We start from the raw sequence: 94,569 nt of genomic DNA on the forward strand, positions 1-94,569 counted from the left end.
GCTCGGCTTCCGTGTCGGGGCTGTTCACATGAGGCTTCGCAGTCCGACCTCCAAGGCGAGTACATCGCACAGCAGGTCGGGGACGACCGGCGCGGTGCCGACGCCCGCCGCCGCCACGAGCACCACTCCCGCCACGCCCAGCGTGACCCGGCGGCGCCGCGCCGAGGTGCGGTGCTTGGCGGAGCCGGGCCGCGCCGCCCCGGAGGCCCGCGGCGCGCGGGCCGTGCCGCGCGCGCCGCCCGCCAGCTCGTCGGGGCCGGGGACGCGCATGGACGTGTGGGTGTCCCGGTTGGAGTCCGCGGACGCCGAGCCCGGCACCAGGGGCACCGCACCCCGCCGGGGCGCGGCCTCGCCCGCCGGCTCGGGCGCGGACTCCTCGTACGCCTCCTCGGCGGCGGAGTGCTCCGCGTCCGGCTCGTCGACGTCCAGCGGCGGCATCCCCGCGACCAGCGGCAGCAGCTCCCGCAGCCGCGCCCCCAGCTCGGAGGCGCGCAGCCGGGACGCGGGGGCCTTGGCCAGGCACTGGACGAGGAGCTGCCAGAGCTCCTCGGGGATGCCGGGGAGGGGGACCACCGTCTCCGTGACGTGCCGCCGCAGGACCGCGCCGGGGTGTCCGCCCCCGAAGGGGGTGAAGCCCGCGAGCAGCTCGTACAGGACCGTCGCGAGGGCGTAGATGTCGACGGCCGCGCGCGGGGGCAGGCCCTCGATGATCTCGGGGGCCAGGTAGTCGGGGGTGCCGATGATCTTCGTCGCGCGGGTGCGGCGCGGGGAGTCGATCAGCTTGGCGACACCGAAGTCGGTGAGGAGGGCGGGGTGCGAGCCGCCGGGGCCGAGGGGGCCCTGCATGTCCAGGAGGACGTTCTCGGGCTTGACGTCACGGTGCACGATGCCCGCGGCGTGCGCCGCGGCGAGCCCGTCGGCGACGTCCGCGACGATGGCGACCGCGGCCTCGGGGGCCAGGCGCCGCTCGCGGTCCAGGCGGGTCCGCAGGTCCGTGCCGCGGACGAGGTCCATGACGAGGGCCAGGTCGTTCCCGTCGACCACGAGGTCGTGGACGCCCACCACGCGCGGGTGGTCGAGGCTGAGCAGGGCCGTGCGCTCCTGGACGAAGCGGCCGACGAGTTCCTGGTCGGAGGCCAGGTCCTCGCGCAGCAGCTTGATGGCGACGGGCCCCTCGGGTCCCTCGCCCAGCCACACCGTGCCGGCGCTGCCACGGCCCAGGATCTGGTGGGCGGTGTACCGGCTGCCGATCTTGCGCGTCAAGACTGCTCCTACGGATGCGTGTTGGCGACAAAACTACGCGGCCTTGTCGCCAACCTTCACTCCGGGAGCAGAAATCACTCTGCAGATGTCGACAAATCCCCACGGTCGCGTGGGGATTGCCGCTAGTTGCCGTTGAGCTTTCCGAGCCACTCGCTGACCTTGTCGTACCCGTCCTTGATCTGGTCCCAGAAGCTCTTCGTCGACCCGATCCAGTCCTGCAACGGGCTGAACTCCCAGATCAGCCAGCTCGCCACGAAGAGGATGACGATCGTGAACAGGCAGCCCTTCAGGCAGCCGAGCCCCGGGATCTTCATCGGGTTGGCGCTGCGCCGGCGCGGCTCACGCGGTTCGCGCGCGGGGCGCGGCGCGGGCTGCTGGGGCGGCGGCGCCTGCGGGGGCGCGGCGTACTGCTGCGGCTGGTGCTGGGGCTGGTGCTGCTGCGGCGCGGGCGCGTACTGCTGCTGCCGCCGCTGTCCGCGCGGCTGCTGCGGCGCGTACTGCTGGGGGCGCTGCTGCGGCTGCTGCTGGGGCCGGGCCACCTGGCGCTGGGGGCGGCGGCGCAGCGGGTCGTCGTTCGGGTCCAAGTACGCCTGGTACTGGGTCTGTTCGTTGCGGTCGCGGGCCGCGGCCATCTGGTTCTGCCAGGGGTGCGGCTCGTTCGGGTCCGCCCCCGGCGCGTTCGGCGGGACCGGCGGCATGACCGCGGTCGGGTCGGCCGCGCCGCGGTTGTTGGGCAGCACGGACGTCGGGTCGGCGTCGCCGTGGCCGCCGGTGCTCTGCATGACGCTCGTCGCGGCGTTCGGGTCGTACGAGCCCGCGTTGCTCGGCAGGACCTGCGTGGGGTCGGCCGCGCCCGGGGTCTCCGGCACCTGGGCGGGCGCCGGGTCCGGCATGAGCAGGGCGCCCACGCCCTCCGCCGCGGCGATCTGCGCCGGGGTGGAGTGCACGCCGACGCCCTCGGCGACGGCGCGCAGGCCGCGGGCGAGGTTCTCGGCGCTGGGGCGGCGGTCGGGGTTCTTGTCGAGGCAGCGCTCGATGACCGTCCACAGCGGGTCCGGGACGGTCGAGGGGCGGCGCGGCTCGGCGCTCAGGTGCTGGTGCAGCACTTCGAGGGCGGAGCCGCCGCCGAAGGGGGGCCGGCCGGTGACGAGCTCGTACAGCAGGATTCCGGCGCCGTAGATGTCCACGGCGCTGGTCTGCGGACGGCCCTCGGCGGACTCCGGCGCGACGTACGCGGGCGTGCCGACGAACTCGTGGGTACGGGTCAGGCCCGGGGAGTCCGCGAGGCGCGCGATGCCGAAGTCGGTCAGCATCGGGTGCATCCCGGCGTCGTCCTGCTTGAGCAGCACGTTCGCGGGCTTGAGGTCGCGGTGCACGACGCCGTCCGCGTGGCTCGCGGCGAGCGCGTCGGCGATCTGCGCGGTCAGCAGGGCCGCCGCGACCGGCGTGAACGGGCCGTTCTCGCGGAGGTAGCGGTGCAGGTCGGGGCCGTCGACGAGGTCCATGACCAGGGCGAGGAGGTCGCCCTCGACGACCAGGTCCCTGGTGCGGACGATGTTCTCGTGCGTCAGCCTGAGCAGGACGGAACGCTCCCTGAGGAAGCGCATCACGACGTCCGCGTCGTTGGCGAGCTCCTCCTTGAGAACCTTGATCGCGACGGTCTCGCCGGGCTGGCCGGGGACGGCCGCCTCGGCACCCGCGGTCTCCCGCTGGCGGGCTCGCCAGACGGTGCCCGTGGCGCCGCGCCCGAGCGGCTCCTCGAGCAGGTACTTGCTGCCTACCGGCCGCACGTCATGCGCTCCCTGCTGGTGGTCCGAGTGTTCCGGCCCGCCGGCTTCCGGCCGGGGGCTTCGCGACCCCGTGCCGCCCGAGGGCGGCCCGAAGGTGTTCCGACCCACTGTAGTGCCGCCGAACGGGGCACCGGCCGGTCGGAATCCGCCCGAGCGCGGCGTTCCGGATCGCTGTTCGCAGGAAAGACGCTCACCCGCGGCCGTTGGTTGCCGGAACGCCCCGAATTGACCTTCACCCGAGCGTGGACCATCGGGTTCCGACGGGGTCCGCAACGGTCCAAGCAGGCACTTTTCCGAGCAGAGCCGACCAATCAAGATCACTTACTGGTGGCCGCCGGGCGTGTTGTCGGTGGCAAGTGCGAGGATGCCTCCAGTACTGGCCGACGTGCCCGTGTGCGGTGGGGGGAATCACAGCGCGTGTCCCCGTTGCCGGGCGCCCAGCGCAGAAGGGACCGCCGACGGCGATGCAGATCCGGCTGACCGTCCTCGGGCCGCGCAGCGGCCAGACCGAGCAGCAAGGCCGCCCCACGCCGACGACCGGCGCGCACGGCGCCTGTGACGTCCTGGTCACCGCCCCCGCGGGCACCGCGCTCGCCGCGGTCGCCTCGGGTCTCGCCACCGCCGTGGCGGGCGGCGAGGGCCCCCTCGTGCTGTACGCGGGCCCGGAGCGCCTGGACGCCCAACGCTGCACCCTCGGCGAGCCCCCCTTGATCGACGGCGCGGTGCTCTCGCTGGGCGCGCCCGCCGAGCCGGGGCCCGAACTGGCGGGCGCGGCGGCCCAGTTGCACGTGGTGGCGGGCCCGGACGCGGGCGGCGTCCATCTGCTGCACGGCGGCCAGATCCGCGTCGGCCGCTCCGCCGACACGGACGTCCCGCTGGACGACCCGGACGTCTCGCGGCTGCACTGCGCGGTCACGCTCGCCCAGGACGGCGGCGTCACGGTCACCGACCTCGGCTCGACGAACGGCACGTCGGTGGACGGCCGCGAGGTCACCGACCGCCCGGTGCGGCTCTCCCCCGGCTCCCTGCTGCGCATCGGCGAGTCGGCGCTGCGCCTGACGGACGGCGGGCACGGCCCGGCCGCCGGCGCGGACGGCACCCTGGCGACGGCCCCGGACGGCGAGGGCCACGTGCGCGTGCGGGCCGCCGAGGCCCCCGCGGAGGCGGTGCGCGCACCCTCCGGCGCCACCCACCACGCCTACGGCCCGGCGGGCTGGGCCACCCCGGCCGGCCCCGCCCCGGAGGGGGTGTCCGGTGCGCCGGATGCGTACGAAGCACCAGGGGCACCCGGCGGCCCCGGCGCGCCGGGTGCGCACGGCGCGTCCACACCGGCCGTCGCGCACCCCGGCGACGCGGCCGTCGTCCCGCACCAGGGCGGCGCGCCCGAGGCGGAGCGGGCCCGCACCGGCACACCCGCGCACGGGACGACCGTGCCGCGCGGCGTGCGCAGGCGCGGCGGCCTCTCGGCGTGGGCACGGCGGCTGACCGGCGGCAGGGACACCCAGGACGACGTGTACGGCGAGCCCGACGACCCCGACGAGGCGTACGCCTCCGGGGACCCCGGCGACGCCCGGCAGGCGGCGCCCTCCCCCGAGGACCTCGCCGTCGCCGAGGCGGCGCGGACCCCCGAGTCCTGGCCCGATCCGGCCGCCCTGCTGCTCACGGCGCTCGGTCCCGGCCCCCGCCTGTGGGAGCGCGGCCCCGGCCACCCCGAGTCGCTCGCGGTGCGGCTCGGCACGGTCGACCGGACCCTGCCCGCCCCGGACGGCCCGGAGGGGCTGCTGCCCGCCGTGCCCGTCACCGTCGGGCTGCGGGAGGCGGGCGCGCTCGGCCTCGCCGGGCCCCGGGACCGGCTGACCGGCCTGGCCAGGGCCGTCGTCGCCCAGCTCGCCGCGCTGCACTCCCCCGACCGCCTGGAGATCGTGCTGATCAGCACGGACCGGGCGCGCCCCGTGGCCGAGCGGACCGCCGCGTGGGGCTGGCTCGGCTGGCTCCCCCATCTGCGGCCCACCCACGGCCAGGACTGCCGCCTCCTCCTCGCGTACGACCGCGACCAGGCGGCGGCGCGTACGGACGAGCTGATCCGGCGCCTCGACGACCACATCGCCGACGGCGCGCGGGGCGGCACGGCCGCCTCCCGCACCGTCGTGGTCGTCGACGGCGACCCCGGGTCCGCCGGGGTGCGCGAGGCCACCGTGCGGCTCGCCGGTGAGGGCGCGCGCGCCGGGATCCACGTCGTCTGTCTCGCCGAGACCGCGGCGGCCTCGCCCGCGTCACCGGTCCTCGACACGTACGAGGCGGCCTGCACGGCGTCGCCCGCCTTCCGCGCGTGCGGTGCCGTGGCGCTGCTCAGCGGTGACGTGGCGACCGCGCTGCGGCTGATGCGGACGGCGGGCGGCCGTCCCGCGGGGCACGGCACCGTCGCCACCGTGGACGCGGTGTCGATGGCCTGGGCCGAGCGGTTCGCGCGCGCCCTCGCGCCGCTGCGGACGGACGGGACGGGCGGCGAGGGCCACGCGCGCGTGTCCGCGCCGCTGCCCCAAGCCGCCCGGCTCCTCGACGAGTTGGGGCTCGCCAGGGCCACTCCCGCCTCGCTGATGGCGCGGTGGGCCGCCGCGGGCGACGACCCCGACGCGCTCGGCGGGCGCGCCCTGGCGGTGCTCGGCGCGGGCCCGCGCGGGCCCGTCGTCGCGGACCTCGTCGCCGACGGGCCGCACCTGCTCGCCGAGGGTCCCGCGGGCAGCGGGCGCACGGAGCTCCTGCGGTCCGTCGCCGCGTCCCTGGCCGCCGCCGAGCGGCCCGACCGGCTGGGCATCGTGCTCGTCGACGGGCGGGACAGCGGCGGGGCGGGCGGCGGCGCCGGGAGCGCCGCGGGCCGGCAGGGCGCGGGGCTCTCCGTCTGTACGGACCTGCCGCACGTCACCACGCACCTCGTGGCCAACGACCCGGTCCGCATGCGGGAGTTCGCGCAGTCCCTGGCCGCGGAGCTGAAGCGGCGGGCCGAGCTGCTCGGCCGCCTCGGGTTCGCGGAGTGGCACACGCAGCGGGAGGTGTCGGGGCGGATGGTGGCGCAGCGGTCGCAGTCGTCCGCGGCGGTCGCCTCCGGGGCGGGTACGGGGGCCGGTGCGGGTACGAGGACGGGGTCCGGTGCGGGGGCCGGTGGGGCCGGTGCCGTGTCGCTGCCCGCGCAGGCGACCGACGGCGATCTCGACGCGCCGCCCAGTTCCACGATGCGGCTGCGGCCCGCGGCGGTGCGGCAGCGGGTGGACCCGGGGCCGCCGTTGCCCCGGCTCGTCGTGCTCGTCGACGACTTCGACGCGCTGCTCTCGCCCGCGCTCGGGTCTCCCGGGCGGCCCGCCGCCGGGTCGGTGGTCCGCGCGCTGGAGGCCGTCGCGCGGGACGGGGAGCGGCTCGGGGTGCATCTCGTGGCGGCCTCGGGGCGCAGTGAGCGGATGCCGGAGACCGAGCTGGGGCGGCGGGCCTCGCTGCGTGCGGTGCTGGACGCGGTGGCGGTGGGGCCGGAGGAACCTGCCCCGGGGCGGGGGGAGTTGCGGACGCCCGATGGGCGGGTGACCGCGTTCCAGGCGGGGCGGGTGACGGGGCGGATTCCTCGTACGGCCACGTTGCGGCCCACGGTGGTTCCTCTGGAGTGGGAGCGGATGGGGGATCCGCCGGCTCGGCGGCCCGTGCGGGAGCTGGGGAACGGGCCTACCGATCTGGCCTTGCTGGCCAGTGCGTTGGAGCGGGCGGCTCGGTCTGTCTCCGCCGATCAGGTCCCGTCACTTTTGTAGGTGCCGCCCCCGTGCCGGCGCTTGGTGCCTCACTTAGACGGGTCGCTGCCCGCAACACGGGCAAGTCGGCTCCACACAACGGTGGTAACTGGCTCAACACCTCTCATGACGCCACGTCACAACGCCATTACGATCAATGAGTTGACAGCGCAGGCCATCTTGCCGCTCCTCCCTGCGCGGGCGTAGACCAGAGCGCACGGGACTGGCCAGGGAAGAGAACGGGGCAGTGATGCGCAGCACTCTTCGTACACGCAGGGCACCGCTACATCGGCGTACCACCGCCAAGATCGCCGCGGCCGTCGTCGCGGGCTCTCTCGCGTTCACCGTCACCGCGTGCGGCGGCGATGACGACGACGGCGACGGAGGAGGCGACAAGAGCGGCGGCAAGGAATCGGCATCCTCGCTCCAACTGCCCAAGCTGGACGGGGAGAAGGTCTCCGTGGCCGCCGTGTGGGGCGGCGCGGAGCGCAAGGTGTTCCTGAAGGTTCTCGACGAGTTCGAGAAGCGGACCGGGGCCACGGTCTCCTTCGTGCCGGCGCAGGACCCCATCATCAGCTTCCTGGAGTCGAAGGTGGCGGGCGGGCAGCCGCCGGACGTCGCGATGCTGCCGCAGGTCGGCGCGATCGAGCAGGCCGTGGCGAACAAGTGGGCCAAGCCGGTCGGCACGGCGGCGCAGAAGCAGCTCGACAAGAACTACTCCCAGGGGTGGCAGGACCTCGGGGCCGTCGACGGCAAGCAGTACGGCGTGTACTTCAAGGCCGCCAACAAGTCGCTGGTCTGGTACAACACGCAGGTCTTCGAGAACGCGGGCGTCACGGCTCCCAAGACCTGGGGCCAGTTCATGAAGACCATGCAGACCGTCTACGACTCCGGTGTGCCGCCGATGTCAGTGGCGGGCGCCGACGCGTGGACCCTCACCGACTGGTTCGAGAACATCTACCTCTCGCAGTCGGGCCCGGAGAAGTACGACCAGCTCGCCCAGCACAAGATCAAGTGGACGGATCCGTCCGTCACGAAGGCGCTGACCACGCTCGGCCAGGTCTTCGGGACGAAGGGCTTCGTGGCGGGCGGCTCGAAGGGCGCGCTGCAGACCGAGTTCCCCGCGTCCGTGAAGCAGACGTTCACCGGCGGCGACCAGCCCAAGGCGGGCATGGTCTTCGAGGGCGACATGGTCTCGCTCGCGATCTCGGAGACCAAGGCCGAGGTGGGCACGGACGCCAAGGTGTTCCCCTTCCCGGCGGTCGGCTCCGACTCCCCCGCCGTGGTCGGCGGTGACGCGGCCGTCGCGCTGAAGGACACCAAGGGCGCGCAGGCGCTGCTGACCTTCCTGGGCTCGCCGGACGCGGGGAAGATCTGGGCGGAGGCGGGCGGCTTCATCTCGCCGAACAAGAACATGCCCATGTCCGCGTACCCGAACGACGTGCAGCGCAACATCGCCAAGGCGATGATCGCGGCCGGCGACGACGTCCGCTTCGACATGTCCGACCAGGCCCCGCAGTCCTTCGGCGGGACGCCGGGCAAGGGCGAGTGGAAGGCGTTGCAGGACTTCCTGAAGAACCCGAAGGACGTCGCGGGCACGCAGAAGGCGCTGGAGACGGCCGCCGCCAAGGCGTACAAGGACTGACGCGATGGCGTCCGCGAACACCGGGGGCGCGGCGAAGGCCGCGCCCCCGACTCCGCGCAAGAGCGTGACCGGCACCCGCAGGTCGGTGGCGGTGGTGTTCCTGCTGCCCGCCCTGGTGCTGCTCGGCGCGCTCGTCCTGTACCCCATCGGGTACTCGTTGTTCCGCAGCTTCTTCGACAAGTCGGGCGACTTCACGGCGTTCGGCAACTACAAGACGATGTTCACGGATGACAGCATCCGTACCGCCATCAAGAACAACGCGATCTGGGTGGTCGTGGCCCCCACGGTCGCGACCGCGCTCGGCCTGATCTTCGCCGTGCTCACCGAACGGGTGCGCTGGGGCACGGCGTTCAAGCTCATCATCTTCATGCCGATGGCGATCTCCATGCTCGCGGCGGGCATCATCTTCCGGCTCGTGTACGAGTCCGATCCCGACCGGGGCGTGGCGAACGCCGTCGTGGTGAGCGTGCACGACACGTTCGCCGAGTCGTCGGCGTTCCCCCAGGCGCATCCCGCGATGAACTCGCCCCTGAAGTCCGGGGGCGACGGCTCGTTCGTCACCAAGGAGCCGGTGCGGGCGGGCACCCCCGTGGTGCTTCCGCTGACCGGTGTGGCGCCGGACCAGATGCCGGACGACGCGAAGGCCGCCAAGGCCGCCGCGGCCGACCCGGCCCGGGTCACCGGAACGGCCTGGCAGGACTTCACGCGCGGCAAGGGCCGGGGCGAGCCCAACGCGCCCGACGCCGCCGAGTTCGGCTACCCCGGCATCAAGATCGAGGCCGTCAAGGACGGCAAGGTGGTGGCGTCCACCGAGGCGAAGGCCGACGGGACCTTCGCGCTGCCGAAGGCGGCCGACGGAGCCCAACTGCGCTATCCGGCCTCGAACTTCCGCGAGCCGTACAACGGCATCGAGTGGCTGGGCCCGACCCTGATCACGCCCTCGATCATCGGGTCCTACCTGTGGATGTGGGCGGGGTTCGCGATGGTCCTGATCGCGGCGGGCCTGGCGAGCGTGCCGCGTGAACTCCTGGAGGCGGCGCGGGTGGACGGCGCCAACGAGTGGCAGGTGTTCCGTCGTGTGACGGTGCCGCTGCTCGCCCCGGTCCTCGCCGTCGTCCTGGTCACGCTCGTCATCAACGTACTGAAGATCTTCGACCTGGTCTTCGTGATCCCGCCGGGCTCGTCCAAGGACGAGGCGAACGTCCTCGCGGTGCAGCTGTACAACTCGGCATTCGGCGACCAGGACGCGGGCGTGGCGAGCGCGATCGCCATGCTGCTCTTCCTACTGGTGATTCCCGTGATGCTCTTCAATGTCCGGCGGATGCGGCGGGAGGCACACCGGTGACGGCCCAGACCGAGATCGTCAAGGCCAAGCGGTCGGTGGGCGGGCGCATCGCCTCGGCCCTGGGCGGCACCGCGCTGCGCGTGTTCCTGGTGCTGGTCGGCCTGTTCTGGCTGGTGCCGACCATCGGGCTGCTGATCGGCTCGCTGCGCACCCCCGCCGACATGAGCGAGAGCGGCTGGTGGACCGTCTTCAGCGCGCCCTCGCAGCTGACGCTGGAGAACTACACCAACCTCCTCAAGGACGAGACGATCACCGACTCGATCCTGTCCAGCATCATGATCACCGTCCCGGCGACCCTGCTCGTCGTGATCATCGGCTCGCTCGCCGGATACGCCTTCGCGTGGATGGAGTTCCCGGGCCGCGACTGGTGGTTCATCGGTGTGGTGGGGCTGCTCGTCGTGCCGGTCCAGGTGGCGCTGCTGCCGGTCTCCAAGCTGTTCGGCGAGATCGGCATCTTCGAGACGACGATCGGCGTGATCGTCTTCCACGTGGCCTTCGGCCTGCCGTTCGCGATCTTCCTGCTGCGGAACTTCTTCGCGGAGATCCCGCGCGAACTCCTGGAGGCGGCGCGGCTGGACGGCGCGGGCGAACTGCGGCTGTTCGTCCGTGTCGTGCTGCCGCTGGGGGCGCCGGCGATCGCCTCGCTCGGCATCTTCCAGTTCCTGTGGGTCTGGAACGACATGCTGATCGCCCTGATCTTCGCCGACTCCGAGAACCCGCCGATCACGGTCGCGCTCCAGCAGCAGGTCCGGTTCTTCGGCGACAACGTGCAGATCCTGGCGCCCGGCGCGTTCATCTCGATGGTGATCCCGCTGGCCGTCTTCTTCGCGTTCCAGCGGCAGTTCGTGTCCGGCGTGATGGCGGGCGCCGTGAAGTGACGTGGAAGTGACGTGAAGTGGCGTGAAGTGGCGTACGGACAAAAGGGATCAAAAGGCTCACGCGAGTCAAGGGGATCAAAGGGATAAATGACAGGGGAGGCGGCCCTTCACCGGGCCGTCTCCTCGCGTCCATCCCCCGTATGCCACATCCGGCGTAACTCGATCACCGGTTCCGGCGTTCCCGGGCAGTCTGCCCGCGCCGACCCATGGATGTGCCTTGCCCCGGTTCAGTGTCATCGTCCCCGCGTACAAGGTCCAGGCCTACCTGCACGAGTGCCTGGAGTCCGTGCTGGAGCAGTCCTTCACCGACCTGGAGCTGATCGCGGTCGACGACTGCTCGCCGGACGCGAGCGGCGCGATCATCGACGAGTTCGCGGCCCGTGACCCGCGCGTGCAGGCCGTCCACCTGACGGAGAACGTCGGCCTCGGCCGGGCCCGCAACGCCGGCATGGCGCGCGCCACCGGCGACTACCTGATCTTCCTGGACAGCGACGACACCCTCACCCCCGGCTCCCTGCACGCGATCTCCGACCGCATCAAGGAGACCGACGAGCCGGACGTCATGATCTACGACTACGCCCGTACGCACTGGTCGGGCGAGGCCGTCCGCAACCAGTTCGCGGCCCAGCTCACCGAGGAGGGCCCGGCGCCCTTCCGGCTCGCCGACCGTCCCGGCCTGCTGAAGGTCCTGATGGTCGCCTGGAACAAGGCGCACCGCCGCGACTTCATCGAGCGCACGGGCTTCACCTTCCCGCCGGGGTACTACGAGGACACGCCCTGGACGTATCCGATCCTGATGGCGGCGGAGTCGATCTCCACCCTCGACCGGGTCTGCGTGCACTACCGGCAGCGGCGCCAGGGCAACATCCTGGGCACCACGAGCCGCAAGCACTTCGAGATCTTCGACCAGTACGACCGGGTCTTCGCGTTCCTCGACCAGCACCCCGAGCTCTCCGCGGCCTGGCGGCCCGTGCTGTTCCGGCGCATGGTCGACCACCTCTCGACGGTCTTCACCAAGCGGGGCAGGCTGCCGCGCGGCTCGCGCGCCGAGTTCCTGCGCAAGGCCCGCGCCCACTACCGCCGCTACCGCGTCGCGGGCGCCCGCGTGCCCGCGCGCACCCGGCTGCGGCACGGCCTGGTGCGGCTCGGCTCGCACCGCACCTACCGCGGTCTGTGGGCGGCGCTGCGGCTGCGGGCCCGCGCCGCGCGGTACGCGGCCACGGCCCGCCGGCGCGCCCGGGGCGCCCTGCTCCAGCTGCACTACCGCGTCCAGCTGCGGCTGCCCGTGCGCGACCACTGCGCCGTCTTCTCCTCGTACTGGGGGCGCGGCTACGGCTGCAACCCCGGCGCCCTGGAGGCCGCGATGCGCGAGCACGTGCCCGGCATCAGGACCGCGTGGATCGCCCATCCGCGCCACCACCACACGATCCCGACGGGCACGCGCAGACTGCGGCCGGGCACCGCCGCGTACTGGACGGCGCTGGCCCGCTCCAAGTACCTGGTGAACAACGTCAACTTCGACCGCAGGCTGGTCAAGCGGCCCGGCCAGGTCCTCGTCCAGACCCAGCACGGCACGCCCCTCAAGCACATGGGCCTGGACCTCCAGGACCGCCCGGCCGCCGCGCGCGGCACGGACTTCGCCACCCTCATGAAGAACGCCGACAAGTGGGACTACGTCCTGTCGGCCAACCGCCACTCGACGCTGGTGTGGGAGCGGGTCTTCCCCGCCGGGTACACCACGCTGGAGTACGGCTACCCCCGCAACGACCGCTTCCAGCAGGCCACGTCGGCCGAGGTGGCGCGGCTGCGCGAGAGCCTCGGCGTCCCGCACGGCGCCGTCGCCATCCTGTACGCGCCCACCCACCGCGACTACCGCCGCACCCAGCGCCTCACCCTCGACCTGACGCGGATGCTGCACACGCTGGGGCCCCGCTTCGTCGTCCTGACCCGCGCGCACCACTTCTACGACGCTCCCCTGGAGGAGAGTTCGGGCCGGGTCATCGACGTCTCCGACCACCCGAACATCGAGTCGCTCTGCCTCGCCTCGGATGCGCTGGTCACCGACTACTCGTCCCTGATGTTCGACTACGCCAACCTCGACCGGCCCATCGTGCTGTACCCGGACGACTGGGAGGCCTACGAGGCGGCCCGCGGCACCTACTTCGACGTGCGGGAGTTCCCGCCGGGCGCGGTCGCGCGCAGCGAGGACGAGCTGACCGACATCTTCGCCACCGGGCACTGGGCGGGCTCGCGCTCGGCGCAGCTGCGGCGGGCGTTCCGCGAGCGGTTCTGCGCGTACGACGACGGGCGCGCCGCCGAGCGGGTCGTACGCCGTGTCGTCCTCGGCGAGCAGAGCGGGCTGCCGTCCGTGGTGCCCCTGGAGGAGCGCCACCCGGCGCCCGCGGCCGCCGTCCCGCGGCAGGGCAGAGCGGCCTTCTCCGGTCTCCAGCACTCCCCGCATCCGTGATCCGCGTCGTGTGAACCACCATCGAGAGAGGCCGTCTTGTCGCGCTTCAGCATCATCGTCCCCACCCATGACGTACCGGGGCGGCTCGCCGACTGCCTCGCCTCGGTGCTCGGGCAGTCCTTCGCCGACCTCGAAGTGATCGCCGTGGTCGACTCCCTCGACGCGGACGCGGACCAGGGCTCCGCGATCGCGGCCGAGCACGCGGAGCGCGACCCACGGGTGCGCCGCACGCAGTCCCCGCCCGGTGACGGCCTGCCGGGGGCGCGGAACGCGGGGACGCGCGCGGCCGAGGGCGACTACCTGCTGTTCCTCGACGGGGACGACACCCTCACGCCGGGCACGCTCGCGGCGCTCGACGCCCGGCTGGCCCAGGCCGGTGAGCCCGATCTGCTGCTCTTCGACCACGAGCGCGTGCACTGGTTCGAGGGCGGCCGGGGTCCGGCGCTGACCCGGCTGTGGCAGGACGCGCCGCGGGGCACCTTCACGGCGGCCGGGCACGCGGCGCTGCCCGATCCGCTGGTGCCGGCCTTCTCCGCCGCCTGCCGGCGCTCCTTCGTGACCCGGCACGGCCTGTCCTTCGCGCCCGGCATGTTCACGGACACGGTGTGGAGCGTGCAGACCGCGCTGCGGGCCGAGCGGATCGCGGTCCTCGACCGGGTGTGCGTACGCCACCTGCTGCGCCGCCAAGGAGCGCGCAACCGGATCGCCGGGGCCCATCACCTGGAGCTGCTCGACCAGTTCGGGCGGGCGATGGCGGGGGCCGTGGAGCTCGGGGTGGAGGCGCCGGTCCTCGCGCGGCTCTTCCGCAGGCTCACGCACGAGGTCCTCAGGACGGCGTCGCTGCCCGCGCGGCTGCCGTCCGGGCGGCTGCGGCGGCGCTTCTTCCGGCAGGCCACGCGGCTGTACCGGCTGCACAGGCCCGAGGGGTTCCGCCCGCCCGCGGGGAGCCTCGGGGTGCAGCACCGGCTCCTCGCGTCCGGCGCCTACGGCGCGTTCTGTCTGCTGCGGGGCCTCAAGTCCCGCGCGCACAGGGTGGTTTCGACGCTGCGGCGTTACCAGGAGAAGCTCGCGCGGCGGCTCCCGGGCGCCGACGTCTACGCCGCCTTCCTGAAGCAGCCCGTCGACGAGAACCTCGCGGTGTTCTCCGCGTACTGGGGCCGCGGCTACACCTGCAATCCGGCCGCCATCCACGCCAAGGCCCGCGAGCTGGCCCCGCACATCCGCTCTGTGTTCCTGGTCGACGAGGAGCACGCGGACCGGATGCCGGACGGCGTGGAGTACGCGGTCACCGGCAGCCGCCGCTACTGGGAGGTGATGGCGCGGGCCAAGTACACCTTCAACAACGTCAACTTCGAGGGCCGCGTCAAGAAGCGCCCCGGCACCGTGCACGTCCAGACCCAGCACGGCACTCCGCTCAAGCACATGGGCGTCGACCAGGCCGCTTACCCGGCCGCCGCCGCGGGCATCGGCCCCTTCGGCAAGATGCTGGCCCGCACCGACCGCTGGGACTACAACCTCTCCGCCAACCGGCACTCCACCGAGGTCTGGGAGCGCGCCTTCCCCAGCGGCTTCGAGCAGCTGGAGTACGGCTATCCGCGCAACGACGCGTACTACACCTCGACCGCCGACGACGTCCGCAGGGTCCGCCGCGCACTGGGCGTGGCCGAGGACCGGACCGCGGTCCTGTACGCGCCCACGCACCGCGACTACCGCGAGGGCTTCGCGGCGCAGCTGGACCTCGCGGCGTTCTGCGCGGCGCTCGACGACTCGTACGTGGTGCTGCTGCGCGCCCACCACTTCTACGAGGGCTCCCCGGGCCTCGAAGAGGCCGTGCGCTCGGGCAGGTTGATCGACGTGACCGCGCACCGCTCGACGGAGGAGATCTGTCTGGCGGCGGACGCGCTGATCACCGACTACTCGTCGATCATGTTCGACTACGCCAACCTGGACCGGCCCATCGTCGTGTACGCCGACGACTGGGACGTCTACCGCGAGTCGCGGGGCGTCTACTTCGACCTGCCCGCGAACCCGCCCGGTCCGGTGGCCGCCACGCTGGAGGAGCTCGTCGGGATCTTCCGCGGCGGCGCCCTGCACGGGGAGCGCTCACGGCAGCGACGGGCCGCGTTCCGCGAGCGGTTCTGCGCCTTCGACGACGGGCACGCCGCCGAGCGCGTGGTGCGCCGGGTGCTGCTCGGCGAGGAGCCCGGGGCGATCCTGCCGCCGATGCCGCTGCACGTCCGGGTGCCCGCCCCGGCCCCGGCCCGCGCGCTCGCGCACTGAACCCCGCCGGCCCACCGGCGAGGCCGGGCGACCCGCGCCCGCTGTCCACATCCGTCACGACCCGTGGAATCACCGTGCCCCGTTTCAGCATCATCGTCCCCGCCTACCAGGTCCAGGGTTTCCTGCGCGAGTGCCTCGACTCGGTGCTCGACCAGTCCTTCACGGACTTCGAGGTCATCGCCGTGAACGACTGCTCGCCCGACGGCTGCGGGGCGATCATCGACGAGTACGCGGCGCGCGACGAGCGGGTGAAGGCGGTGCACCTGGCGGAGAACGTCGGGCTCGGCCGGGCCCGCAACGCCGGCCTGCCGCACGCCCGGGGCGACTACCTGCTCTTCCTCGACAGCGACGACAGCTACACGCCCGGCACCCTGGAGGCGCTCGCCCACCGCCTGGACACCGCGGGCGACCCCGACGTCCTGATCTTCGACTACGCGCGCACCCACTGGTGGGGCGGCTTCCACCGCAACATCATGCACGGCATCCTCGGCGCCGCAGGGGACTCCGTGTTCACCGCCGCCGAACGCCCCGAGTTCCTCGACCTGATCATGGTCGTGTGGAACAAGGCGTACCGCAGGGACTTCACCGAGCGGCACGGCTTCGCCTTCCCGCCCGGCTACTACGAGGACACCCCCTGGACCTTCCCTGTGATGCTGTCGGCGGAGCGCGTCGCCGTGCTCGACCGGGTCTGTCTGCTCTACCGCCAGCGCCGCCAGGGCAACATCCTGCGCACCACGAGCCGCAAGCACTTCGACATCCTCGACCAGTACGAGCGGGTCTTCTCCTTCGTCGACGCGCGCCCCGAACTGGCCGACTGGCGGCCCTATCTGCACCGCCGCATGGCCGAGCACTGCATGGAGATCCTCGGCAAGAACAACCGGCTGCCCGACCGCGACAAGCCCGAGTTCTACCGGCTGTCCGCCGAGGCCTTCCGCCGCCACCGCCCCGCCGGCTTCACGCTCCCGAGGAGCACGCACCGCACCGCGCTGCGGCTGCTGTCCGGCGCGCCCTACGCGCTGTTCGCCGCGCACCGCAGGTGCCGCGCCGCGCTCGGGACGCTGCGCAAGCGCAGGGCGAAGCTCCGCAGGCGCGCGTCCCTGCGGTTCAAGCGGACCGTGCACGCCCTCCTCGCGCTGCGCCCCCTGGACCCGCACCTGGCCGTGTACTCCGCCTCCCACCACCGGGGCGTCCTCGGCGACCCGGCCGCCATCCACGAGCGGGCCCGGCAACTCGCCCCGCACATCAGGAGCGTGTGGGTGGTGCGCCCCGACGCGGTGGACACGCTGCCGCCCGGCATCGACCACGTCGTGCCGAACTCGCTGCGCTACTGGACGACCGTCGCCCGTGCCACGTACTTCGTGAACAACGTCAACTGGGCGCACGAGCTGGTCAAACGCCCCGGCTCCGTGCACCTGCACACCCACCAGGGCACCCCGCTCAAGCACATGGGCCTGGACCTGCTCGGCCACCCGGCCGCCACCCACCGGCTCAACGTCCGCGCCATGCTGCGCCGTTGCGACCGCTGGGACTACAGCCTGGCCGCCAACGCGCACTCCGAGCGGGTCTGGGACCGCGCCTACCCCTGCCACTTCGCCTCGCTGCCCTCGGGCAGCCCGCGCAACGACGTCCTCTTCTCCGCCGACCCCGCGCACGGCGCGCAGGTCCGGCGCCGCCTCGGCGTGCCGCAGGGCGACACCGTCGTGCTCTACGCGCCCACCCAGCGCGACCACCACGTGACCGGCTACGTCCGGCGCGTGGACCTGGAGGCGTTCACGCGGGCGCTCGGCCCCGGCCACACCGTCCTGGTGCGGCTGCACCCCTCGCTGGCCAAGCACCCCGTGCGCGGTCTGGAACTGGCCGACCTGGCCCGCCGCGGGCTGCTTCTCGACGTCACCGACGAGCCCTCCGTGGAGGACCTGATGCTCGCCTCCGACGTGCTCGTGACGGACTACTCCTCCCTGATGTTCGACTACGCGCACCTGGACCGCCCGATCGTCCTGCACGCCGACGACTGGGAGACGTACCGGGCCAACCGCGGGGTCTACTTCGACGTGCGGGCCGAGCCACCGGGCCATGTGTCCACCGACACCGCGCAGCTGGCGGGCCTGTTCCGCAGCGGCGCCTACGCCGACGAGCGGGCGGCGCGGCTGCGGGCCGCCTTCCGCGAGCGGTTCCGCGGATACGACGACGGGCACGCCGCCGCCCGCGTGGTCAGCCGGATCATGCTCGGCGAGCCGCCCGCCACGGCGATCCCCGCCCAGGACGCGGGCCGCGCCGCGCAGCCCGCCGTCGGCCTGCTGGACGGAGGCCGGTCATGACGGGCACCATCCCCCGCCCCGCCACCGAACCCGGCCTCGACGGATCCCCCGCCGCCTCGCGCCGGCGCCGGGTGCTGCCCGACGCCTGCGCCGCCGTCCTCGGCACCGCCCTCATCGGCACCCAGGGCGCGCGGCTGGGCCAGTGGCTGGTCGACGACGCGGCGATCACCTTCGCGTACGCGCGCAGCATCGACGAGGGCCTCGGCCCCGTCCAGCAGGCGGGCTCGCCGCCCGTGGAGGGCTACTCCAACCCGTCGTGGCTGGTGCTGCTGCTCGCCGGGCGGCGGCTCGGGCTCTTCGACCACCGGGCCTACTTCGGCGTCCCCGACCTCGTGCTCTACCCCAAGCTGCTCGGCCTGCTGTGCGCGCTCGGCATCCTGCTCGCCGTCGGCTGGGCGGCGCGGCACATGGTCGGGCACTCCTGGGCGGTGGTCGCGCTCGCCGGGGTGCTGCTCGCCTCGAACGTCTCCTTCGTCGCCTGGATGTTCTCGGGCCTGGAGAATCCGCTGTACGCGCTCGCGGCGACCGCGCTGGCCGCCGTGCTCGCCCGCGCGGCGGTCGGCGGCACCCTGCTGGGACGGGGGCCCGCGGTGGCTGCCGGGCTGCTCGCGCTGCTCGCCGCGCTGACCCGGCCCGACGGCGCGGTGCTCGCCGCGGTCCACCCGCTGCTGCTCCTCCTGTACGTGACGAAGGCGCGGCTGCTGCCCTCGCTGCGGACGGCGGCGCTCGGCGCGGCGGTGTTCCTGCTGCCGTACGGGGCCTTCCTCGGGTGGCGGTACGCGCTGTTCGGGCGGCTCGTGCCGAACACCGCGGTGGCCAAGGCCCAGCAGCCGCCGACCCTCGAACTCTTCGCCGGGACCGGTGAGCTGCTCTCCTTCGCGGGGTGGACGGCGGTGCTCGTCTCGGCGGCCGTCGTCGGAGTGGTGCTCGGCCGTCCCGGGCCGGCGCGCGCCGGGCTCGTCGCGGTGCTCCTGCCGCTGGCGCTCACCCTGTCGGCGTTCGGAGTGCTCAAGCCCGACTGGATGGGCATGTACCGCTTCGCCACACCGGTGTGGGCGCTGGCCGCCCTCGCGGTGTGCGTGGCCACCGTCGCGCTGGTCGAGAGCGGGCCGGTCCGCGCCCGCGCCGTCACCGCCGTCGCGGTGTGCGGGGCGCTGGCCCTGGCGTGGGGCGGGCAGCGCGAGCGGGCCGCCGAGTTCCGCGCGCACCCGACGCTGCCGATGTGCGTGGTCGTGGACCGCTACGGCGCGACGTTCAACGAGTACGCGGACCGGCTCGGCCTGAAGAACGCCAGCTTCCTCACCCCCGACCTCGGCGGCACGCTGCTCACCAGCGATCTGGTGGTGCAGGACCTGGCGGGGCTCACCGAGCCGGACCTGGCCGACGCGTTCGCCGCCGAGGACATGGCGGCGCTGCGGGCCCATGTGTTCGGCACGCTCCGGCCGACGCTGGTGCACGCCCACGGGTACTGGGCGACCTACCCCGGCCTGACGCCCCGGCGGATGGCCGCGGAGGGCTATCTGCGGCTGTACACGGAGCGGAGCAGGCACGGGGACGGCGGCGACTGGGTGCGGGCCGACGCCGTCAAGGATCCCCGGCGGCTCGCCGCGACGCGCGCGTGGGCCAAGCGCGAGGTCGGCCGGATCCTGCGCGAGCAGGAGGCGGGCCGGCGCGGCGGCTGCGGCGAGGTCTTCCGCCCCGGACAGCGGCTGTAGCGCCCGCCCCTCCCCCTACGTACGCCCTTCCCTTCCCCCCACCCCAAGGAGTGACGACCATGAGCCCCACCGAGACCGCCCTGCCCAAGCCCGCCACGCTCGACGAGGTGCCGGGCTGGTTCCACCGGCTCGACCAGCAGCTGTTCGCGTTCTTCCTGGAGGCCACCGCCGAGCGCGGCGGCGACGTCCTGGAGATGGGCTGTTACCTCGGCAAGTCCACGATCGTGATGGGACGTCACGTCCAGAAGGGCGAGAACTTCACGGTCTGCGACCTGTTCGGGGACGAGTCCCAGGGCACGTACAGCCGCGAGGAGACCCGGGACTTCTACCAGAAGACGCTGTCCCTGCGGGCCTTCGAGAACAACTACCTGGCCTTCCACGACGAGCTGCCCACGATCGTGCAGGGCCGCACCAACGTGCTCGCCGACGCCATCCCCGCGGACAGCTGCCGCTTCATCCACATCGACGCCTCGCACATGTACGAGGACGTCAGCGTCGACATCGAGACCACCCGCAAGATCCTGCGCCCCTACGGCGTCGTCTCCCTCGACGACTACCGCACCGAGCACACGCCGGGCGTCTCCGCCGCCGTCTGGGAGGCGGTCTTCAACAAGGGCATGCGGCCGGTGTGCGTGTCGGGCAGCAAGATGTACGCGACCTGGGGCGAGACCGCCGACCTCCAGGAGCGGCTGCGCGCGTGGGCCGGGACCGTGCCGACCTGCACGGTGAGCGAGGACCTCATCGACGGCGAGGCGGTGCTGCGCCTGACCGCGAAGAAGCCGAAGCCGGCCCCGAAGCCGGCGGCCGGGGCGGCCCCCGCGCCGGCCGCGAAGGCGATCCCCCCGCAGGGCGCGCCCAAGGCCTCGCCCCGCCCCGCGAAGCGGCCCCTGGGCCGCCGCATCGCGGTGAACCTGCTGCCGCCGGTGATCACGCGGGCGGTGCGGCGGATCAAGCGGGGCTGAGGCGACCGCCGCGAGAATGGCGTAGCTGCGCGAGAGGTCCGGGGCCGGAGCGGTCAGAGTGAACAGATGCAGCGCATCCGGTTCGACCCGCCCCGCCGCCCCGGGCTCCCGCCCCGCGTCCGGCGCCTGCTCGGCGCGGCACGGAGCACCCGCTTCCGACTTGAGCGGGTCGTGGCGGGCAGGACGAGGAGCGGGAGCGGCCTTCCAGGGCGGTGGCCGGGCGGGGCCGAAGAGGTCAAGGGACTGCTCGTGCCCGTGCACCTGTCCCTGCGGGACAGCCGCACGCTCAATCTCGCGCTCGACGCTGGGGACGTGCCCGGCGAGGTGCGGGACGCGCGGCTCGTCGTCGGGCGCGGGGTGCGGCGGATCGCCGTCCCCCTGGTGTACGAGCCGCACACCGGCGCCCGTCCCCTGCTGACCGCCACCGCCACCCTGCGCGACATGCGGGACGGCGTGTGGCGGGTGACCGCCGAGGTGCGGGGCGGCGACGGGCGCGTCCGGCGGTACGGGCTCGCGGTCGCCGTCGCGGGAGCCGCGCCCGCGACGCCGATCGCCCCGCACGCCCCCGACCCGCTGACCGGAACCCTCGTGCGGGTCGTGGCGGCCCGCGGCGGACGGGCGGTGCTCCAGGCGACCCGGTCGCTGCCCCGCGCGGAACTGGTGCGGTTCGTGCCGCGCGGCGACGGCATCACCGTGCACGGGCGGCTCGTCGCGGGGGCCGCCCCCGGCCGGGCGGAGGCCGTGCGGCGGCGGGACGGCGTCGTCGTACCCGCCGAAGTGCTCTGGCGGGGCACGGCGTTCGCGCTGCGGGTGCCGCTCGCCGCGATGGCCGGGGCGGGTCCGGGGCAGTGGGTGTGGGACTTCCGGGTCGGCCCGCTCCCCCTCGGCCGGTGGCTGTCCGACGTGCGCGACCCGTCCGCCGCCTACCCCACGCCCTTCCGCGTCGTCGCGCTGCCGGACGGCGCGATCGTCCGGGCCCACGCCCACTTCACGGCGTCCGGCGCCTTCGCGGTGACGTGCCGCGACATCACCGACGACCTCGGCCAGGACATCACCGAAGACACCGGCCCCGGCACCGGCCCCCGGGAGCTCGCGGAGGAGACCCCATGAAGATCACGTATCTGCTCGGCTGGGGCGACGAGATGGGCGGCACCGAGCTCGCCACGTACACCCAGGCGCAGCACCTGGCCGAGCGCCCCGGCATCGAGGTCGAGGTCGTCTCCGTCTTCAGGACGCGCGCCGAGCCGTTCTTCCCGGAGGCGCGCGGGCTGCCCGTGCGGCATCTCGTCGACCGCACGGTCACGCCCGAACGCCCGCTGCGCGACACGGAGTTGGACGACGCCGCCTGCCGTACGCTCGCCGCGCTGCCCAGCGAGCTGATCAGGCCCGCCTGGGAGGACGCCTTCGACCGGCTCTCCGACATCGAGCTGACCGCGGCGCTCGGCACGCTCGACACCGACGTCCTGGTCACCACCACGCCCGCGCTGCTCGCCGCCGCCGTGGCGCTGGCGCCCGCGCGGGTCGTCACCGTCCACCAGGAGCACCGCCCCACCCAGCGGCGCGGCCCCTCCGGCGAGCCGCTGCTGCTGCACGCGCCGCGCCTGGACGCCCTGGTCACGCTGACCGAGCGCACCCGCGACTGGATCGCGGAGTCCCTCGGCCCCACCGCCCCCGAGCTGGCCGTCATCCCGAACGCCGTGCCCGACGGCTTCCGGCCGCGCGCCGACGGCGAGGGCAAGGTCATCGTGATGGCGGCGCGGCTGACCGGCGAGAAGCGCGTCGACCACGCCGTCCGGGCCTTCGCGAAGGTCGCGGACGCGCACCCCGACTGGACGCTGCGGGTCTTCGGCGGCGGCCACCGCGAGCGGCATCTGCGGCGCCTGGTCGACGGGCTCGGCCTGCACGACCGGGTCGAACTGCTCGGCCCCTGCCAGGACATGGCCGCCGAGTGGGCCAAGGCCGGGCTGAGCCTGATGACCGCGGGCCACAACGAGGCGTTCCCGCTGGTGCTCCTGGAGGCGCTCGCCGCCGGGGTGCCGGTCGTCGCGTACGACGTGCTGACCGGGCCCGCCGAGATCGTCAGGCACCGCATCGACGGCCTCCTCGTGCCGCCCGGCGAGATCGACGAACTCGCCTGTGCCATGGACGAGTTGATGGGCAGCGACGAGAAGCGGCGGCGGTTCGCCCGCGCCGCGCGCGAGGGCGTCTACGCCCGGTTCTCCTCGACGGACGTCACCGCGCGCTGGGAGGAGCTGTACACGCGGCTCGTCGCGGGCCGCGACCGGCCGGAGCGGCTGCGCGGGCGCGCGGACCGGGTGGCGCTCGGCGTCGCGTCCGGCGGCAGCGGGTTCAGGCCCACCGCGCCGCACACCTTCGAGGCGGCGGCCGCCGCCGACGAGCGGGCCCGCGAGGACGAGATCATCGCCGCCGACACCACGGGCCGCGTCATCCGCTCGGTGGGCCGCCTCGCCGAGCGCCGCGACGACCTCCTGACCCCGCACATGGCGGAGCTGAACCTCCGGCTCGCCGCGTCCGCGCTGGAGTCGCAGGACGTCCCCTACTGCCTGGTGCGCACCGCCGACGGCACGTCCCACACCCTGGCCGTGGCCGCCGAGGAACGCGACCGGGCGCTCAAGGCCCTGGCCGGGGCGCTGCGCGGACGGCCCGTCTACGCCGAGCTGGTCCGGCCGCGCGACGCGGCGCCCGGCGCGGTCCTCGCCGAACGCCTGGACGGGATCGGCGAGCTGGCGGGCGTCAAGGTCTTCAAGCCGGTGACGACGTCGACGCTCTCGCTGCGACACGGCGCGGGGCAGGCCTGCACGGTGGCGTTCTGGCCGCGGGCGGCGGACGGGTCCTCCTTCCGGGCGCCGTTCGGCACCACGCTGGCCGGCTCCGAGCTGCCCTCGCTCACGCCCACGGCGACGCTGCGCGTGGCGGACCGCACGTATCCGACGCTCGACGTGTTCGCCGAACTCCTCGTCAAGGACGTCGACTTCCCCGTCGATGCCGTCTACACCTGGGTCGACGACAGCGACCCCGCGTGGCGGGCGGCGCGCGAGACGGCGCTCGGCGGCGACGCCGCCCCGGCCGGGTCCGGCACCGGCGCGGACACGGGCGCCGTGCGCTTCCGCAACCGCGACGAGCTCCGCTTCAGCCTGCGCTCCCTGGCGATGTACGCGCCCTGGGTCCGGCACGTGTACCTCGTCACGGCGGGCCAGACCCCGCCCTGGCTCGACCGGGACCACCCGGGCCTGACGGTGGTCGACCACCGCGACCTGTTCGCCGACCCCGACGCGTGCCTGCCGACCTTCAACTCGCACGCCATCGAGTCGCAACTGCACCGCATCGAGGGCCTGTCGGAGCACTTCCTCTACTTCAACGACGACATGTTCCTGGGCCGTCCCACCAACCCGGACACCTTCTTCCTCAGCAACGGCCTGCCCCGCTTCTTCTGGTCCTCGGCGTCCGTGCCCGCGCTGCCGGTCGCGCCGGACGACGAGGGCTATCTCGCGGCGGCGAAGAACAACCGCGAGCTGCTGCGCGCCGCGTTCGGCAGGACGACGACGCACAGCTTCCTCCACGTGCCCTACGCGCTGCGCCGCAGCGTCCTCACGGAGCTCGCCGAGCGCTTCCCCGAGGAGTGGGCGGCCACGTCCCGCAGCCGCTTCCGCTCCACCGGCGACCTGGCGCTCGTCTCGTCGCTGCACCAGCACTACGCCTACCTGACCGGCCGTGCGGTGCCCGGCGGCATCGCGTACGACTTCGTGGACATCGGCGACCGCGCCGACCACGCGCGCCTCGGCCGGCTGCTGCAGAGCCGCGACAAGACGGCGTTCTGCATCGGGGAATCGCCCGGCGGCGGCCTGGCGGACCAGGAGATGGCCCTGGCCATCCGGTCGTTCCTGACGGCGTACTTCCCGGTGCGCTCGCCGTACGAGAGGCGATCGAACGGCTAGCCGGGCACACCCATGCGCTGGGTGCCGAGGACGGACAGGAGGCGCAGGGCCTGGTCCGACGGCGAGCCGGGGGCCGCGGTGTAGAGGAAGACCCGCTGGTCGCGGTCGGCGATGTCCAGGACGTCGCAGCTGACGGTGACCGGGCCGACCACGGGGTGCGCGAAGGTCTTGCAGAGCGTGGGCCGGGAGGCCACGTCGTGGTCGGCCCAGAGCCGGGCGAACTCCTCGCTGCCGGTGCGGAGTTCCTCGACGAGGGCGGCCACCTCGGGGTCGTCGGGGTAGCGGGCGGCGGCGGTGCGCAGGTGCCGGGCCGCGGTGCGGGCGAACTGCTCCGCGTCCGAGACCCCGTACAGCCGCAGCCCGTCCCGGTACGGGGCGAGGAAGGCGCGCCGGAGGAGGTTGCGGTCCCGGCGCGGCAGGGCCGAGAAGTCCTCCATCAGGGCGGCGGCCAGGTCGTTCCAGGCGATGACCTCGTACGTCGCCGAGACCACCACCGCCGCGGCCTCGGGCAGGCGCCGGATCAGGTCGACGATGCTCTGCCGGACCTCGCGCGAGGGGCCGGGCGGCGGGCCCGGCGGGGTGCCCGCGAGGTGGTGGAGGTGGTCGCGCTCGGCGTCCGACAGGCGCAGCGCGCGGGCGAGCTGGGCCAGCACCTCTCGGGAGGGGTGCGGGGCACGGGCCTGTTCGAGCCGCGTGTAGTACTCGGCCGAGATGAAGGCCAGCTGCGCCACCTCCTCGCGGCGCAGCCCCGGGGTGCGGCGGCGCGTCCCGGCGGGCAGTCCCACGTCGGCGGGGGCGATGCGCTCGCGCCGGCTGCGCAGGAAGCCGCCGAGCTCTCGTCGTGCACGTTGATCCACGCCTTCATTGTGCGCGGGTGCCGGGCGGCCCAGCCAGGTACTGCCGGTGCCTGGATGAGCGCGGCGGCCGGGCCCAGGCTCGACGGCATGAACGACACACAGACCCCGTCCACCGCCCCCTGTGGCCTGCTCGCCGGCAAGGTGGCCCTCATCACCGGTGCAGGCCGCGGCATCGGCGCCGCCGCGGCGCGGCTGTTCGCCCGGGAGGGCGCGCAGGTCCTGCTCGCGGCCCGTACCGGGACCCAGCTGAAGGCGGTGGCCGAGGAGATCCGGGCGGCCGGGGGCGCCGCGGACCACGTGGTGTGCGACCTGGCCGACGGGGCGAGCGTCCGGGCCGCCGTCGGCCGGGCCGTCGAGCGGTACGGGTGCCTCGACGTGGCCTTCAACAACGGTGCGAGCCCGCAGCCGCCCGGCCCGATGGACGAGCTGTCGGAGGAGGACTTCGACGCCGTCGGCGCCGTGAACCTCAAGGGCTCGTGGCTGGCCATGACCGCCGAGATCGCCGCGATCCGCGCCACCGCCGGGCGCGGGGCGATCGTGAACACCTCCAGCGTCGGCAGCCTGATGGCCAACCCGGAGCTGCCCGCGTACGCGGCGACGAAGAGCGCGCTCAACAGCCTGACCGCGTCGGCCGCCGCCACCTACGGGCCCGAGGGCATCCGCGTGAACGCCGTCGCGCCCGGCACCACGCTCACGGAGATGCTGTACGAGTGGGACGAGCGCTCCCCCGGCACCATCGAGCACCTCAACTCCCTGACGCCGCTGCGCCGTGCGGCCGACCCGGCGGAGATCGCGCAGGCCGCCGCGTGGCTGCTGAGCGACCGCGCCTCGTACGTGACCGGCACGGTCCTGCGGGTCGACGGCGGCATGCGCGCCTGAGGGCCGCTAGGAGGAGCGTTCCCCGTCCAGGAAGAGCCGCCGGACCACGCGTTCGGCGGCCTTCCCGTCGTCGTAGGGGCAGAAGCGCCCCCGGAACGCCGACCGCAGTCCGGTCGTGCCCTCGGTGTCCCAGGCGCCGGTCCGGAACAGCTCGGCGAGCTCGTCCTCGGTGGTGGCGAGGGCGCCGGGGGTCTCGCCGGGGCGTCCGGAGAGCAGGTCGAAGTAGGTGCCGCGGGCGAGGCGGTAGGCCTGCCAGTCGGGGGCGTAGGTCACGATCGGGCGGTCCAGACAGGCGTAGTCGAACATGAGGGAGGAGTAGTCGGTGACGAGCGCGTCGGCGGCCAGGCACAGGTCCTCCACGCGCGCGTGCCCGGTGACGTCGACGAGCTGCGGGTGGGCGTCGAGGCCCGCGTCCGCCCCGTAGAAGTAGTGGGCGCGCACCAGCACGACGTAGGAGGGGCCGAGGCGCTCGGCGAAGCGCCTGAGGTCCAGGCGGGGCAGGAAGCCCTTCTGGTAGTCGCGGTGGGTGGGCGCATAGAGCAGCACGGTCCGCCCGTCGTCGACGCCCAGCTGGGCGCGCACGCGTGCCACGTCCTCGTCGTCGGCCGTGAAGTACACGTCGTTGCGCGGGTAGCCCGCCTCCAGGGCCTGGTAGGCGACAGAGGGGTAGACGCGCTCCCAGATCTCCGTGGAGTGCGGGTTCGCGGAGAGGCTGAAGTCCCACTGGTCGGTGTGGTCGAGGACCTTCTGGAAGCTGATGCCGTGCGTGCCGGCGGGGTAGCGGCGCTGGTCCAGGCCCATCTTCTTCAGCGGGGTGCCGTGGTGGGTCTGGAGGTAGACCTGGCCGGGGCGCTTGGTGAACCCGCCGGGGAAGCTGGAGTTGTTGACGAGGTACGTGGCGGTGGCCATCGCCTGCCAGTAGGGCCGCGAGCCCTCGACGACGTACTCGACGCCCGGCGGCACCTTGTGCCTGTTGCGGCCGGAGACCACCCACACGCCCCGCACGTGCGGGGCGAGTTCGCGGGCCTTGGCGTGGATCGCCGCGGGGTTGCAGGAGACGCCGCGGTTCCAGTAGGCGCCGTAGACCGCGAGGTGCGGGTCGAGGCCGCGGTGCAGGTCGGCGCGGTAGACGGCGCGCATGGCGCGGGCGCGCAGCTTCTTCTTCTGCCGGGTGAGCTGCCGGGTGACGCGCAGCCGTCGGCTCTCGGCCTTGCGCAGCCCTTCGTAGGCGGCGTAGGAGGCGGTGGCGAGCGCCTTGTGCTCGGGGGTGCGGGGTTCGGCGCCCGTGGGCGCGTGGGCGCGGTGGACGCGGGCCGCCTCGCGGAAGAAGTCCCGCCGGTCGGCCTCGCGGATGCGGCCGGGGTCCTCCAGGACGGCGAGCAGGTGGGCGGCGGCGTGCGGCAGGAGCCGGGCGCGCTCGTCGGGCGCCACGGCGGCGAGCAGTTCCTCGTACCGCTCGGCCAGGGCGAAGTGGCGCCGGCCCGGGGTCTTGGAGAAGCTGCCGCCGCGCCGCTCGCGCCAGCGCACGCACGGCCGGTCCAGGACGGCGAGCCGCTCCCCGGCCCGCAGGGCGGCCGTGTGGACGGGCACCACGTCCTCGTACGCGCCGTCGCTGAAGGAGAGGCGCTGCGCGTGCCAGAAGTCGCGGCGGAAGACGCGGTTCCAGGCGGCGGGGGTGACGGCGAGGGGGTCGCCCGCGAGATCGTCGCCGCCGGGGCGGACGGTCTCCCACCAGTCGACGCGGTCGTGCGCGCAGAGCAGGACGTCCGGGTCGCCGGCGGCCGTGAGGGCGGCGTCGACGGCCTCCAGGGCGCCCGGCAGGAGCAGGTCGTCGCCGTCGAGGAAGAGGAGGTGCTCGCCGGTGGCGCGGTCGGCGCCGATGTTGCGGGCGGGGCCGGGTCCGGCGTGGGCGGGGACGCGGACGACTTGCGCGCGTGGATCGAGCTCCGCATACTCCGCGGCGATCGCGGCGCAGGCGTCGGGCGAGGCGTCGTCGACGACGATCAGTTCGAGGTCGCCGAAGGACTGGGTGAGCACGGAGTCCAGGCAGTCCCGCAGGTAGCCCTGGACGCGGTGGGCGGGGACGACAACCGAGAAGCGCGACATGAGAACCGACGGTAGTCAGCCGGGCACCGCCTGTCGAAGACCGCTCGTCACTCGTTGGGGTGATCGAGGGCAAAGAAGTTGACGATCGGGAGCCGGGAACGGGCAAAGGGGACGAATATGCCCGTATTCCCACGAAAGGCCGGTCGCCGTGCAGCCCCGTCTCAGCGTCGTCGTGCCCATCTACAACGTCGAGGAGTTCCTGGAGGAGTGCCTGGAGTCGATCGCCGGGCAGACCATGGCCGGACCGGGCCTGCCGGACGGCGCCGAGGCCCGCGGCGGCCTGGAGTGCATCCTCGTCGACGACGGCTCCACGGACGCCAGCCCCCGCATCGCCCGTGAGTTCGCCGCCAGGGACCCCCGCTTCGTCTACGTCCGCCAGCGCAACGCGGGCCTGAGCGCCGCCCGCAACACCGGCGTGCGCAAGGCCTCCCCCACGGCCGAGTTCCTGACCTTCGTCGACAGCGACGACGTCGTGCCGCACGACGCGTACGAGCGCATGATCGCGAGCCTGGACGCGTCCGGCTCCGACTTCGTGAGCGGCAACGTCTGGCGGCTCAACGAACGCGGCCGCTCCCAGGCCTGGCAGTACCAGTGGCTGACCGAGCCGCGCACCCGCACCCACATCGGCCGCGACCTCGACCTGCTCTCCGACCGCGTGGCCTGGAACAAGGTGTTCCGGCGCGCCTTCTGGGACCGGCACCGCTTCACCTTCCCCGAGGGCAAGCTCTACGAGGACACCCCCGTGATGATCCCGGCGCACTTCCTCGCCGGGTCCGTGGACGTGCTCAGCGACCACGTCTACTACTGGCGCGTCCGCGAGGGCTCGATCACCCGGCGGCGCACCGACGTCAAGGGCGTGCGCGACCGGATCGCGGCGTGCGCGCACGTCAGCGGCTTCCTCGCCGAACACGCGCCGGAGATGAAGAAGACGTACGACGTGTCCTGCCTGCGCGACGACTTCGTGTACTTCCTGGAGGGGCTGCCGATGGGCGGCCCCGAGTACCGCGCCGCGTTCATGGCCGACACGGCGGCCTTCCTGCGCCGCGCCGACCCGGCCGTCATCGCCGGACTCCCCGTCGACCTGCGCGTGAAGTGGCAGCTCGTGCGCGAGGCGCGGCTCGCCGAGCTGATCGAGCTGCTCGCCTTCGAGCGGGCCAACGGCACCGCCTTCCAGGTGCGCGGCACCCTCCGCCGCAGCGTCTCCTACCCCGGGGTCGGCCGCGTGCCCGAGAAGCTGGCGCGCATCGGGCGGCGCGAACTGCCCACCGTGGCACGGGTCAGCGAGGCCCGGTGGGAGCCCGACGGCACGCTGCGGATCAGCGGATACGCGTACGTACGCAATCTGGGGGCGACCCGCCCCGGCCACTCGGTCAAGACGGGGCTGCTCAAGTCGGCGCACTCCCGGGGCACGTTCCGGCACGTGCCGACACGGACCGTCGCCGCGCCGCAGGCCACCGAGCACTCGCGGCAGCGGCTGCACTGCTACGACCTGTCGGGCTTCGAGATGACCGTCGACCCCGAGCAGCTCAAGACCGGCGGCCGCTGGCAGCCCGGCAACTGGCTGTTCGGCGTGTTCGTCGCGGGCCACGGCACGGTGCGCCGCGCCGCGGTGCGGGCCGTGGAGGGGGCGTCCGCGCAGACCGTGGTGCGCGAACTCGGCGACGGGCTGCGCCTGGTCCTCGGCTTCAGCAAGGGGCGCCTGGTGCTGCGGATCCAGGAGTACGCGGCGCGCGTGGACGCCCACCGTCGCGACGGCGACGACGTGGTGCTGAGCGGCACCCTGCCCGGCCGCCCGCGCCCCGAGGCCCTGCGCCTGACCCACAAGCCCTCCAGGACGGAGGTCGACTGCCCGGTGACGCTCACCGGCGACCGCTTCGAGGTCCGCATCGCCCTGCGGGACCTGGAGTCGGTGGCGCCCACCCCGCACCGCGCGCCCAAGGAGGTCGAACCGCCGCACGGCGACCGCTGGCAGGCCGGCCTCGTGCTGCCCGGCGGCAAGCAGGCCCCCCTGGCCGCCACGCTCGACCTGCCGCCGGGCCGCTACGCCTCGCGGGCGGGCCGCGAACTGTGCGCCACCGCCAACGAACACGGCCACCTGGTCGTCGAGTTGACCCGGCAGCCGGTAGCCGACCACGTCGCCTGGGCCGCCGACGGCACGCTGACCGTGGCGGGCACGGCGGCCGCGGCGAGCTGGACCGACCCCGAGCTGGTGCTACGGCACAGCGGCCGCGACGAGGAGCTGACGGCCCCCCTCCAGCGGGACGGCGACCGCTTCCGCGCGGTGGTCGCGCCGGGCGGCGGGGCGCTGCGGGAGGGGCGGTGGTACGCCTTCCTGCGGGAGGCGGGGGCGACCGGCCTCCAGACGCCCCGCGCGGCGGACGGCATGCCCGTGCGGCTGCTGGCCTCCGTGTCCGGCACGCTGCCGCTGCGACAGACCGTCCAGGGACGGGAGTTCACCGTCGACCGGCGCTTCGGCGACCGGCTCCTCGTCGAGTCCGGTTCGGTGCTCGCGCGCTCCGAGCGCGGCGCGTACCGGCGGCACCAGCTGCGCACGGTCCACTACCCGAGCCGCCGCGAACTTCCCCTGACCGACGCCGTCCTGTACTTCGACGGCGACTCGCCGCGCGCCGTCCACGAGGAGCTGGTGCGGCGCGGCGCCGACGTCACGCACCTGTGGGTCACCCACGACCAGCAGACGCGCGTCCCGGCCGGGGCGCGGGGCGTCGAGGAGCACAGCGCCGCCTGGTACGAGGCGCTGGCCCGCTGCCGCCGCATCGTCACCGCGGGCCACCTGCCGGACTTCTTCGAGCGGCGCGCTGGCCAGACCGTCGTCCAGACCTGGCACGGCGCCCCGCTCAAGCGCATCGGCACCGACCTCACCGACACCCTCTACGCCGACCACGGCCACCTCGACGCGCTGCCGAAGCTGTCCCGCCAGTGGGACGTGCTCGTCTCGCCCAACCGTTTCGCCACCCCGCACCTGGGCCGCGCGCTCGCCTACGACGGCGAGGTCCTGGAGGCCGGCTCGCCCCGCAACGACGTGCTGTTCGCCGAGGACCGCCGCAAGGTCGCCGAGCGGGTCCGCCGCGAGCTCGGCATCGCGCCGGACAAGCGGGTCGTCCTGTACGCGCCGACGTTCCGGGACCATCTCGCGTACGCCCCGGGCAGATTCCGCTACGAGCCCGCGCTCGACTTCCGCGCGGCCGAGTCCGTGCTCGGCGACGACCACGTCCTGCTGGTGCGCAAGCACCCGCTGACCTCCGGCCGGCTGCCGGGCGCCCGCGCGCCCTTCGTCCGTGACGTGTCCGCGCACCCCCGCACCGCCGAACTCCTGCTCGTCGCGGACGTGTTGGTGACGGACTACTCCTCGCTGATGTTCGACTTCGCGCACACCGGGCGTCCGATGCTCTTCCACGCCTACGACCTGGAGCACTACCGCGACACGGTGCGCGGCTTCTACCTCGACTTCGAGACCCGCGCCCCGGGCCCGCTGCTCGCCTCCACCGGCGAGGTCGTGGAGGCGCTGCGCGACCTGGACGCCATCGCGGCCCGGCACGCGGAGGCGTACGCGGCGTTCCGCGAGGCCTACTGCGACCTCGACGACGGACGCGCCGCCGCCCGGGTCGCGGAGAGGCTGCTGCGGTGAGCGGCGCGCTGCTCACCCGCCGGGTCGCCCACGGCGCGACGGCGCTGCGCGGCGGCGGGCCGCGGTGGCGCCCCACTCCCTATCTGGTCTTCGGCGGGCTGTTCTGGCTGGTGATGTCGCTGGCCTTCTGGCGGGTCCCGATGTGCTGCGACTTCGGCCAGCACGCGGCCGTCGTCGAGCGCCTGAAGGAGAACCTCCTCCACCCCGCGCACCCGATGGCGGACCTGCCGGGCGACGGCAGCGCGTACTACTCGCCGTACGCCGTCGCCCAGGGCCTGTTCGCCAAGGCGACGGGCCTCGCGGGCTGGGAGGTCGTGAAGCTCTCCGGGCCGCTGAACCTCCTCGTCCTGCTCACCGGCATCGGCCGCTTCGTCCGCGCCCTGACGGCCCGTCCCTGGGCGCCGGTGCTCGCGCTGTGCGCGATGGTGCTGCTCTGGGGCACGCGCATGGCGTGGTGGAGCGGCTATCTGGGCCTGATGTCGATGACGGGGAACCTCGGCTACCCGTCGACGTTCGCGATCGGCCTGGCGTTCTGGGCCTGGGCGTGGGCGGGCGCGCTGGTCCGCGGGCCGCGGCGGAGCCCATGGGCGTACGTGGGCCTGGGCGCCCTGTGCGGAGTGATCCTGCTCGTCCACCCGATCTCGTCGGTGGCGGCGGTGATCGGTGTGGTCGCGTTCGCGGCGTCCGGGCGCACCGTGTGGCCCTGGGCGGCGACCGCCGTGACCGCGGCGGCCCTCGCCGTGGTCTGGCCGTACTACAGCGTCTTCTCGCTGGTCGGCGACCCGTCCGTCGACGGGATCCACCGCCAGCTCTACACGGAGATGCCGCAGCGGTTCTGGCTGGCGCTGCTCGGCCTGCCGGCCCTGTGGCTGCGGCTGCGCAGGGACCGCAGGGACCCGCTGGTCCTGATGTTCGCGCTGGACTGCGCGGTCGTCGGCTACGGCTGGGTCAGCGGCCACTACACCTACGGCCGCATCCTGGGCCTGACCCTGGTCCCGCTCCAGTTCGCGCTGGCGAGCGAGCTGGCGGCGGCCCGCCCCTGGGGCTGGCGGCGCGGCGCGCTGGCCGGGGCCGCCGCGCTGGGCGCCTGCGTGGGCTTCTGCCAGCTCCAGGCGGGCGCCGTCGTGCCGCGCGCCCTGGACCCCGTCGGCTTCGACCAGCCGCCGCGCTGGCCGGGCTACACCTGGGCGGTCGGCCACATGCGCCGGGGCGACGTCGTCCTGACCGACGGCTACCGCCCCACCCGCTCGGTGCCGGGCTACGGCGCCAACCTCGTCGCCCCCGCCTGGCCGGACCCCTCCCTCGACGAGCACGTGCGGGACGTACGCCTGAAGGCCGTGCACGACTACCTCGCCCCCGGCTCCACCCGGGCGGAGCGCGCGGAGATCGTCCGCCGCTACCGGGTGCGGTGGCTGCTGCTCGAACCCGAGCAGAAGGCGCCGCCGGAGGCGGTCGTCGTCGACTGGAGCCCGCGCACCGGCGAGGTCCTCGCGCGGGTGAACGGCGCGGGTCAGCGGCGGACGTAGAGGCGCAGCGTGGCCCCCGGCACGGCGTAGGGGGCGCGGGGCACGAACTCCCGCTCCAGGACGTCGAGTTTGAGCCGCTCGGTGCCGAGTCCCCGCCCGGCCTCCCCCGCACGGGCGATCCGCCGGCGGGCCTCGCGCAGCACCGGCGGCTCGGTCAGGACCCAGACCCGGTCCGCGGCGGCGAGCCTGCGGCGCAGTTCGGCGGGGCGTACCTCCTCGCCGTAGAGCGTGCCCGAGGCGGCGGGCGAGGCGCCGAGCGCGAGGTCCCTGGCACGGCGGAACCCGTCGGGGTGGGCGAGGGCGACGCGCCGGGCCGTGGCGGGCAGGAACAGGACGGGCTCGCCGGGCCGCACCACGCGCGCGGCGACGGCGGAGGCCGCGGCGGGGTCCTCGCGCCCGTGCCCGACGGCACGGTCGTGGCGGTGCAGCGGCAACTGCCACCACAGGGCCAGCCCGACGACGGCGGCGCCGAGGACGGCGACGGCACCTCGGGGGCACACGAAACGACGACGGCGTACGGAGCCGGGACGGGCGAAGCGAAGACGGCTCACGACACCGGGACGCGCGAAGCGAAGACGGCTCACGAAACCGGGACCGCGTACGAACCGGGAGTGCGGGAGGCATGCCCCTCGCGCGAGAGCCCCGGCCCCGCGCGCCACCCGGTCCGCGCCCGCCGCCACGAGCAGCGGCAGGCCCGCGAGGGCGAACAGGACGTAGCGGTCCTGGTAGAGCGGCCAGTGCCGCGAGACCGTGAAGAGCACGGCGGGCGGCAGGACCAGCAGCGGCAGCGCCACGGCCGGCAGAGCGAGCCGGCCCCGCGCCCGCCACGGCGGCGCCAGCGCGACCGTCGCGAGGGCCAGACCGCAGGCCAGCACGCGCGTCGTCGGCCCCGCGAAGGCGCGCAGCAGCCGGTCGGCGGCGGCAGCGTCCGGCGGCACCAGCCACGACACCTGCGCGGACTGCCCGCGCGAGACGAGCAGCAGCGGCAGGAGCAGGACGCAGACGGCCCCGGCGGCGGCCGCCCAGCCGCGCCACACGGCGCGCGGCACGCGGGAGAGCAGCAGGGTGACCGCGTGGGCGAGGAGGAGCAGGACGGCGAGTTCGTGGAGCAGGACGGTGCAGGCGGCGGCCGTCGCGTAGGCGCACCAGGCCGCGGGGCGGCCCGGCCGGTCGGCCGCGCGCACCAGGAGCAGCGTGGCGAGCGCGGCCCCGGCGGCGACCAGGGCGTACGAACGGCCCTCCTGCGCGTAGTGCCCGGCCAGCGGCGTCACCGCGTAGAGCAGCCCCGCCCACAGGCCGACGCGCGGGCGGGCGAGCCGGGTGCCGAGGGCGGCGACGAGCGCGGCGGTGGCGGAGGCGGCGAGCACGGAGGGCAGGCGCAGCGCGAACGCGCCGGGGTCGGCGGGCAGCAGGACGTGCATGAGCGCGTAGTAGAGGCCGTGCACCGCGTCGACGTGGTGGAGCAGATGCCGGATCTCGGGGAGCGAGCGGCGCGCGACCTGGAGGGTGGCGCCCTCGTCGCGCCACACCGTGCCGCGCTCCAGACCCCACAGGCCGAGGGCGAGCATGACGAGGGCGGGGAGCAGCGCAGCGAGGAAAGAGGCGGGGAAGGAGCGGGCGGGGCCGGGCGCGGGGAGGCGCTCGGCGGCTGTGCGGGGTGCGTGGGGCACCTTGGCGTGCATGGTGCAGAGTTTGTGCTACTAACCCCACTTTTACCGGGGATTGACGCGTCGGGCGCCGCCCCCTAAAGCCCCCTTAGTCCGATAATTACCGTCAGCATCTAACATTTCCCCCGTGGAACGCACCCTGCCTCAGTCGCCCGCCCAGGTCTCCGTCGTCGTGATCGGCTACAACGACGCGACCCATGTCGCGGACGCGGTGCGCTCGGCGCTCGCGCAGGGACCCGCCGTCCACGAGGTGATCGCCGTCGACGACTGCTCGACGGACGGCAGCGCCGAGGTCCTCGCCACGCTCGCCGCAGCGGACCGGCGCGTGCGGGTGCTCCGCCGCGACACCAACAGCGGCGGCTGCGGCACGCCCCGCAACGACGGGATCGACGCCGCCTCCGCCCCGTACGTGATGTTCCTCGACAGCGACGACGTGCTGCCGCCCGGCGCCGTCGACGCGCTGCTGGCCGCCGCCCTCAAGCACGGCACGGAGGTCGCCGCCGGGCTCTGCGTGCGCCGCGAGCTGCCCTCGGGCCACGAGGTGCCCTGGCAGCCGGAGCTGTACCGCAAGGCACAGCTCGTCGCCCGCCCCGAGCTGCGCACCCGCCTGGTCCACGACACCCTGTGCGTCAACAAGCTCTACCGCACGGACTTCCTGCGCGAGCACGCCGTCCGCTTCCCCGAAGGCCGCTTCATCTACGAGGACTTCGTCTTCACCGCGCGGGTCCTCGCCGCCGCGCCCCGCATCGCGCTGGTGCCCGACACGGTCTACGTGTGGCACGTGCGCCGCGCCGCCGCCAAGCTGTCGATCTCCCTGGACCGCTCCGGGGTCGCCAACTGGCAGGCCCGCATGGAGGCGCACCGCCAGTCCGTGGAGATCCTGCGGGACGCGCGGGGCACCGGCGGCAAGCGGCTCGCACGGGCGGCCCGCGCCAAGTTCATCGACCACGGCCTGCGCATGTACACCCGCGAGCTCACCGCGCGCGGCACCGCGTACCAGCGCGAGTGGTGGGCGCTCACGCGCGCCTACCTGACGACGTTCGACACCGCCGACCTCGACGCCGCGCCCGCGCCGGGCCGGGTCATCGCGCGCGTGGTCCTCGCCTCCGAGGAGCCCCGCGACCTGGACCGCCTCACGCAGGTGGCGGCCCGCCCGGCCCGGCTCGTGCCGCCGTACCCGAGGGCCGCCGACACCACGCCGATCTGGGCCGACGACCTCCCCCAAGTCACCCTGGAGCACCTGCTCGTGCGGCCGCTGCGGCTGCTGCCCCTCGCGGTCGACGGCGAGCTGCACCCCGGTTCGGGCGCCGCCCGGCTCACGCTGCGGCTGCACGAGCTGTACGGACGGGTGGCGGACGCGGGGCCCGCCACGGTCGACGTCGAGCTGATCGACCGGCGAAGCGGCCGTCCCGGCCTGCGCAGGACCGCCGCGTTCGGCCCCGAGCGGCCCGGCGAGACCTGGCTCGCCACGGTCCTGCTGGACCTCGGCTCGCTGCCCGGCGGCGTGTGGGACCTGCGGCTGCGGCTCCGCTTCGACGACGGGACGGCCCGCGACAGCACCGCGCGGGCCGTCGCCGGGCCCGGTCTGCTGCGCCGCGCGGTGGTGCCGAGCAGGCGGCGCGGGGTGCTCCTGGTCCAGCCGTACGCGACGCGGGCGGGCAACCTCGCGGTGCGGCTCGCGCCCGGGGTGCGGGGCGTGGCCGGGGTCGCCAAGCGGCGGCTGGCCCGGCTGGTCCGCTGACACGGCGCTCACGCGGCCTCTGCGACACTGCACGTCCACGAACACACTCGCGACAAGACGGGACAAGACGACATGACCTGGCTGATCACCGGCGGCGCCGGATACATCGGGGCGCATGTCGTCCGTGCCATGACGCAGGCGGGCGAGCGGACCGTGGTCTACGACGACCTGTCGTCCGGCATCCCCGAGCGGCTGCCCGCGGACGTCCCCCTGGTCACCGGCTCGACCCTCGACGCGGACCTCGTGGCCCGCACGCTCAAGGACCACGCGGTCACCGGCGTCATCCACCTCGCGGCGAAGAAGCAGGTCGGCGAGTCGGTCGAGCGGCCGCTGCACTACTACCACGAGAACGTGGAGGGCCTGCGGGTGCTCCTCGACGCGGTGGTGGCGGCGGGCGTGCCCTCCTTCGTCCTCTCCTCCTCCGCCGCGGTGTACGGCATGCCCGACGTCGACCTCGTCACCGAGGAGACGCCGTGCCTGCCGATGAGCCCGTACGGCGAGACGAAGCTCGCCGGCGAGTGGCTGGTGCGCGCCGCGGGCCGCGCGCACGGCCTGGCGACGGCGTCGCTGCGCTACTTCAACGTGGCGGGCGCGGCCTCCCCCGAACTCGCCGACACCGGCGTCTACAACCTCGTCCCGATGATCTTCGAGAAGCTCACCGACGGCGCGGCCCCCCGCATCTTCGGCGCGGACTACGACACCCCCGACGGCACCTGCGTACGCGACTACATCCACGTCGTCGACCTGGCCGAGGCCCACGTGGCCACGGCCCGCAGGCTCGCGTCCGCCGCGCCCGGCACGGACCTCACCCTCAACATCGGCCGGGGCGAGGGCGTGTCGGTCCGCGAGATGGCGGACCTGATCAACGAGGTCGCGGGGTACGACACCCCCGCCGAGGTCACCGCGCGCCGCCCCGGCGACCCGGCCCGCGTGGTGGCCGCCGCCGACCGCATCACCACCGAGCTCGGCTGGTCCGCCAAGCGCGACGTGCGCGACATGGTGACGTCCGCGTGGGCGGGCTGGGTGCGGCTGCACCCGGAGGCGGCGCGCGACTGAGCCGCCGTCGGGGCGCCCGGGGGTGTAGCAGGCTCCACCACCGGGACGGGGGCGCGCTCTCTCGCCCCGCCGACCTGGTGTTTCTAGCGTTCTCGGGGACGGTCACCGCAGGGGTGACGGGCACCGGGAGGACGCGGGGATGTTCAGGCGACGGGCTTCAGGGACGACGGCCGCCGGGCGGGTGACGGCACCCGGCGCGGGGGCGGCGGGTGGCGCGCAGGGGTCGGCGACCGACGTGCGCGAGGCGGCGCACGCCGGACAAGAAGCGGCTCCCGACGCGCTCACGCTCGACGGCGTCGGCAGGTCGTACCGGCGCGGCGTGACCGCGCTCGAACCCGTCGACCTCGCCGTGCCGCGCGGCCGGTTCCTGGCCGTCATGGGACCCTCCGGGTCCGGCAAGTCGACGCTGCTGCAGTGCGCGGCGGGGCTCGACCGGCCCAGCACCGGGACGGTGCGCATCGGGGGCGTCGCCATCGGCGGGCTCGGCGAGGCGGCGCTGACCCGGCTGCGCCGCGAGCGCGTCGGCTTCGTCTTCCAGGCGCACAATCTCGTGCCGTCGCTGAGCGTCCTGGAGAACGTCTCTCTGCCCCTTCTCCTCGCGGGCACCGCCGACGCGGAACGTGCCGCGCACGCCCTCGCCGCCGTCGGTCTCGCCGACCGCGCGGCCGACCGGCCCGCGGAGCTCTCCGGGGGCCAGCAGCAGCGCGTCGCCGTCGCCCGCGCCCTGGTCACCGCGCCCGAGGTCGTCTTCGCCGACGAGCCGACCGGCGCCCTCGACCCGGCCACCGCGCGGGACGTGCTCGCGCTGCTGCGGCGGGCCGTCGACGCGGACGGGCACACGGTCGTGATGGTGACCCACGACCCGGCCGCGGCGGCCTGGGCGGACGAGGCGCTGTTCCTGGCCGGGGGCCGGATCGTCACGCGGCTCGCCGAACCCGACGCCGCCCACGTGCACGGCATCATGCGGACGCTGGGGCGGCGGGCGGCATGAGCGGGACCACCGTGCACGTCACCAGGCTGCTCGCCGCGCGCGCCGCGCGGACCCACCGCAGGGCCTGGGCCGCGGTCTTCGCCGCGCTCGCCCTCACCTCGCTCCTGCTGGGCGCCTTCGCCCTGACGCTCGCCTCGGCCGGGCTCGGGCACGCGCGCGTGGAGCGCTACGCCGCCGCCGACCTCGTCGTCACCGGCGACCAGAACACCCGCTACACCGCCACGCCGTGGGGCAGCGACCCCGAGACGGCGACGGCCGGCCTCACCGAGCGCGTGCGGGTGCCGCGCGCGGCGCTGAGGACGGTGCGTGACGTGCCGGGGGTCCGCGCGGCCGTCGCCGACGAGGTGTTCCCGGTCGGCGTCGGGGGCGACGCCGCGACCGGGCGCCCGTGGGACACGGCCCGGCTGGGCGCGTACGCCCTGCGGGACGGGAACGCGCCCCGGCGCGCCACCGACGTGGTGGTGGGCGCGGGCACGGCCCGCGTCGGCGAGCGCGTCACCGTGCGGGCGGCCGGCGAGGACACCGCGTACACGGTGACCGGCGTGGCCCGAGGGCCGCGCGCCGCCGTCTACTTCACCGCCGCCGAGGCGCGCCGCCTGGCGGGCCGCCCCGGCTCGGTGGCCGCCATCGGTGTGACGGCGGAGCCCGGCACGAGCACCGCGACCCTGTACGCCCGGGTGCGGCACGCGCTGGACGCGGCGGGCCTGGGCAGCGTGGGGCACCGGGCCGACGGGGACGGCGCGGGTCTGCGCGTCCTGACCGGGCAGGGGCGCGGCGACGCGGAGTTCCTCGCGGCGGCGCCCGCCAGGTGGACCCTGCTGGCGATGCTCGGCTCCGTGGCCGCCACGGTCGTGCTCATCGGGGTGCTCGTCGTGTCGTCGACGGTGGCGCAGGCCCTGCGGCAACGCGCGCACGAGCTGGGCCTGTTGCGGGCGGTCGGCGCGACACCGCGGCAGCTGCGGGGCGCGGTGGGCCGCGAGGTGGGCCGGGTCGCGGCCCGCGCGGCCCTGGCCGGCGCGGTGGCGGCGCTCCCCGCGTACCTCGGCCTGCGCGCCCTGCTCGAAGCCCGCGGGGCGCTGCCGCCCGGCCTCGAACTCCCGCTCCCGCCATGGCTGTTGCCCGCTCCCCTGGTGACGGCGGGCCTGACCCTCCTGATCGCCCGCCTCGCCGCGCTGATCGCGTGCGCGCGGACGGCGAAGGTGCGCCCCGCGGAGGCGCTGCGCGAACCGGCACCGGGCCGGGCGCGCCACGTGACGGGCCTGGTCCTGCTGTTCCTCGGCGTCAGCTCGGCGGGCACCGCGACGCTCCAGCACGGCGCGGCGGCCGCCGCCGCGGCCAGTGCGGCGGCGGTGGTCATGGTGATCGCGTGCGCGCTGCTCGGCCCGTGGATCGCCGAGGGCGCGATGCGGGTGCTCGGCGCGCCGCTGCGCAGGTTCGGCGGCGTGGGCGGCCGGCTCGCGGCGGCCCACTGCACGGCGTCCGCGCACCGGCTGGGGGCGGCGCTGACCCCGGTCGTCCTGGTCACGGCGTTCGTCGTGGTGCAGCTGTCGGCCGGTACGACGATGACGCACGCGGCCACCGCCCAGGCGGGCGGCGCGGCACGGGCGGACTACGCGCTGACCGCTCCAGGCGGCCTGCCCCCGGCCGCCCTGGCACGGATCAGGGACGTCCCCGGGGTACGGGCTGCGACGGCCCTCACCCGCGGCACGGTCGTCCTGGCCGGCCGCGAGACGGGCTCGCCCCGCCTGGACCGCCTGCCGGTGCTCGGCGTCACCCCCGAGGGCCTCTCCCGCACCCTGGACCCGGCGGTCCGGGACGGCGACCTGGACGCGCTGCGCCCCGGCACGGTGGCGGTGGGGCGGGACCGGGCGCGCGCCCTGGACGTGCGCCCCGGCTCGACGGTGACGCTGCGGTTCGGGGACGGCGTGGAGGCACGCCTGAGGGTGGTGGCGACGTACGACCGCGAACTGGCCCTCGGCTCCTTCCTGTTCCACCGCGCCGACCTGCTGCGCCACACGTCCGCGCCGCCCACGGACCGCGTCCTGGTCGCCGCGGGCGGCACCACCACCGCGCACGCCCTGCGCGCGGCCGCCCCCGGCGCGCGGGTGACCGCCGGCCCGCCGCCCGAGCGGCTCGACCCCGAGGACCGGGCGCTGGGCGAGGTGGTGACCGCGGCGGCGGTCGGCGCGATCGGCGGCTTCACGGTGATCGCCGTCCTGAGCACGCTGTCCCTCATCGCCGTCGGACGCCGTCCCGAGCTCTCGCTCCTGCGGCTCGCCGGGGCGGGCCGCCGCCAGCTGCGGCACATGCTGCGCCTGGAGGCGGCGGCCACGGCGCTGACGGGCCTCGCGGTCGGCACGGCGGTCGCCTCGGTCCCGCTCCTCGCCTTCGGCCTGGCCCTGGCCCACTCCCTGCCGCGCCTGGCCCCGGCGCAGGCGGCCCTGATCGCCCTGGTGGTCGCCGCGACGACGGCCGCGGGCACACTGCTCCCGTCACGGCCCGCGCTCCGTGGCCGCTATCCGGCCCGCGCGGCGTAGGCCAGGCGGCCGGGGCGCCGGTCGTCCTCAACGTCGCCGGGCCCGGGGGCGGGGGCGGGGGGGCCGGTCTTCCGGGAGGACCTTCAGCTGGCCCGTGCGTACGACGGGGTTGTGGCCCTCGCGCAGGACGGGCGGCTCAACTCGCTCCTGGGCGTGGGCTACGCGGACCGTCGTCCGGGGTCTTCGGTGCGGTACGAGGTCGACGTCGGCGCCCCGGAGTTCTCCCTCCCGGCCGCGCGTCGCCTCCATCACCTCACGGAAACCCTCCTCACCCCGTAGCGCCCCCAGCACCGGGGCGGGCGCCACCTATATCGCCGCCCGGCACCGGGGTTCTTCCCCGCCTGCGCCGGGGCTGGAGCCACCTTTATCGCTGCCCGGCACCGGGGGCTGTGCCCACCCGTTCCGCCGTGCGGAACGCCTGCCCACAGCAGGAGCGGCTACCCAGCCAGTGCCGCCGCCCACAGCGGAGCGGCACGGTCCCGTCCGCCGCGGCGCGGGCGCACCGGCCCCCACCGGGTCGCACGCGCCTGACCGGCCCGAGGGGACGTGGGGGTATGTGCGAACGGAGCACCGAGCCAGCAATAGCGTCTTTGGACTTGGGGCGGGGCGCAGGGATGGCGAGTACGCACATACCCCCGCGGCCCCGCCCCACAGACGGACATAGGGCGCACCGGCAGACGCCAACGCAGCCCCGCCCCACAGACGAACCCAAGGCGCACCAGCCCAAGGCGCCCCGCCAGACGTCACCGCCACCGCCACCCGCCCCCGAGACGGACAACAGGCGCCCCCCTACCCCCGGTTCAGGTAAGCCAGTACCGCCAGTACCCTCCGGTGGCCGCTGTCCGTCGGGGGGAGGCCCAGTTTCGCGAAGACGTTGCCGATGTGTTTGCTGACGGCCCGGTCGGAGACCACCAGCGTCGACGCGATCGTGGCGTTGTCACGGCCCTCCGCCATCAGCTGCAACACCTCCCGCTCACGCGGCGTCAGCGAGTCCACCGGATCGTCCCGCCGCCGCGTCAGCAGTTCCGTGACGACCTCCGGGTCCAACGCCGTCCCGCCCCCCGCCACCCGCTCCAGCGCGTCCAGGAACTCGTCGACCCGCCCCACCCGGTCCTTCAGCAGATAGCCGACCCCGCTCGCGCCCCCGCCCAACAGCTCGGCGGCATACGTCTCCTCGACGTACTGGGAAAGGACCAGCACCGGAAGACCCGGAATCTCCGCCCGCGCCGCCAGCGCCGCCCGCAGCCCCTCGTCCCGGAACCCCGGCGGCATCCGCACGTCAAGGACGGCGACGTCCGGCCGGTGTTCGAGGAGCGCCGGCAGCACCTCGGGACCGCTGGAGGCGACGGCCACCACCTCGTGCCCCGCGGAGGTGAGCAGCAGCACCACCCCCTCCCGCAGCAAGGCGTTGTCCTCGGCGATCACCACGCGCACGGCAGCTCCACTTCGATCACGGTCGGCCCCCCGACGGGACTCGACACCCGCACGGTCCCGTCGAGCGCCGCGACCCGCCGCCGCATCCCGAGCAGCCCGCTGCCCCCCGCGTCGTCGGCCCCGCCCCGCCCTTCGTCCCGCACCACGATCCTCAACACCGCGCCCGCCCGCGAAAGTTCCACCGCGGCCCGCTCGCTCCCGCTGTGCTTGGCGGCGTTGGTCAGGGCCTCCGCCACCACGAAGTACGCGGCGGCCTCCACCGCGGCGGGGGCGCGCGGCCCCTCCTCCACCCCGTCGCCCGCCACCGTCACGGTCACGTCGAGACCGCTGCCGGCCGCCAGCGCCCGCACGGCCCCCACGAGCCCACGGTCCGTCAGGATCGGCGGGTGGATGCCGCGCACCACGTGACGCAGCTCGGTCAGCGCCTCCTCCGCCTGGTCCTGCGCGTCGTCGAGCAGCTTCTTCGCCGCCTCGGGGTCCTTGTCGTACGCCCGGCGCGCGAGCCCGACCCGCATCGAGAGGGAGACGAGCCGGGCCTGCGTGCCGTCGTGCAGGTCCCGTTCGATGCGGCGCAGTTCGGCGCCGTGCGCGGCGACGGCGCCGGCCCGCGTGACGGTGAGCTCCTCGACGCGCTCGGCGAGATCGGCGGTGCGCCGCGCCTCCGGCGAGGGTTCGAGGAGCACACGCGACCAGCGGGCGTCGAGGTCGGCGAGGCGAACGATCAACGGAAGGACCACGGCCCGGCGCCCGAGCAGCCCGCACCACACCCCGTCGACGATCAGCCCGACGCCCCACAGGGGCAGCGCGACGTACAGCAGGATCCAGCCGTAGACGAAGTGCACGAAGAGCCAGCGCAGGTCGCGCCAGGTGCAGGGGTCCTGGACGGCGGCGCCGACGCGGTCGCGCAGGCCACCGGTGAGCGGGCGGTACGCCTCGGGGACCGGCTCGCCCGTCCAGCCGGCGACGAGGCGGCGCTTGTAGCCGGTGGTGCGGCGCAGCAGCAGCACGGTCTCGGGCAGCACCCCGGCGCCGACGACGAGCAGGGTGACGAAGGCGGTGAAGACGATCAGCGCCATGAAGAGGTACGAGCCGATGGCGAGGGCGGCCCCCTTGCCCAGCTGCACCGTGGCGAGCCCCGCGCGCCGCACCGTCTCCTTCATGCGGGAAAGGCTAGGTCACGGGGTGCGGGCGCCGGGAGCGAGCGGGCTCCCGCCTCGATGGTGGAGTGCGCTACACCAAGGGTCTCGATGGTGGAGCGGGCTACACCATGGGTTCGGGAGGGCACCCCCTCGTTCCCGCGGTCCGCGGCAGGCAGAGTTGATCACAAGCCGCCGCACGGTGCGACGGCCCTACCGACCCTCCCCCGGAAGGAACCCACCATGAAGGCCCTGCTCTGGTCCGTCCTCGTGGTCGCGCTCGCCGTCAACGTCTCGACCAGCTTCGCCTTCGACGGCGTGCAGCAGGCGCTGATCAGCGTCGTCACGGGCGTCGTGACGCTCGGCGCGGGCGTGACCCTGTTCCTGACCCGCCGCCGCGACGCGTAGCCCCCGCCGGGGCCGGGCTCACAGCGCCCGCAGCCCCGCCGCCGTCGCCGCGGCGAGGCTCGCCAGGTACCCCTTGGGCAGCTCGGCCCGCACGACCACGGACCGCCAGTACAGCGGCCCCGACACCAGGTCGAGCGCCAGGTCCTCGTCGGCGCCGTCCCGCATCTCGCCGCGCGCGACGGCGGCCCGCACGATGCCGCTGGCGACCCCGTGCTGTCCCTCGCGCAGCGCCTTCTGCAGGGCCTCGGCGATCTCGGGGTTGCGGGCGGCCTCGGCCTGGAGGTCGGGGATGATCTGCGAGGCCACCGGGTGCCGCAGGGCCCGCGAGGTCACCTCGTACAGCAGCCGCAGATCGCTCTCCAGGGCGCCCGTGTCCGGCGCGGGCAGCCCCTGCACCGCTATCGCCGACACCAGGTCGAGCACCAGGTGCAGCTTGGAGCGCCAGCGGCGGTAGACGGCCGTCTTGCCGACGCCCGCGCGCCGGGCGATGCCCTCGATGGACATGCGCGCGTATCCGACGGAGGCGAGCTCCTCGAAGACGGCGGCCCGGATGGCCTCCGTCACGTCCTCGCGGAGCACGGCGGCTCCGGCGGGGGCCCTGCGGCGCGGCGGCCCGCCCTTCGTCCCGCCGCTCCCGCCCGCCCGTTCACCTGGCGTCCTGCTCGTCGTCATGCGGACAGCATAAAGCGTCACGACGATACGGTTGCGTTCCGACGTAACGACGCCCTACTCTCGGCGTTGCGACGATACGGGTCCGTCCCGACGTACGCGCCCCCATGACTCCCGAGTGAAAGCAGCGGAAGTGAGTCAGGCCCTCGACGCACCACCCCGCACCGCGGACCCCGCGGACCCCAAAGGCCCCGAGGCCCCCGCCGCCCCGGCCGACGGATCCCTCTCCCCGGCCGAGCTGGCCGCCCACTACGGCCTGTCCGTGAGCGGCGCCCGCCCCTCCCTGCCCGCCTACGTCCGGCAGCTGTGGCAGCGCCGCCACTTCATCACCGCCTTCGCGACCGCCAAGCTGACCGCGCAGTACAGCCAGGCGAAGCTCGGCCAGCTCTGGCAGGTGATGACCCCGCTCCTGAACGCGGCGGTCTACTACTTCATCTTCGGCGTCCTGATGAACACCAAGCGGGACGTCGAGGACTACGTCCCGTTCCTGGTCACCGGCGTCTTCATCTTCACGTTCACCCAGCAGTCCGTGATGGCCGGCACCCGCGCCATCTCCGGCAGCCTCGGCCTCGTGCGCGCCCTGCACTTCCCGCGGGCCTCGCTGCCGATCTCGTACTGCCTCCAGCAGCTGCAACAGCTGCTGTTCTCCATGTGCGCGCTGGTCGTGATCCTGCTCTGCTTCGGCGTCCCGCCGACCGCGTCCTGGCTGCTCGCGGTCCCGGTCCTGGTGCTCCAGTTCACGTTCAACACCGGCCTGGCGCTGGTCATGGCGCGGCTCGGCAGCAAGACCCCGGACATCGCGCAGCTGATGCCGTTCGTGCTGCGCACCTGGATGTACGTGTCCGGGGTGATGTGGAGCATCGACGCGGTCCTCAAGGACCAGCACCTGCCGCAGGCCGTCAAGGTGCTCCTGGAGTGCAACCCGGCGGCCGTCTACATCGACCTGATGCGCTTCGCGCTGATCGACAGCTTCCGGCACGACCAGCTCCCGCACCACGTCTGGGCCTGGGCCCTGGGCTGGGCGGTGCTCGCCGGGGTCGGCGGGTTCATCTACTTCTGGAAGGCAGAGGAGACGTACGGCCGTGGCTGACACTTCCCCGGAGCTGGACCCGGACCGCGCCCCCGTCCCCCCGGACCGGGCGGCCCCCACCGTCATCGTCGACGAGGTCGACATCGTCTACCGCGTGCACGGCACCGGTGCGGGCCGCGGCAGCGCCACCGCCGCCCTGAACCGGATCCTGGGCGGACGCAGGAAGGCCGAGGCGCGGTCGGGCGTACGCACGGTGCACGCCGTCAAGAAGGTGTCGTTCACCGCGTACAAGGGCGAGGCCATCGGCCTGATCGGCACCAACGGCTCCGGGAAGTCGACGCTGCTCAAGGCCGTCGCGGGGCTGCTGCCCGTCGAGCGCGGGCACATCTTCACCGGCGGCCAGCCGTCCCTGCTCGGCGTGAACGCGGCGATGATGAACGACCTGACCGGCGAGCGGAACGTCCGCCTCGGCGGGCTCGCGATGGGCATGAGCCGCGAGCAGGTCCAGGAGCGCTACGACGACATCGTCGAGTTCTCCGGGATCAACGAGAAGGGCGACTTCATCACGCTGCCCATGCGGACCTACTCCTCCGGCATGGCCGCCCGTCTGCGCTTCTCCATCGCCGCCGCCAAGGACCACGACGTCCTGCTCATCGACGAGGCCCTGGCCACCGGCGACCGCTCCTTCCAGAAGCGCTCCGAGGCCCGCATCCGGGAGCTGCGCAAGCACGCGGGCACGGTCTTCCTGGTCAGCCACAACAACAAGTCGATCCGCGACACCTGCGACCGCGTGCTGTGGCTGGAGCGCGGCGAGCTGCGGATGGACGGCCCCACGGCGGACGTACTGAAGGAGTACGAACGGTTCACGGGCGGCGGCAAGGGCTGACCCCGGGCCGGACCCGGGTCCGGCCCGCCCGGGCCCACCCCCGCCCGAACCGCCCCACCCCGGCGCAGTATCCCTTTTGTCGCATCAATACGCAGATCCTTACACTATGGGAGCGTTTAGCAACAGAAGGAGTACGCGTGCAGCCACGGCTGAGTGTTGTCGTCCCCGTCTACAACGTCGAGCTCTACCTCGACGAATGCCTGGCGTCCCTGGCCGCCCAGACGTTCACGGACTTTGAAGTGATCATGGTCGACGACGGGTCGACGGACGGCAGTGCGGCGATCGCGGAGACCTTCGCGCAGGCCGACCCGCGGTTCCGGCTGATATCCCAGGAGAACAAGGGCCTGGGCGCGGCGCGCAACACCGGCGTCCGCGAGATGTCGCCCGGCAGCGAGTACCTCGCGTTCGTGGACAGCGACGACACCCTGCCCGCCACGGCGTACGCGCTGATGATCGAGACGCTCGACGAGACGGGCTCGGACTTCGCGGCGGGCAACGTGACCCGCTTCCGCTCCGCCGGGCACGTCCAGTCGCCCGTGCACCGCGTGCCCTTCGCGGCGACCCGGCTGCGTACGCACGTCTCGAAGTTCCGCCCGCTGCTGACCGACCGCACCGCGTGGAACAAGGTCTACCGCCGCTCCTTCTGGGAGCGCCACGGGCTCGCGTACCCGGAGGCGATGCTCTACGAGGACGCCCCGGTCAGCGTCCCGGCGCACTACCTCGCCGAGTCCGTCGACGTCCTGAGCGAGCCGATCTACAACTGGCGCGAGCGCGAGATCGGCGAGCGCTCCATCACGCAGAACCGCACCAACCCGCAGGGCCTGATCGACCGCGTGAAGTCGATCCGCATGGTCCGCGAGTTCCTGCTCGACCACATCGACGACGACCCGATGTACGCCGAGCACCTGAAGGTGTACGACAACAACGCGCTCGCCGAGGAGATCCCGCTCTTCTGGAAGGTGCTGCCCGGCTCGGACGCCGCCTACCAGGAGGCCTTCCTGGAGCACGTGGGCCGGCTGGTCCGCGAGATCGGCCAGGACGCCGTCCGCGCGCTGCACGTGCCGCACAAGCTGAAGCTGTACCTGACCGTGCACCGGCGCATGGACGAGCTGATCGGTCAGCTGGAGTTCGAGAAGGAGCACCCCGGCTCGATCCCCGTGACCGGGACGCTGCACCCGAAGGCCGACTACCCCTTCCTCGACCCGACCGTCCCCGTCCCCGACGCGGTCCTGCGCCTCGACCCCGAGCTGCGGCTGCGCAGCCGCCTCGACGAGGCCGCCTGGCACGACGACAAGCTGTGGCTGTCCGGCTGGGCGTTCGCGCGCCAGCTCGGCGCCGAGTCGCGGAGCAAGGCGCTGAAGTCGCTGATCCTGAAGGAGAAGGGCAGCCGCCGCACGGTGCTCGTGCCCGCGCGCAGCCACCTGGAGCCCGAGGCGACGGTGGCCTCCGGCGCCGAGTTCCGGCACGCCGACTGGGCCGGGTTCAGCGCCCTGGTGAACCCCGCCCGCCTGCGCCACCGCGGCAAGTGGGTCGACGGTCTGTGGTACGTCCGGATCGCCGTCGCCGGCACGGGCGCCACGCCGCGGCGCGGTCCGCTGTACGGCGCGGGCACCGGCTCCGGCCAGACGCCGCCCGCGCACTGGGTCACCCAGGACGTCCGGGTGGCCCCGCAGATCCAGGACGGCGAGCTGGCCCTGCGCGTGGAGACGGCGCACGCCCGCGCCCTTGAAGTCCGCGCCGAGGGTCCCGACCTGCTCGTACGCGGTGTGCTGCGCACGGCGCCGGACGGCGCGCCCCGGCTGCGCATGCGCCACCGCGAGTCCGGCACGATCCTCACCGTCCCGCTGGACCTCGGCGCCCCGCAGGAGGGCCGCGTCCCGTTCACGGCCCGCGTCCGCGCGGCGGAGCTGACGGAGGTCCGCGAGAACCACGAGCGCCTGCGCCCGACGCAGGCGGAACGGTCGATCGCGCGCTGGGACATGTCGGTGGAGGTCGTCGAGACCACCGGCGCCGAGCCCGCGTCGACCCGCCTGGCCCTGATCCTGGACGACCGCGAGGGCTTCTCCGGCGCCCAGTTCGCGCAGGCGGACACCAGCAGGACGGTCTACGCACGCCGCAGCCCCGGCGGCTACCTCCAGCTCTGCGACCAGCCCGTCCAGCCCCTGGTGGACCACGTCTCCGTCCGCCCCGACGGCACCGTCACCCTCACCGGCAGCTACCCCGCGACCGGCAGCCACGAGCTGGCACTCGTCCTGCGCCAGACCTGGTCGGGCCACGAGTACACCTTCCCGGCGACGGCGGAGGACGGCCGCTTCGAGGCGGACTTCGTGCCCGCCCCCACCGACCGCCACGCCACCGGCACCCCGCTGCGCTCCGGCTTCTGGTGGCCCTCCGTGCAGAAGCCGGACGGCTCCCGCACCGCCGTCCAGCTCGCCCCGCCCGTCCACGGCGACCTCCCCCTGGAGGTGGCCGCGCACGGCAAGCGCGTCGAGCTCCAGGCCCGCCAGTACGACCAGCTCGCGCTGATGGCCCACTCCGAGCTGCGCCCCGACGAGCGCAGCCGCTACCGCCAGACCCGGCTGCGCACCGAGGCCTACCCGGCCGCCCGCCACGAGCCGCTGCGCGAGGCCGTCCTCTACGACGTCTTCGGCGGCCGCATGTACGGCGACTCGCCGCGCGCCATCCACGAGGAGCTGGTCCGCCGCGCCCTGCCGGTCGAGCACCTGTGGGTCGTCAAGGACGGCCAGTGCGAGGTCCCCGCCACCGCGAAGGCGGTGCGCGTGCACAGCCCCGAGTACTACGAGGCCATGGCCCGCTCCCGCTACATCGTGGGCAACACGCACTTCCCGCGCTGGCTGGAGCGGCGCGAGGGCCAGCAGATCGTCCAGACCTGGCACGGCACCCCGCTGAAGCGGATCGGCTTCGACTTCGACAACGACCACTTCGCGAGCACGCAGTACCTCCAGGACCTGGACCGCGAGCGTCACCAGTGGACGATGCTGCTCTCGCCGAACAGGTTCAGCACGCCGATCATGCGCAGCGCCTTCCGGTTCGGCGGCGACGTGGACGGCGAGCTCCTGGAGGCCGGCTACCCGCGCAACGACGTACTGCTCGCCCCCGACCGCGCCAAGCGCGCCGAGAAGGTGCGCCGCGCGCTCGGCCTGCCCGAGGGCAAGAAGGTCGTCCTGTACGCGCCGACCTGGCGCGAGGACAAGCAGCGCCACCGCGGCGGCTTCCTGCTCGACCTGCGCCTGGACCTGGCGAAGGCGCGCGAGGAGCTGGGCGGGGACCACGTCCTGCTGGTCCGGCCGCACGCGCACATCGTGGAGCCGGTGCCCGGCGCGGGCGACGGCTTCGTGTGGGACGTCGCGAGCTACCCGGACATCATGGACCTGCTCCTGATCGCGGACGTCATGATCACCGACTACTCCTCGGTGATGTTCGACTTCGCCGTGACGGGCCGTCCGATGCTGTTCTTCACGTACGACCTGGAGCACTACCGCGACCGGCTGCGCGGCTTCTACTTCGACTTCGAGAAGCGCGCGCCCGGCCCGCTGCTGCCGACCTCCGACGAGGTGATCGCCGCGCTGAAGGACCTCGACAGGACGAGTGAGCCGTACCGGAAGGCCTACGAGGAGTTCCGCGCCGAGTTCTGCGACCTGGACGACGGCCAGGCCGCGCGCCGCGTCGTCGACCGGATGCTCGCCCACCGAGGAACGGCCACCGCATGAGCACACGTAAGGGGGGCACCGCCGTGTCCGAGCCGAGCGTCACCGACGCACCCGAGCTGAGCGTCGTCGTGTACGGGCGCAACGTCCAGGGCCACCTCGGCGCCGGTCTGGACGCGCTGACCGCGCAGGCCGCGCCGGGCGTCGAGGTGATCGTCGCCGCGGTGGGCGCCTCCGCGCAGGCCGCCGCGGCGGACCGGCCCGGCGTCACCGTCGTACCGCTGCCCGAGGGCACGGGCGACGGCGCGGCCCGCGCGGCGGGCGCCGAGCGCGCGGGCGGCCGGTGGCTGCACTTCGTGCACGCCAAGGACGGCGTCCCCACGGGCGCGCCGCGCGCCGTCGCCGACCGCGCCGCCGGGCTGCCGGACGGCGTGGACGTCCTGGTCGTGGACCACGTCCGCTCGACGTGGCGGCACCAGGGGATGCCGTCCCCCGACGGGAAGTTCCTGGTCCGCCAGGGCGGCCGGGACCTGCCGCTCGCGGACTGCCCGGACCTCCTGAAGGTCACGCCACTGCTCGGCACCCGGGTGCTGCGGGCGGACTTCTGGCGGGCGCACCGCGACGAACTGGCCGTGGACGACGAGACGTTCGCCGCGTACGCCGCGCCGCTCGTCGCGGACCGCCTCGCGGCGCTCGACCATGTGGCCCTGAACGTGCGGGAGTTGCGCGCGGAGAGCCTGCCCAAGGGCGCGCCCGAGGAGCGGTACGGCGTCATCGACCGCTACGAGTCGCTGCTGCGCCTGGCGGCGGACCGGGGCCTGCCGGCGGCGCCCCGCGCGGCGCTCTACGACGTGATGGTCGGCGACTGCCTGCGCGTCGTGGCCCGCGAGAAGCTGCCGGACGCGGTGCGCAAGGAGTTCTTCCACCGCGCGTCGAAGGCCGCGGTGACCTGGCGGCCCGAGGGCCATCAGCACCCCGGCGGCCTGGAGGGCGTGCGGCGCCGCCTCCTCGAAGAGGACGCGTACACCAAGTACCGCACGTTCCAGACGGCCAACCAGCAGCGGCGCAAACTGCGTTCGGCGGTCGCCTCGCGCAAGCACAAGGTGGGCGTGAAGGTCCGCGACCTGCGCTACCGCAGGGCCCTGGAGCGGCCCGTCGACCCGGACCTCGCGGTGTTCACCGCTTACTGGGACCGGGGCGTGGCCTGCAACCCGGCGGCGATCGCGGCCAAGCTCGGCGAACTCGCCCCGCACATCCACCCGGTGTGGACCGTCTCGGCGGCGAACGTGCCGCTGCTGCCGCCCGGCACCGACCACGTGGTGCCCGGCACGCGCCGCTACTGGGAGGTGCTGGCGCGCGCCAAGTACCTGGTGAACAACGCCAACTTCCCCAACGCGGTCGTCAAGCGCCCGGACTCGGTCCACCTCCAGACGCACCACGGCACCCCGCTCAAGCGCATGGGCCTGGACCAGATGGACTATCCGGCCGCCGCCAAGGGCCTGAACTTCCACAGCCTGCTCGCGCGCGTCGACCGCTGGGACTACAGCGTCTCCTCGAACGGCCACTCCACGGAGATGTGGGAGCGGGCCTACCCCTCGCACTACGAGTCCCTCGACTACGGCTACCCGCGCAACGACGTCTTCTACGGCGCGACGGCCGCCGACGTCCTGGCGATCCGGGAGCGGCTCGGCATCGCGCCGGGCAAGCGGGCGATCCTGTACGCGCCCACCCACCGCGACTACGAGGCGGCGTGGACCCCGCGCCTGGACCTGGCGACGCTCGCCGACCGCCTCGGCGAGGACACCGTGCTCCTGGTGCGCGGCCACTACTTCTACGGCGGCGCGGCGTCCCCGCTGGCCGGGCTGCGCAAGAGCGGCCGGGTCATCGACGTCTCCTCGTACGACCCGGTCGAGGAGCTGTCGCTCGCGGCGGACGCCCTGGTCACGGACTACTCGTCGATCATGTTCGACTACGCCAACCTCGACCGGCCGCTCGTGATCTTCGCCGACGACTGGGAGACGTACGCGAAGACGCGCGGCGTGTACTTCGACCTGATGGAGCACGCGCCGGGCCATGTGGCGCGCACGCAGGAGGAGTTGACGGACCTCTTCACCTCCGGCGCGTGGCGCGACGAGGAGTCGGCCAAGGCCCGCAAGGTGTTCCGGCACCGCTTCTGCGAGTACGACGACGGACGCGCCGCCGAGCGCGTCGTACGCCGGGTCTTCCTCGGCGAGAGCGAGGACGCCCTGCCGCCCGTGACGCCGGTCGACGAGCGCACCCCGGCCCCGACGCCCGAGGAGGCGGCCCGATGACCGACACGGCGACCACGCCCGACGTCACCGTCACGGTGATCGTCTACAACGACGCCGAGCGCCTGCCGCGCGCGGTGGCCTCGCTGCGCCGCCAGACGCACGCGAACATCGAGATCATCATCAGCGACGACCACTCGACGGACAACACGCCCGAGGTCGCACGGCAGTTGGCGGCAGAGGACGAGCGCGTCTCCTACCTCCGACTGCCGGAGAACAGCGGCGGCTGCAGCGCGCCGCGCAACCGCGCGCTGGACATCGCGCGGGCCCCGTTCCTGATGTTCCTGGACAGCGACGACGAACTCCCCGAGCGGGCGGTGGAGCTGCTGCTCGCCGCGCACCGGGAGCGGGAGGTCGACTTCGCGATGGGCGCGGTGGAGCGGGTCCGCGTGGACACGGGCCGCACGTCCACCTGGATGCCGCACCTGGTGGCGGAGCGCCGCACGGTGGAGGGCATCGAGGCCGAACCGGCCCTGTTCTTCGAGCACTTGTCGACGAGCAAGATGTACCGCCGGGACTTCCTGGACAGGAACGGCCTCCGCTTCCCGGAGGGCATCCACTACGAGGACCAGCTGTTCTCGGCGCAGGCGTACTGCCTGGCGAAGTCCTTCACGGTGATCCCCGATCCGGTGTACCGCTGGTACATCGCGCCCTATGAGGCGGCCGAGTCGGCGTCGATCTCGAACCAGCGGCACAAGCTGACGAACGTCCGCGACCGCATCCACGTCCAGGGCCTGATCGACGCGTTCCTGGAGTCGAGCGGCCACGCGGCCGTCCGGGAGGCCAAGGACTACAAGTTCCTCAAGCACGACTTCCGGATGTACGCGGGTGACCTGCCGTTCCGCGACGAGGAGTGGCTGACGGGCTTCGCGGAGATCGTGAACCCGTACCTGGCCGGGCTCGCCCCGGGCGCGTACGCCCGGCTGCCCCGCGCCGAGCGGGTCGTCCTCCAGCTGGTCCGCGACAACCGTCTCGCCGAGGCGCGGCTGGCGGCGCGGGGCCTGGGCCACGGGGTGGCGCCGCGCGAGACGTCGGTGGACGCGGAGGGCCGGACGTACTGGGGCGGGCGGGTCCCTGAGTCGGCGTCGGCGCGCGCCGAACTCGACCTGACGGACCAGGGTCTCGACTCGCGCCCGTTCCCGAGCGCGCAGTTCCGCCACGAGATCACGCGGGTGGAGCGGGGCCCGGGGGCTTCTGTCGCCCTGACCATCCGCACGTACGACCCGGGCCTGCGGCTGCCCGTGGGCCCCCAGGTGGCGACCCTCCTCCTGGCCCCCGGCCGCCGCCGGATGAGGACGCCGTTCCGGCTGGACCCGGTGCGCCCCGGCGTCTTCGAGGGCACGGCCCGGCTGGACCTGGCGGCGGCGCCGCTGCCCCTGAACGGCTTCGAGGGCACGCGCCACCCGGTCCTCCAGCTGACGTCCGGCCCCCTGCGCAACACGTCCCTGCTCCTGGCCCCGCTCACCTTCCCGAGCCTCACGGCCCGGGTGGACTACCGGGGCGGGGCGCTCCCGCACGAGGTGACGGTGGAACCGGAAGGCCGGGCCTCGGGCCGCCTCCAACTCCGCTGGACCCCCACGGGAGTGACATCGAAGGTCATACGCCCCCTGGCCCGCAAGGCAGGCACAAAGGCGGGCCCCCGCCTCCGCAGGGCGGCCCGCCTTGCGGGAGCACTGACGCGCTGACGCCCCGCGTGGCCGCCCCGGTCCAGGTGACGGGGCGGCCACGCGGGCCTGCGCGGCCACGCGAACCGGGGCACCACATGGGCCGGGGCGGCCACGTGAGCCGGGGCGGCCACCTGAGCCGGGGCGGCCACCTGAACGCCAACAAGCCGCGTGACCGCCCCCCCCACCCACCCACCCGCCCCCTCCCGCACTCGGACGGGAGGAACCCGATCACCCCGCTCGATGCCGACGAGCTGCGCCTTCCGGCCACACGACGTCGACCGGCAATCCGGCGTCGAAGGCCTCCGCCACCATGTCCACAGCACCGAGCCGTGCCCCATGCTGATCACCGGCGGAACGCCGCCGCGCCCCATCCCCGCGCCTGCGCAGGAGCACACCATGAGCGACCCCACCTGGGTCAGTACCTCCATGCCCTATCTGACGCCCCGAGAGAAGGGGCAGGCCGATGCCTGGGGCGAGGAGGCCGCCGCCCGGGGCGGCAAGGGGACCCAGCGGATCGTCCACGCCGGCGAGGTTCCCGCGCCGGACGACGTCGCGGGGCTCCTCGGTGTCGGCCCCGGAGACAGCGTCGTCGTACGCCGTCGCGTCATCGAACTCGACGGTGAGCCCTGTGAGTTGACGGACACCTACTACCCGGTGGCCATCGCCCGCGGTACGCCCCTCGCCGGGACGGGGAAGATCCGCGGTGGCGCCGTGACGCTTCTCGCCGCGCTCGGTCACGTCGGTGTCCGCGTCCGTGAGGACGTGACCGCCCGTATGCCCGACGCCGACGAGCGGGACGCCCTGCGCCTGGGGCCGGCCGAGCCGGTGCTCCGGCTCAAGAGGGTGACGCTCGACCGTGAGGGCAGGCCCCTCCAGGCCGACTTGATGGTCATGCCCGCCCACCGGCAGCAGCTCCGCTACGAGATCACGATCGGCTGACGACCTCGTACAGCACCTGCCCCCGCGGCCCCCGCCCCGCCTCCCGCAGCGCGGGATCACCGGGGCGCAGGCCGCCGTCGGCGGGGTAGGCCACGACCCACCGCACCCCGTACCGCCGCAGGATGTCCAGGCGTTTCGCGCGGGGCGTGGCCGGGGCGAAGTAGTCGTGGGTCGCCTGGACCCGCTCCTCCTGGTCGGGGAGGAAGAAGTCCGGGTAGCCGGGGGCCACCGTGTAGGGGCCGTACGCCGGGATCTGGCGGGACGGGAACGTCTTCGCCATCACCACGTCTCCGTAGGCGACCTTCGGGGTGAGCCAGTCGTAGCCCGGCCACGGGGGCTTGGACTTGGCGGCGACCGGCGCCGGGAGCGCGTCGCGCGGGACCACGTAACCCAGCGTTCCCGCCTGCGTCCACGCGCCGAGGAGCAGCGCGGCGCCCAGCACGGCCGCGAAGGCGCGGCGGACCCCCGCGCGGCCCGCCTCGAAGACCTCGACGGCCGCCGCAAGCTGCGCCGGGATCAGGGCCGCCGGCAGCACCCTGCCCCACGAGTAGTGGCCGGTCAGGTCGCCCGCCGCGAACATCGCGGCGCCGAGGAGGAAGAAGAGGACCAGGGGATCGCGGCGGTCCCTGCGCAGACGGAGCGCCAGCGCCACGACGCCGATCAGCGCCAGGCCGAAGTGCGGCAGCAGATGACGGTAGAGCGAGCGGTGGATCTCCTCCAGGCCGCCCGTCCCGAGCAGGCCGAAGAAGGAGTAGTACGGCCAGGCCGTCAGCGCGGCGAGACCCAGCGCGAGGCCCGCCGCCAGGCGCACCAGCGTCTGCCGCGCCGGCCACGGCCGCGCGCCGAGCACCATCGCCAGCGCCCCGAACGAGGCGACCACACCGGTGAATTGATGGCTCAGGAGGATGGCCGACCACAGGAGGCCGAGGCCGAGGAAGGCCGGCCACCCCGCGGGGCTCCCCCCTCCTCCCAGGGACTTCCGCAGCAGCGCCCAGAAGTGGAAGGAGAGCCCGAGCGCGAAGGTGCTCGGGTAGGAGACCGTCAGGGCAAGGGAGTTGAGGCCGGGGAAGCCGCTCCAGTTGAACAGGGCCGGACCCCAGAGCAGCAGCAGGCACAGCAGCGCCAGCGGCGGCGCCGTCCGCCGCCCGGTCAGCGTACGCACGAAGTGCCATACGCCCGTGACCAGCAGCCCGAGCCCGGCCACCGCCGCCACCCGCAGCACCACGAACGTGCCGAGGCCGCTCGCCTTGGCCAGGCAGCCGAGCAGCAGCATCCACGGGGAGTAGTACGGGCTCGGCGTGTCGGCGTCGACCAGCGGGTTGCCCGGGTCGGCCAGGTCGTGGCGCAGGCGCTCGACCGTCGCCGCGTGGACGCCGAGGTCGCCCGCCCAGGGCAGACGGACGATCACGAGGAGCAGCAGGACGACGGCGAGCAGCGCGGCGGCCCAGGTGGCCGGCCGTATGACCCCGTTAGTGGCGACGCGCATCGTGCTGGAAGACCCACGTCCGGTAGACCAGGAAACGGAACGCCGAGGCCAGGACGATCGAAAGCCCCTTGGCGATGTTCGAGCCGAGCGGCCCGCTCATGCCCGCGCCGTGGTACGCCGCGTAGAACAGGAGGCTCTCCATCGCCACGCCGATGCCGCTGAAGGCGAAGAAGAGGGCGATCTGGCGCTTCGTGCGCGAGGCACGGTCGCGGTAGGCGAAGAAGCGGAAGCCGAGGTAATTGGTGCCCATGGCGACGCAGCTGGCCAGCACCGTCGCCGTCATCGGGCCCGAACCCATGCCGTGCAGCAGGAGGTTGAAGACGACGAGGTTCACGGCGACACCGCTGCCGCCGACCAGGCCGAACTTCACGACCTCCAGGAACAGCCGGCGCAGCCGGGCGAAGGAGAACCGGGACGGCGCGGGCGCGGCGGCCACGGAAGGCACCGGCGCGGCCACCGGGTCCGGCGGCGCCTCGTGGAGCGTGGGCGTGCTCATCCCCGCACCCCCGCGCCGCCGCGCCCGCGCGCGTCCGCACCGCCACGCCCCCGCGCCCTCGCGTCGAGCCGCAGCTTCCACGGCATGACGACCGACTCCAGCTGCACCATGAGGTTCATCTTGGACTCGCCGACCGTGCGGTCCTCGAAGTGGATCGGCACCTCCATGACGCCGAAGCCGCGGCGCAGCGCGCGGTACTTCATCTCGACCTGGAAGCTGTAGCCCGCGCTGTCCACGGAGGCGAGGTCGATGGCGCGCAGGGCGTCGGCGCGCCACAGGTTGAAGCCGCCGGTGATGTCGCGGACGCGGGTGCCGAGGATGGTGCCCGCGTACGCGTTGGCCCAGCGCGAGAGCAGCTTGCGGTGGGCGCCCCACGCGTCGGAGAGCGTGCCGCCCTGGACGTACCGGCTGCCGATGACGACGCCCGCGTCGGTGGCGAGGGCGACGCCGAGCAGTTCGGCGGCCTTCTCGACCGGGTGGCTGCGGTCGGCGTCCATCTGGAGGACGTAGTGCGCGCCCTCGGCGACGGCCCGCGCCATGCCCGCCGCGTAGGCGCGGCCGAGGCCGTCCTTCTCGGTGCGGTGCAGGACGCTCATGCGGGCGCTGCCGTACCGCTCCGCGAAGCGCTCGGCGATCCGGCCGGTGCCGTCGGGGCTGGAGTCGTCGACGACGAGCAGGCGCAGGCCGGGCAGCGGCAGCGCCATCAGGGCCTCGGCCATGCCGGGCAGATTGCCCGCTTCGTTGTACGTGGGCATGACGACCGTCAGCGGGGTGGCGGCCCACTCCTCGGGCAGCCGCGCGGCGAGGCCTTCGGAGAGGTCGTCCTGGGGGAGGTTCACGGTCACTGCTCACAGCCCTTCGGTGGTACGGGACGCGGTCGGCACGTCGGGCGAGAAGCGGAGCGCCGCGTCGGGCAGCACCGCCTCGCACCACACCCGCGCCCCGGTCCGCAGTTCGTTGTCGGCCCCCACCTGTGCCCCGTCCCCCACGACCGCGCCGTGCAGGACAGTCCGGCGGCCGATGCGGGCACCCGCACCGACCAGGCTCTTCCTGATGTCGGTACCGGCACCGACATCCGCTCCGTCGAGCACGACCGAGCCGTGCACGACCGCCCCCGCCCCGATGCGGGCGCCCGCGCCCACGACGGTCCCGGCGGCGAGGCTGGCGTCCGCCGCGACCTCGGCGCCGGGCAGGACGAGCGCCTCGCCCCGCTCCCCCGGCAGCGCGGGCGAGGCGATGACGCCGCGGACGAGATCGGCCGAGGCCTGGACGAGGGCCTCGGGGCGGCCGAGGTCCAGCCAGTAGGTGTTCTCGACCTGTCCGTGCAGATACGCGCCCTCGGCGAGCAGCGCCGGGAAGGTCTCCCGCTCCACGGAGACGACGCGCTCCTCGGGGATCGTGTCGATGACGGACCGCCGGAAGACGTACGCGCCCGCGTTGATCTGGTCGGTGACGATCTCCTCGGGAGTCTGCGGCTTCTCGGTGAAGGCCAGCACACGCCCGTCGGTATCGGTCGGCACGAGACCGAAGGCGCGGGGGTCGTCGACGCGGGCCAGGTGGAGCGTGACGTCGGCGTCACGGCGCGTGTGCGTGGCGACCAGGCCGCGGATGTCGAGCCCGCTGAGGATGTCGCCGTTGAACACGAGGACGGGCTCGTCGCCGCCGCACCGCAGTCGCCGGGCGGCGTTGCGGATGGCGCCGCCGGTGCCGAGGGGGCGGTCCTCGACGACGTACTCCAGTTCCAGGCCGTACGCCGATCCGTCGCCGAAGTGCGGTTCGAAGACCTCGGCGAGATAGCAGGTGGCCATCACGACGTGGTCGACGCCGGCGGCCGCGAGGCGCGCGAGCTGGTGGGCCAGGAACGGGACGCCGGCCGCGGGGACCATCGGCTTCGGCGTGTGGACCGTGACCGGCCGCAGCCGGGTGCCCTGCCCGCCGACCAGCAGAATGGCTTCCGTCATCGCCCTACCGCGACCTTTCCCTGTGCTTCCCTGTGCTTGCCTGCGCTCCGAGCGGAGCTCGCGTCCCCGCTCCGGGCGGAACTCGTACCTCCGTCAGACAATCTCACCCACCTTAGACCAAATGCCCGAATTGATGGGATATGGCGAATCTCATCACCCATTCCGCGCCCCGGAAGCAACCAATCCCCGCGCGATACGCTCCGCCTCAGCACACCGGACGCAGGGGGGCAACAGATGACGGGTGCGGTACCGAAGCCGTTGCGGGCCGAGGACCCGCGGGAAGTCTCCGGCTACCGGCTGCTCGCCCGGATCGGCGAGGGCGGCATGGGCACGGTGTACCTCTCCCGCAGCCGGGGCGGGCAGCCGGTCGCCCTGAAGCTGATCCGCGCCGAGTACACGCGCGAGCCGCACAGCACCGCGGCGTTCCGCGAGCGGTTCGCCCGCGAGGTGGCCGCGGCGCGGCGCGTCTCCGGCTACCACCTGGTGCCCGTCGTCGACCACGACGCCGGGGCCGAACGGCCCTGGCTCGCCACGCGGTACGTGCCCGGGGTGCCGCTCGACGACGCGCTCAAGGACCACGGCCCGCTGCCGACCGGCGCGGTGCTGCGGCTCGCCGCGGGCGTCGCGTACGCGTTGGACGCCGTGCACACGGCGGGGGTCGTCCACCGGGACGTGAAGCCGGGCAATGTGCTGCTCGCCTCCGACGGGCCGTGGCTGCTCGACTTCGGGATCGCGCGGGCCGCGGGGGTCGCGACGCTCACCACGATGGGGCGGCTGGTCGGTACGCCCCGCTACATGTCGCCCGAGCACGCCCTCGGGCGACAGGTGTCGCCCGCCTCCGACGTGTTCGCCCTCGGGCTCGTCATCGCGGAGGCGGCCTCGGGGCGGCATCCGTACGGGCGGGGCAACGGGCTCGCCATTGCGGCGCGGATCGCGGGCACGGACCGGGAGCCGCCGACCCTGGACGGAGTCCCGGACCCCCTGCGCGAACTGACGTCGCGCTGTCTTGCCGCGCGTCCGGAGGACCGGCCCGCGCCGGCCGCGCTGGCCCATCTGTGCGGGTGGGCGTCCCCTACGCCGGTGCGGGACTTCACGTCCTGGCTGCCGTCATCCTTGGGTGCCGACGTGGCCCGCGTCGAGGCGGTGGCCGCGCGGCCTCCCGCCCCTCAGATCCCCCTCTCCGAAGCGGAAACGGTCCGGGCCGTCCCTCCGACGGCCCCCCTAACCCTCCGCGACACCCCTTGGCCCCACCGCACCCCGTAACACCCACCTGGCCCGGCTGCGCCGAGGCGGGTGCCACACTTATCGCCACCCGGCACCGTGGGCTGTGCCCACCCGTTCCGCCCTGCGGAACGCCTGCCCACAGCAGGGGGCGGCCACATGCCCACCGCGCCGCTGCCCACAGCGAGGGACCGGCGGCAGGTTGGCCACCGGGCGCAGCTCGGACGCACCGGCCCCCACCGGGCCGCGGTCGCAGACGCTCCCGAGGGGACGTGGGGGTATGTGCGAACGGAGCACCGAGCCAGCACTAGCGCCTTTGGACTTGAGGCGGGGCGCAGGGATGGCGAGTACGCACATACCCCCGCGGCCCCGCCCCCGAGACGGACAAGAGGCGGACCAGCCCAAGGCACCCCGCCAGACGCCCGCGGCCCCGCCCCACAGACGGGCAAAGGCGCAACAGCCCAAGGCTCACCGAAAGACGCCAACGCCACCCACCCCACCCACGAACAACAGGCGCACCGCCCAAGGCGCCCCCGCCAGAATTCGTACGTGAACTCCCCACCTCCCAAAGGAACTTCCCCCCGCATAAGCGTGTCGTAAGCTCTGAACGCTTTACGCGCCTCAGGGACAGCGCAGACATCGGGGGAGGCTCCCAACCACCATGAGCAGCAGTGAAATCCTCAGCCCCCTGGGCCCACAGGACCCGAGGGAAGCCGCGGGGTACAGCCTCCTCGCCAGGATCGGCGAGGGCGGCATGGGCACCGTCTACCTCTCCCACACCCGCGGCGGCCAGCCCGTCGCCCTCAAGGTGATCCGCCGCGAATACGGCCAGGACCCCGACTTCCGCCGCCGCTTCGAGCAGGAGGTCCAGGCCGCCCGCCGCGTCCAGGGCTACCACCTGGTCCCGGTCGTGGACCACGACACCAACGGCGAACTCCCTTGGCTCGCCTCGGCGTTCATCCCCGGCATCTCGCTGCACGACGCCCTCGCCACGCACGGCCCGCTCCCGCTCCCCGCCGTCCACCAGCTCATCGGCTGCGCGGCACGGGCCCTCGCCGCGATCCACGCCGCGGGCGTCGTCCACCGCGACCTCAAGCCCAGCAACATCCTGCTGGGCTCCGGCGGCCCGTACGTCATCGACTTCGGCATCGCCCGCGCCGCCGACGCCACCCAGCTCACCCAGTCCGGCGGCCTGATCGGCACCCCGCAGTACATGTCGCCGGAGCACGCGCTCGGCGAGCAGGTCGGCCCGGCCACGGACGTGTTCTCGCTCGGCCTGATCGCCGCGGTCGCCGCGACCGGCCGCCACCCGTACGGCGACGGCGGCGCCATCACGATCGCCGCGCAGATCGCGAACACCGCACACCGGCCGCCCCGACTCGACGCGTACGACGACGGATTGAGGATGCTCCTGGAGGGCTGCCTGGCCGCCGACCCGGCGGGCCGCGTCACCCCCGCCGAGCTGGCCGAGTGGTGCGAGCGGGCGGCGGGCCGCCCCCTGTCCCAGTTCGAGGCGTGGCTCCCGCCCGCCCTCGCCGCGGAGATCACCCGCCGCGAACAGTCGGCGCAGAACCCCCCGCCCCCGGGCACCCACACCTACAACCTCACCCCTCAGCCCCAGCCCCAGCCCCCCACCACAGGCCACACGCCCGCACCCGCACCCGCACCCACGTCCCCCAGGCCCCGCCGCCGCACCCGCGTCGCCCTCGTCGCCGCCACCCTGGTCCTCGCGGTCGGCGCGGGCGCCGGTACCGCCGTCTGGCTGCTCGGCAAGGACGACGACAAGGGCGGCGGCAACGAGGCGCGCACGAAGGACGACGGCAAGCGGGCCTCGCAGCCGGCCGACCCCGCGAAGGAGTCCCCCGCCGCGGACGACGGCGGCGCCGTCGGCGACCCGTCCGAGGACCCCTCCGCGCCGGCCGCGGACGCCACGTACACGCTCGTCTTCGAGAACAAGCCGATGACGCTCCGCACGCCGGCCGGCTCGCTCGACACCACGTACATCGACCTGGACACCCCGAAGGTGGACCCGACGGGCTCCATGGAGAGCGACGAGGCCGACTTCCACGCGCGATACCAGGACCTGTCGTTCGACCACGCGATGGGCAAGGCGTCCGGGACCACGGCCAAGCAGTGCCGGGAGGGCGCGGAGCAGAACCCGTTCCGCGAGTCGCTCACCGGCGAGGCGATCAACAAGTCCCGGCAGATCGTCGAGGGCGACCACCTCTGCATGGTCACGGGCGAGGGCAACGTCGCCATGTGGACGATCACCGGCGTCGAGCCGCCGACCGACAAGGACTACCTCCCGGACCTCAAGGGAACGGTCACGCTCTGGGAGTCGAGGGCGTAACGCCCGAAGGGCCCGCACGAACGGGGGCGCCCCGAGCCGCAAGGCCCGGGGCGCCCCCGTTCACGTACCGCCAAGACGCGCAGGCGCCTACGAGTGCGTACGCAGCAGCGTCCGCATCGTCCGCATGGCGACCGACAGGTTCGCCAGGTCGAACGCGTCCGAGCTCTGGATCTCCTCCAGCGTCGTCCGCGCCCGGCTCAGGATCGGGGCGTTCTTCTCCTCCCACGCCTTGAACCGCTGCTCCGGCGTCGACGCGCCGTTGCCGACCGCGAGGACGTCCGCCGTCAGCGCCGCGTGCGCCGCGTACAGGTCCTCGCGGATGGAGGCGCGCGCCATGGACTGCCAGCGGTCGGCCCGCGGCAGCTCGATGATGCGGTCCATGAGCTGGGTGATCCGCAGCCGGTCGGCGAGGTCGTAGTACACCTCGGCGACGGCCATCGGCTCCTTGCCCATGCGGTCGGCCACCGCGACGATGTCGAGCGCGGGGAACGCGGAGGAGAACCCGGCGACGCGCCGCGCCAGTTCCTCCGGGACGCCCGCCTCGGCCAGCTCGTCGCGGATGCCCTCGTACCACTCCAGGTCGGAGCCGCGCAGGAGCTGCGGCAGCTCGTCCCAGACCTCGGCGACGCCCTTGCTGAAGAAGTCGATCGTCTCGGCGAGCTGCAACGGCTGCGGCCGGTTGTTGAGCAGCCAGCGCGAGCCGCGCTCGACGAGGCGGCGCGAGTGGAGCCGGATGCGGGTCTGGACGTCGGCGGCGACGACATTGTCGAGCGCCTCGACCGCGTCCCACACCTCGCCGAGCCCGAAGATCTCGCGCGCGGCCAGCTGCGCCCGCACGATCTCCTCAAGCGAGGCGCCCGTTTCCTCCCGGAGCCGGTGCAGGAAGGTCGAACCGCCGCTGTTCACCGTGTCGTTGACGAGGATCGTGGTGACGATCTCGCGGCGCAGCGCGTGCCCGTCGACCTGCTCGGGGAACTTCTCGTGCAGCGCCTTGGGGAAGTACGCGTGCAGGAGACGCTGGAGGTACGGGTCGTCGGGCAGCGTCGTCTGGATCAGCTCGTCCGCGGCCGTGATCTTCGTGTACGCGAGGAGCACGGCGAGCTCGGGCTGGCTCAGGCCCCGGCCGGAGTTGAGCAGTTCGCGGATCTGCCGGTCGTTGGGCAGGAACTCCAGGCCCCGGTCGAGGTGGCCCTGCTTGCCGAGCCGGCGCATGAAGCGCTGGTGGGCGTGGAGCAGGGACGACGACTGGAAGACGGCGTTGGCCAGCGCGGTGTTCTGCGCGTAGTTGTTGCGCAGCACCAGGTGGCCGACCTCGTCGGTCATCTCGGCGAGCAGCTTGTTGCGCTGCTTGACCGTCATGTCGCCGTTGGCGACGACCGCGTTGAGCAGGATCTTGATGTTCACCTCGTGGTCGGAGGTGTCCACGCCCGCGCTGTTGTCGATGGCGTCGGTGTTGATGCGGCCGCCCTCGCGGGCGAACTCGATGCGCCCCAGCTGGGTGAGGCCGAGGTTGCCGCCCTCGCCGACGACCTTGACGCGCAGCTCCTGGCCGTCGACGCGGATCGCGTCGTTCGCCTTGTCGCCGACGTCCGCGTTCGACTCGGCCGACGACTTCACGTACGTACCGATGCCGCCGTTCCACAGCAGGTCGACGGGCGACTGGAGGATGGCCTTCATCAGGTCGGCCGGGGTCATCTTGGCGACGCCGGTCTCGATGCCGAGGGCCTCGCGGATGTGGGCGTTGAGCTGGATCGCCTTGGCGGAGCGGGGGAAGATCCCGCCGCCCGCGGACAGCAGGTCCTTGTTGTAGTCCGCCCAGGAGGAGCGCGGCAGTTCGAAGAGGCGGCGGCGCTCGGCGTAGGAGGTGGCCGCGTCCGGCCTCGGGTCGATGAAGATGTGCCGGTGGTCGAAGGCGGCGACCAGGCGGATGTGCTCGGAGAGCAGCATGCCGTTGCCGAAGACGTCACCGGACATGTCGCCGACGCCGACGACCGTGAAGTCCTCGGACTGGGTGTCGGTGCCGAGCTCCCGGAAGTGCCGCTTGACGGACTCCCAGGCGCCGCGGGCGGTGATGCCCATGCCCTTGTGGTCGTAGCCCGCGGAGCCGCCGGAGGCGAAGGCGTCGCCGAGCCAGAAGTCGTAGTCCTCGGCGACCTTGTTGGCGATGTCCGAGAAGGTCGCGGTGCCCTTGTCGGCGGCGACGACGAGGTAGGTGTCGTCCTCGTCGTGGCGCACCACGTCGGAGGGCGGCACGACCTCGCCCGCGACCAGGTTGTCGGTGATGTCGAGCAGCGCGGAGATGAACGTCTTGTAGCAGGCGACGCCCTCGGCCAGCCACGCGTCGCGGTCCACCGACGGGTCGGGCAGCTGCTTGGCGACGAAGCCGCCCTTGGCGCCGACGGGCACGATGACGGTGTTCTTCACCATCTGCGCCTTGACCAGGCCGAGGATCTCCGTACGGAAGTCCTCCCTCCGGTCCGACCAGCGCAGACCGCCGCGCGCGACCTTGCCGAAGCGCAGGTGGACGCCCTCGACGCGGGGCGAGTACACCCAGATCTCGTACGCGGGACGGGGCGCCGGCAGGTCGGGGATGGCCTGCGGGTCGAACTTCATGGAGACGTAGTTGTGCGGCTTGCCGCCCTCCGCCGCCTGGAAGAAGTTGGTGCGCAGCGTCGCCTTGATGACGGTGAGGAAGGACCGCAGGATCCGGTCCTCGTCCAGCGAGGCCACCTGATCGAGGGCGCCGTCCAGCTCCTCCAGGAGCCCGTCGGTCAGCTCGTTGCCCGCGCGCTGGTGGTCCGGCGACATCCGCGCCTCGAAGAGCGAGACGAGCAGCCGGGTCGTGTGGACGTTGTTGCGGAGCGTGTCCTCCATGTAGTCCTGGCTGAAGGTCGAGCCCGCCTGGCGCAGGTACTTGGCGTAGGCCCGCAGGACCATCGCCTGGCGCCAGTTGAGACCGGCGCGCAGCACCAGCGAGTTGAACCCGTCGACCTCGGCGGCACCGGTCCAGGCGGCGGCGAAGGCCTCCTGGAAGCGCTCGCGGCCGTCGTCGCCGAGGTAGTCGCCGTTGCCGGAGGGGGACTTCGGCATGCGCAGCCCGAAGTCGTAGATCCACGCGTGCGTACGGTCCGAGCAGCGCAGCTCGTAGGGACGCTCGTCGGTGACCTCGACGCCCAGGCGCTGCAGCACGGGCAGCACCGCGGAGAGGGAGACCTGCGCGCCGGAGCGGTAGATCTTGAAGCGGCGCTCGCCGGGGGCCGCGCCCACCGGCTCGTACAGGGAGAGCGCGAAGTCCTTGCGGCCCTGGGTGAGCTGTTCCAGGTGCTGGAGGTCGGCGACGGCGGCGCGCGGCGTGTGGTCGGCCTTGTACCCCTCGGGGAAGGCGCCCCCGTACCGGCGGAGCAGTTCGGCGGCGCGCTCCTCGCCGCACTCGGCGGTCAGCGCTTCGGCGAAGCCGTCGGCCCAGGAGCGGGCGGCCTCCACGAGCCGGCCCTCGATGCGCTCGACGTCGGTGTCGGAGAGGTCGGGGACCTCGCCGCCCTTGGGCACCCGGACCACGAAGTGGATGCGGGAGAGGATCGACTCCGTGTTCCAGGCGGTGAAGTCGACGCTGGCGCCGTTCAGCTCCTCCTTGAGGATGTCGATGATCCGCAGCCGGACGCCGGTGGTGTAGCGGTCGCGCGGCAGGTAGACGAGCGCGGAGTAGTAGCGCCCGTACTCGTCCTTGCGCAGGTAGAGCCGCAGCCGCCGCCGCTCCTGCAGGTACAGGACACTCGTCACGATGGACCGGAGCTCGTCGGCGGGCGTCTGGAAGAGCTCGTCGCGCGGGTACGTCTCCAGGATCTGCAGCAGGTCACGGCCGTCGTGGCTGTTGGCGGAGAACCCGGCGCCCTTCAGCACCTCGGCGACCTTGCGGCGGATGACGGGCACGCGGCGCACGGACTCGGTGTACGCGGCGGACGAGAAGAGGCCGAGGAAGCGGCGCTCGCCGATGACGTTGCCCTCGGCGTCGAACTTCTTCACGCCGACGTAGTCGAGGTAGCTGGGGCGGTGCACGGTCGCCCGGCTGTTGGCCTTCGTCAGGACGAGGAGCTTGTGCTCGCGAGCCTTGGCGCGGGCGTCGGCGGGCAGCTGGTTGAAGGACGGGCTGACCGGGTGGTGGTCGTCGCCGCCGTGCTGCGGGTCGGCGCGCAGGATGCCGAGGCCGGTGCCGGGGACGGCGGTGAGGGAGTCGTCGTCCATGAGGTCGTACTCACGGAAGCCGAGGAAGGTGAAGTGGTTGTCGGCGAGCCAGCGCAGCAGCTCGCGGGCCTCGTCGACCTCCTGGTCGCGCAGGTCTCCCGCGGTCGGCTCGGAGGGCAGCTCGTCGGCGATGCGCAGCGCGGCGTCGCGCATCTTCTCCCAGTCCTCGACGGTCTCGCGCACGTCGGACAGGATCCGCAGCAGGTCGGAGGTGATCTGCTTCAGGTCGGCGCGGTCGGTCTCGCGGTCCATCTCGACGTGGATCCACGACTCGACGAGCGCGTCGTGCGGCCGCTCGGCGCCGGCGTCGTCGGCCAGCACCTCCAGGAGCTTTCCGGTCACGTCACGGCGTACGACGACCTGCGGGTGGATCACCACGTGGATGCCGCGGCCCTGGCGGGAGAGCTCGTTGGTGACGGAGTCGACGAGGAAGGGCATGTCGTCGGTGACCACCTCGACGACGGAGTGGCTGCACGTCCAGCCGTTCTCCTCGACGGTCGGGGTGTGCACGCGCACGTTGGCCGTTCCCTGCGGGCGGTTCTCGGCCAGCCGGTAGTGGGAGAAGGCCGCTCCGAAGACGTCGACCGGGTCGCGGTCGGCCAGGTCCTCGGGTGCCGTGTGCAGGTAGTAGCGCTGGAGGAACGCGAGGGCCGTGTCCTGGTCCGGCGTTGCCTCGCTCGTCGTCCCGGTCGGTGCGTCACTCGGTAGGCGCCCCCCGACAGGGCTGCTCTCAGCTACCCGGGCGGCCCGTGCGAGCAGCTCGGCCTTGGCTTCGTCCAGCTTGGTCTGCATGGTCCTCTGACTCCTGTCGCGCGCCGTTGCGTGACGTAGAAGGAAGTGATGTGACGTAACGCCGCGACGCGGGGTCTCCGGCCGGGTTCGACGTTATGCCGCGGTGCGAGACGAGCGGGCGGTTATCCGCCATTTTCAGCGGTTTCACCGACCGATGGCTCGATCGGCCCGGTGTACCGCACCGCGAAGAAGCGTCAGCGAGTTCCGCCCGGCCACGGTTGTCGTCCGTGGTCCCCGGGCGCAGGGCGGAGGCGTCCATGCCCCCGCGGGATATCGCGCTGATCACGGGTCAAGGCTATCGCTCCGTACGGGGGACCCGTCATGAGCCGTATGTGTACAAAAGCGGGGGGCGAACTTTGACAGTCTGCACAGTCACCCCGGCGGTCGGCCCTCTTGGCAAAGTGGCAGCACAGGGGCACGTTGGCCGGGAGGGTCCGGCCGACGAGGGCGGTACCCGACAAGGGCGGCACCCGACGGAGGGAGCGCAGCGACATGACAGCCAAGATCCTGATCGTGACCGGCGACGCGGCGGAGTCACTCGAGGTCCTCTACCCCTACCAACGGCTGCGGGAGGAGGGGTACGACGTCCACATCGCCGCTCCGGCACGCAAGAAGCTGCGGTTCGTGGTGCACGACTTCGAGCCGGGCTTCGACACGTACACGGAGAAGCCGGGCTACACCTGGCCCGCGGATCTCGCCTTCTCGGAAGTCGATCCCGGCCAGTACGCCGCGCTGGTGATCCCGGGCGGGCGGGCCCCGGAGTACCTGCGCAACGACCCCGAGCTCCGCAAGATCCTCAAGTCCTTCTTCGACTCCGACAAGCCGGTCGCCCAGATCTGCCACGGTCCGCTCCTGACGGCGGCGGTCGGCGGCCTGAGCGGGCGCAGGGTCACGGCGTACCCGGCGCTGGAGATGGACATGCAGGCGGCGGGCGCGACCTTCCAGGACGCGGAGGCCGTCGTGGACGGCACGCTGGTCTCGGCCCGCGGGTGGGCGGACCACTCCGGGTGGATGCGGGAGTTCCTCACGGTGCTGCGGGCGAAGGCGCCGGTGACGTGAGGGCGGGGTGGGCTCGCTAGGTATACGGAGCCCGTCGCGGGCGGCCGCACATCGGTATGCGGATCCTTCGGCATACCGATGCCGGGAGGCGGGCGCGGCGGGCAGGCTCTGTTCTGCGCCGCCTCGCCGAGGCTGCGGGTACGGCGGGCGGGGTGCCGGCATCCTGGTCAACTCCCCCACGGCTGTCGTGGCAAGGCACCCGCCCGCCCCCACCGCTTTCGGCGCGGCCGACGCGGCCGCCTGCCCTTGTCGGCGAGGGCAGGCCCCGCGGCGCGGCCCCCTCCGGCCCCGGACCCCGGCCCCGGGGGCCCACACCTGCCCCCTCCTGCTCCCCCCACCACCGCTGTGGGCAGGCGTTCCGCACGGCGGAACGGGTGGGCACAGCCCCCGGTGCCGGGCGGCGGTGACCGTGGCTCCAGCCCCGGCGCAGCCGACCGTGCCGGGCAGCGCCATGTGAGGCTCAAGCCCCGGCGCAGCCGGAAAAGACACCCGCCCCGGCGCGGGGCAACAAAGAAGCCGCACCGCCCCCGCCGCAGGGGGAAACCGTCACCCCACCTCCGCCGCCCCCGCGGCACCCGCCGCCTCCGCGATCTCCGTCCGAGACCCCACCCCCAACTTCGCCAGAATGTGCTCGACGTGCGCGTCAGCAGTCCGCTTGGAGATGACCAGCCGCTCCGCGATCTCCCGATTGGACAGCCCCTGAGCGACCAGCACAGCCACCTCCCGCTCCCGCCGGGTCAACACATCCCCACCCCCACGCCGCCCCGCGGCACCCGCGGCACCCGCGGCACCCGCGGCACCCACACCCGCCCCCCGCCCCGGCGTCTCCGCATCCCCCCGCACCGCCTCCAGCACCTGCCGCCCCGACAACCGCGCCCCCACCGCGTGCCACCGCTCGAACTGCCTGCCCCCCAGCGCCTCCCGCACCGCCTTCCGCGCCTCCTCCTGCCGCTCGAAGAGCGTCGGCAGCATGCCGATCGGGTCCCCGCCGAGCCGCCGCGCGTTCTCCGCGTACCCGAAGAGCCACGCCGCCCGCACGTGCCGCCCCTCCCCCGCCGCCGCCCACGCGAGCCCGTGGCAGCACATCGCGGCGACCAGGACCTCGTCGACCTCGCCCGCCGCCTCCATCCCCCGGCACAGCGACGCGACGCCCGCCGCCCGGTCCCCCGCCAGCCACCGCACCAGGCCCTGCGCCATCAGCGTGGACCCGTAGATCTGCCGCTCGCCGCTGCCCTCCAGCAGCCCGAGACCCTCCGCGCACAGCTCCAGCGCACCCTCGGTGTCCCCGAGGACGGCCCGCAGCAGCGCGGCCTCGTACCCCAGCACGACCAGCCCCAGCAGGTTGTCGCTCTCGACCATCCGCCGCCGCACGTCCGCGAGCCCGTCGAGCCCCGACGCGTCGCCGCACAGCGCCGCGAGCCCGTGGGCGTACGCCTCCGCGAACTGCTCGACCTGCTCGTCGCCCGCCCGCGCCGCGGACTCCCTGGCCAGCGCCATCCGCTCGACGGCCGTCGCGAGGTCGGCGGTCCAGACCCCGAAGACCCCCGTCCCCAGCAGCCCCCAAGCCCGCGCCGAGCAGTCCTCGGGGACCCGCTCCAGGCCCTTCTCGATCCAGTACCCGCCCTCGGAGAGCGTCCCGGAGGCCCGCCAGTGCGGCCACAGCCGCGCCGCGAGGCGCAGCCCTTCCCGGGCCCGCCCCTCGGTCTCGTACGCGTACTCCAGCGCGGTCCGCAGGTCGGCGACCTCCGCGCGCACGGACCGGTGCAGCGCAGGCTGCGCGGCGCCGAGGAACCCGTCCTCGAAGCGCCGCCCCAGATCCCGGTAGTACGCGAAGTGCCGCGCCCGCAGCGCGGCACCCCCGTCGCCCTCCGCGGCGCCGAGCCGCTCGCCCCCGTACTCCCGGAGCGTGTCGAGCAGCCGGTAGCGGCTGCCCGACTCCCCGAGCCGCTGCACCACGGACTTGTCGACGAGCCCGATGAGCTGCTCGAGGACCTCCCCGGCGGGCAACTCCTCGCCGCCGCAGACCTGTTCGGCCGCGGCCAGCTCGAAGGAGCCCGCGAACACGGACAGCCGCGCCCACAGCAACTGCTCGGCCGGCGTGCACAGTTCGTGCGACCAGTCGATCGCCGTACGCAGGGTCTGGTGCCGCGACAGCGAGGTCCGCCGCCCTCCGGTGAGCACCTGGAACCGGTCGTCGAGCCGCGCCACCAGCTCCTCGACGGAGATCGCGCGCAGCCGCACCGCGGCCAGTTCGAGCGCGAGCGGGATGCAGTCGAGGCGGTGGACCAGCGCGAGGAGCCGCTCGCGGTTCCGCTCGTGCACCGCGAAGCCGGGCACCACGGCGGCGGCCCGCTGCGCGAACAGCTCCACGGCGTCGTCCGACGCGAGCGGCGAGACGGGACAGCAGTGCTCGCCCGGCACGTCCAGCGGCTGCCGGCTGGTCGCCAGCACGCACACGTCGGCGGCCTCGCGCAGCAGGATGTCGGAGAGCATCGCACAGGCGTCGACCAGGTGCTCGCAGGTGTCAAGGACGATGAGCAGCCGCCTGCCCTGCAGATGCGCGACGACCGCGTCGAGCGGCGCCATCCCGGACTGCTCGGGCAGTTCGAGGACCGCGGCGAGCGTCGCCGGGATCAGCTCCGGGTCTCTCAGGGCGGACAGCTCGGCCAGCCACACCCCGTCCGGGAAGCGCTCGCCGAGCCCGGCCGCGGCCCGCAGCGCGGTGCGGCTCTTGCCGACGCCGCCCGGTCCGACGAGCGTGACGAGCCGCGCGTACGCGAACGCCGCACGCACCTGCTCCAGTTCGTCCACGCGTCCGACGAACGAGGTCAGTTCAGCGGGCAGTTGACCGCCGCGCCGCTGTCCGAAGCCGAAACCCATCGCGATACCGCCCCCGTCACGTCGTTCCGCAAGGCTCCCCCGCCGAGGATCTCACCTCAGCGTACGCAGAACGACGCGGAGCGTGAACGGAATGCTCGCATCCGCCTCAGGCGGCGAGACGTTCCGCCGTGTCCACGGCCTCCGCCAGGCTGTCGACGACGGGCACCCCGGCGGCCTCCAGGCTCACCCGGCTGTGCGACCCCCCGGTGTAGAGCACGGCGCGCGCTCCCACGTGCGCGGCGGCGCGCGCGTCGTCGACGGCGTCCCCGATCACGACGACCCGCTCGGCCGCGACGCCCCGCAGCTCGGCGAGGTGGCGCACCATCCGCTCGGCCTTGCCCGCGTGCGAGTCGTCGGTGCGGCCGTCGATCCGCACGAAGTGCTCCTGGATGCCGTGCCGGCGCACGATCGGGACGAGGTGCTCGTGCGGGGCCAGCGACAGCAACGACTGCGTACGTCCCTCGGCCCGCCGCGCGGCCAGCAGCTCCGCGGCCCCCTCGGCCAGCCCGCAGCCGTCCACCCGGGCCCAGTAGTGCTTGTGGAACGCGGCGTCCATGACCCGCCACTCGGCGTCGGTGGGCAGCCGCCCCATGAGCCGCTCGTAGAACAACGGCACCGGTACGCAGTACAGGTCCCGGTACCGCTCCAGCGTGATCGGCGCCATCCCGATCTCCGCGAAAGACGCGTTCGTGGCCTCGATCACCGCATGTATGTCATGCAGAAGAGTCCCGTTCCAGTCCCACACGATATGCGCCCCGCGCAGCAGCTTCCCCATACAAAAAAACTACCCTCCCCCACCGACACCCGACCCTGCCCACCTGCGCGATCTCCCGTCTGCGGGGCGAGGCCGCGGGGCGGCAGCAGACCGTCTCCGCTGTGGGCAGGCGTTCCGCACGGCGGAACGGGTGGGCACAGCCCACGGTGCCGGGCAGCGATCAAGGTGGCTCCAGCCCCGGCGCGGGGAGGCACAAGCCCCGCCCCAGCCCAGCCGCCAGGCAGACGTCACCCCGGCACGGGCCCTAAGCGATGAGCCCCGGAATCTCCTGCGTCGCGAACCACAGCAACTCATGGTCCTCCGCCCCGTCCACGACGAACTTCGCATCGTCGTCCCCCAGATCCGCCGCCCCCAACGCCCCCGCGGCCGCGGCCACATCCCCCTCCGCGTCCTCCGCGTCCACGTGGACCGCCGCCGCCTTCCCGAGCGGCAGCGCCGACGCGATCCGGACCTCCCCGACCGCCCCGGGGTCGAGCCCGCGGTCGGGGTCGGCCACGGCCGCGCCGTCGGCCACGTCCGCCGCGAGGACGACCCGCCGCCGAGCCGCCCCCGGATCCCCCGCGATCAACCGCAGCGACGCCACCGCCGCCCGGTTCAGCGCCGCGTACTCCAGCTCCTCGATGTCGTCGGAGACGTACCACTCCCGCAGCGCGGGCGTCACGGCGTAGGCGACGAGCGGTCCGGGCGCCAGCTCCCCCGCCTCGTACGCCTCGGCGAGCCGGGACAGGGTGAGGGGAACGTAGACGCGCATGGCTGACCGCTTTCGTTCGTGTCCGCGCACACGGCGGACCTTCGTGGCCGTGGAAGACCTTCAGGATACGTGCGGGAGTCCCCCATCGAGGTCCCCCCACCACCCGCGGACCCGTCAAGGCACCTCCCGGAATTCACCCGCCCCCACCCCCTGACCTCGGGGTTCCCCCACCCCGGCACCCCCCTGATAGGTGAACCCCGGGCCCCCTCCCCCACGCTCCCCGAGCCCTTGCGCCCGCCTCCCTCGCCCCCGTACAAGATCCCCAACGGAAAAGTTACTCCCGGGTACGAAACCCCCGAGGCCTCAATGCCCGAGCCCTCGGATCCCCGAGTTCCAGCGACAAGACGGAGGCACCCCCATGCACAAGGTGATGACCATGCCCCGCCCGCGCCGCACCACCGCCCGTCCCCCCGCCGGCCGCCCGCCGACCCGCAGGGACTCCCGCCGTCCCGCGGAACGCCCGCCCCGGCCGGTCCCTACGGGCGCGACCCCACCCGGCGCGACCCCACCCGGCGCGATCCCGCCCAACCCGCCTCCGCACCCCACGGAACTCTTCACCGACCGTCTCGTCCTGGTCCTCAGCGGCCAGCGCCCCATGCACTGGGTGGCCCGCCACATCGCCAGCACGGCGTTCGACGACCTGGCCCGCCTGGCCGAGCACCGGCCGCTGTGCGCGAACGGCCACCGCCCCGCCGTCCACCGGATCGGCCACTACCAGCCGCACCCGGAGGCGTACGAGGTCTTCGCCCGCATCGCCACGGGCCCACGGCTGCGCGCCCTGGCCTTCCGCCTGGCCCTGGGCGCCGACAGGAGGTGGCGCTGCACGGCCGTGGAACTCGAACCACGGCACTGACCCGGAGCACCACAGAAGGCCCCCGATCACCGGGGCAGCGCACGACAAAGGGGCCGGACAGAAGCCCGGCCCCTCACGTCACAGCGACAGCGTCACGTCACTTCTTGCGACGCCGCCCGCCCTTCTGGGCCTTGCGGCGCTCGGCCCGCGTCATGCCGTCCGCCTCGGACCGCACGCCGCCCGTGGCGAAGTCGCCCTCGTCGACGCCGCCCTCGGCGTTCGGCGCCTGGAAGTGCAGGCGGTCGGGCCGCTGCGGGGCCTCCAGGCCCTTGGCGTGGATCTCCGGGCGCGAGGCCCCGGCCGGCACCGCGTCCTGCGCGCCGTCCTTCGACAGCGAGGGCGCCGCGTCCTCGACGGGAACCTCCTCGACCTGCTGCTCGACCTGGACCTCCAGGTTGAACAGGTAGCCGACGGACTCCTCCTTGATGCCGTCCATCATGGCGTTGAACATGTCGAAGCCCTCGCGCTGGTACTCGACCAGCGGGTCCTTCTGCGCCATGGCACGGAGGCCGATGCCCTCCTGGAGGTAGTCCATCTCGTAGAGGTGCTCGCGCCACTTGCGGTCGAGGACGGAGAGCACGACCCGGCGCTCCAGCTCACGCATGATGTCGGAGCCGAGCTGCGCCTCACGCTCCTCGTACTGCTCGTTGATGTCGTCCTTGATGGACTCGGAGATGAACTCGGCGGTGAGCCCGGCGCGGTCGCCCGCCGCCTCCTCCAGCTCGTCCACCGTGACCTTCACCGGGTAGAGCTGCTTGAAGGCGCCCCACAGCCGGTCCAGGTCCCACTCCTCGGCGAAGCCCTCGGCGGTCTCGGCGGCGATGTACGCGTCGATGGTGTCGTCCATGAAGTGCTGGATCTGCTCGCGCAGGTCCTCGCCCTCCAGGACGCGGCGACGCTCGCCGTAGATGACCTCGCGCTGGCGGTTGAGGACCTCGTCGTACTTGAGGACGTTCTTACGCGTCTCGAAGTTCTGCTGCTCGACCTGCGACTGGGCGGACGCGATGGCGCGCGTGACCATCTTGTTCTCGATCGGCACGTCGTCCGGGACGTTCGCCATCGACATCACGCGCTCGACCATCTGCGCCTTGAACAGGCGCATCAGGTCGTCGCCGAGCGAGAGGTAGAACCGGGACTCGCCCGGGTCGCCCTGACGGCCGGAACGACCGCGCAGCTGGTTGTCGATGCGCCGCGACTCGTGGCGCTCGGTGCCCAGGACGTAGAGCCCGCCGAGGTCCTTGACCTCTTCGAACTCGGCCTTGACGGCGTGCTCGGCCTTCTCCAGGGCGGCGGGCAGCGCCGCGGCCCACTCCTCGACGTGCTCGACGGGGTCGAGGCCGCGCTGGCGCAGCTCCGCCTCGGCGAGGTCGTCGGGGTTGCCGCCGAGCTTGATGTCGGTGCCTCGTCCGGCCATGTTCGTGGCGACGGTGACGGAGCCCTTGCGGCCGGCCTGGGCGACGATGGTCGCCTCACGGTCGTGCTGCTTGGCGTTCAGCACCTCGTGCTGGATGCCGCGCTTGGAGAGCTGCTGCGAGAGGTACTCCGACTTCTCGACGGAGGTCGTGCCGACCAGGATCGGCTGGCCCTTCTCGTGCTTCTCGGCGATGTCGTCGACGACGGCCGCGAACTTCGCGACCTCGGTGCGGTAGATCAGGTCGGACTGGTCGGCGCGCACCATCGGCCGGTTCGTCGGGATCGGCACGACGCCCAGCTTGTAGATCTGGTGGAACTCGGCGGCCTCGGTCATGGCCGTACCGGTCATGCCGGACAGGCCGCTGTCGTAGCCGTCGCGCTTGTAGAGGCGGAAGAAGTTCTGAAGGGTGATGGTGGCGAGCGTCTGGTTCTCGTCCTTGATGTCCACCCCTTCCTTCGCCTCGATCGCCTGGTGCATGCCCTCGTTGTAGCGGCGGCCGGCGAGGATACGGCCGGTGTGCTCGTCGACGATCATGACTTCGCCGTCGATGACGACGTAGTCCTTGTCGTTCTTGAAGAGTTCCTTCGCCTTGATGGCGTTGTTGAGGTAACCGACGAGGGGCGTGTTCACCGACTCGTAGAGGTTGTCGATGCCGAGCCAGTCCTCGACCTTGCTCACGCCGGTCTCGTGGATGGCGACGGTCCGCTTCTTCTCGTCGACCTCGTAGTCCCCGGTCTCCTCGATGCCCTTGAGGGGGTTGCCGGGCTCACCCTTGGTGAGGCGGGTGACCAGCTTGGCGAAGTCGCCGTACCACTTGGTGGCCTGGTCGGCGGGGCCGGAGATGATCAGTGGCGTACGGGCCTCGTCGACGAGGATCGAGTCGACCTCGTCGACCACCGCGAAGTTGTGGCCGCGCTGCACCAACTCGTCCTGCGACCACGCCATGTTGTCGCGGAGGTAGTCGAAGCCGAACTCGTTGTTCGTGCCGTAGGTGATGTCGCAGCTGTACTGCTCGCGACGCTGGGCCGGCGTCATGTTGGCCAGGATGCAGCCGACCTTCAGACCCAGGAACTTGTGGACGCGACCCATCATCTCGGAGTCGCGCTCGGCCAGGTAGTCGTTCACCGTGATGAGGTGGACGCCCTTGCCGGAAAGCGCGTTCAGGTACGCGGGCAGGGTGCCGACGAGGGTCTTGCCCTCACCGGTCTTCATCTCGGCGACATAGCCCATGTGCAGGGCGGCGCCGCCCATCAGCTGGACGTCGTAGTGACGCTGGCCCAGGACGCGCTTGGCGGCCTCACGGACGGTGGCGAAGGCCTCGGGGAGGAGGTCGTCGAGCGTCTCGCCGTCGGCGTAACGCTCCTTGTACTCCTCGGTCAGCGCGCGCAGCTCGGCGTCGGAGAGGCTGACGAAGTCCTCTTCGATGGAGTTGACCTGGTCCGCGATGCGGTGCAGCTTGCGCAGGATCTTGCCTTCGCCTGCACGCATGATCTTCGAGAGGACGGACACGGGGGTTGGTCTCCTTGCCGGTCGGGCCTGGCATGGTCGGTTTTACTCGTCGGGCAACGGCCATCGTATGCGAGGACCCGGCTGCGCCGGGAGGTCTGCCATGAGGACAACGGGCGAGGAGCGCCGAAGGTGCCGGGTTGCGCCCATGAGTACCTCGCGGGTGGTGGTCGCGCACAGCCTCCGGTGACGCCTGCGCACAGCCCCCGGTGGCGGGGTGCACAGCCCCCGGTGGCGGGGTGCGCGGCCCGCGGTGGCAGGGGTGAGCGGCCCGCGCGCGGTGCGTGCGGGCCCGTGCGCGGGCGGCCGTGCGCGGTTCTCGGACAGTGATCCGGGCGACCCCGAAAAACACTGGCTCCTTGGACGGCTCCCCCACAGAATCGGTTGATGGAGCCCGTGACACTCACCACCGAACGTCTGTGCCTGCGCACCTTCGTGCCCGAGGACATCGACGAGATCCACCTGGCCTGCCAGGACCCCGACATCCAGCGCTGGACCACGGTTCCCTCGCCGTACGCGCGCGTGGACGCCGAGGATTTCGTCCACCACCGGGTTCCGAGCGCGTGGCGGGAGGACGTGGAGTACACCTTCGGCGTACGTCCCCGGGAGGGCGGTCCGCTGCTCGCCGCCGCCAGCCTGCACCACCCGCGCTCGGGCACCTGGGAGGTGGGCTTCTGGACGGCCAAGGAGCACCGGGGCCTCGGCTATATGACGGAGACGGTGCTCGGCCTCGCCCGCTGGGCCTTCACGGACCTGCGCTGCACCCGTCTGGAGTGGCGCGCGGAGGTCGGCAACACCGGCTCGCGCGCGGTCGTGGAGAAGGCCGGCTTCACCGTCGAGGGCGTGCACCGCGCGGGCCTGCTGAACAAGGGCACTCTCCGTGACGGCTGGGTCGGCGCGCTGCTGCCCTCGGACCTCGGCATGGCCTCGTCGGTCCCGTACCTCCCGGCGAAGGCGGGCAGCGGGCGGATCTGAGCCCGGCAGCCCCGTCCGAGCCCGGCAGCCCCGTCCGAGTCCGACGGCCCCGAGCCGGACCGGCCTGAGCCGGACAGGCCCCGCCGAGCCCACGCGGGCCCGAGCCGGACCGCACCACCCGCCGGGCCGCCCCCGCCGGATTGTCAGTGCCGCCCTTTATCGTTCGGACCATGACGAGCCTGCCGAGTCCCGCCATCGAACTCTCCGCCGACGAGGCGCGCCGCATCGCCCTGCGTGCCCAGGGATTCATCGGCGCCCCCGACCGCAGGTCGGGCGTGCGGGGCGTCCTGCGGCACCTCGGCGCGGTGCAGCTCGACACGATCTCGGTCCTGGCCCGCTCGCACGAACTGATTCCGTACGCACGCCTGGGCGCCGTGGGCCGCGACCGGATCGAGGCGGCGTACTGGGACGGCACCACGGGCCCGGGCCCCTCCCGCCCGCACGCCTTCGAGTACTGGTCGCACGCCGCGTGCATCCTGCCCATCGAGGAGTGGCCGCACTTCGCCTTCCGCCGCCGCGCCTACCGCGCCCGCCCGCACTGGCACCACGACCTGCCCGACGGGGCGTACGACCAGGTGATCAAGCAGCTGCGCGCCGAAGGCCCGCTCACGGCCACGGAGTTGGGCGGCGCGAAGAACAAGGGCGAGTGGTGGGACTGGTCCGAGTCGAAGATCGCCGTCGAGCGCGCGCTGATGTACGGCGAGGTGGTGTGCACGGAGCGCCGTTCCTGGAAGCGGGTGTACGACCTGGCGGAGCGCGCCGTCCCTGCCCCGCTGCTCCATGACGACCTGGCGGACGCGGAGTGTCTGCGCCGTCTGGTCCGCCAGGCCGGCGACGCCCTAGGTGTCGGCACGCGCGCGGACATCGCCGACTATCACCGCCTCAAGGGCGAGCAGTTCGACGCGGTGGTCGCGGACTCGGGCCTGGTGCCGGTGACGGTCCAGGGCTGGGACAAGCCCGCCTGGGCGGACCCGGCGGCCCTGGAGACGGCTCCTCGCGGCCGGCACCGCACGACGTTGCTGTCCCCCTTCGACTCCCTGATCTGGGAGCGGGCGCGCACGGAGCGGATCTTCGGCTTCACGCACCGCCTGGAGGCGTATGTGCCCAAGCCCAAGCGGATCCACGGCTACTTCGCGATGCCGCTGCTCGCGGGCGGCAAGCTCCTGGGCCGCGTCGACCCCGCGCGCGAGGGCACCACTCTGGTGGCCAAGCAGGTCTCGCTGGACACCCCGAAGGCAGTGGCGCCGATGGCGCAGGCCCTGCGCGAGGCGGCGTCCTGGGTCGGCTGCGATTCCGTACGGGTGGAGCGGATGAACCGCCCGGAGCTGACGGCGGAGCTGACTGCCGCGCTCGGCTGAGGCCGAGGCCACCGGGTCCGACCCGTCGGGTCCGACCCGTCGGGTCCGAACCAGCGGATCCGAACCAGCGGATCCGGTCAGCCGATCCGGTCAGCGGATCTCGAGGATCTTCTCCCGCATCGCGTAGACCACGGCCTCCATTCTGGAGTGCAGCTGCAGCTTCTCCAGAATGTTGCGCACGTGGTTCTTCACGGTGTTCTCGGAGATGAACAACTCCTTGGCGATGTCCCGGTTGTTCATGCCGGTGGCCACCAGCTTGAGCACCTCCAGCTCCCGGTCGGTCAGCCGGGGCGCGGGCACGAGCCGCCGCTCGTCCGTGCGCTGGATCATCGACTTGAACTCCGTGAGCAGCTTGGACGCCATCGAGGGGCTGATCTGCGACTGCCCGTCGGCGACCGCGCGGATCGCCGTGGCCACCTCGTCGGTGGAGATCTCCTTGAGGAGATAGCCGGTGGCGCCCGCCTTGATCGCGTCGTAGAGGTCGGCCTCCTCGTCGCTGATCGTCAGCATGATGATCTTCGCGCTTGGCGCCACCTCCTTGATGGAGGTGCACGCCTCGATGCCGCCGCGCTTGGGCATGCGGACGTCCATGAGCACGATGTCGGGCAGCAGATCGGCGGCCTTGTCCACCGCCTCGGCGCCGTCGCCCGCCTCCCCGACGACCTGGATGTCCTCCTCGGCCGCGAGGACGATCTCCAGGCCCCGGCGGAAGAGGGCGTGGTCATCCACCACAAGGACCCTGATGGGCTCCTTGCGCGGGGCGCCCGCGTCCGTGCCGATGCCGATGCCGTCCTCGGCATCGTCGTGTCGCATCGGACCGAAGCTGTCCGCCATCGTTCCTCCCCCATGAAGGCCGTGGCCTGTTGTGCCTCTGCTGCGCCCAACCCCAGGCGGCAGCACACCGGTTGGCCGGCTCGCCCATGATTTCATGCCCGGCGCCGGTGCGGTGCGCGCAGTGGGCGCACGGTGATGCCCCTGGGGGCGCACGCGCGCTCCAGGGGCACCACCTCAGCGGTCACGCGGCAGGGTCAGCCGCCGAGTGCTCCGCCTCCACCGGCCGACTCGGCCTTGGCGACCATGGGGTCGGTGTTGAGGCGGATGACGCCGTAGTCGTAGGCGTGCCGTCGGTAGACGACGCTGGGTTCCTTGGATTCGGAGTCGACGAACAAGTAGAAGTCGTGGCCGACCAGTTCCATCTCGTAGAGAGCCTGGTCGAGCGACATGGGTGCGGCGACGTGCGTCTTCTCGCGGACCACGAGAGGGCCTTCGCCCTGGATCTCCAGTGAGCCGATCTTCTTGACCGGCACGCCGTCCGGCTCTTCCTCGCGGGCGACGGTCCCGTCGCCGTTGAGATACGCCGCGTCCGGGACCCGCTCGGCGACCTCGGCGGCGGAGAGCCTGCCGTTGCCTCGCCGGTTGTGGCGCTTCTCGTGCTGCTTGCGCAGTCGTGCGTCGAGCTTGGCGGTGGCCAGGTCGAGCGCCGCGTACGGATCCGTTGCCGAGGCCTCCGCGCGAATCACGGGCCCGCGTCCGCGAAGGGTGATCTCCACGCGGTCGGAACGGTCGGCCTGACGCGGGTTGGTTTCCTTGGACACCTCGACGTCGAGGCTGATCACCTTGCCGTCGAGCTTCTGGATCTTGTCCAGCTTCAGCTTCTCGGCCACGTGCTTGCGGAACCGCTCGGGCACCTCGGTCTTGCGGCCCTTGACGACGATGTCCACGCAGAACTCCGTTCCCGGATCGCTCCGCTTCTTCCGCGGAGCATCTCCCTTTTGCACCAGACCCCGGTGAATCCCGGAGCCTCGGACTCGGTGACTTCCACCTCCTCCTCCCCCGTGGACAAGATCTCCACCCCACCGGCCCGGGTGATTGCGGAAAACCCGCGGACCGGCATTCCGATATGCGAGGGACGGCGTTCACCATTCCTCACAACCGAACATATCTCGCCCGGACGGATGTCGTCACCCTCTACTGAGGCGTACCTCCATTCAGGTGTATCCACCCTCTCATCACCTGCAACGATGCAAGTTCTCAATCAGTTCCGGTTTATTTCGAAAGAATCCGGTGGGGCGGCGACAACCGCTGCGCTGATCGCGTTCTCGCAGGCCAATACCGGCCCCGGCACCGGCTCACCGTCGCCCCTTCCCCGGCCTCGCACGGCACTTGTTCCCGTGCCGCGCACGGCCCCCGCTCTCGCGTTCTCTTTCGTGTATGCGTCATGTATTGCCCGGGCGGCCTCCGCCACGGATGCGCCGGTGGTCATCAGGTCGTCCACGACCACGACCCGGCCACCGCCCGCGAGCAGCCGGCCGCCCCCGGCGGCCACCTCGAGCGCGCCCGCCAGATTGGCCTGCCGCTGCCGGGAATCGAGCCCCGACTGGTCGGCGACGGCACGCCGTTGACGCAGCACCGCGAGCACCCGCGCCGGGATGCCGGCCCGCCGCAGCTCACCCGCCGCGGCGAGCGCGATCCGCCGCACCGGGTCGTGACCTCGCGCCCGCACGGCGGCTCGCGCCGAGGGCACAGGAACGAGCGACAAAGGCATCACCGACCCCTGTGGACCACCTTGTGTGCCGCCTACCCACACTTGCGCGTCCCTACCGCCCGGATCGCTGGTTTCGCCCCGCAGACCGGCCCACACGGCCGCGGCCAGCGCCGTCCCCAGAGGCCCCGCAAGACCCAGCGCGCCGCGCTCCTTGTGCGCGAGCAGCACGGCCCGCACCGCGTCCTCGTACGCGGACGCCGCATGCACCACCGGCAGTCCGGGCGGCTCGGGCGCCGGTCGCACCCGGCGCGGCCCGGCCCCGCACAGCGCGGCGCGGCACTCGTCGCAGAGCGCCGCCCGAGGCCTCCCGCAGCCTCCGCACTCGGCCGGCAGCACCAGGTCGGTGAGGTCCTGCCACCACCCCCGCATGTCCCCACTGTGCCAAGCCGCGGACCGCGCGACCACCCCTGTGGACAACCGCCTGTGGACAACTGCCCGCCGTTGCGGCCCTACCGCCCTCACCAGGGCAAACGCCCCTATGGGCACCGCAGAGCGGCCCCGGAGAGCGGAGCGCCCCCGGACTCCGGAGCGCCCCCGCACCACGGAGCGCCCCCCTCGACGGCGAAGCGCCCCCGGCTCACCCTGGGTAGATCGGCCCCGTGCCTTCCTTGACCACGGTCTTCCACTGCGACCCCGTCGGCAGCCGCACGATCCCGTCGTCCGAGTGCGCCACCAGCGGCTGCCGCTCGTCCTCGGACGCCGCGATCTCCCTGACACCGGTCAGGCCCGGCAGCGCGGTCGCGGGAAGCACCGAGCCGTCGCACTGGACGTACCGGATCTGCTGCACCCCGCCGGTCTCCCGGCCCACCACCACGAGCCGGCCGCCGCCCGCCCACGACATGGCCGTGACCTCTTCCATCTGCGGGGCCGCCGGAGTGGGGTTCAGGACCGAGATCTCGGGCCGCTCGCCCTTGTCCCCCTTGCCGTCGCTCTTCTCGGCCCGGCCGATCCACAGCGACGTCCTGCCGCCCTTCTCCACCAGCAGCGCGATGCGCACGCCGTCGGCCGACACCCGCACCGCCTCGACCCGGCCGTCCAGAGCGGGCACCTCGACCTCGACCGGCTCGCCCTGGCCCTGCTTCAGCCAGAGCAGCCGCGGCCGCTTCGGATCACGGTCGGCCACCCACAGGTTGCCCCGGCCGTCCCAACTCGGCGCGGACAGACGCTGTCCCTCCGCCTTCGCCTTGCTGCGCACCTGCGTCTTGGTGAGCGATTCGTCGCCGATCAGCGACCCCGTGTACAGCGACTTGCCGTCCAGCGACACCCCGGCCGCGCGCTTCTCGTCACGCGAGACCGCCGCCGACAGCAACGGCTGCTCACCGGTGCCGAGAACGCCCGTCACCGGCTCCGGGTCCACGGTGCTCGCGTTGGCCGACATCCTGACCAGCCGGTGCTTGTCGTCGACGAAGTACTGGTAGACGGGACGGTCCAGGCTGCGGTACGCCGCGACCGTCTCCGCGCGCTCCTGGCTCAGGACACAGAGCATCGAGCCGTTGGACCGCTCCAGCGTCACCTGCTCGACCCCCGAGGGCGTCAAGTCCTGCAAGGTGAACAGCATTTGCGCCGCCATCCGCTTGCACTTCGTCTGCCCGTCGCCGTCGGAACGGCTGTTCAGCTGTACGGTCAGCCGGTTCTGGTCGTCCAGGGTGAGCGGCTTGTCGGGGTCCTTGAGCCGCGTACCGCTGGTGAAACTCGAACGCACCACCGGCCGGAGCCAGTTGGTCGGCCCCTCCAGCAGCGTCTTCACCGTCTGCGTCAGCGGGTCGATGCGCTGCCGTATGTACACGGGGTCCGCGACGAGACCCGTCCCGCCGCTCACCCCCGCTCCGGTGGGCGCGGCGAAGTAGTACTTGTTGACGGAGCGGTAGATCCGCTGGAAGTCGGACTCACCGAGCACCACGCCCGGCGGCGGCTGGTCGATGCGCCACTCGTTCCCGTTCGGACCGCCGACCTGGCTCAGGTGCACGGACTGGCTGTACGAGGCGTCCTGGGGCCGGTAGGCGTGCTGCTTGTCGACCTGCGCGACCTGCCGGCCGGTGAGGGTGTAGCGGCGGCTGCCGTCGCCGTCGTTGCCCGCGTTGCCCGCGTCCGTGTTGGGACCGTCGGCGAGCACCGTCGTGGACTCCTCCGGATTCCACGCCTTCGACGCCTTGCCCGTCAGATACTTGCGCGCCATCGCGAACTGCGGATCATCGCTGGTCAGCGCCTCAAGAAAGCCCTGCACGATCTCCACGGGCCGCGCGCCGTCGCGCGGCGGCTGTGCGTAGACGCGGACCTGCGACTGCGAGTCGGGACGCTGCGAGGCGTCCACGGCCTTCAGATTCCCGCTGTCGGGCATCGAGGCGCAGCCGGCCAGGAGCGCTCCGCAGGCGCCCAGCAGGAGCGCGGTGCGCAGCGGACGCCTGCGGCCCGCACGGCGGCCGCGCCCGTCGGGGTCAGCGCCCACGAGTGCTCTCCTCTTCCCTGTCCGAACCGGCCGTCGGCTCCGCCACCGCGCCGTCACCGGCCGCGGCACCCGCCTCGGCACCGGCACCGTGCACGGCCCCGTCCGCCGCCCTGCCGTTGCCACTGCCTCCGTCGACCCCGCCGTCGACGTCGCCGCCCGGCGCCTCCCCGTCCAGCGGCCTGCGCGGCACGACCCGCGCCCCGCTGCCGGGCAGCGCCGTCGGATCCACCGTCGCGGCCTGGGCGAGCCGGGGCGGTATCGGCCCCTTCGCCGGCACCGGCGGCGCCACCCGCTCGGGCGACGCCACGGACGCCTGCGCGGGCACCGTGGCGAGCTTGCTCGTGCCCCCGAGCGGCAGCCCCGCATCGTTCAGCCCGCGGTGGCGCCGCGAGTCGTCGGGCTCCAGCGGTATCGGCGACCCGCGCAGCGGCTCGTCCGCCGTCCTCGGCAACGTCAGCCTGAACTGCGAGCCACCGCCCGGCTCGCCCCACGCCTGCAGCCAGCCCCCGTGCAGCCGCGCGTCCTCCAGGGCGATGGAGAGCCCGAGCCCCGTGCCGCCGGTGGTCCGCGCGCGCGCCGGGTCCGCCCGCCAGAAACGGCTGAACACCCGGGTCGCCTCGCCGGGCTTGAGCCCCACGCCGTAGTCCCGCACCGCGACGGCGACCGCGCCGCCCGCGGCGGCAAGCCGCACGACGACGTCCTTGCCCTCGCCGTGCTCCACGGCGTTCACCACGAGATTGCGCAGCACCCGCTCCACGCGCCGCGCGTCGGCCTCGGCGACCACGGGCTGCTGGTCCCCGACGATCCGTATGTGCGTGCCCTTGCGCTCGGCGAGCATCTCCGCGCCGCCGACCACCCGGCGCACGACCTCACGCAGGTCTATCGGCTCCGCCTCCAGCGCCGCCGCCCCCGCGTCGAACCGGCTGATCTCCAGCAGGTCCGCGAGCAGCGACTCGAACCGGTCCAGCTGATCGGCGAGCAGCTCGGCCGACCGCGCGGTCACCGGGTCGAAGTCCACCCGCGCCTCATGGATGACGTCGGCGGCCATCCGCACGGTCGTCAACGGCGTCCGCAGCTCGTGCGAGACGTCCGAGACGAACCGCCGCTGCATCCGCGACAGCTCCTCCAGCTGCTGGATCTTCAGCTGCAGGTTCTGCGCCATCTTGTTGAAGGCCTCACCGAGCCGCGCGATGTCGTCCTCTCCGGTGACCTTCATACGTTCCTGAAGGCGCCCGGCGGACAGCCGCTCGGCGATCCCGGCAGCCATGCGGACGGGCGTGACGACCTGGCGCACCACCAGCCACGCGATGGCGCCGAGCAGCACCACCACGAAGAGCCCCGCGGTCGCGAGCGTCGTCCGGACGAGGTTGAGCGACTCCTCCTCCTGCGTCAGCGGAAAGAGGTAGTACAGCTGGTACGGGTCGCCGTTGAGGTCGTTGAGCCGCTTGCCGATCACCAGACCGGACTGCGGCTCGCGCCCGTCGTCGTAGACGATGCGCGTATTGGCCTGGTAGACGCCGGTCCCGTCGTCGACCTGGCGGCGCAGTTCCTCGGGCACGCTCAGGATCGGCTCGACGCCGCCCGACGCCCGCGAACCGCGCACGCTCCCCGCGTCCCCCGCGGACGTGGGGCTCAGCGTCACCACGGCGAACGCGTTCTGCCCGCCGCTGGAGAGCTGCTCGACGAGGTCGGACATCCATACGGCGGCGTTGCGCCCGTCGGCCGTACTGCCGTCCTGGCCCTGCCCCTGGGCGCTCTGCCGCGCGGCGTTGACACTGTCCTGCGCGGCCCTGAAACCACCGTCGGCCTGGCTCTGCGAGGCCTTCACCTTGGCCTTGAGCAGGCCGTTGTTCACCGAGCTCATGACGGCGAAACCGAGCATGAGCACCACACCGAGCGACATCAGCAGGGTCGTGACGACGACCTTCAGCTGGATGTTGCGCCGCCACAGCCGCACGGCGGGCAGCAGCGGGCGGCGCACCCAGCGCACGAAGAGGCGCAGCACGGGGCTGCCCTGCACCCCGCCCTGCAGCAGCAGCCCGCCGTCGACGAGCCGCCCGAACCGTGACGCGCGCCGTGCCGGGCCGGTCCGCCCCGGGCGAACCCCCGGACCCCCGGGCGCCGAGGTGGAACCGTCCCGGGACACGTCAGCTCGGTCCGGCCTTGTAACCGACGCCACGGACGGTCACCACGATCTCCGGCCGCTCGGGATCCCGCTCGACCTTGGAGCGCAGCCGCTGCACGTGCACGTTCACCAGACGGGTGTCCGCCGCGTGCCGGTAGCCCCAGACCTGCTCGAGCAGCACCTCGCGCGTGAACACCTGCCACGGCTTGCGGGCCAGCGCGACCAGCAGGTCGAACTCCAGCGGCGTCAGCGCGATCGACTGCCCGTCCCGCTTCACGGAGTGCCCCGCCACGTCGATGACCAGGTCACCGATGGCCAGCTGCTCCGGCGCGGGCTCCTCCGACCTCCGCAGCCGCGCCCTGATCCGGGCCACGAGCTCCTTCGGCTTGAACGGCTTGACGATGTAGTCGTCAGCCCCCGACTCCAGACCGACCACCACGTCCACGGTGTCGCTCTTGGCCGTGAGCATGACGATCGGCACCCCGGACTCCGCCCTGATCAGGCGGCACACCTCGATGCCGTCACGCCCCGGCAGCATGAGGTCGAGCAGCACAAGATCGGGCTTGACCTCCCGGAAAGCGGCCAGCGCCTTGTCGCCATCAGCTACGAACGACGGCTCAAAACCTTCACCACGCAGCACAATCCCGAGCATCTCGGCCAGTGCGGTGTCGTCGTCGACGACAAGGACTCGTCCCTTCATGCCTGACATCATCCCATTAGCTAATCGTTACCTGGCGTGACCTGGCACACAGCTCGGCAAGGCCCTCTGCTGTCACAGGCGACAGCACGCCCTCTTCCGTGACGATGGCCGTCACCAACTCGGGTGGCGTCACATCGAACGCGGGGTTGTACGCCTGGGTCCCCAGGGGTGCCACCGGAATACCGCCTCCCGCTTCCATCCCGATCACCGGCACATGCGGCGCCGTGACCTCCGTCACCTCGAAGCCCGCTCGCTGCTCCACCTCGATGGACGCTCCGTCCGGGGTGTCCGGATCCACGGTCGTCACCGGCGCCACCACGATGAACGGCACATGGTGATACCGCGCGAGCACGGCGAGCGGATAGCTCCCCACCTTGTTGGCCACCGAACCGTCGGCCGCGATGCGGTCCGCGCCGATCAGCACCGCGTCCACCTCATCGGCCGCGAACAGCGAACCCGCCGCGTTGTCCGTCAGCAAGGTGTACGCCATCCCGTTCCGCGCCGCCTCGTACGCGGTGAGCCTGGCCCCCTGCAGCAACGGCCGCGTCTCGTCCACCCACAGCCTGCGCAGCCGCCCCTCCCGGTGCGCCCGAAGCGCCACCGCGAACGCCGTGCCCTCCCCTCCGGAGACCAGCGCCCCCGTGTTGCAGTGCGTGAGGATCCGGTGCCCGCCGCCCGGCAGCAGCTCGTCGAGCAGCGCCAGACCGTGCGCCGCCATCCTGGCGCTGGCCTCCGCGTCCTCGGCGTGCAGCGCCCGCGCCGCATCGAGCGCCGCGACCGCGGCCTGCCGCGGCGCGGCACCGCCGGCCACCGCCGTGCGATACGCGGCCTGGGCCCTGCGCACCCCGTACCCGAGGTTGACCGCGGTGGGCCGCGCCCCCGCAAGTGAGTCCGCCGCCTCGTCCACGTCGAAACCGCGGGCGGCCGCGAGCGCGACCCCGTACGCCCCCGCGATCCCGAGCAGCGGCGCCCCACGCACCGCGAGCGTCCGTATCGCCTCCACCAGGGCGGGTGCGTCCGTGCACACCAGCTCCAGCTCCTCGCCCGGCAGCCTGGTCTGGTCGAGCAGGACCAGCACCGGGCCTTCGGGGGGGTCGTCCCATCGGATCGCGGCGATCGCCGGGTTGTCGGTCGGCCGTTTGTCCTCGCTGGATTGCGCGTACTGATCAGCCATCCGCCCAGTCTGCCCCGTACCCGGCGGACAATTGAAGGTGTACAGCCCCTACGGTGCCCGGTCACCCGGCGGGCGCACCGTGGCACGATGGCTGGCAACCTGCCGCCGCAACCGCGGACGGGCACCTTGAAGGAGCGACGATGAACGACACTCCGGGCTGGGCCTCGCCCGGATCTGCCCCCTCCGACGGACAGGACTCCGGCAAGCCGGACTCCACCGGACCCGCGGACGCCGATCGGCCGAGCGGCCCCTCCAAGTGGTCCAAGGAGCAGCCGCCGCCCGCCCAGTGGTCCCCGCCCAGCGACACGGGCCCCGGCCAGACCCCGCCGCCACCTCCCCCGCCACCCGGCCAGGGCGGCGGCTGGGGCTGGGGCGGCCGGCCTCCAGGCTCGGGCCCCGGCGGGCCCGGCGGACCGGGCGGCCCCGGCGGCTACCGCGGCTGGGGCTCCTGGCAGGGACCGCCGCCCGCCGCCAAGCCCGGCGTCATCCCGCTCCGCCCGCTCGGCGTCGGCGAGATCCTCGACGGCGCGGTGTCGACCATGCGCGCGCACTGGCGGACCGTCCTCGGCATCTCCCTGACCGTCGCCGTGCTCACGGAGATCGTGGTCGTCCTCCTCCAGGGCCTCGTCCTGAAGGAGTCCGTCGACACGGAGGCGCTCAACGACCCGAGCGCGACCGTCGGCGAACTGACCCGCGCCATGGGCGACACGCTGCTGAACTCCGGAGTGGTCCTCGTGATCACCCTGCTCGGCACCATCGTCGCGACGGCCCTGCTCACGATGGTCACCAGCCGCGCCGTCCTCGGCAAGTCGGTGACCACCGCGGAGGCCTGGCAGGACTCCCGCCCCCAGCTGGCACGGCTGTTCGGCCTGACGCTGCTCATCCCGCTCATCGGCGCGGCGGTCATCGCCGTCGGCACGCTGCCCGGCGTACTGATCGCCGTGGCGGGCGCGTCCGAAGCCGGTGCCGGTCTCGCCGTCCTCGGCGGCCTCGCCGCGAGCATCGCCGCCATCTGGATCGTGATCCGCCTCTCGCTCGCCTCCCCCGCGCTCATGCTGGAGAAGCAGGGCGTCAAGAAGTCCATGGCCCGCTCCGTCAAGCTGGTCAACGGCTCCTGGTGGCGCGTCTTCGGCATCCAGCTGCTCGCCGCGATCATCGCGAACGTCGTGGCGTCGATCATCGTCATCCCGTTCACCTTCATCGCCGGCGCACTCAGCGGCGAAGGAGTCTCCGGCTTCCTCAACAGCACCGCCGAACTGGGCTGGACCTTCCTGATCGTCAACGGCATCGGCTCGGTCATCGGCTCCATGCTGACGTTCCCGATCACGGCCGGCGTCACCGTGCTCCTCTACATCGACCAGCGCATCCGCCGCGAGGCCCTCGACCTCGAACTCGCCCGCGCCGCCGGCATCCCCGGCCAGGCGTCCAACCCGCCCGGCACCCCGGGGAGCTGATGCGGTGACCTCGGCGGGGGCAGTGCTCAGAGGGCTCGGGGCGGCACCGCTCCTGCCGCGCACCGGCGACGACCCACCGGTGACGATCCCGCGCGACCCCGCGCGGGAAGCGGCCGAACGCGAACTGTCCAAGCCGATGTACCACGAGAACGACCCCAGCCTCTTCGAGCGCGCTCTGGACCGCTTCTGGAACTGGGTGGACGACCTGTTCTCCGCCGCCTCGGGGGCCACCCCGGGCGGCGGGTTCGGCCTCCTGGTCATCGTCCTGGCCGTCGTCCTCCTCTGTGTCGCCCTGTGGTGGCGCCTGGGCACCCCGCGCCGCACCCCCTCCACCGCACCGGCCCTCTTCGACGACCGCCCCCGCAGCGCCGCCGAACACCGCGCGGCCGCCGAGGCGCACGCGGCCCAGAAACACTGGAACCAAGCCGTCCAGGAACGCATGCGCGCCCTCGTCCGCGCCCTGGAAGAACGCGCGCTCCTGGACCCCCGCCCCGGCCGCACCGCCGACGAGGCCGCGGCCGAAGCGGGCCGCACCCTCCCCTCCCACACCGCCCGACTGCGCACCGCCGCCCACGACTTCGACGACGTGACATACGGCGGCCGCACCGCCGACGAAGCCGCGTACCGCCGCCTGGCCGAGCTCGACCACGACCTGGAACGCACCAAACCGGTCCTGTCCAGCACCGCCCACACCACACCGAGCGACAGCGCCCAAGAGAGCGTCGGCAGCAACTCCCGAGGGGCCGCCGAATGACCGCCCCCACCCCCGCCACCGAGCCGCCGCGGCCCACCACGCCCGACACCACGCGGCAGCCCGACGCACCACCCCCGGCCACCGCATCGGCCGCCACCTCGATCTCCCCCACGGCCCGCCACCTCTGGACCCGCTCCCGAGGCATCGCCCTCGCCCTGGTCGTCCTCCTGGCCGCCGCCGTCGCCATCGCCGCCGTCCGCTCCGGCGCCCAGCACGGCCGCCTCGACCCGCGCTCCGCCGACCCCTACGGCAGCCGGGCCGTCGCCGAACTCCTCGCCGACCGAGGCGTGTCCACCCGCGTCGTCACCACCACCGAAGAGGCCCGAGCCGCGGCCGACGCCGACACCACCCTCCTCGTGGCCAACCCCGACACCCTCACCGACCGCCAGCGCTCCCGCCTCCATGCGGCCACCGAGGACTCCGAGGGACGCACCGTCCTCGTCACCCCGGGCTCCCCGTCGATCGGCGACCTCGCCCCCGGCGTCACCGCGGACGACCTGCCCAGCACCGAATCCACGCTCTCCCCCGGCTGCTCCCTCGCCGCCGCCCGCCGCGCCGGCCCCGCCGACATGGGCGGCATCCGCTACGACACCCTCGCCCCCGACGCCGACGCCTGCTACCTCAGCGACGGCCTGCCCGGCCTCCTGCATCTCCCCGCCCCCCGCGGAACCGGCGACACCGTCGTCCTCGGCGCGCCCGACATCCTCTACAACGACCGCCTCGACCAGCAGGGCAACGCCTCGCTCGCCCTCCAACTCCTCGGCTCCCGCCCCCATCTGGTCTGGTACCTCCCCTCGCCCTCCGACGACCGGTCGACCCCCGAATCCGAGCGCCGCGGCTTCTTCGACCTGATCCCCTCCGGCTGGCGCTGGGGCACCCTGCAACTCGCCGTCGCCGCCGCACTCGCCGCCCTGTGGCGCGCACGCCGCCTCGGCCCCCTCGTCGCCGAACGCCTCCCCGTGGCCATCCGTGCCTCCGAGACCGTCGAAGGCCGCGCCCGCCTGTACCGCAAGGCGGACGCCCGCGACCGCGCCGCCTCCGCCCTGCGCACCGCCACCCGCACCCGCCTCGCCCCCCTCGTCGGCGCGGCCCCCGCCCAGGCGCACGCACCCGAGACCCTGATCCCCGCCCTGTCCGCCCGGCTCGGCACCCCCGGCCAGGACCTGCACGCCCTCCTCTTCGGGCCACCCCCCGGCAACGACGCAGCACTCATCGCCCTCGCCGACCAACTCGACGCCCTCGAAAGAGAGGTACGCCACTCATGATGGACCCGACCACTGACAACGGGCCCACCGGAGATCCCCGCGGCTCACGCGCGTCTCTCGAAGCACTGCGCGCAGAGATCTCCAAGGCCGTGGTCGGCCAGGACCCCGCCGTCACCGGACTCGTCGTCGCCCTCCTGTGCCGCGGCCACGTCCTGCTCGAAGGAGTCCCCGGAGTGGCCAAGACGCTGCTCGTCCGCACACTCGCCGCGAGCCTCGAACTCGACACCAAGCGCGTCCAGTTCACCCCCGACCTGATGCCGAGCGACGTCACGGGCTCCCTCGTCTACGACGCCCGCAGCACCGAGTTCTCCTTCCAGCCAGGACCGGTCTTCACCAACCTCCTGCTGGCCGACGAGATCAACCGCACCCCGCCCAAGACCCAGTCCTCGCTCCTCGAAGCGATGGAGGAACGCCAGGTCACGGTCGACGGCACACCGCGCCCGCTCCCCGAGCCCTTCCTCGTCGCAGCCACCCAGAACCCGGTCGAGTACGAGGGCACGTACCCCCTCCCCGAAGCGCAGCTGGACCGTTTCCTCCTCAAGCTGACGGTGCCCCTGCCCTCCCGCCAGGACGAGATCGACGTCCTCACCCGCCACGCCGAGGGCTTCAACCCGCGCGACCTCCGCGCCGCCGGCGTACGCCCCGTGGCGGGCGCCGCCGACCTCGAAGCCGCCCGCGCCGCCGTCGCCAAGACCTCCGTCTCCCCGGAGATCACCGCGTACGTCGTGGACGTGTGCCGCGCCACCCGCGAGTCCCCGTCCCTCACCCTCGGCGTCTCCCCGCGAGGCGCCACGGCCCTGCTCTCCACGGCCCGCGCCTGGGCCTGGCTCACCGGCCGCGACTACGTCATCCCCGACGACGTCAAGGCCCTCGCGCTCCCCACCCTGCGCCACCGCGTCCAGCTCCGCCCCGAAGCCGAGATGGAAGGCGTCACGGCCGACTCCGTCATCAACGCGATCCTCGCCCACGTCCCGGTCCCCCGCTGATGGCCCTCACCGGACGCACCGCCCTCCTCGCGGCACTCGGCACCCTCCCGGTGGGCCTCTGGGAGCCGAGCTGGACGGGCATCCTCGCCGTGAACGCCCCCCTGGCCCTGGCCTGCGCCTGCGATTTCGCCCTTGCCGCCCCCGTACGCCGCCTCGGCCTGACCCGCTCCGGCGACACTTCCGTACGCCTGGGCGAATCCGCCGACATCGAACTCACCGTCACCAACCCCTCCGGCCGCCCCCTGCGCGCCGTCCTCCGCGACGCCTGGCCCCCCAGCAGCCGACAGCCGGACGCCGACGTCACGGACGCCCGCCACCGCCTGGCCGTCCCGGCCGGCGAACGCCGCCGCCTCACCACACGCCTGCACCCCACCCGCCGGGGCGACCACCAGGCCGACCGCGTGACGATCCGCTCGTACGGCCCCTTGGGTCTCTTCACCCGCCAAGGCAGCCACAAGGTGCCGTGGACCCTGCGCGTCCTGCCCCCGTTCACCAGCCGGAAGCACCTTCCTTCCAAACTGGCCCGCCTCCGCGAACTCGACGGCCGCACCAGTGTGCTGACGCGCGGCCAGGGCACCGAATTCGACAGCCTGCGCGACTACATCCCCGGGGACGACACCCGCTCCATCGACTGGCGCGCCACCGCCCGCCAGTCCAGCGTCGCCGTCCGCACCTGGCGTCCGGAGCGCGACCGCCACATCCTCCTGGTGCTCGACACCGGCCGCACCTCGGCCGGCCGCGTGGGCGACGCCCCACGCCTCGACGCCTCCATGGACGCGGCCCTGCTCCTCGCCGCCCTGGCCTCCCGCGCAGGCGACCGCGTGGACCTTCTCGCCTACGACCGCCGGGTACGCGCCCTGGTCCAGGGCCGCTCAGCCGGAGACGTCCTCCCCTCCCTGGTCAACGCCTTGGCCACAGTGGAACCCGAGCTCGTCGAGACGGATGCCCGAGGCCTGACCTCGACGGCCCTCCGCACGGCGCCTCGCAGCTCCCTGATCGTGCTGCTCACCAGCCTCGACACGGCCCCGATCGAAGAAGGCCTGCTCCCGGTGCTTTCCCGCCTGACCAAGCGCCACCACGTCCTGGTCGCTTCGGTGGCGGACCCCCACATCGAGAAGATGGCGGCGTCCCGCGGGACTACAGAAGCGGTCTACGACGCGGCAGCAGCCGCACAAGCCCAATCGGAACGCCACCGCACAGCGGAGCAACTCACCCGCCGTGGCGTCACGGTCGTGGACGCCACCCCCGACAACCTCGCCCCGGCCTTGGCAGACGCCTACCTTTCCCTCAAGGCAGCCGGCCGCCTCTAAAAGAAGGCAGGGAACAAGCAGCGGAGACCAACAAACATCCCCCGCCGCAAAAGGCCCCTAAACGCAAGAAAGCCCCGGACCGTTCCCGGTCCGGGGCTTTCTTCAAAAGGAGTTCGGCGGCGTCCTACTCTCCCACAGGGTCCCCCCTGC

General features: G+C 73.4%; 61 protein-coding genes. 37 read left to right on the plus strand and 24 right to left on the minus strand.

Annotated elements, in window-relative coordinates; translation table 11 throughout:
- Nucleotides 1-24 precede the first annotated feature (24 nt).
- Together AB0L89_RS37610 and AB0L89_RS37615 are read right to left on the minus strand one after the other, a co-directional pair.
- Nucleotides 25-1,263 carry a serine/threonine-protein kinase gene (locus tag AB0L89_RS37610; protein WP_365151822.1) on the minus strand — a complete coding sequence of 413 codons (1,239 nt, stop codon included), beginning with the start codon at nt 1,261-1,263 and terminating at the stop codon, nt 25-27.
- A gap of 122 nt (nt 1,264-1,385) precedes the next feature.
- On the minus strand, nt 1,386-3,053 hold the full coding sequence (locus tag AB0L89_RS37615) for a protein kinase (RefSeq protein WP_365151824.1): 1,668 nt from the start codon (nt 3,051-3,053) through the stop codon (nt 1,386-1,388).
- Nucleotides 3,054-3,517: 464 nt separating this feature from the next.
- Between AB0L89_RS37615 and AB0L89_RS37620 the strand changes: the two genes are divergently transcribed.
- The 11 genes from AB0L89_RS37620 (at nt 3,518) to AB0L89_RS37670 (ending at nt 24,389) form a co-directional block, all read left to right on the plus strand.
- Nucleotides 3,518-6,844, plus strand: a complete 3,327-nt coding sequence (locus tag AB0L89_RS37620; RefSeq protein ID WP_365151826.1) for an FHA domain-containing protein — start codon at nt 3,518-3,520, stop codon at nt 6,842-6,844.
- Nucleotides 6,845-7,073: 229 nt separating this feature from the next.
- Complete coding sequence (locus tag AB0L89_RS37625; RefSeq protein ID WP_365151828.1) at nt 7,074-8,468, plus strand: ABC transporter substrate-binding protein; 1,395 nt, start codon at nt 7,074-7,076, stop codon at nt 8,466-8,468.
- A 4-nt stretch (nt 8,469-8,472) separates the two neighbouring features.
- Nucleotides 8,473-9,813, plus strand: a complete 1,341-nt coding sequence (locus AB0L89_RS37630; RefSeq protein ID WP_365151830.1) for a sugar ABC transporter permease — start codon at nt 8,473-8,475, stop codon at nt 9,811-9,813.
- Entirely contained in the window at nt 9,810-10,691 is an 882-nt protein-coding gene (locus AB0L89_RS37635) for a carbohydrate ABC transporter permease (RefSeq protein WP_365151832.1), read from the plus strand. The genes AB0L89_RS37630 and AB0L89_RS37635 overlap by 4 nt, the downstream gene beginning before the upstream one ends.
- Nucleotides 10,692-10,908: 217 nt before the next feature.
- Complete coding sequence (locus AB0L89_RS37640; protein WP_365151834.1) at nt 10,909-13,158, plus strand: CDP-glycerol glycerophosphotransferase family protein; 2,250 nt, start codon at nt 10,909-10,911, stop codon at nt 13,156-13,158.
- A gap of 36 nt (nt 13,159-13,194) precedes the next feature.
- Nucleotides 13,195-15,438 (plus strand): bifunctional glycosyltransferase family 2 protein/CDP-glycerol:glycerophosphate glycerophosphotransferase, encoded by a 2,244-nt coding sequence (locus AB0L89_RS37645; protein WP_365151836.1) that lies wholly within the window; start codon nt 13,195-13,197, stop codon nt 15,436-15,438.
- A gap of 74 nt (nt 15,439-15,512) precedes the next feature.
- On the plus strand, nt 15,513-17,756 hold the full coding sequence (locus AB0L89_RS37650; RefSeq protein WP_365151838.1) for a CDP-glycerol glycerophosphotransferase family protein: 2,244 nt from the start codon (nt 15,513-15,515) through the stop codon (nt 17,754-17,756).
- Nucleotides 17,753-19,471: a hypothetical protein gene (locus AB0L89_RS37655; protein ID WP_365151840.1), complete on the plus strand. Its 1,719-nt coding sequence runs from the start codon at nt 17,753-17,755 to the stop codon at nt 19,469-19,471. The genes AB0L89_RS37650 and AB0L89_RS37655 overlap by 4 nt, the downstream gene beginning before the upstream one ends.
- A gap of 59 nt (nt 19,472-19,530) precedes the next feature.
- On the plus strand, nt 19,531-20,433 hold the full coding sequence (locus AB0L89_RS37660; protein WP_365151842.1) for a class I SAM-dependent methyltransferase: 903 nt from the start codon (nt 19,531-19,533) through the stop codon (nt 20,431-20,433).
- A gap of 66 nt (nt 20,434-20,499) precedes the next feature.
- Nucleotides 20,500-21,543 carry a hypothetical protein gene (locus tag AB0L89_RS37665; protein ID WP_365151844.1) on the plus strand — a complete coding sequence of 348 codons (1,044 nt, stop codon included), beginning with the start codon at nt 20,500-20,502 and terminating at the stop codon, nt 21,541-21,543.
- A complete protein-coding gene (locus AB0L89_RS37670; RefSeq protein ID WP_365151846.1) occupies nt 21,540-24,389 on the plus strand; it encodes a stealth conserved region 3 domain-containing protein in 2,850 nt (949 codons plus the stop codon). Before AB0L89_RS37665 ends, AB0L89_RS37670 begins: the two co-directional genes overlap by 4 nt.
- Here AB0L89_RS37670 and AB0L89_RS37675 read toward each other — a convergent pair.
- Complete coding sequence (locus AB0L89_RS37675; RefSeq protein ID WP_365151848.1) at nt 24,386-25,246, minus strand: helix-turn-helix transcriptional regulator; 861 nt, start codon at nt 25,244-25,246, stop codon at nt 24,386-24,388. The genes AB0L89_RS37670 and AB0L89_RS37675 overlap by 4 nt on opposite strands.
- Nucleotides 25,247-25,300: 54 nt before the next feature.
- Between AB0L89_RS37675 and AB0L89_RS37680 the strand changes: the two genes are divergently transcribed.
- A complete protein-coding gene (locus tag AB0L89_RS37680) occupies nt 25,301-26,125 on the plus strand; it encodes an SDR family NAD(P)-dependent oxidoreductase (RefSeq protein WP_365151850.1) in 825 nt (274 codons plus the stop codon).
- Nucleotides 26,126-26,131: 6 nt separating this feature from the next.
- Here AB0L89_RS37680 and AB0L89_RS37685 read toward each other — a convergent pair whose 3' ends face one another.
- Nucleotides 26,132-28,231 (minus strand): CDP-glycerol:glycerophosphate glycerophosphotransferase, encoded by a 2,100-nt coding sequence (locus tag AB0L89_RS37685; RefSeq protein ID WP_365151852.1) that lies wholly within the window; start codon nt 28,229-28,231, stop codon nt 26,132-26,134.
- A gap of 148 nt (nt 28,232-28,379) precedes the next feature.
- Here AB0L89_RS37685 and AB0L89_RS37690 point away from each other — a divergent pair, with 148 nt between their 5' ends.
- A complete protein-coding gene (locus tag AB0L89_RS37690) occupies nt 28,380-31,877 on the plus strand; it encodes a CDP-glycerol glycerophosphotransferase family protein (RefSeq protein WP_365151854.1) in 3,498 nt (1,165 codons plus the stop codon).
- The gene (locus tag AB0L89_RS37695) at nt 31,874-33,403 is read left to right on the plus strand and encodes a hypothetical protein (protein WP_365151856.1); all 1,530 of its coding nucleotides are present in this window, start codon (nt 31,874-31,876) and stop codon (nt 33,401-33,403) included. Before AB0L89_RS37690 ends, AB0L89_RS37695 begins: the two co-directional genes overlap by 4 nt.
- Here the strand turns inward: AB0L89_RS37695 and AB0L89_RS37700 are convergent.
- The gene (locus AB0L89_RS37700; protein WP_365151858.1) at nt 33,388-35,085 is read right to left on the minus strand and encodes a glycosyltransferase family 39 protein; all 1,698 of its coding nucleotides are present in this window, start codon (nt 35,083-35,085) and stop codon (nt 33,388-33,390) included. The genes AB0L89_RS37695 and AB0L89_RS37700 overlap by 16 nt on opposite strands.
- 112 nt (nt 35,086-35,197) lie before the next feature.
- Between AB0L89_RS37700 and AB0L89_RS37705 the strand changes: the two genes are divergently transcribed.
- From AB0L89_RS37705 to AB0L89_RS37725, 5 genes are all read left to right on the plus strand, one after another.
- A complete protein-coding gene (locus AB0L89_RS37705) occupies nt 35,198-36,811 on the plus strand; it encodes a glycosyltransferase family 2 protein (RefSeq protein ID WP_365151860.1) in 1,614 nt (537 codons plus the stop codon).
- A gap of 72 nt (nt 36,812-36,883) precedes the next feature.
- Nucleotides 36,884-37,867: a UDP-glucose 4-epimerase GalE gene (gene galE, locus AB0L89_RS37710; RefSeq protein ID WP_365151862.1), complete on the plus strand. Its 984-nt coding sequence runs from the start codon at nt 36,884-36,886 to the stop codon at nt 37,865-37,867.
- A 139-nt stretch (nt 37,868-38,006) separates the two neighbouring features.
- Complete coding sequence (locus AB0L89_RS37715) at nt 38,007-38,858, plus strand: ABC transporter ATP-binding protein (protein ID WP_365151864.1); 852 nt, start codon at nt 38,007-38,009, stop codon at nt 38,856-38,858.
- Entirely contained in the window at nt 38,855-41,395 is a 2,541-nt protein-coding gene (locus AB0L89_RS37720) for an ABC transporter permease (protein WP_365151866.1), read from the plus strand. The genes AB0L89_RS37715 and AB0L89_RS37720 overlap by 4 nt, the downstream gene beginning before the upstream one ends.
- Nucleotides 41,396-41,506: 111 nt before the next feature.
- Nucleotides 41,507-41,674, plus strand: coding sequence for a hypothetical protein (locus tag AB0L89_RS37725; RefSeq protein WP_365151868.1), 168 nt, complete (start codon nt 41,507-41,509; stop codon nt 41,672-41,674).
- 510 nt (nt 41,675-42,184) lie between these two features.
- Here the strand turns inward: AB0L89_RS37725 and AB0L89_RS37730 are convergent.
- Together AB0L89_RS37730 and AB0L89_RS37735 are read right to left on the minus strand one after the other, a co-directional pair.
- On the minus strand, nt 42,185-42,829 hold the full coding sequence (locus AB0L89_RS37730) for a response regulator transcription factor (protein WP_365151870.1): 645 nt from the start codon (nt 42,827-42,829) through the stop codon (nt 42,185-42,187).
- The gene (locus AB0L89_RS37735) at nt 42,817-43,989 is read right to left on the minus strand and encodes a histidine kinase (protein WP_365151872.1); all 1,173 of its coding nucleotides are present in this window, start codon (nt 43,987-43,989) and stop codon (nt 42,817-42,819) included. Before AB0L89_RS37735 ends, AB0L89_RS37730 begins: the two co-directional genes overlap by 13 nt.
- Nucleotides 43,990-44,208: 219 nt before the next feature.
- On the opposite strand from AB0L89_RS37735, the gene AB0L89_RS37740 reads away from it, so the two are divergent.
- A complete protein-coding gene (locus tag AB0L89_RS37740) occupies nt 44,209-44,373 on the plus strand; it encodes a hypothetical protein (RefSeq protein ID WP_365151874.1) in 165 nt (54 codons plus the stop codon).
- Between the two features lie 18 nt (nt 44,374-44,391).
- On the opposite strand, the gene AB0L89_RS37745 is transcribed toward AB0L89_RS37740, so the two are convergent.
- A complete protein-coding gene (locus AB0L89_RS37745; protein WP_365151876.1) occupies nt 44,392-45,045 on the minus strand; it encodes a TetR/AcrR family transcriptional regulator in 654 nt (217 codons plus the stop codon).
- 130 nt (nt 45,046-45,175) lie between these two features.
- Here AB0L89_RS37745 and AB0L89_RS37750 point away from each other — a divergent pair, with 130 nt between their 5' ends.
- The 6 genes from AB0L89_RS37750 to AB0L89_RS37775 all read left to right on the plus strand — a co-directional run bounded on the left by AB0L89_RS37750 (nt 45,176) and on the right by AB0L89_RS37775 (nt 55,541).
- The gene (locus AB0L89_RS37750) at nt 45,176-46,132 is read left to right on the plus strand and encodes an ABC transporter permease (RefSeq protein ID WP_365151878.1); all 957 of its coding nucleotides are present in this window, start codon (nt 45,176-45,178) and stop codon (nt 46,130-46,132) included.
- Between the two features lie 13 nt (nt 46,133-46,145).
- The gene (locus AB0L89_RS37755; RefSeq protein ID WP_365151937.1) at nt 46,146-46,958 is read left to right on the plus strand and encodes an ABC transporter ATP-binding protein; all 813 of its coding nucleotides are present in this window, start codon (nt 46,146-46,148) and stop codon (nt 46,956-46,958) included.
- Between the two features lie 137 nt (nt 46,959-47,095).
- A complete protein-coding gene (locus tag AB0L89_RS37760) occupies nt 47,096-50,689 on the plus strand; it encodes a CDP-glycerol glycerophosphotransferase family protein (protein ID WP_365151880.1) in 3,594 nt (1,197 codons plus the stop codon).
- Complete coding sequence (locus tag AB0L89_RS37765) at nt 50,686-52,938, plus strand: CDP-glycerol glycerophosphotransferase family protein (RefSeq protein ID WP_365151882.1); 2,253 nt, start codon at nt 50,686-50,688, stop codon at nt 52,936-52,938. The genes AB0L89_RS37760 and AB0L89_RS37765 overlap by 4 nt, the downstream gene beginning before the upstream one ends.
- The gene (locus AB0L89_RS37770; RefSeq protein WP_365151884.1) at nt 52,935-54,620 is read left to right on the plus strand and encodes a glycosyltransferase family 2 protein; all 1,686 of its coding nucleotides are present in this window, start codon (nt 52,935-52,937) and stop codon (nt 54,618-54,620) included. Before AB0L89_RS37765 ends, AB0L89_RS37770 begins: the two co-directional genes overlap by 4 nt.
- 378 nt (nt 54,621-54,998) lie before the next feature.
- Nucleotides 54,999-55,541 carry a UTRA domain-containing protein gene (locus AB0L89_RS37775; protein WP_365151886.1) on the plus strand — a complete coding sequence of 181 codons (543 nt, stop codon included), beginning with the start codon at nt 54,999-55,001 and terminating at the stop codon, nt 55,539-55,541.
- Here AB0L89_RS37775 and AB0L89_RS37780 read toward each other — a convergent pair.
- The 4 genes from AB0L89_RS37780 to AB0L89_RS37795 all read right to left on the minus strand — a co-directional run bounded on the left by AB0L89_RS37780 (nt 55,528) and on the right by AB0L89_RS37795 (nt 59,484).
- Entirely contained in the window at nt 55,528-57,027 is a 1,500-nt protein-coding gene (locus AB0L89_RS37780; protein WP_365151888.1) for a hypothetical protein, read from the minus strand. The genes AB0L89_RS37775 and AB0L89_RS37780 overlap by 14 nt on opposite strands.
- Nucleotides 57,011-57,523: a GtrA family protein gene (locus AB0L89_RS37785; protein WP_365151890.1), complete on the minus strand. Its 513-nt coding sequence runs from the start codon at nt 57,521-57,523 to the stop codon at nt 57,011-57,013. The genes AB0L89_RS37780 and AB0L89_RS37785 overlap by 17 nt, the downstream gene beginning before the upstream one ends.
- Nucleotides 57,520-58,278, minus strand: a complete 759-nt coding sequence (locus AB0L89_RS37790) for a polyprenol monophosphomannose synthase (protein ID WP_365151939.1) — start codon at nt 58,276-58,278, stop codon at nt 57,520-57,522. Before AB0L89_RS37790 ends, AB0L89_RS37785 begins: the two co-directional genes overlap by 4 nt.
- A gap of 93 nt (nt 58,279-58,371) precedes the next feature.
- Nucleotides 58,372-59,484: an NDP-sugar synthase gene (locus tag AB0L89_RS37795; protein WP_365151892.1), complete on the minus strand. Its 1,113-nt coding sequence runs from the start codon at nt 59,482-59,484 to the stop codon at nt 58,372-58,374.
- A 234-nt stretch (nt 59,485-59,718) separates the two neighbouring features.
- On the opposite strand from AB0L89_RS37795, the gene AB0L89_RS37800 reads away from it, so the two are divergent.
- Together AB0L89_RS37800 and AB0L89_RS37805 are read left to right on the plus strand one after the other, a co-directional pair.
- The gene (locus tag AB0L89_RS37800; protein ID WP_365151894.1) at nt 59,719-60,747 is read left to right on the plus strand and encodes a serine/threonine-protein kinase; all 1,029 of its coding nucleotides are present in this window, start codon (nt 59,719-59,721) and stop codon (nt 60,745-60,747) included.
- A 619-nt stretch (nt 60,748-61,366) separates the two neighbouring features.
- Nucleotides 61,367-63,055 (plus strand): serine/threonine-protein kinase, encoded by a 1,689-nt coding sequence (locus AB0L89_RS37805; protein WP_365151896.1) that lies wholly within the window; start codon nt 61,367-61,369, stop codon nt 63,053-63,055.
- Between the two features lie 87 nt (nt 63,056-63,142).
- Here the strand turns inward: AB0L89_RS37805 and AB0L89_RS37810 are convergent, their stop codons facing one another.
- Nucleotides 63,143-68,089 (minus strand): NAD-glutamate dehydrogenase, encoded by a 4,947-nt coding sequence (locus tag AB0L89_RS37810; protein WP_365151898.1) that lies wholly within the window; start codon nt 68,087-68,089, stop codon nt 63,143-63,145.
- A 492-nt stretch (nt 68,090-68,581) separates the two neighbouring features.
- Between AB0L89_RS37810 and AB0L89_RS37815 the strand changes: the two genes are divergently transcribed.
- A complete protein-coding gene (locus tag AB0L89_RS37815; RefSeq protein WP_365151900.1) occupies nt 68,582-69,148 on the plus strand; it encodes a DJ-1/PfpI family protein in 567 nt (188 codons plus the stop codon).
- Between the two features lie 546 nt (nt 69,149-69,694).
- On the opposite strand, the gene AB0L89_RS37820 is transcribed toward AB0L89_RS37815, so the two are convergent.
- The 3 genes from AB0L89_RS37820 to AB0L89_RS37830 form a co-directional block, all read right to left on the minus strand.
- The gene (locus AB0L89_RS37820; RefSeq protein ID WP_365151902.1) at nt 69,695-72,028 is read right to left on the minus strand and encodes a LuxR C-terminal-related transcriptional regulator; all 2,334 of its coding nucleotides are present in this window, start codon (nt 72,026-72,028) and stop codon (nt 69,695-69,697) included.
- A 106-nt stretch (nt 72,029-72,134) separates the two neighbouring features.
- Complete coding sequence (locus AB0L89_RS37825; RefSeq protein ID WP_365151904.1) at nt 72,135-72,803, minus strand: HAD family hydrolase; 669 nt, start codon at nt 72,801-72,803, stop codon at nt 72,135-72,137.
- A 244-nt stretch (nt 72,804-73,047) separates the two neighbouring features.
- The gene (locus AB0L89_RS37830) at nt 73,048-73,554 is read right to left on the minus strand and encodes a hypothetical protein (RefSeq protein ID WP_365151906.1); all 507 of its coding nucleotides are present in this window, start codon (nt 73,552-73,554) and stop codon (nt 73,048-73,050) included.
- A gap of 358 nt (nt 73,555-73,912) precedes the next feature.
- Here AB0L89_RS37830 and AB0L89_RS37835 point away from each other — a divergent pair, with 358 nt between their 5' ends.
- Complete coding sequence (locus AB0L89_RS37835; RefSeq protein WP_365151908.1) at nt 73,913-74,407, plus strand: Rv3235 family protein; 495 nt, start codon at nt 73,913-73,915, stop codon at nt 74,405-74,407.
- A gap of 97 nt (nt 74,408-74,504) precedes the next feature.
- Here AB0L89_RS37835 and secA read toward each other — a convergent pair whose 3' ends face one another.
- A complete protein-coding gene (gene secA, locus AB0L89_RS37840) occupies nt 74,505-77,330 on the minus strand; it encodes a preprotein translocase subunit SecA (protein ID WP_365151910.1) in 2,826 nt (941 codons plus the stop codon).
- 384 nt (nt 77,331-77,714) lie between these two features.
- On the opposite strand from secA, the gene AB0L89_RS37845 reads away from it, so the two are divergent.
- Nucleotides 77,715-78,302, plus strand: a complete 588-nt coding sequence (locus tag AB0L89_RS37845; RefSeq protein ID WP_365151912.1) for a GNAT family N-acetyltransferase — start codon at nt 77,715-77,717, stop codon at nt 78,300-78,302.
- Nucleotides 78,303-78,472: 170 nt separating this feature from the next.
- The gene (locus tag AB0L89_RS37850) at nt 78,473-79,660 is read left to right on the plus strand and encodes a crosslink repair DNA glycosylase YcaQ family protein (RefSeq protein ID WP_365151914.1); all 1,188 of its coding nucleotides are present in this window, start codon (nt 78,473-78,475) and stop codon (nt 79,658-79,660) included.
- Between the two features lie 90 nt (nt 79,661-79,750).
- On the opposite strand, the gene AB0L89_RS37855 is transcribed toward AB0L89_RS37850, so the two are convergent.
- The 7 genes from AB0L89_RS37855 to mtnA all read right to left on the minus strand — a co-directional run bounded on the left by AB0L89_RS37855 (nt 79,751) and on the right by mtnA (nt 88,650).
- On the minus strand, nt 79,751-80,494 hold the full coding sequence (locus AB0L89_RS37855) for a response regulator transcription factor (RefSeq protein ID WP_365151916.1): 744 nt from the start codon (nt 80,492-80,494) through the stop codon (nt 79,751-79,753).
- 194 nt (nt 80,495-80,688) lie between these two features.
- Entirely contained in the window at nt 80,689-81,438 is a 750-nt protein-coding gene (gene raiA, locus AB0L89_RS37860; protein WP_365151918.1) for a ribosome-associated translation inhibitor RaiA, read from the minus strand.
- 257 nt (nt 81,439-81,695) lie between these two features.
- Complete coding sequence (locus tag AB0L89_RS37865; RefSeq protein ID WP_365151920.1) at nt 81,696-82,574, minus strand: ComF family protein; 879 nt, start codon at nt 82,572-82,574, stop codon at nt 81,696-81,698.
- Nucleotides 82,575-82,782: 208 nt separating this feature from the next.
- Nucleotides 82,783-84,543, minus strand: a complete 1,761-nt coding sequence (locus AB0L89_RS37870; protein ID WP_365151941.1) for an LpqB family beta-propeller domain-containing protein — start codon at nt 84,541-84,543, stop codon at nt 82,783-82,785.
- Between the two features lie 97 nt (nt 84,544-84,640).
- The gene (mtrB, locus tag AB0L89_RS37875) at nt 84,641-86,797 is read right to left on the minus strand and encodes an MtrAB system histidine kinase MtrB (RefSeq protein WP_365151922.1); all 2,157 of its coding nucleotides are present in this window, start codon (nt 86,795-86,797) and stop codon (nt 84,641-84,643) included.
- A gap of 1 nt (nt 86,798) precedes the next feature.
- Nucleotides 86,799-87,488, minus strand: a complete 690-nt coding sequence (gene mtrA, locus AB0L89_RS37880; protein WP_193433299.1) for a two-component system response regulator MtrA — start codon at nt 87,486-87,488, stop codon at nt 86,799-86,801.
- A 4-nt stretch (nt 87,489-87,492) separates the two neighbouring features.
- Nucleotides 87,493-88,650, minus strand: a complete 1,158-nt coding sequence (gene mtnA / locus AB0L89_RS37885; RefSeq protein WP_365151925.1) for an S-methyl-5-thioribose-1-phosphate isomerase — start codon at nt 88,648-88,650, stop codon at nt 87,493-87,495.
- Between the two features lie 140 nt (nt 88,651-88,790).
- Here mtnA and AB0L89_RS37890 point away from each other — a divergent pair, with 140 nt between their 5' ends.
- Genes AB0L89_RS37890 through AB0L89_RS37910 form a run of 5 tightly spaced genes read left to right on the plus strand, consistent with a single transcriptional unit; the run spans nt 88,791 to nt 94,419 of the window.
- Nucleotides 88,791-90,104 carry a glycerophosphoryl diester phosphodiesterase membrane domain-containing protein gene (locus AB0L89_RS37890; RefSeq protein ID WP_365151927.1) on the plus strand — a complete coding sequence of 438 codons (1,314 nt, stop codon included), beginning with the start codon at nt 88,791-88,793 and terminating at the stop codon, nt 90,102-90,104.
- Between the two features lie 4 nt (nt 90,105-90,108).
- Complete coding sequence (locus tag AB0L89_RS37895) at nt 90,109-90,858, plus strand: DUF4129 domain-containing protein (protein WP_365151929.1); 750 nt, start codon at nt 90,109-90,111, stop codon at nt 90,856-90,858.
- Entirely contained in the window at nt 90,855-92,123 is a 1,269-nt protein-coding gene (locus AB0L89_RS37900; protein ID WP_365151931.1) for a DUF4350 domain-containing protein, read from the plus strand. Before AB0L89_RS37895 ends, AB0L89_RS37900 begins: the two co-directional genes overlap by 4 nt.
- On the plus strand, nt 92,123-93,109 hold the full coding sequence (locus AB0L89_RS37905; RefSeq protein WP_365151933.1) for a MoxR family ATPase: 987 nt from the start codon (nt 92,123-92,125) through the stop codon (nt 93,107-93,109). The genes AB0L89_RS37900 and AB0L89_RS37905 overlap by 1 nt, the downstream gene beginning before the upstream one ends.
- The gene (locus AB0L89_RS37910; protein ID WP_365151935.1) at nt 93,109-94,419 is read left to right on the plus strand and encodes a DUF58 domain-containing protein; all 1,311 of its coding nucleotides are present in this window, start codon (nt 93,109-93,111) and stop codon (nt 94,417-94,419) included. Before AB0L89_RS37905 ends, AB0L89_RS37910 begins: the two co-directional genes overlap by 1 nt.
- The last annotated feature ends 150 nt before the right edge of the window (nt 94,420-94,569 follow it).

This window comes from Streptomyces sp. NPDC052114, assembly GCF_040680155.1.
Classification (GTDB): Bacteria; Actinomycetota; Actinomycetes; order Streptomycetales; family Streptomycetaceae; genus Streptomyces.

Bases quoted from the DNA above. Each gene is read 5' to 3' on its own strand.
- AB0L89_RS37620 (WP_365151826.1), top strand. From the start codon at position 3,518: ATGCAGATCCGGCTGACCGTCCTCGGGCCGCGCAGCGGCCAGACCGAG.
- AB0L89_RS37625 (WP_365151828.1), top strand. From the start codon at position 7,074: ATGCGCAGCACTCTTCGTACACGCAGGGCACCGCTACATCGGCGTACC.
- AB0L89_RS37630 (WP_365151830.1), top strand. From the start codon at position 8,473: ATGGCGTCCGCGAACACCGGGGGCGCGGCGAAGGCCGCGCCCCCGACT.
- AB0L89_RS37655 (WP_365151840.1), top strand. From the start codon at position 17,753: ATGACGGGCACCATCCCCCGCCCCGCCACCGAACCCGGCCTCGACGGA.
- AB0L89_RS37660 (WP_365151842.1), top strand. From the start codon at position 19,531: ATGAGCCCCACCGAGACCGCCCTGCCCAAGCCCGCCACGCTCGACGAG.
- AB0L89_RS37665 (WP_365151844.1), top strand. From the start codon at position 20,500: ATGCAGCGCATCCGGTTCGACCCGCCCCGCCGCCCCGGGCTCCCGCCC.
- AB0L89_RS37670 (WP_365151846.1), top strand. From the start codon at position 21,540: ATGAAGATCACGTATCTGCTCGGCTGGGGCGACGAGATGGGCGGCACC.
- AB0L89_RS37680 (WP_365151850.1), top strand. From the start codon at position 25,301: ATGAGCGCGGCGGCCGGGCCCAGGCTCGACGGCATGAACGACACACAG.
- AB0L89_RS37685 (WP_365151852.1), bottom strand. From the start codon at position 28,231: ATGTCGCGCTTCTCGGTTGTCGTCCCCGCCCACCGCGTCCAGGGCTAC.
- AB0L89_RS37700 (WP_365151858.1), bottom strand. From the start codon at position 35,085: ATGCACGCCAAGGTGCCCCACGCACCCCGCACAGCCGCCGAGCGCCTC.
- galE (WP_365151862.1), top strand. From the start codon at position 36,884: ATGACCTGGCTGATCACCGGCGGCGCCGGATACATCGGGGCGCATGTC.
- AB0L89_RS37715 (WP_365151864.1), top strand. From the start codon at position 38,007: ATGTTCAGGCGACGGGCTTCAGGGACGACGGCCGCCGGGCGGGTGACG.
- AB0L89_RS37720 (WP_365151866.1), top strand. From the start codon at position 38,855: ATGAGCGGGACCACCGTGCACGTCACCAGGCTGCTCGCCGCGCGCGCC.
- AB0L89_RS37735 (WP_365151872.1), bottom strand. From the start codon at position 43,989: ATGAAGGAGACGGTGCGGCGCGCGGGGCTCGCCACGGTGCAGCTGGGC.
- AB0L89_RS37740 (WP_365151874.1), top strand. From the start codon at position 44,209: ATGAAGGCCCTGCTCTGGTCCGTCCTCGTGGTCGCGCTCGCCGTCAAC.
- AB0L89_RS37745 (WP_365151876.1), bottom strand. From the start codon at position 45,045: ATGACGACGAGCAGGACGCCAGGTGAACGGGCGGGCGGGAGCGGCGGG.
- AB0L89_RS37765 (WP_365151882.1), top strand. From the start codon at position 50,686: ATGAGCACACGTAAGGGGGGCACCGCCGTGTCCGAGCCGAGCGTCACC.
- AB0L89_RS37770 (WP_365151884.1), top strand. From the start codon at position 52,935: ATGACCGACACGGCGACCACGCCCGACGTCACCGTCACGGTGATCGTC.
- AB0L89_RS37775 (WP_365151886.1), top strand. From the start codon at position 54,999: ATGAGCGACCCCACCTGGGTCAGTACCTCCATGCCCTATCTGACGCCC.
- AB0L89_RS37780 (WP_365151888.1), bottom strand. From the start codon at position 57,027: ATGCGCGTCGCCACTAACGGGGTCATACGGCCGGCCACCTGGGCCGCC.
- AB0L89_RS37785 (WP_365151890.1), bottom strand. From the start codon at position 57,523: ATGAGCACGCCCACGCTCCACGAGGCGCCGCCGGACCCGGTGGCCGCG.
- AB0L89_RS37790 (WP_365151939.1), bottom strand. From the start codon at position 58,278: ATGCCCACGTACAACGAAGCGGGCAATCTGCCCGGCATGGCCGAGGCC.
- AB0L89_RS37795 (WP_365151892.1), bottom strand. From the start codon at position 59,484: ATGACGGAAGCCATTCTGCTGGTCGGCGGGCAGGGCACCCGGCTGCGG.
- AB0L89_RS37800 (WP_365151894.1), top strand. From the start codon at position 59,719: ATGACGGGTGCGGTACCGAAGCCGTTGCGGGCCGAGGACCCGCGGGAA.
- AB0L89_RS37805 (WP_365151896.1), top strand. From the start codon at position 61,367: ATGAGCAGCAGTGAAATCCTCAGCCCCCTGGGCCCACAGGACCCGAGG.
- AB0L89_RS37810 (WP_365151898.1), bottom strand. From the start codon at position 68,089: ATGCAGACCAAGCTGGACGAAGCCAAGGCCGAGCTGCTCGCACGGGCC.
- AB0L89_RS37815 (WP_365151900.1), top strand. From the start codon at position 68,582: ATGACAGCCAAGATCCTGATCGTGACCGGCGACGCGGCGGAGTCACTC.
- AB0L89_RS37820 (WP_365151902.1), bottom strand. From the start codon at position 72,028: ATGGGTTTCGGCTTCGGACAGCGGCGCGGCGGTCAACTGCCCGCTGAA.
- AB0L89_RS37825 (WP_365151904.1), bottom strand. From the start codon at position 72,803: ATGGGGAAGCTGCTGCGCGGGGCGCATATCGTGTGGGACTGGAACGGG.
- AB0L89_RS37830 (WP_365151906.1), bottom strand. From the start codon at position 73,554: ATGCGCGTCTACGTTCCCCTCACCCTGTCCCGGCTCGCCGAGGCGTAC.
- AB0L89_RS37835 (WP_365151908.1), top strand. From the start codon at position 73,913: ATGCACAAGGTGATGACCATGCCCCGCCCGCGCCGCACCACCGCCCGT.
- AB0L89_RS37845 (WP_365151912.1), top strand. From the start codon at position 77,715: ATGGAGCCCGTGACACTCACCACCGAACGTCTGTGCCTGCGCACCTTC.
- AB0L89_RS37850 (WP_365151914.1), top strand. From the start codon at position 78,473: ATGACGAGCCTGCCGAGTCCCGCCATCGAACTCTCCGCCGACGAGGCG.
- AB0L89_RS37855 (WP_365151916.1), bottom strand. From the start codon at position 80,494: ATGGCGGACAGCTTCGGTCCGATGCGACACGACGATGCCGAGGACGGC.
- AB0L89_RS37865 (WP_365151920.1), bottom strand. From the start codon at position 82,574: ATGCGGGGGTGGTGGCAGGACCTCACCGACCTGGTGCTGCCGGCCGAG.
- AB0L89_RS37870 (WP_365151941.1), bottom strand. From the start codon at position 84,543: ATGCCCGACAGCGGGAATCTGAAGGCCGTGGACGCCTCGCAGCGTCCC.
- mtrA (WP_193433299.1), bottom strand. From the start codon at position 87,488: ATGATGTCAGGCATGAAGGGACGAGTCCTTGTCGTCGACGACGACACC.
- mtnA (WP_365151925.1), bottom strand. From the start codon at position 88,650: ATGGCTGATCAGTACGCGCAATCCAGCGAGGACAAACGGCCGACCGAC.
- AB0L89_RS37890 (WP_365151927.1), top strand. From the start codon at position 88,791: ATGAACGACACTCCGGGCTGGGCCTCGCCCGGATCTGCCCCCTCCGAC.
- AB0L89_RS37900 (WP_365151931.1), top strand. From the start codon at position 90,855: ATGACCGCCCCCACCCCCGCCACCGAGCCGCCGCGGCCCACCACGCCC.
- AB0L89_RS37905 (WP_365151933.1), top strand. From the start codon at position 92,123: ATGGACCCGACCACTGACAACGGGCCCACCGGAGATCCCCGCGGCTCA.
- AB0L89_RS37910 (WP_365151935.1), top strand. From the start codon at position 93,109: ATGGCCCTCACCGGACGCACCGCCCTCCTCGCGGCACTCGGCACCCTC.